The sequence below is a fragment of the Nocardia sp. NPDC004068 genome (assembly GCF_042874315.1).
GTDB lineage: Bacteria > Actinomycetota > Actinomycetes > Mycobacteriales > Mycobacteriaceae > Nocardia.
In genome coordinates this window covers 170,387-284,291 of sequence record NZ_JBIAMW010000006.1, presented here as the reverse complement: position 1 = coordinate 284,291, position 113,905 = coordinate 170,387, and the positions used below count along the sequence as shown (strand labels likewise).

At 70.3% G+C, this 113,905-nt stretch carries 106 protein-coding genes (2 of these 106 cut by a window edge); 38 read left to right on the top strand and 68 right to left on the bottom strand.

Annotation, left to right across the window (positions count from 1 at the left end):
• Positions 1–2, bottom strand: partial view of a DUF2235 domain-containing protein gene (locus ACFYTQ_RS17370; RefSeq protein WP_387361757.1) — a 2-nt sliver only. Its footprint begins 1,132 nt before the window's first position; just 2 of its 1,134 coding nucleotides fall inside the window; only part of the start codon is in view: it crosses the left edge, with 2 bases visible at positions 1–2; its stop codon lies off the left edge, out of view.
• A gap of 115 nt (positions 3–117) precedes the next feature.
• Here ACFYTQ_RS17370 and ACFYTQ_RS17365 point away from each other — a divergent pair, with 115 nt between their 5' ends.
• Both ACFYTQ_RS17365 and dnaE read left to right on the top strand, forming a co-directional pair.
• Positions 118–1,266 (top strand): AI-2E family transporter, encoded by a 1,149-nt coding sequence (locus tag ACFYTQ_RS17365; RefSeq protein WP_387361755.1) that lies wholly within the window; start codon positions 118–120, stop codon positions 1,264–1,266.
• Positions 1,267–1,371: 105 nt separating this feature from the next.
• Complete coding sequence (gene dnaE, locus ACFYTQ_RS17360) at positions 1,372–4,920, top strand: DNA polymerase III subunit alpha (protein WP_387361753.1); 3,549 nt, start codon at positions 1,372–1,374, stop codon at positions 4,918–4,920.
• Between the two features lie 4 nt (positions 4,921–4,924).
• Here dnaE and ACFYTQ_RS17355 read toward each other — a convergent pair whose 3' ends face one another.
• The 4 genes from ACFYTQ_RS17355 to ACFYTQ_RS17340 form a co-directional block, all read right to left on the bottom strand.
• Positions 4,925–5,536, bottom strand: a complete 612-nt coding sequence (locus ACFYTQ_RS17355) for an MspA family porin (RefSeq protein WP_387361751.1) — start codon at positions 5,534–5,536, stop codon at positions 4,925–4,927.
• A 47-nt stretch (positions 5,537–5,583) separates the two neighbouring features.
• Positions 5,584–6,594 carry a LacI family DNA-binding transcriptional regulator gene (locus ACFYTQ_RS17350; RefSeq protein ID WP_387361749.1) on the bottom strand — a complete coding sequence of 337 codons (1,011 nt, stop codon included), beginning with the start codon at positions 6,592–6,594 and terminating at the stop codon, positions 5,584–5,586.
• A 98-nt stretch (positions 6,595–6,692) separates the two neighbouring features.
• Complete coding sequence (locus ACFYTQ_RS17345) at positions 6,693–7,490, bottom strand: methyltransferase domain-containing protein (RefSeq protein ID WP_387361748.1); 798 nt, start codon at positions 7,488–7,490, stop codon at positions 6,693–6,695.
• A gap of 40 nt (positions 7,491–7,530) precedes the next feature.
• The gene (locus ACFYTQ_RS17340; RefSeq protein WP_387361746.1) at positions 7,531–7,737 is read right to left on the bottom strand and encodes a hypothetical protein; all 207 of its coding nucleotides are present in this window, start codon (positions 7,735–7,737) and stop codon (positions 7,531–7,533) included.
• 96 nt (positions 7,738–7,833) lie between these two features.
• Between ACFYTQ_RS17340 and ACFYTQ_RS17335 the strand changes: the two genes are divergently transcribed.
• Together ACFYTQ_RS17335 and ilvA are read left to right on the top strand one after the other, a co-directional pair.
• On the top strand, positions 7,834–8,268 hold the full coding sequence (locus ACFYTQ_RS17335) for a nitroreductase family deazaflavin-dependent oxidoreductase (protein ID WP_387361744.1): 435 nt from the start codon (positions 7,834–7,836) through the stop codon (positions 8,266–8,268).
• Between the two features lie 49 nt (positions 8,269–8,317).
• Positions 8,318–9,673, top strand: a complete 1,356-nt coding sequence (gene ilvA / locus ACFYTQ_RS17330) for a threonine ammonia-lyase IlvA (RefSeq protein WP_387361743.1) — start codon at positions 8,318–8,320, stop codon at positions 9,671–9,673.
• Positions 9,674–10,191: 518 nt separating this feature from the next.
• Here the strand turns inward: ilvA and ACFYTQ_RS17325 are convergent.
• Complete coding sequence (locus ACFYTQ_RS17325) at positions 10,192–11,439, bottom strand: serine hydrolase domain-containing protein (protein ID WP_387361741.1); 1,248 nt, start codon at positions 11,437–11,439, stop codon at positions 10,192–10,194.
• A 190-nt stretch (positions 11,440–11,629) separates the two neighbouring features.
• On the opposite strand from ACFYTQ_RS17325, the gene ACFYTQ_RS17320 reads away from it, so the two are divergent.
• Positions 11,630–13,024, top strand: a complete 1,395-nt coding sequence (locus ACFYTQ_RS17320; protein ID WP_387361739.1) for an alpha/beta hydrolase family protein — start codon at positions 11,630–11,632, stop codon at positions 13,022–13,024.
• On the opposite strand, the gene treZ is transcribed toward ACFYTQ_RS17320, so the two are convergent.
• Both treZ and ACFYTQ_RS17310 read right to left on the bottom strand, forming a co-directional pair.
• Positions 12,996–14,738, bottom strand: coding sequence for a malto-oligosyltrehalose trehalohydrolase (treZ, locus tag ACFYTQ_RS17315; protein ID WP_387361737.1), 1,743 nt, complete (start codon positions 14,736–14,738; stop codon positions 12,996–12,998). The two genes, ACFYTQ_RS17320 and treZ, sit on opposite strands and share 29 nt — an antisense overlap.
• Before the next feature lie 235 nt (positions 14,739–14,973).
• The gene (locus ACFYTQ_RS17310; protein ID WP_387361735.1) at positions 14,974–15,180 is read right to left on the bottom strand and encodes a hypothetical protein; all 207 of its coding nucleotides are present in this window, start codon (positions 15,178–15,180) and stop codon (positions 14,974–14,976) included.
• 372 nt (positions 15,181–15,552) lie between these two features.
• Between ACFYTQ_RS17310 and ACFYTQ_RS17305 the strand changes: the two genes are divergently transcribed.
• Both ACFYTQ_RS17305 and ACFYTQ_RS17300 read left to right on the top strand, forming a co-directional pair.
• Positions 15,553–16,767 carry a helix-turn-helix domain-containing protein gene (locus ACFYTQ_RS17305; RefSeq protein ID WP_387361733.1) on the top strand — a complete coding sequence of 405 codons (1,215 nt, stop codon included), beginning with the start codon at positions 15,553–15,555 and terminating at the stop codon, positions 16,765–16,767.
• The gene (locus ACFYTQ_RS17300) at positions 16,752–17,648 is read left to right on the top strand and encodes a phosphotransferase enzyme family protein (protein ID WP_387361731.1); all 897 of its coding nucleotides are present in this window, start codon (positions 16,752–16,754) and stop codon (positions 17,646–17,648) included. Before ACFYTQ_RS17305 ends, ACFYTQ_RS17300 begins: the two co-directional genes overlap by 16 nt.
• Before the next feature lie 77 nt (positions 17,649–17,725).
• On the opposite strand, the gene ACFYTQ_RS17295 is transcribed toward ACFYTQ_RS17300, so the two are convergent.
• Together ACFYTQ_RS17295 and ACFYTQ_RS17290 are read right to left on the bottom strand one after the other, a co-directional pair.
• A complete protein-coding gene (locus ACFYTQ_RS17295; protein WP_387361730.1) occupies positions 17,726–18,385 on the bottom strand; it encodes a response regulator in 660 nt (219 codons plus the stop codon).
• A complete protein-coding gene (locus ACFYTQ_RS17290) occupies positions 18,370–20,040 on the bottom strand; it encodes an ATP-binding protein (protein WP_387361728.1) in 1,671 nt (556 codons plus the stop codon). Before ACFYTQ_RS17290 ends, ACFYTQ_RS17295 begins: the two co-directional genes overlap by 16 nt.
• A gap of 134 nt (positions 20,041–20,174) precedes the next feature.
• Here ACFYTQ_RS17290 and ACFYTQ_RS17285 point away from each other — a divergent pair, with 134 nt between their 5' ends.
• From ACFYTQ_RS17285 to ACFYTQ_RS17275, 3 genes are read left to right on the top strand one after another with little or no spacing between them, the layout of a single operon-like run.
• The gene (locus tag ACFYTQ_RS17285; protein ID WP_387361726.1) at positions 20,175–20,993 is read left to right on the top strand and encodes an ABC transporter ATP-binding protein; all 819 of its coding nucleotides are present in this window, start codon (positions 20,175–20,177) and stop codon (positions 20,991–20,993) included.
• A complete protein-coding gene (locus ACFYTQ_RS17280) occupies positions 20,983–21,870 on the top strand; it encodes an ABC transporter permease (RefSeq protein WP_387361724.1) in 888 nt (295 codons plus the stop codon). The genes ACFYTQ_RS17285 and ACFYTQ_RS17280 overlap by 11 nt, the downstream gene beginning before the upstream one ends.
• A 3-nt stretch (positions 21,871–21,873) precedes the next feature.
• A complete protein-coding gene (locus ACFYTQ_RS17275) occupies positions 21,874–22,923 on the top strand; it encodes an ABC transporter substrate-binding protein (RefSeq protein ID WP_387361722.1) in 1,050 nt (349 codons plus the stop codon).
• A 136-nt stretch (positions 22,924–23,059) separates the two neighbouring features.
• On the opposite strand, the gene ACFYTQ_RS17270 is transcribed toward ACFYTQ_RS17275, so the two are convergent.
• Entirely contained in the window at positions 23,060–24,304 is a 1,245-nt protein-coding gene (locus tag ACFYTQ_RS17270; RefSeq protein ID WP_387361720.1) for a helix-turn-helix domain-containing protein, read from the bottom strand.
• Between the two features lie 181 nt (positions 24,305–24,485).
• Here ACFYTQ_RS17270 and ACFYTQ_RS17265 point away from each other — a divergent pair, with 181 nt between their 5' ends.
• From ACFYTQ_RS17265 to ACFYTQ_RS17240, 6 genes are all read left to right on the top strand, one after another.
• Positions 24,486–24,779, top strand: a complete 294-nt coding sequence (locus tag ACFYTQ_RS17265) for a hypothetical protein (RefSeq protein ID WP_387361718.1) — start codon at positions 24,486–24,488, stop codon at positions 24,777–24,779.
• Between the two features lie 151 nt (positions 24,780–24,930).
• Complete coding sequence (locus tag ACFYTQ_RS17260) at positions 24,931–25,323, top strand: hypothetical protein (protein ID WP_387361716.1); 393 nt, start codon at positions 24,931–24,933, stop codon at positions 25,321–25,323.
• Entirely contained in the window at positions 25,289–25,846 is a 558-nt protein-coding gene (locus ACFYTQ_RS17255) for a hypothetical protein (protein WP_387361714.1), read from the top strand. Before ACFYTQ_RS17260 ends, ACFYTQ_RS17255 begins: the two co-directional genes overlap by 35 nt.
• Before the next feature lie 27 nt (positions 25,847–25,873).
• Positions 25,874–26,287, top strand: coding sequence for a hypothetical protein (locus ACFYTQ_RS17250; RefSeq protein WP_387361712.1), 414 nt, complete (start codon positions 25,874–25,876; stop codon positions 26,285–26,287).
• Between the two features lie 7 nt (positions 26,288–26,294).
• Positions 26,295–26,546, top strand: a complete 252-nt coding sequence (locus ACFYTQ_RS17245; protein WP_387361710.1) for a hypothetical protein — start codon at positions 26,295–26,297, stop codon at positions 26,544–26,546.
• 197 nt (positions 26,547–26,743) lie between these two features.
• Positions 26,744–27,307, top strand: coding sequence for an MmpS family transport accessory protein (locus tag ACFYTQ_RS17240; protein WP_387361708.1), 564 nt, complete (start codon positions 26,744–26,746; stop codon positions 27,305–27,307).
• A 407-nt stretch (positions 27,308–27,714) separates the two neighbouring features.
• Here ACFYTQ_RS17240 and rarD read toward each other — a convergent pair whose 3' ends face one another.
• Complete coding sequence (rarD, locus tag ACFYTQ_RS17235) at positions 27,715–28,632, bottom strand: EamA family transporter RarD (RefSeq protein ID WP_387361706.1); 918 nt, start codon at positions 28,630–28,632, stop codon at positions 27,715–27,717.
• Between the two features lie 179 nt (positions 28,633–28,811).
• Between rarD and ACFYTQ_RS17230 the strand changes: the two genes are divergently transcribed.
• Positions 28,812–29,225 carry a group 1 truncated hemoglobin gene (locus ACFYTQ_RS17230; protein WP_387361704.1) on the top strand — a complete coding sequence of 138 codons (414 nt, stop codon included), beginning with the start codon at positions 28,812–28,814 and terminating at the stop codon, positions 29,223–29,225.
• On the opposite strand, the gene ACFYTQ_RS17225 is transcribed toward ACFYTQ_RS17230, so the two are convergent.
• From ACFYTQ_RS17225 to ACFYTQ_RS17215, 3 genes are all read right to left on the bottom strand, one after another.
• Positions 29,222–30,043 carry a PhzF family phenazine biosynthesis protein gene (locus tag ACFYTQ_RS17225; protein ID WP_387362296.1) on the bottom strand — a complete coding sequence of 274 codons (822 nt, stop codon included), beginning with the start codon at positions 30,041–30,043 and terminating at the stop codon, positions 29,222–29,224. The two genes, ACFYTQ_RS17230 and ACFYTQ_RS17225, sit on opposite strands and share 4 nt — an antisense overlap.
• Before the next feature lie 101 nt (positions 30,044–30,144).
• Complete coding sequence (locus ACFYTQ_RS17220) at positions 30,145–32,559, bottom strand: cation-translocating P-type ATPase (protein ID WP_387361702.1); 2,415 nt, start codon at positions 32,557–32,559, stop codon at positions 30,145–30,147.
• A 10-nt stretch (positions 32,560–32,569) separates the two neighbouring features.
• Complete coding sequence (locus ACFYTQ_RS17215) at positions 32,570–33,175, bottom strand: helix-turn-helix domain-containing protein (protein WP_387361700.1); 606 nt, start codon at positions 33,173–33,175, stop codon at positions 32,570–32,572.
• Between the two features lie 13 nt (positions 33,176–33,188).
• Here ACFYTQ_RS17215 and ACFYTQ_RS17210 point away from each other — a divergent pair, with 13 nt between their 5' ends.
• On the top strand, positions 33,189–33,698 hold the full coding sequence (locus tag ACFYTQ_RS17210) for a GNAT family N-acetyltransferase (RefSeq protein WP_387361698.1): 510 nt from the start codon (positions 33,189–33,191) through the stop codon (positions 33,696–33,698).
• 5 nt (positions 33,699–33,703) lie between these two features.
• Here ACFYTQ_RS17210 and ACFYTQ_RS17205 read toward each other — a convergent pair whose 3' ends face one another.
• Positions 33,704–35,047, bottom strand: a complete 1,344-nt coding sequence (locus ACFYTQ_RS17205; RefSeq protein ID WP_387362294.1) for an MDR family MFS transporter — start codon at positions 35,045–35,047, stop codon at positions 33,704–33,706.
• Between ACFYTQ_RS17205 and ACFYTQ_RS17200 the strand changes: the two genes are divergently transcribed.
• On the top strand, positions 34,932–35,693 hold the full coding sequence (locus tag ACFYTQ_RS17200; RefSeq protein WP_387361696.1) for a TetR/AcrR family transcriptional regulator: 762 nt from the start codon (positions 34,932–34,934) through the stop codon (positions 35,691–35,693). The genes ACFYTQ_RS17205 and ACFYTQ_RS17200 overlap by 116 nt on opposite strands.
• A 9-nt stretch (positions 35,694–35,702) precedes the next feature.
• Here the strand turns inward: ACFYTQ_RS17200 and ACFYTQ_RS17195 are convergent, their stop codons facing one another.
• The 3 genes from ACFYTQ_RS17195 to lspA are packed head-to-tail and all read right to left on the bottom strand — an operon-like array spanning position 35,703 to position 37,805.
• On the bottom strand, positions 35,703–36,356 hold the full coding sequence (locus ACFYTQ_RS17195; RefSeq protein WP_387361694.1) for a hypothetical protein: 654 nt from the start codon (positions 36,354–36,356) through the stop codon (positions 35,703–35,705).
• The gene (locus ACFYTQ_RS17190; RefSeq protein ID WP_387361692.1) at positions 36,349–37,275 is read right to left on the bottom strand and encodes an RluA family pseudouridine synthase; all 927 of its coding nucleotides are present in this window, start codon (positions 37,273–37,275) and stop codon (positions 36,349–36,351) included. The genes ACFYTQ_RS17195 and ACFYTQ_RS17190 overlap by 8 nt, the downstream gene beginning before the upstream one ends.
• A complete protein-coding gene (gene lspA, locus ACFYTQ_RS17185; RefSeq protein WP_387362292.1) occupies positions 37,272–37,805 on the bottom strand; it encodes a signal peptidase II in 534 nt (177 codons plus the stop codon). The genes ACFYTQ_RS17190 and lspA overlap by 4 nt, the downstream gene beginning before the upstream one ends.
• A 627-nt stretch (positions 37,806–38,432) precedes the next feature.
• On the opposite strand from lspA, the gene ACFYTQ_RS17180 reads away from it, so the two are divergent.
• From ACFYTQ_RS17180 to ACFYTQ_RS17170, 3 genes are all read left to right on the top strand, one after another.
• On the top strand, positions 38,433–39,410 hold the full coding sequence (locus tag ACFYTQ_RS17180) for a hypothetical protein (protein WP_387361690.1): 978 nt from the start codon (positions 38,433–38,435) through the stop codon (positions 39,408–39,410).
• Positions 39,398–40,111: a hypothetical protein gene (locus ACFYTQ_RS17175; RefSeq protein WP_387361688.1), complete on the top strand. Its 714-nt coding sequence runs from the start codon at positions 39,398–39,400 to the stop codon at positions 40,109–40,111. The genes ACFYTQ_RS17180 and ACFYTQ_RS17175 overlap by 13 nt, the downstream gene beginning before the upstream one ends.
• A 165-nt stretch (positions 40,112–40,276) precedes the next feature.
• Positions 40,277–40,438: a hypothetical protein gene (locus ACFYTQ_RS17170; protein ID WP_387361686.1), complete on the top strand. Its 162-nt coding sequence runs from the start codon at positions 40,277–40,279 to the stop codon at positions 40,436–40,438.
• A gap of 241 nt (positions 40,439–40,679) precedes the next feature.
• Here the strand turns inward: ACFYTQ_RS17170 and ACFYTQ_RS17165 are convergent, their stop codons facing one another.
• From ACFYTQ_RS17165 to ACFYTQ_RS17155, 3 genes are all read right to left on the bottom strand, one after another.
• Entirely contained in the window at positions 40,680–43,910 is a 3,231-nt protein-coding gene (locus ACFYTQ_RS17165) for an arabinosyltransferase domain-containing protein (RefSeq protein ID WP_387362290.1), read from the bottom strand.
• 202 nt (positions 43,911–44,112) lie between these two features.
• Entirely contained in the window at positions 44,113–44,616 is a 504-nt protein-coding gene (locus tag ACFYTQ_RS17160) for a hypothetical protein (protein ID WP_387361684.1), read from the bottom strand.
• Positions 44,617–44,728: 112 nt separating this feature from the next.
• Entirely contained in the window at positions 44,729–46,117 is a 1,389-nt protein-coding gene (locus ACFYTQ_RS17155) for a DNA polymerase IV (RefSeq protein ID WP_387362288.1), read from the bottom strand.
• A gap of 240 nt (positions 46,118–46,357) precedes the next feature.
• Between ACFYTQ_RS17155 and ACFYTQ_RS17150 the strand changes: the two genes are divergently transcribed.
• On the top strand, positions 46,358–47,257 hold the full coding sequence (locus ACFYTQ_RS17150) for a UTP--glucose-1-phosphate uridylyltransferase (RefSeq protein ID WP_387361682.1): 900 nt from the start codon (positions 46,358–46,360) through the stop codon (positions 47,255–47,257).
• Here the strand turns inward: ACFYTQ_RS17150 and ACFYTQ_RS17145 are convergent.
• Positions 47,254–47,685: a MarR family winged helix-turn-helix transcriptional regulator gene (locus ACFYTQ_RS17145; protein WP_387361680.1), complete on the bottom strand. Its 432-nt coding sequence runs from the start codon at positions 47,683–47,685 to the stop codon at positions 47,254–47,256. The two genes, ACFYTQ_RS17150 and ACFYTQ_RS17145, sit on opposite strands and share 4 nt — an antisense overlap.
• 77 nt (positions 47,686–47,762) lie before the next feature.
• Between ACFYTQ_RS17145 and ACFYTQ_RS17140 the strand changes: the two genes are divergently transcribed.
• Complete coding sequence (locus tag ACFYTQ_RS17140) at positions 47,763–48,794, top strand: hypothetical protein (protein ID WP_387361678.1); 1,032 nt, start codon at positions 47,763–47,765, stop codon at positions 48,792–48,794.
• A 6-nt stretch (positions 48,795–48,800) separates the two neighbouring features.
• On the opposite strand, the gene ACFYTQ_RS17135 is transcribed toward ACFYTQ_RS17140, so the two are convergent.
• From ACFYTQ_RS17135 to pruA, 3 genes are all read right to left on the bottom strand, one after another.
• The gene (locus ACFYTQ_RS17135) at positions 48,801–49,349 is read right to left on the bottom strand and encodes a C40 family peptidase (RefSeq protein ID WP_387361676.1); all 549 of its coding nucleotides are present in this window, start codon (positions 49,347–49,349) and stop codon (positions 48,801–48,803) included.
• A gap of 400 nt (positions 49,350–49,749) precedes the next feature.
• Positions 49,750–50,709: a proline dehydrogenase family protein gene (locus tag ACFYTQ_RS17130; protein WP_387361674.1), complete on the bottom strand. Its 960-nt coding sequence runs from the start codon at positions 50,707–50,709 to the stop codon at positions 49,750–49,752.
• Positions 50,702–52,351, bottom strand: a complete 1,650-nt coding sequence (gene pruA / locus ACFYTQ_RS17125; protein WP_387361672.1) for an L-glutamate gamma-semialdehyde dehydrogenase — start codon at positions 52,349–52,351, stop codon at positions 50,702–50,704. The genes ACFYTQ_RS17130 and pruA overlap by 8 nt, the downstream gene beginning before the upstream one ends.
• A gap of 87 nt (positions 52,352–52,438) precedes the next feature.
• Here pruA and ACFYTQ_RS17120 point away from each other — a divergent pair, with 87 nt between their 5' ends.
• Entirely contained in the window at positions 52,439–54,070 is a 1,632-nt protein-coding gene (locus ACFYTQ_RS17120) for a PucR family transcriptional regulator (protein WP_387361670.1), read from the top strand.
• On the opposite strand, the gene ACFYTQ_RS17115 is transcribed toward ACFYTQ_RS17120, so the two are convergent.
• From ACFYTQ_RS17115 to ACFYTQ_RS17000, 24 genes are all read right to left on the bottom strand, one after another.
• Positions 54,061–54,621: an exonuclease domain-containing protein gene (locus ACFYTQ_RS17115; protein WP_387361668.1), complete on the bottom strand. Its 561-nt coding sequence runs from the start codon at positions 54,619–54,621 to the stop codon at positions 54,061–54,063. The genes ACFYTQ_RS17120 and ACFYTQ_RS17115 overlap by 10 nt on opposite strands.
• A 369-nt stretch (positions 54,622–54,990) precedes the next feature.
• Positions 54,991–58,143 carry an isoleucine--tRNA ligase gene (ileS, locus tag ACFYTQ_RS17110; RefSeq protein WP_387361666.1) on the bottom strand — a complete coding sequence of 1,051 codons (3,153 nt, stop codon included), beginning with the start codon at positions 58,141–58,143 and terminating at the stop codon, positions 54,991–54,993.
• 262 nt (positions 58,144–58,405) lie between these two features.
• Positions 58,406–58,753, bottom strand: coding sequence for a hypothetical protein (locus ACFYTQ_RS17105; RefSeq protein ID WP_387361664.1), 348 nt, complete (start codon positions 58,751–58,753; stop codon positions 58,406–58,408).
• A 42-nt stretch (positions 58,754–58,795) separates the two neighbouring features.
• Entirely contained in the window at positions 58,796–59,635 is an 840-nt protein-coding gene (locus ACFYTQ_RS17100) for a DivIVA domain-containing protein (protein WP_387361662.1), read from the bottom strand.
• A gap of 73 nt (positions 59,636–59,708) precedes the next feature.
• Complete coding sequence (locus ACFYTQ_RS17095) at positions 59,709–60,011, bottom strand: YggT family protein (RefSeq protein ID WP_062505179.1); 303 nt, start codon at positions 60,009–60,011, stop codon at positions 59,709–59,711.
• A gap of 127 nt (positions 60,012–60,138) precedes the next feature.
• Positions 60,139–60,921 carry a cell division protein SepF gene (locus ACFYTQ_RS17090; RefSeq protein WP_387361660.1) on the bottom strand — a complete coding sequence of 261 codons (783 nt, stop codon included), beginning with the start codon at positions 60,919–60,921 and terminating at the stop codon, positions 60,139–60,141.
• Positions 60,918–61,064, bottom strand: a complete 147-nt coding sequence (locus tag ACFYTQ_RS17085) for a hypothetical protein (protein ID WP_387361659.1) — start codon at positions 61,062–61,064, stop codon at positions 60,918–60,920. Before ACFYTQ_RS17085 ends, ACFYTQ_RS17090 begins: the two co-directional genes overlap by 4 nt.
• Positions 61,065–61,172: 108 nt before the next feature.
• Positions 61,173–61,922 carry a YggS family pyridoxal phosphate-dependent enzyme gene (locus ACFYTQ_RS17080; protein WP_387361657.1) on the bottom strand — a complete coding sequence of 250 codons (750 nt, stop codon included), beginning with the start codon at positions 61,920–61,922 and terminating at the stop codon, positions 61,173–61,175.
• 109 nt (positions 61,923–62,031) lie between these two features.
• Entirely contained in the window at positions 62,032–62,772 is a 741-nt protein-coding gene (gene pgeF / locus ACFYTQ_RS17075; protein WP_387361655.1) for a peptidoglycan editing factor PgeF, read from the bottom strand.
• A 497-nt stretch (positions 62,773–63,269) separates the two neighbouring features.
• On the bottom strand, positions 63,270–64,490 hold the full coding sequence (gene ftsZ, locus ACFYTQ_RS17070; RefSeq protein ID WP_387361653.1) for a cell division protein FtsZ: 1,221 nt from the start codon (positions 64,488–64,490) through the stop codon (positions 63,270–63,272).
• A 340-nt stretch (positions 64,491–64,830) separates the two neighbouring features.
• Positions 64,831–65,493: a cell division protein FtsQ/DivIB gene (locus ACFYTQ_RS17065; RefSeq protein ID WP_387361652.1), complete on the bottom strand. Its 663-nt coding sequence runs from the start codon at positions 65,491–65,493 to the stop codon at positions 64,831–64,833.
• 301 nt (positions 65,494–65,794) lie between these two features.
• Positions 65,795–67,240: a UDP-N-acetylmuramate--L-alanine ligase gene (gene murC / locus ACFYTQ_RS17060; RefSeq protein WP_387362286.1), complete on the bottom strand. Its 1,446-nt coding sequence runs from the start codon at positions 67,238–67,240 to the stop codon at positions 65,795–65,797.
• 59 nt (positions 67,241–67,299) lie between these two features.
• Positions 67,300–68,349 (bottom strand): undecaprenyldiphospho-muramoylpentapeptide beta-N-acetylglucosaminyltransferase, encoded by a 1,050-nt coding sequence (murG, locus tag ACFYTQ_RS17055; protein WP_387362284.1) that lies wholly within the window; start codon positions 68,347–68,349, stop codon positions 67,300–67,302.
• A gap of 92 nt (positions 68,350–68,441) precedes the next feature.
• Entirely contained in the window at positions 68,442–69,908 is a 1,467-nt protein-coding gene (ftsW, locus tag ACFYTQ_RS17050) for a putative lipid II flippase FtsW (protein ID WP_387361650.1), read from the bottom strand.
• Positions 69,905–71,353 (bottom strand): UDP-N-acetylmuramoyl-L-alanine--D-glutamate ligase, encoded by a 1,449-nt coding sequence (gene murD, locus ACFYTQ_RS17045; protein ID WP_387361648.1) that lies wholly within the window; start codon positions 71,351–71,353, stop codon positions 69,905–69,907. Before murD ends, ftsW begins: the two co-directional genes overlap by 4 nt.
• 50 nt (positions 71,354–71,403) lie before the next feature.
• On the bottom strand, positions 71,404–72,480 hold the full coding sequence (gene mraY / locus ACFYTQ_RS17040) for a phospho-N-acetylmuramoyl-pentapeptide-transferase (RefSeq protein ID WP_387361646.1): 1,077 nt from the start codon (positions 72,478–72,480) through the stop codon (positions 71,404–71,406).
• Positions 72,477–74,198: a UDP-N-acetylmuramoyl-tripeptide--D-alanyl-D-alanine ligase gene (murF, locus tag ACFYTQ_RS17035; RefSeq protein ID WP_387361644.1), complete on the bottom strand. Its 1,722-nt coding sequence runs from the start codon at positions 74,196–74,198 to the stop codon at positions 72,477–72,479. The genes mraY and murF overlap by 4 nt, the downstream gene beginning before the upstream one ends.
• Positions 74,195–75,784: a UDP-N-acetylmuramoyl-L-alanyl-D-glutamate--2,6-diaminopimelate ligase gene (locus tag ACFYTQ_RS17030; RefSeq protein ID WP_387361643.1), complete on the bottom strand. Its 1,590-nt coding sequence runs from the start codon at positions 75,782–75,784 to the stop codon at positions 74,195–74,197. Before ACFYTQ_RS17030 ends, murF begins: the two co-directional genes overlap by 4 nt.
• A gap of 120 nt (positions 75,785–75,904) precedes the next feature.
• Positions 75,905–77,791, bottom strand: coding sequence for a peptidoglycan D,D-transpeptidase FtsI family protein (locus tag ACFYTQ_RS17025; protein ID WP_387361641.1), 1,887 nt, complete (start codon positions 77,789–77,791; stop codon positions 75,905–75,907).
• Positions 77,788–78,993 carry a hypothetical protein gene (locus ACFYTQ_RS17020; protein ID WP_387361639.1) on the bottom strand — a complete coding sequence of 402 codons (1,206 nt, stop codon included), beginning with the start codon at positions 78,991–78,993 and terminating at the stop codon, positions 77,788–77,790. Before ACFYTQ_RS17020 ends, ACFYTQ_RS17025 begins: the two co-directional genes overlap by 4 nt.
• 799 nt (positions 78,994–79,792) lie before the next feature.
• Positions 79,793–80,779 (bottom strand): 16S rRNA (cytosine(1402)-N(4))-methyltransferase RsmH, encoded by a 987-nt coding sequence (rsmH, locus tag ACFYTQ_RS17015; protein ID WP_387362282.1) that lies wholly within the window; start codon positions 80,777–80,779, stop codon positions 79,793–79,795.
• A gap of 132 nt (positions 80,780–80,911) precedes the next feature.
• Positions 80,912–81,343 (bottom strand): division/cell wall cluster transcriptional repressor MraZ, encoded by a 432-nt coding sequence (mraZ, locus tag ACFYTQ_RS17010; protein WP_387361637.1) that lies wholly within the window; start codon positions 81,341–81,343, stop codon positions 80,912–80,914.
• A gap of 377 nt (positions 81,344–81,720) precedes the next feature.
• Positions 81,721–82,140: a DUF3040 domain-containing protein gene (locus ACFYTQ_RS17005; RefSeq protein ID WP_387361635.1), complete on the bottom strand. Its 420-nt coding sequence runs from the start codon at positions 82,138–82,140 to the stop codon at positions 81,721–81,723.
• Positions 82,141–82,266: 126 nt separating this feature from the next.
• Positions 82,267–82,707, bottom strand: coding sequence for an SAV_6107 family HEPN domain-containing protein (locus ACFYTQ_RS17000; protein ID WP_387361633.1), 441 nt, complete (start codon positions 82,705–82,707; stop codon positions 82,267–82,269).
• Positions 82,708–82,824: 117 nt separating this feature from the next.
• On the opposite strand from ACFYTQ_RS17000, the gene ACFYTQ_RS16995 reads away from it, so the two are divergent.
• The 5 genes from ACFYTQ_RS16995 to ACFYTQ_RS16975 all read left to right on the top strand — a co-directional run bounded on the left by ACFYTQ_RS16995 (position 82,825) and on the right by ACFYTQ_RS16975 (position 88,068).
• Positions 82,825–83,448, top strand: a complete 624-nt coding sequence (locus tag ACFYTQ_RS16995; protein ID WP_387361631.1) for a GNAT family N-acetyltransferase — start codon at positions 82,825–82,827, stop codon at positions 83,446–83,448.
• Positions 83,445–85,016 carry a phytoene desaturase family protein gene (locus ACFYTQ_RS16990; RefSeq protein WP_387361629.1) on the top strand — a complete coding sequence of 524 codons (1,572 nt, stop codon included), beginning with the start codon at positions 83,445–83,447 and terminating at the stop codon, positions 85,014–85,016. Before ACFYTQ_RS16995 ends, ACFYTQ_RS16990 begins: the two co-directional genes overlap by 4 nt.
• Positions 85,013–85,801, top strand: a complete 789-nt coding sequence (locus tag ACFYTQ_RS16985; protein ID WP_387361627.1) for a carotenoid biosynthesis protein — start codon at positions 85,013–85,015, stop codon at positions 85,799–85,801. The genes ACFYTQ_RS16990 and ACFYTQ_RS16985 overlap by 4 nt, the downstream gene beginning before the upstream one ends.
• A 3-nt stretch (positions 85,802–85,804) precedes the next feature.
• Complete coding sequence (locus ACFYTQ_RS16980) at positions 85,805–86,521, top strand: LppM family (lipo)protein (RefSeq protein WP_387361626.1); 717 nt, start codon at positions 85,805–85,807, stop codon at positions 86,519–86,521.
• 368 nt (positions 86,522–86,889) lie between these two features.
• Entirely contained in the window at positions 86,890–88,068 is a 1,179-nt protein-coding gene (locus ACFYTQ_RS16975; RefSeq protein ID WP_387361624.1) for a glycosyltransferase family 2 protein, read from the top strand.
• Between the two features lie 125 nt (positions 88,069–88,193).
• Here ACFYTQ_RS16975 and ACFYTQ_RS16970 read toward each other — a convergent pair whose 3' ends face one another.
• Positions 88,194–88,880 (bottom strand): hypothetical protein, encoded by a 687-nt coding sequence (locus ACFYTQ_RS16970; RefSeq protein ID WP_387361622.1) that lies wholly within the window; start codon positions 88,878–88,880, stop codon positions 88,194–88,196.
• Between the two features lie 104 nt (positions 88,881–88,984).
• The gene (locus tag ACFYTQ_RS16965; RefSeq protein WP_387361620.1) at positions 88,985–89,983 is read right to left on the bottom strand and encodes a methylenetetrahydrofolate reductase; all 999 of its coding nucleotides are present in this window, start codon (positions 89,981–89,983) and stop codon (positions 88,985–88,987) included.
• A 118-nt stretch (positions 89,984–90,101) separates the two neighbouring features.
• Here ACFYTQ_RS16965 and ACFYTQ_RS16960 point away from each other — a divergent pair, with 118 nt between their 5' ends.
• From ACFYTQ_RS16960 to ACFYTQ_RS16945, 4 genes are all read left to right on the top strand, one after another.
• Complete coding sequence (locus ACFYTQ_RS16960; protein ID WP_387361618.1) at positions 90,102–91,208, top strand: polyprenyl synthetase family protein; 1,107 nt, start codon at positions 90,102–90,104, stop codon at positions 91,206–91,208.
• Between the two features lie 19 nt (positions 91,209–91,227).
• The gene (gene crtI, locus ACFYTQ_RS16955) at positions 91,228–92,793 is read left to right on the top strand and encodes a phytoene desaturase family protein (protein WP_387361616.1); all 1,566 of its coding nucleotides are present in this window, start codon (positions 91,228–91,230) and stop codon (positions 92,791–92,793) included.
• A 66-nt stretch (positions 92,794–92,859) separates the two neighbouring features.
• Positions 92,860–94,455, top strand: coding sequence for an alpha-(1->6)-mannopyranosyltransferase A (locus tag ACFYTQ_RS16950; protein WP_387361614.1), 1,596 nt, complete (start codon positions 92,860–92,862; stop codon positions 94,453–94,455).
• Complete coding sequence (locus tag ACFYTQ_RS16945) at positions 94,452–95,387, top strand: phytoene/squalene synthase family protein (RefSeq protein ID WP_387361612.1); 936 nt, start codon at positions 94,452–94,454, stop codon at positions 95,385–95,387. The genes ACFYTQ_RS16950 and ACFYTQ_RS16945 overlap by 4 nt, the downstream gene beginning before the upstream one ends.
• A 149-nt stretch (positions 95,388–95,536) precedes the next feature.
• On the opposite strand, the gene ACFYTQ_RS16940 is transcribed toward ACFYTQ_RS16945, so the two are convergent.
• Entirely contained in the window at positions 95,537–95,905 is a 369-nt protein-coding gene (locus tag ACFYTQ_RS16940) for an Rv2175c family DNA-binding protein (protein ID WP_387361610.1), read from the bottom strand.
• 162 nt (positions 95,906–96,067) lie between these two features.
• On the opposite strand from ACFYTQ_RS16940, the gene pknB reads away from it, so the two are divergent.
• Positions 96,068–98,017 carry a Stk1 family PASTA domain-containing Ser/Thr kinase gene (gene pknB, locus ACFYTQ_RS16935; RefSeq protein WP_387362280.1) on the top strand — a complete coding sequence of 650 codons (1,950 nt, stop codon included), beginning with the start codon at positions 96,068–96,070 and terminating at the stop codon, positions 98,015–98,017.
• Here the strand turns inward: pknB and ACFYTQ_RS16930 are convergent.
• From ACFYTQ_RS16930 to ACFYTQ_RS16920, 3 genes are all read right to left on the bottom strand, one after another.
• Positions 97,992–98,330, bottom strand: coding sequence for a hypothetical protein (locus ACFYTQ_RS16930; RefSeq protein WP_387361608.1), 339 nt, complete (start codon positions 98,328–98,330; stop codon positions 97,992–97,994). The genes pknB and ACFYTQ_RS16930 overlap by 26 nt on opposite strands.
• A gap of 117 nt (positions 98,331–98,447) precedes the next feature.
• Positions 98,448–98,762, bottom strand: coding sequence for a hypothetical protein (locus ACFYTQ_RS16925; protein ID WP_387361606.1), 315 nt, complete (start codon positions 98,760–98,762; stop codon positions 98,448–98,450).
• Entirely contained in the window at positions 98,759–100,144 is a 1,386-nt protein-coding gene (locus ACFYTQ_RS16920; protein ID WP_387361605.1) for a class II 3-deoxy-7-phosphoheptulonate synthase, read from the bottom strand. The genes ACFYTQ_RS16925 and ACFYTQ_RS16920 overlap by 4 nt, the downstream gene beginning before the upstream one ends.
• A 102-nt stretch (positions 100,145–100,246) precedes the next feature.
• Between ACFYTQ_RS16920 and ACFYTQ_RS16915 the strand changes: the two genes are divergently transcribed.
• Positions 100,247–100,789, top strand: a complete 543-nt coding sequence (locus tag ACFYTQ_RS16915; RefSeq protein WP_387361603.1) for a polyadenylate-specific 3'-exoribonuclease AS — start codon at positions 100,247–100,249, stop codon at positions 100,787–100,789.
• Between the two features lie 83 nt (positions 100,790–100,872).
• Here ACFYTQ_RS16915 and ACFYTQ_RS16910 read toward each other — a convergent pair whose 3' ends face one another.
• From ACFYTQ_RS16910 to ACFYTQ_RS16865, 10 genes are all read right to left on the bottom strand, one after another.
• On the bottom strand, positions 100,873–101,598 hold the full coding sequence (locus ACFYTQ_RS16910) for a lysophospholipid acyltransferase family protein (protein WP_387362278.1): 726 nt from the start codon (positions 101,596–101,598) through the stop codon (positions 100,873–100,875).
• Positions 101,599–101,736: 138 nt separating this feature from the next.
• Positions 101,737–102,792, bottom strand: a complete 1,056-nt coding sequence (locus tag ACFYTQ_RS16905; protein WP_387361601.1) for an ROK family protein — start codon at positions 102,790–102,792, stop codon at positions 101,737–101,739.
• Positions 102,789–103,361 carry a hypothetical protein gene (locus tag ACFYTQ_RS16900; RefSeq protein ID WP_387361599.1) on the bottom strand — a complete coding sequence of 191 codons (573 nt, stop codon included), beginning with the start codon at positions 103,359–103,361 and terminating at the stop codon, positions 102,789–102,791. The genes ACFYTQ_RS16905 and ACFYTQ_RS16900 overlap by 4 nt, the downstream gene beginning before the upstream one ends.
• On the bottom strand, positions 103,358–104,569 hold the full coding sequence (locus ACFYTQ_RS16895; RefSeq protein ID WP_387362276.1) for an ArsA family ATPase: 1,212 nt from the start codon (positions 104,567–104,569) through the stop codon (positions 103,358–103,360). Before ACFYTQ_RS16895 ends, ACFYTQ_RS16900 begins: the two co-directional genes overlap by 4 nt.
• Positions 104,570–104,586: 17 nt before the next feature.
• Positions 104,587–105,024 (bottom strand): SRPBCC family protein, encoded by a 438-nt coding sequence (locus ACFYTQ_RS16890; protein WP_387361597.1) that lies wholly within the window; start codon positions 105,022–105,024, stop codon positions 104,587–104,589.
• 61 nt (positions 105,025–105,085) lie between these two features.
• Positions 105,086–105,475 (bottom strand): polyketide cyclase / dehydrase and lipid transport, encoded by a 390-nt coding sequence (locus ACFYTQ_RS16885; RefSeq protein ID WP_387361595.1) that lies wholly within the window; start codon positions 105,473–105,475, stop codon positions 105,086–105,088.
• A 33-nt stretch (positions 105,476–105,508) separates the two neighbouring features.
• Positions 105,509–106,672 carry a glycosyltransferase family 4 protein gene (locus ACFYTQ_RS16880; protein ID WP_387361593.1) on the bottom strand — a complete coding sequence of 388 codons (1,164 nt, stop codon included), beginning with the start codon at positions 106,670–106,672 and terminating at the stop codon, positions 105,509–105,511.
• A 48-nt stretch (positions 106,673–106,720) separates the two neighbouring features.
• Positions 106,721–107,728, bottom strand: coding sequence for a hypothetical protein (locus ACFYTQ_RS16875; RefSeq protein ID WP_387361591.1), 1,008 nt, complete (start codon positions 107,726–107,728; stop codon positions 106,721–106,723).
• A gap of 16 nt (positions 107,729–107,744) precedes the next feature.
• Positions 107,745–108,779 (bottom strand): NlpC/P60 family protein, encoded by a 1,035-nt coding sequence (locus tag ACFYTQ_RS16870; RefSeq protein ID WP_387361590.1) that lies wholly within the window; start codon positions 108,777–108,779, stop codon positions 107,745–107,747.
• Between the two features lie 173 nt (positions 108,780–108,952).
• Positions 108,953–109,546, bottom strand: coding sequence for a C40 family peptidase (locus ACFYTQ_RS16865; RefSeq protein WP_387361588.1), 594 nt, complete (start codon positions 109,544–109,546; stop codon positions 108,953–108,955).
• 516 nt (positions 109,547–110,062) lie between these two features.
• Here ACFYTQ_RS16865 and ACFYTQ_RS16860 point away from each other — a divergent pair.
• Positions 110,063–111,799, top strand: coding sequence for a DEDD exonuclease domain-containing protein (locus tag ACFYTQ_RS16860; RefSeq protein WP_387361587.1), 1,737 nt, complete (start codon positions 110,063–110,065; stop codon positions 111,797–111,799).
• Positions 111,796–112,071, top strand: a complete 276-nt coding sequence (locus tag ACFYTQ_RS16855) for an Lrp/AsnC family transcriptional regulator (RefSeq protein WP_387361585.1) — start codon at positions 111,796–111,798, stop codon at positions 112,069–112,071. Before ACFYTQ_RS16860 ends, ACFYTQ_RS16855 begins: the two co-directional genes overlap by 4 nt.
• A 130-nt stretch (positions 112,072–112,201) precedes the next feature.
• On the opposite strand, the gene ACFYTQ_RS16850 is transcribed toward ACFYTQ_RS16855, so the two are convergent.
• Both ACFYTQ_RS16850 and ACFYTQ_RS16845 read right to left on the bottom strand, forming a co-directional pair.
• Positions 112,202–113,821 carry a cytochrome bc complex cytochrome b subunit gene (locus ACFYTQ_RS16850; RefSeq protein ID WP_387361583.1) on the bottom strand — a complete coding sequence of 540 codons (1,620 nt, stop codon included), beginning with the start codon at positions 113,819–113,821 and terminating at the stop codon, positions 112,202–112,204.
• Positions 113,818–113,905: the 3' portion of a ubiquinol-cytochrome c reductase iron-sulfur subunit gene (locus ACFYTQ_RS16845; protein WP_387361581.1), read on the bottom strand. Its footprint extends 1,052 nt past the window's final position; only the last 88 of its 1,140 coding nucleotides appear in the window; the start codon falls outside the window, past its right edge; it ends in the stop codon at positions 113,818–113,820. The genes ACFYTQ_RS16850 and ACFYTQ_RS16845 overlap by 4 nt, the downstream gene beginning before the upstream one ends.

Here is a 113,905-nt window from a genome sequence, read left to right as displayed (position 1 = left end):
ATGGGTGAAATCCTCCCGCCCCGTTCGTCCCCGGCCCCGCGTAGCCGACTACTCGAATCATCGCCGCCCGGCTACGCGAGTGTTAATGGTCGCACGGGAACCTGTCAGACTGGGGCCGTGACCCAGCGAACGGACGAATCGGACACCGCCGGAGCGGATCGGGGAACGGTCATCGGCAACGGGCTGCTCTGGCTGGCCAAGTGGTCGGTCTGCATCGTCGCCATCGCGGCCGCGGGGTGGGTGCTCAGCTTCCTGCTGGCGAAGGTGTGGGTCGCGGTGCTGCCGGTGCTGCTGGCATTGATCGTGGCGACCGTGTTGTGGCCGCCGACGCGCTGGCTCACCGGGCGCGGACTGCCCCCGGCCGCGGCGGCCGCGATCACCATGATCGGATTCCTCGGCGTGTTCGCGGGCATCGTGGCGCTGATCGTGCCGTCGGTGGTCGATCAGGTGCCGGAGCTGGCCGACCGCTCCACCGACGGCATCAACACCGTGCGCGACTGGCTGCGCGGGCCGCCGTTCAATGTCCGTGACGAGCAACTGAATTCGGCCACCGACGCGATCGTGTCACGGCTGCAATCGAGTTCGGAGCGGATCGCCTCGGGGGTGTTCAGCGGGGTCAGCACCGCGACCAACGCGCTGGTCACGCTGTTCCTGGTGCTGGTGCTGACGTTCTTCTTCGTCAAGGACGGGCCCCGGTTCGTGCCGTGGACGCGGACGCTGTTCGGGCGGCGCGGCGCGGCGCACGTCGAGGAGGTGCTCGACCGGATCTGGAGCACGCTGGGCGGATTCATCCGCACGCAGGCCGTGGTCAGCATGATCGACGCGGTGTTCATCGGGGCGGGCCTGGTGATCCTGCACGTGCCGCTGGCGCTGGTCCTCGCGGTGATCACGTTCCTGGGCGGATTCGTCCCGATGGTCGGCGCGTTCGTCGCGGGCGCGCTCGCGGTGCTGGTCGCGTTGGTGGGCAACGGTTTCACCACCGCGCTGATCGTGCTCGGCATCATCATCGCGGTGCAGCAGTTGGAGGGCAATGTGCTGCAACCGGTGTTGCAGAGCCGGAGCATGAAGCTGCACGCGGTCGTGGTGCTGCTGGCGGTGACCGCGGGCGGGTCGCTGTTCGGCATCGTGGGCGCGTTCCTGGCGGTGCCCGTGGCGGCCGTGGTCGCGGTGGTGGTGCGCTACCTCGGCGAGCAGATCGACGCGGCCACCGCGCCGCCGGAGCGGGCCGCGCCCGACCCCGCCGACGAGAGCGTGGCCGCCGACTGAGGACACCGGCGACGCGCCGCGCGAATTCCCGCACCCACCAGCGGTTTTCGATCGCCCTCGGCGTGCCTTCTTGCCCTGTCGGAGGCACCTAATATGATTCCACGGGTGTCAGCCTCGGGATCATTCGTCCATCTCCACAACCACACCGAGTACTCGATGCTCGACGGCGCGGCGAAGATCACGCCTCTGTTCAAGGAGGCCGAGCGGCTGGGCATGAGCGCGGTCGGCATGACCGACCACGGCAACATGTACGGCGCCTCGGAGTTCTACAACTCCGCCAAGAAGCAGGGCATCAAGCCCATCATCGGCATCGAGGCCTACATCGCGCCCGAGTCGCGGTTCAACACCAAGCGCGTGCAGTGGGGTGACCCCAGCCAGAAGTCCGACGACGTCTCCGGTTCCGGCGCGTACACGCACATGACGATGGTCGCCGAGAACGCGACCGGCCTGCGCAACCTGTTCAAACTGTCCTCGCTCGCATCCATCGAGGGCCAGCTGGGCAAGTGGGCGCGCATGGACGCCGACATCATCGCCCAGCACGCCGAGGGCATCATCGCCACCACCGGCTGCCCCTCGGGCGAGGTCCAGACCCGGCTGCGCCTGGGCCACGAGCGCGAGGCGCTGGAGGCCGCGGCCAAGTGGCAGGAGATCTTCGGCAAGGAGAACTTCTTCCTCGAGATCATGGACCACGGCCTGTCCATCGAGCGCCGGGTGCGCGAGGGCCTGCTCGAGGTCGGCCGCAAACTCGACATCCCGCCGCTGGCCACCAACGACTGCCACTACGTCTTCGAATCGGATTCGGCCAACCACGAGGCGCTGCTGTGCGTGCAGACCGGTAAGACGCTGTCCGATCCCACCCGCTTCAAATTCGACGGCTCCGGCTACTACCTCAAGTCCGCCGCCGAGATGCGCGCGCTGTGGGACGCGGAAGTGCCCGGCGCCTGCGACAATACGGAGCTCATCGGCGAGCGGGTGCAGTCCTACGAGGAGGTCTGGACCCACCGCGACCGGATGCCGATCTTCCCCGTCCCCGAGGGCGAGACCCAGGCCAGCTGGCTGCACAAGGAGGTCATGCGCGGGCTCGAGCGCCGCTTCCCGAACGGCGTGCCCGGCGAGTACATCGATCGCGCGAAGTACGAGCTCGACGTCATCATCCAGATGGGCTTCCCCGCCTACTTCCTCGTCGTCGGCGACCTGATCAGCCACGCCCGCTCGGTCGGCATCAGCGTCGGCCCGGGCCGCGGTTCGGCCGCCGGATCGCTGGTGGCCTACGCCATGGGCATCACGAACATCGACCCGATCCCGCACGGGCTGCTGTTCGAGCGCTTCCTCAACCCCGAGCGCGTGTCCATGCCCGATATCGATATCGATTTCGACGATCGCCGCCGCGGTGAGATGGTCCGCTACGCGACCGAGAAGTGGGGCACCGACAAGGTCGCCCAGGTGATCACCTTCGGCACCATTAAAACCAAAGCGGCGCTGAAGGATTCGGCCCGCGTGCAGTTCGGCCAGCCGGGCTTCGCGATCGCCGACCAGATCTCCAAGGCGCTGCCGCCGCCGATCATGGCCAAGGACATTCCGCTGTCGGGGATCATGGACCCCGAGCACGAGCGGTACAAGGAGGCCACCGAGGTCCGGGAGCTGATCAACACCAACCCGGACGTCGCCAAGATCTACGAGACCGCCCGCGGCCTCGAGGGCCTGATCCGCAACGCGGGCGTGCACGCGTGCGCGGTCATCATGTCCTCCGAACCGCTCATGGACGCGATCCCGCTGTGGAAGCGCGCCCAGGACGGGGCGATCATCACCGGCTGGGACTATCCGTCGTGTGAGGCCATCGGCCTGTTGAAGATGGACTTCCTGGGCCTGCGCAACCTCACCGTCATCGGGGACGCGCTGGAGAACATCAAGGCCAATCGCGGCATCGACCTCGATCTGGACACGCTGCCGCTGGCCGATCCGCCGACCTACGAATTGCTCGCGCGCGGAGACACTCTCGGCGTGTTCCAGCTCGACGGCGGCGCCATGCGCGATCTGCTGCGCCGCATGCAGCCCACCGGCTTCGAGGACATCGTCGCGGTGCTCGCGCTGTACCGCCCGGGCCCGATGGGCATGAACGCCCACAACGACTACGCCGACCGCAAGAACGGGCGGCAAGAGGTCAAGCCCATCCACCCCGAGCTCGAGGAGCCGCTGCGCGACATCCTGGCCGACACCTACGGGTTGATCGTGTACCAGGAGCAGATCATGCAGATCGCGCAGAAGGTGGCCGGGTACTCGCTCGGTCGAGCCGACATCCTGCGCCGCGCGATGGGCAAGAAGAAGGCCGAGGTGCTCGAGGCCGAGTTCGAGGGCTTCGAGAAGGGCATGCTGGAGAACGGCTTCTCCAAGCCGGCCATCAAGGCGTTGTGGGACACCATCCTTCCGTTCGCCGGATACGCGTTCAACAAATCGCACGCCGCGGGCTACGGCCTGGTGTCGTTCTGGACCGCCTACCTCAAGGCCAACTACAAGGCCGAGTACATGGCCGCGCTGCTCACCTCGGTCGGGGACGACAAGGACAAGGCCGCGGTGTACCTGGCCGACTGCCGCCGCCTCAACATCCAGGTGCTGCCGCCCGACGTCAACGAGTCCGAGCACAACTTCGCCTCGGTCGGCAACGACATCCGCTTCGGTCTGGGCGCGGTGCGCAACGTGGGCGCGAACGTGGTGGCCTCGATCATCACCGCGCGCAAGGAGAAGTCGAAGTTCACCGACTTCTCCGACTACCTCAACAAGATCGACACCGTGGCCTGCACCAAGAAGGTCACCGAATCGCTGATCAAGGCGGGCGCGTTCGACTCGCTGGGCCATCCGCGCAAGGGTCTGCTGCTGGTGCACTCCGACGCGATCGACGCGGTGATGGCCACCAAGAAGGCCGAGGCCATGGGCCAGTTCGACCTGTTCGGCGGGCTCGACGACAGCGACGAGTCGATGGCGTCGGTGTTCAATGTGAAGGTGCCCGACGAGGAATGGGACACCAAGCACAAGCTGGCGCTGGAACGGGAGATGCTGGGCCTGTACGTGTCCGGGCATCCGCTCGACGGCGTGGCGCACGTGCTGGCCGCGCAGTCCGACACCGCGATCCCGAACATCCTGGAGGGCAACCTCTCCGACGGCGCGCAGGTGACCGTCGGCGGCATCCTCGCCTCGGTCACCCGGCGCATCAACAAGAACGGAATGCCCTGGGCCTCGGCACAATTGGAGGATCTGTCCGGTGGCATCGAGGTGCTGTTCTTCCCGCAGGCGTACTCGGTCTACGGCATGGACGTCGTGGAGGACGCGGTCGTGCTGGTCAAGGCCCGCGTCTCCGCCCGCGACGACCGGATCTCGCTGATCGCCAACGATCTCGTGGTGCCGGACCTGTCGGCCATCGGGATGGAGAAGCCGCTCGCGGTCACCATGCCGACCCGCCTGTGCACCCCCGACAAGGTCGACGCCCTCAAGCGGGTCCTGCGCAGCCACCCCGGCAGCGCCGACGTCCACATCCGCCACATCGGCGCCCGCGACAAGACCACCCTGCTGAAACTCGATGCGAGCCTACGGGTTTCGCCGTCCTCGGCACTCATGGGCGACCTCAAGGCCCTGCTCGGACCGGGCTGCCTGGCGAGCTGAGCCGCTACAGCACCCACATCTCGTCGCCGAAGACCGCTCCGCTGTCGTCCACATCGGCGGAGCGGGCGTAGACGTAGGTGTACTGGCGCACCGAGACCGGGCCGGTGCAATCGTTCACGGACAGGCGGAAGTCCCGCACGACGATCTGCACGGTATGGCCCGGGGCCATCTCCTTCTCGCCGAGCGGGATCTCCTTGACCTCCCCCGGATTCACCTTCAGATCCAGGGTGGGACGCATCTGGGCCTGAATCTGCGGCAACCCGTCGGGTCCGGGCGGCCCGCTCAAGGTGATGTCCGGGGTGACGTTCGCGATGCCGCCATCGATATCGATCGCGCAGGCAACGTGGTACCCGGTCTTCAACACCCCGGTGGCGGGCCCGTTGATCCGCCCGTAGGCGACGCCACTGAGCAGCGCCTCCCGGGTCGGGTGCACAAGATTCGCCGAGATGTGCCGGTCGATGGTCGCGAACCGAGAGCCGACGGTGAAACTGCCGAACGCCGAGGCAAAGGTCATCTCGTGCGGTGCCGTCTCCTCACTCTCGGCCCGCGCGAAGGGCGCGCAACACACGACGACCCCGGTCACGACCGCCCACACCCGCCACAGACCAGACCTCATGGTCGGAAAGATTAGTAGCCGATCGCTATTCGGCCATAGCGGACACGCTAGCGAGGCGGTGCGGAGCTTGCTCGTACCACCAGGGTCGGCACCACGGGTGGCGGGGCAGGCGCGGGGTCGTCGGCCTCGAGCAGTTGCAGCAGCAGGCGCATGCTGCGGCGGCCTACCTCGTCGAAGTCCTGGCGCACGGTTGTCAGCGGCGGCGACAGGTAGGCGGCCTCGGGGATGTCGTCGAAGCCGACCACCGACACCCGGTCGGGGACCGCGATCCCGCGCTCGGCGTAGGCGCGCAGCAGGCCGAGGGCCATCTGGTCGTTGGCCGCGAAAACGGCTGTGACATCCGGGTTTTCGGCCAGCACGCGGCCCGCCTCGTAGCCGGAACGGGCGCTCCAGTCGCCGAACACGGGTTCGGGGACGGGCGCGCCCGCCGCGGTGAGCGTGCGTCGCCAGCCCTCGCGGCGGTCGCGCGCCTCCCACCAGCCCTCGGGTCCGGCCAGGTGCCAGACGGTCTCGTGACCGAGGTCGAGCAGATGCCGCACGGCCAAGCGGGTGCCCTCGAACTGGTCCACCGAGGCCGAGGGCAGGCCGACCTCCTGACCCGCCTCGACCACCACCGCGGCCACGGGTGTGGGCAGACTGTGCAGGGCGGTGGCGGCGGCCTGCTGGGGCGCGATCACGATGACGCCGTCCACGCCCTGATCGGTGAGCGTGTTCACCGCGGCCAGCACGCCCTCGCGGTCGACCCGCTCCAGCGTGACGATGCCGACCCCGTAACCCGCTGCGCGCGCGGCCCTTTCGATGCCCAGCAGCATGCACGCGGGGCCGTAGAGGATGGTGTCGAAGGTGACCACGCCGAGCACCTTCGAGCGGCGGCTGACCAGGCCGCGGGCCATGGCGTTGGGGCGGTAGCCGAGTTCGGCCACCGCGGCGAGCACGCGCTCGCGCGTCTCGGGTCGTACCTGCGGGCTGTCGTTGAGCACCCGCGACACGGTCTGATGCGAAACCCCCGCGAGTTTCGCCACGTCCGTCATCACCGCCGGTCGTCGTCTGTCCGTCACATCCCGCCTTCCGTTCCCGCTCCCAGATTAGCCTTGCCCGGCGGTCGCCCGGCGGCGGCGAAGGGGCCGCGGAGCGGAACGACCTGTCGCGCAACGGGTTACGGCCGGTGTGCCAGGACCGCGACCAGGGTGACCGCGACGTGGTGATCGCCCGCGGCGATCCCGGCGTCCAGTCCGGCGAGGAAACGCTCGCGCTGGGCCGCGTCGATCACGCCCGCGGCCACCGCGCGGCGGCTCAATTCTGCGTAGGGCGGGCGGAATTGGTCGGGTTCCCAGACCCCGGCCGCCGCGGTGACCCCGTCCACCACGCAGCCCGCCGCGGCGAGCAGCCCGCGCAATCGGCGGCCGGCGGCCGGGTTGGGGATCCCGGCGAGCAGGAAGTCGTGCAGGGCGGTCAGGATCATCGGATCGGCGGGATGGACGATCGCGGTGTGCCAGTCGGTGTCGATCAGCACGACCCGCCCGCCGGGGCGCAGCACGCGGATGATCTCGGCGGTCGCCCGGCGCGGATCCTCGAGGTGCTGGTAGACGCGTTCACAGCGCACGGCGTCGAAGGAGTGGTCCGGGAACGGCAGGCGATAGGCCGAGCCGGGGACGAATGACACCGCGGCCCCGGCCGCGCGGGCGCGGGCGAGTTCGATCATGCCCGGGTTGGGGTCCACGCCGACGGCCGTGCCGGTCGGGCCGACGCGGGCGGCCGCGGCCAGCACCTCGGTGCCGGTGCCGCTGCCGACGTCGAGGACGCGCTCACCGGGCCGCGGGTCCAGCGCCGCGTGCGACCAGTCGCGCAGCTGCCGGATGCCGGGGACGTGGTCCTGCACGTCGAGCAGCCACACCTGTTCGTCGAGGCGGCCGGTGTCGGCGCTCGCGTGGAAGCTCAGGGCGTGCTCGGACATGGTTTCGAGTGCTCGCCGAAGGGATTGCGCGGGAGTGTCGTTACCTCGCGCGCCCGGCCGCGACGATCCAGCGCAGGGCCGCGACCAGGGTCGCCGACAGGACGGCCACCTGGGCGGATCCGGTGACCAACAGCAGGACCAGGCAGGTCAGCAGCGCGAGGGCGAGGGCCTCGAGCTTGTAGACGGGCCACGCCGATCCGGCGATATCGACGCTCGCCGTCCGGGAAGTGGGGTTGACCGCTGCCATATGGTCAGGGTACTCGGATCCCGGAGTTCGGCAAGACGAACTTTTCCGCCGGAGCAGCCGGGAATAGTCGGCCCGTTGCCGGGAATTGTCTGGAACATGCCACTCACCGGAGAGTATGAGCCCAGCCCCGCGAGCTGGGCGCGCGAACACGCCGAGAAGTACGAGTCCAGCAACGGCGCCGAGGGCGACACCATGCAGGGCAAGCCGATCATCCTGCTCACCACCAAGGGCGCGAAGACCGGCAAGCTGCGCAAGACCCCGCTCATGCGCGTCGAGCACGACGGGGAGTACGCCGTGGTCGCCTCGCTCGGCGGCGCGCCGAAGCATCCCGTCTGGTACCACAACATCAAGGCCCACCCGCACGTCGAGCTGCGCGACAAGGACGTGGTCAAGGACTACACCGCGCGCGAGGTGACCGGTGACGAGAAGGCCGTGTGGTGGGAGCGGGCGGTCGAGGCGTGGCCCGATTACGCCGAGTACCAGAAGAAGACCGACCGGGAGATTCCGGTCTTCGTGCTCACCCCGCGGTAGGACGCCATGCGGGCGGGGAGGCGATCGGCCTCCCCGATAGCATGATCCGGTGTCCGAACCGCTTGAAGTCGCAGAGAAGGTGTCCGGTCCGTTGCCCGAGTTGAGCGCGGACGCGATCGATGCTGCCGCCGAGCGAATTTCGGAGATCATCGAGCCGACGCCGCTGCAACGGATCGAGCGGTTGTCGGCTCTCACGGGCGCCGAGGTCTATGTCAAGCGCGAGGATCTCACCGCGGTGCGGTCCTACAAGCTGCGCGGCGCCTACAACCTCATCGTGCAGTTGACCGCCGCCGAGCGGGCCGCCGGGGTGGTGACCGCGAGCGCGGGCAATCACGCGCAGGGCGTGGCGTTCGCGTGCCGGGCGATGGGGATCAAGGGCCGCATCTACGTTCCGACGACCACGCCCAAGCAGAAGCGCGACCGCATCCGCGCGCACGGCGGTGAGTTCGTGCAGCTCATCGCGACCGGCGACACCTACGACGCGGCGGCCGCCGCGGCCTACGAGGACGTCGCCCGCACGGGCGCGACGATGGTTCCGCCCTTCGACGATCCGCGCACCGCGGCCGGGCAGGGGACGATCGCGGCGGAGTTCCTCGAGCAGCTCGGCCACTCCCCCGATCTGGTCATCGTGCCGGTCGGCGGCGGGGGCTGCCTGGCCGGGATCGCGACGTACCTGCGCGAGAGGTCGCCCGGCACGGCCATTCTCGGCGTGGAGCCCGCCGGGGCCGCGTCGATGACGGCCGCGCTGGTGGCCGGCGGCCCGGTGACGCTGCCGGAGATCGATCCGTTCGTGGACGGCGCGGCGGTCCGTCGCATCGGCGACCTGCCCTACTCGATGGTCGCCAAATTCGGCGGCCGCGCCATCTCGCACGCCTCCCTCCCCCTCCTGACCGCCACCGAAATGCCCAGGGGCACAGCCTCTTTCCGCATCTCCCAGGTCGACGAGGGCGCCATCTGCACCACGATGCTCGAGCTCTACCAGAACGAGGGCATCATCGCCGAACCCGCCGGGGCCCTCGCGGTCGCCGCCCTCCCCCACGCCACCATCACCCCCGGCTCGACGGTCGTCTGCCTCATCTCCGGCGGCAACAACGACGTCTCCCGCTACGGCGAGATCATCGAACGCTCCCTCGTCCACCAGGGCCTCAAGCATTACTTCCTGGTCGACTTCCCCCAGGAACCCGGCGCCCTCCGCCGCTTCCTGGACGAGGTCCTCGGCCCCGAGGACGACGTCACCCTGTTCGAGTACGTCAAACGCAACAACCGCGAAACCGGCGCCGCCCTGGTCGGCATCGAACTGGGCTCCCCGGACGGTCTGGATCCGCTGCTGAAGCGGATGCACGATTCGCCGATTCAGTGCGAGCGGTTGGACCCGGATTCGCCTGCTTATCGGTATCTCACGTAGGGGACCCTGCCCCGGCGCCCTAGGGGGCGCCGGGGCAGGGACATGGGGAGAGGCGCGCCCTCGAAAGACATTGACGCTGGGCCTTTTTCGCGAAGGGGCTCCGACGCCCCGCCCGAGTGGGCATTCCCTTTGCCCTGCCCAGTGGGGGCCTCCTCTGAACCCCGAGGCGGCCTCCTCTGTACCCCCGTGGGGGCCTCCTCTGAACCCCGAGGCGGCCTCCTCTGTACCCCCGTGGGGGCCTCTTCTGAATCCCGAGGCGGCCTCCTCTGTAGCCCAAGACGGCCACCTCTGTAGCCCAAGGCGGCCACCTCTGTAGCCCAAGGCGGCCACCTCTGAACCCCGTGGCGGCCACCTCTGAACCCCGTGGCGGCCACCTCTGAACCCCGTGGCGGCCACCTCTGAACCCCGTGGCGGCCACCTCTGTAGCCCGAGACGGCCACCTCTGTAGCCCGAGACGGCCTCCTCTATAGCCCGGGGGGCCTCTCCATGTACCCCGCCCGAGCGGAGCGAGGGCGGGGTCAGGCGGCTTTGGGGAGGGGGCGGGAGGTGGGGCTGGGGGTGTGGGCGCAGTGGACTGCGAGGGGTAGTACCCAAGTGGCGGCTAGTTGGTCCCAGGCGAATTTGTTGAGGGTGAGGCGGTTGTGGACGTAGGCGACGGAGAGGCCCTGGGTGGGGTCGGTCCAGCCGAAGGAGCCGCCCAGGCCGATGTGGCCGAAGCCGGTGGGGGCGCCGGGGACGGGGAGGGAGTGGTAGCCCAGGTGCCAGAGCATGGGGAGGTAGAACAGGGCGTGGTCCAGGTGGTAGGTCTGGATCTTGGTGAGGGCGCGGACCGTTCGGGGGGAGAGGTAGGGGCGGCCGTCGGGGGTGGTGCCGCAGGCGATGGCGTTGTACATGCGGGCCAGGGCCTCGGCGGTGCAGACGCCGTTGGCGGCGGCCATCTCCGCGGCGAGGATGGGCGGCTCGTCGCCCTCGAGCATGGCCTCGAGGCCGGGGATGAACAGGGCCCGGGTGACCGCGCCCGCCGCGCCGGGGACGCTGGAGAGGCGACCCAGGAGCAGCGAGCCCAAGGCCGAACCCGCCAGGGCCAGACGCGAACCCGACAGCGACGCGACCGCGGTGGACGCCCCGGCGGGCGGCAGGCCCAGGTACAGGCCGTCGATGCCGAGGGGCTCGGTGACCTCCGTGCGGAACAGCTCGCTCATATCGCGCCCGGTGACCGATCGCGCGAGCCCGGACATCAACCACCCGAACGTCAACGCGTGATAGGTCGGAACCCCCAGCAGCCGATCGGGTTTCGCCGCGGCCAGCCGCTGTTCCATCAGACGATGGTCGAGCACCTCGTCCATCGCGGTCGCGACGAGCCCGAGCCCGGACAGCCCGGCACGATGGGTCAGCAACTGCCGCACCGTGATTCGGTCCTTGCCCTCGACCCCGAATTCGGGCCAGTACTCCGCGACCGGCGCGTCGTAATCGATGAGACCGCGATCGGCGAGCCGATGGATGACCGTCGCGGCCACGCCCTTCGTCGCCGAGAACACGAGGGCCCCGGTATCGCGCGTCCACGGCATCCCCGCCGACGCCTCCCCTGTCCAGACCTCGACCAGCGGCTCCCCGTACCGGTGCACCGACAGCGCCCCGCCCGCACCCCGCCGATTGCCGACCAATCGGGAGAACGCCCGAACCAGCGGTTCGAATTCGGCGGCGGCGTGTCCGCCCACATCGGCGGGCAGACGCCCGCGACCGGTAACTGAAGCCTCGTTGCTCACCTTCTCACGGTACTGGCGAACAATAGCGGTCGGCAATGACCTTGGCCCACTGGTGATTTCCCCACCACCGGCCCCGCTCGCGCCGCCGAACCCACCGCAATGGACCTGACCTGCGAAGATTCGGACAAATCCCCCCGCCGCGCCACCCCGAAACCCCACCCCGCACCCCCTCCCGTGTATACGCTGGGTTATGCGATCGTTGCGATCAGTGGCCGTCGTGGTGTTCCTGCTGACCCTGGTAGCGGGCTGCTCGTCGTCGAAGACGCCCCAGGCGACCCCGACCACCGCCACCGACCAGGCAGTGCTCGGCGACTGGCACGGCACCCTCCCGCTGCCGAACCACGAACTGCCGTTCGGCGTGACCTTCGTCGCCGGCGGCGCCACCGTCTCCATCCCCGAACAGGGCATCCTCGACAAACCCGCCGCCCAGGTCACCACCGCCCAGGACAACGTCGGCTTCACCGTCCCGGACCTGCCCGGCCTGCCGACCTACCACGGCCGCCTCGACAACGACACGATCACCGGCACCTTCAGCCAGTCCGGCCACGATCTCCCGCTCACCCTGACCCGCGGCAAGGTCCCCGCCCCCCCGCGCCCCCAGGAACCGAAGCCCCCGTTCCCGTACAAATCCGAGGACGTGACCTTCCCCAGCGGCACGATCACCGTCGCGGGCACCCTCACCCTGCCCGACTCCCCCGGCCCGCATCCCGCGGTCATCCTGATCAGCGGCAGCGGCGCCCAGGACCGCGACGAACAGATCCTCGGTCACAAGCCGTTCCTGCTGCTGGCCAACACCCTCACCAAGGCCGGATACGCCGTGCTGCGCACCGACGATCGCGGCGTCGGCGGCACCGGCGGCGACCTCGCCCACGCCGACTACCGCGATCTGTCCGGCGATGTGGCCGCCGGAATCGACTTCCTGCGCGGCCGCCCCGAGATCGACCGCAACCGCATCGGCCTGCTCGGCCACAGCGAGGGCGGCTATCTCGCTCCGCTGGTCGCCGAACGTCCGGACAGCGGCGTGGCCTTCGTGATCATGCTCGCGGGCCCGGCGGTCCCCGGCGACGAGGTCCTGATGGAACAGAACCGCGCTATGCTCACCGCCTCCGGCGCGACCCCCGAGGAACTGCGCAAGCAGGTCGAATTCATCGGCACCCTCACCACATTGGTGCGCGCGGGCGATCCGGAGCAGACCCGCCAATACCTCGAGGGCCACAACGCCACGCTGCCTCCCGAGCAACAGGCCAGCCCCGGCGCCATCACCGACTACACCTCGCCGAACTTCGGCGCGCTGGTCACCTACGACCCGGCTCCCGCGCTGCGGGCGCTGCGGGTGCCGGTGCTCGCGCTCTACGGCACCAAGGATCTCCAGGTGCTCGCCGCCCAGAACGCCCCCGCGGCGCAGGCGAATCTGGCCGGGGACCCCGACGTCGACGTGCACGTCGTCGACGGCGTGAACCACCTCATGCAGCCCGCGAACACCGGCCTGCCCAGCGAGTACGCGGGCATCGAGACCACCGTGGACCCGCGGGTGCTGGACTATGTGACCGGCTGGCTCACAGCGCGAGTTCCGCCCGCCCACTGACGGATTCGAGCACGGCGAACGAGTGCGCGGGCAACGCCGTGCCCGTGGGCGTCACCGTCACCTCACCCCAGGCCGCCAGGATCTCGCCGATCTGCGGCAGCGTGACGGGTTCGTCGGCCAGGTTGCACAGCAGGTGGATTCGGTTGCGGTGCACGATGATCCAGCGCCGCTCCTCGTCGTAGTCCACCGCCACCCGGGGCAGCCAGGGATCGGTGACGTCGGGATGGGCGCGCCGCAGCCGCAGCAGCGTCCGATAGCAGTCGAGCAGCGAGGACCGTTCGATCGGTTCGCGCCAATCCAGTTTGGAGCGTTGGAATGTCGCGGGATCCTGCGGGTCGGGGATGTCGGCGGCGGGCCACCCGTGTTCGGCGAATTCGGCCTTGCGGCCCTCGCCCACGGCAGCGGCCAGCTCGGGTTCGGGGTGGGAGGTGAAGAACAGGAACGGGGTTCGCGCGCCCCACTCCTCGCCCATGAACAGCATCGGCGTGTAGGGCGACAGCAGCACCAGCGCCGCCTTGATCGCCAGCTGTCCCTCGGTGAGGTACGCGGCGGGCCGGTCGCCGAGCGCCCGGTTGCCGATCTGGTCGTGGTCGCAGGTGTAGGCGAGCAGCGAACTGCCCGGTACCACAGCGGTGTTCAGCGGCCGGCCGTGGACGCGGCCGCGGAAACTCGAGTACGTCCCGGCGTGGAAGTATCCGCGCCGCAGCGTGTCGGCCAGGCAGCGCAGCGAGCCGAAATCGGCGTAGTAGCCCTGTCTTTCGCCCGAGACGGCGGCGTGCACGGCGTGGTGGACGTCGTCGTTCCACTGGGCGTCGAGCCCGTAGCCGCCGCCCGCGCGGGGGGTGATCAGGCGGGGGTCGTTGAGGTCGCTCTCCGCGATGAGCGTGAGCGGGCGGCCCAGATGCGCTGCGAGCGTTCGGGTTTCGATCGCGAGTTGTTCGAGCAGGTGAACCGCCCGGTGGTCGACCAGGGCGTGCACCGCGTCCAGGCGCAGGGCGTCGATGTGGAACTCCTCGAACCAGCGCAGCGCGTTGTCGATGACGAATCGGCGCACCGTATCCGATTGCGGGCCATCAAGATTCAGGCTCTGGCCCCAGGTGTTGCGGCCCTCGCTGAGGTACGGCCCGAAGCGGGGCAGATAGTTGCCGGACGGGCCGAGGTGGTTGTAGACCACGTCGAGCGCGACCGCCAGACCCTTGGCGTGGCAGGCGTTCACGAAGCGCTGCAACGCGTCCGGGCCGCCGTACGCCTCGTGCACGGCGTACCAGAGCACCCCGTCGTAACCCCAGTTGTGCACGCCGTTGAACGCGTTGACCGGCATCAGCTCGACCGTGGTGACGCCCAGATCGACCAGGTGGTCCAGCCGTTCGACGGCCGCGTCCAGCGTGCCCTCGGGGGTGAACGTCCCGATGTGCAGTTCGTAGAGCACCGATCCGGCCAGCTGCCGTCCGGTCCACCCGCCGTCGGTCCACTTCCCCGGATCGAGGGTGTGCAGCGCCGAGCGCCCGTGCACCCCGTCGGGCTGCCGCGCCGACCGCGGATCGGGCAGCACGGCCGGATCGTCGTCGAGCAGATACCCGTAGCGCGCCCCGTCGCCCGCCGCGAGTTCGGCTCGCCACCAACCCCGCTCGTCCCCCGCCATGGCGTGAACGTCGCCGTCCACCTCGATCCGCACCCGCCGCGCCCGCGGCGCCCATACCTCGAACAAGGTCACCGCACCAGCATGGCATCCGGGGGGACGGTGCGCGCTACTCGCGCCCCGGTGCAGGTACCGCCCCCTCGGGCTTCGTCTCTCGCGCCCCGGGTCCGGAATGGGCCATGGGCTTCACCCACTAGCGCCCCCGAGTCCAGGTCGGCCCCATGGGCTTCGCCCACTCGCGGCCCGGTCCGGAATCGGCCCATGGATTCGCCACTCTCCCCCCGGTCCGGAATCGGCCCACGGGATTCGCCTACTCGCGCCCGCGGTCCAGCAGATGGCGCAACTGCTCGAAGTAGGGCAGGCGGGAGCTGTCGAGCCGGACCTTGCCCGCTTCGACCAGGACGGCGAGGGCCTCGGCCTTGCGGGGGCAGTCGTCGGCGTTGCAGCGCCGGTGTTCCTGCCAGATCAGGTGGGCGGTATCGAGGGTGAGCACGCCCGCGCTCGCGTGGCGGTTCATGACGCCTCCGCCATCCGCGCGCTCCGGCGCGCCGCGCGCCGACCCTGATTCGCGCCCGCGCAGAACGCGCAGATCTTGGTGAAACGCCGTACTCTCGAATCCCGTCGAGACCGCCCGAAACGTTGCGCCCCGGACTCTTCCGATGGACTCATCGTCAACCGCCTCTTGCCGCCGCTAATCTTGGGCATTCGGTACATCCGGAACATCCGACCGTTCGGTCAGCCCGAATCGAGACCTGCTCTTCACACCGAATGCACGTGCAATTGTGCTTGCAGGTGTGCTTGTTCCTGTAGCGTTGCGGTGTTGCCAATAGTTGCCATGGCGACGCAACGGGCGGTGGAAGTTGTTGTACTGAAACGGATTGTTGGCGGTATGAACGACTGGCAGGCATTCGGTGGAGAGTTGCGGCGGCTGCGCCTGCAACAGGACAGGTCGCTACGCAGCCTGGCCAAGAGCATTCGCTACGACGCGGGCGCGTTGTCGCGCATCGAGAACGGGTTGCGCAGACCCCCGGTGCAGATCGCGCAGGACCTCGACGCGGAGCTGAATGCCGGGGGCTCGCTGGTGGCCCTCGCCAACGAGTGCGGCGCGCTCGCGCCCGACGGCATCAGCGCGGCGGCCGCCCGCTCGCTCGCCTTCGCGGACTGGGCGACCGGCGACGACGCGGACCAATTGAGCGTCGACAGCATCTATTACGAGCTCTCCCGGATCGCCACCAGCTATGTGCACGCCGCGCCGCAACCGTTGTTCACCGAACTCCAGTTGCTGCGCGATCAGGTGTGGCAGCTGCTGCGCCGCGGCCCGGCCCCCGAGCGCGCCCGCGAACTGATGTTCCTCGGCGGGGTGGCCATCGTGCTGCTGGCGCAGGTGACCGACAATCTGGGCAATTCGATCGCCGCCATGCAGCACGCCCTCGCCGCCGAACGCCTGGCCCAGCGCGCCCGGCACAACGCGCTGCTGGGCTGGGCCGTCGGGGCGAAGGGGCTCATCGCCGAGTGGAGCGGGAACCCCTCGCGCGCAATCGAATTCGCCCGCCAGGGCGCGGCGGTCGCACCGCCCGGCGAACAGCGGATCCGGCTCGCCGCCCTGGAGGCCCGGTGCGCGGCCCGGCTCGGTCGCGCCGAGGAGGCCCGCGCCGCGGTGGGCCGGGCCCTCGCCGCGGCGGAACAGGCGGGAACCACCGACGACGTCACCGAATTCGGTGGGGTGCTGCGGTTCTCGACGACGAAGGCGGCCTACTACGCGGGCAGCGCCTTCCGGCTCATCGGCGACCACGACGAGGCCGAGCGCTGGGCCGACGAGGCCATCACCGCCTACCGCTGTGGCCCGAGCCACGAACGCAGTTATGGTGACGAGGCATTGGCCCGCATGGACGTGGCCATTGCCCGGATCTCCCGCGGCGCCGTCGACGGCGCGAGCGAGATCCTGGGCCCGGTCCTGGCGCTGCCGCCGGGGCAGCGTATCCGACCGGTGCTCGAGGGTATGCGCCAAGTGGACGCGCATCTGCGCGGCCTGCCCGGCTCCGGGCGCCGACTTCGTGACGAAATCTCCGACTTCAGAACTCCCGAGACATGGACACAGCACTGACCGGTCGCTTCGCCGACCCGATTCTCGACCTCGCCTGCCGCAGTGTGGGTTTGACCGCGCGCTCGGCCCGGCTGCTGCACGCGCACTCCAATACCGTCTACGTCCTGGACCGCGAACGGGTGGTGGTCCGGATCAGCTGTTCGAGCGATCACGGGCTGCGCGCGCGGTCCTCGCTCGCCATCACCCGCTGGCTGGCCGATCGCGGCCTCGCGGTCACCGAACCCGTGGTGGACGAGGCGATCGAGATCGACGGCGCCACCGTCACGTTCTGGCGCTACTACCCGCAGCCCGACGGAAACCGCCCGCCCGCACGGGAACTCGGCGCGATCCTGCGCGATCTGCACGGGCTGGGCGATCCGCCGTTCGAGTTGCCGCGCTACCAGCCGCTGGCCGGGCTGGGGCAGGTGCTCGAGGCGGCGCCCGACGTGTTGCCCGATTCGGATCGGCGATGGCTCGCCGAACGGCGGCGCACGCTCGTCGACCGCTACGAGCGGCTGCCCTCGCGCCTGGGCGTGGGCATGGTGCACGGCGACGCGTACCCGGGCAACACGCTGTGGGACGAGGGGCGGGCGCTGCTCGGCGACTGGGACGAGGTCGCGATCGCGCCCCGGGAACTGGACCTGGTCAACATCTATCAGGGCGGGGTGCGGTTCGGCCGTTCGGCCACCGAACTGCACGAGTTCGGCCTGGCCTACGGCTGGGACGTCCGCGAGTGGCCCGGCTTCGAGGTCCTGCGCGAGATCCGCGACCTGCACACCCTCACCTCCTACATCCGCCGCGCCGAGGCCGGCGACCCAGCGGCCGGAGCCGAACTACGCCACCGCACCCGCAGCCTCCGCGACCCCCGCAGCGGAGACGGCCGCTGGCACGCGGTGGCGTAAGCCGATAGGACCGCGCGCGGCCCCACACGGGACGAGCGCTGGCACCCGATCGTGTAAGCCGATGGGACCGGGCGGCCTCACTCGGACGCCGCGGAGTACTCCTGCTCCGGGCGGCCGGTGCTGCCGTAGCGCAGCCGCATGCGCAGGGCCCCCGTCGCCACGAGGGTCGCCAGGTAGCGCTGGGCGGTCGCGCGGGAGACGCCGGTGGCGGCGGAGACCTCGGCGGCCGACATCGGTGTGGATGCGCTCCGGACCGCTTGCAGGACAAGGTCTTTCGTCGGGGACGCCGTCGCCGGCCCGGGGGTGGGCGCCGGGCGCAGCGCGTCCACGGCGGCGTCGATGTCGCGGGCGGTGACCACCGCGGCGGACAGCAGTCGCCGGTAGCGCGCGTATCCCGCCAGCCGGGCCGTCAGCGCCGCCCGATCGAAGGGCTTGACCAGATACGCCAGGGCGCCCGCGGCGAGCGCCGCCCGCACGGTCTCGGCCTCGGTCGCCGCGGTGAGCATCATGGCGTCGAAGCGGATCTCCCGGACCAGCTCCACGCCCGACCCGTCCGGCAGATACACATCGACCAGCGCCAGATCGAACCGTTGCGCGGCGATGGCCGACCGCGCCGCGGCCACCGTGTTCACCACCGCGCCCACCACGAAACCCGGTGCGGCCGAGGCGATTCCGGCATGCAGATTCGCCACCCGGAAATCGTCGTCGACCACCAGCACCGTCAGCTCGGCGCCCATGCCGCCTCTCCCTCCACCAGCACGCCCGGCAAGCGAGCGAGGAACTCCGCGCCGCCGAGCCCTTCTCCCCCACCGGATTCCGCCAGCACCACATCCCCGCCCACGGCCCGCGCCGTCTGCCGCGCCAGGGCCAGCCCCACCCCGCGCCCGCCCGGCACCCCGTCACCCGGCTTGGTGGACACCCCCTCGGCGAAGATCGCCGCGCGCGACTCCGGCGGCACCCCGCCCCCGCTGTCGGCCACCGCGAGGTGCAGCGTGGTCCCCTCCTGCACCAGCTCGATCTCCACGATCCGCTCCCCCGCGCCGCGGGCGGCCTCGATGGCGTTGTCGAGCAGATTGCCCATGACGGTCGTGACCTCCACGGGCGCAACGAGATTCGCGTCCACCCAGGTGTTCGGGCCCAGGCGCAGGGTGACGTCGCTCTCGCGGGCGTGCGCGGCCTTGGCGGCGAGGAAGGCTTGCAGGTACGGATCGCGCAGGGTGTCCATGCCGGGAAGGGCGGCCCCGAGCGGGCCGGAGCCGAGCAGCTCGTCGACATAGCGGGTGGCCTCGGCCGGGCGATCGGTGTGCAGCAGGCCGCTGAGCAGGTGCAGGCGGTTGGCGAACTCGTGACGCTGAGCGCGCAGGACGGTGCTCAGCGACCGGACGGCGTCGAGTTGGCGGGTGAGGGTTTCGACGTCGGTGCGGTCGCGCACGCTCAGCACCGCGCCGAGCGGGCGGCCATCACGGGTGACCCGGCGGGCGGTGAGCACGACGAGCCGGTCGCCGACCGCGGCGGGCACCGGTCTCTCCTCGGCGGCGCGGAAGACCTCGAGGGTCCGCTCGGTGAGGCCGATCTCGTCGACCGCGCGGCCGCTCACCGCGTCCACGCCCAGCAGGCGGCGCGCCTCGTCGTTGACAACCGTTGTGCGCCACCGGTTGTCAACGGCCACCACGCCCTCCCCGATGCCGTGCAGCACCGCGTCCTGCTCGCGGACCAGCTCGGCCAGTTCGGCGGGTTGCAGCCCGAGGGTCAGGCCGTGCCAGCGCCGCGCCAGCAGCAGGGATCCGGCGACCCCGGCGAGCAGGGCGACGGCGGCGAACACCGCGCCCCGGCGCAGATCCCGCATCAGCTGCTCGCGCACGGCGGCGGTGGAGATGCCCACGCTCACCTCGCCCACCACGCGCTCGCCGTCCGGTCCCAGCACCGGCACCTTCGCGCGCACCGACTCGCCGAGGGTGCCGCGCTCGGAGATCACCACCTCCGCCCCGCCCAGCGCCGCCGACGGATCGGTGCTCACCCGCTCCCCGAGTCGCCCGATGTCCGGATGCGCCAGGCGAATTCCCGCGTCGTCGGTCACCACCACGTACAGCGCGCCGGTCCGCGTCCGGGTCTGCTCGGCGAACCGCTGGAGCGGCCCGCCCGCGAGTTCGGCCGCCGACTCGGGACCCACCGCGATAGCCGACGAGTAACCGGCGGTCTCGGCCCGGACCGCGGGATCGGCCGCCACCGTGCGCGCGATCGCCAGCGCGCGCTGCCCGTACTCGCCGGACAGGCGCTGCTCACCCACGTACGCGAACACGCCGAACGCGATACCCAGCGTCAGCGCGACGAGCACGACCTGCAGCAACACGATCTGGGTCCGCAGCCGCACGGCACGGCCGAACACCTTCATCGGGACACTTTGTAGCACCGCGCACAGAATGATCACAACGGCTGAGCAGAACGAGCACAACGCGGAGATCGCGAGTTGCGGAGGTTGTGCGCACAACCGTACCGCGGTGACCGCGCTCACTTACGGTCGGTCACATGACGCTCGACACGACCCACCCCCTCATCGAGTTGCGGGGCGCGACCAAGCGCTTCCCCGGCTCGGGCGGCGGCATCCACACCGCCGTGCGCGATCTCCGATTCACCGTCGCCCCCGGCGAATTCGTCGCCGTCGTCGGCCCCACCGGCTGCGGCAAGTCCACCACCCTGTCGCTGGTGTCCGGGCTGGCGAGGACCTCCGCCGGGCGAACCCTGGTGCGCGGCAAGGACGTCGAGGGCATCCCGCCCGGCATCGGCTACATGTTCCAGCAGGACGCCGTGCTGCCGTGGCGGACCGTGCTCGACAACGTCGCGCTGGGCCCGCGCTTCCAGGGCGCGTCCAGGAGCGAGGCGCGGCGGCGGGCCGCCGAGTGGGTGCGCAAGGTCGGCCTCGCCGGATTCGAGCGGTACTACCCGCATCAGCTCTCCGGCGGTATGCGCAAGCGGGTGGCGCTGGCCCAGACCCTGGTCAACGAGCCCGAGATCCTGCTCATGGACGAACCGTTCAGCGCGCTGGACGTGCAGACCCGTCAGCTCATGCAGGACGAGTTGCTGCGGGTGTGGACGGGCACCGGCGCGGGGGTCGTCTTCGTGACCCACGACCTCGAGGAGGCGATCGTGCTCGCCGATCGCGTGGTCGTGATGACCGCGAGCCCGGCCACGGTGTGCGGCGACTTCCGGGTGACCCTGGACCGGCCCCGCGATGTCGAACGGGTGCGGCTCACCGACGAGTTCCGCGGCCTGTACGGCGAGATCTGGGGCACGCTGCGCGACCAGGTCGAGGCCGCCCGCGCGAAGGGAGCCCGTCGTGTCGCATGACGTCGTCGACCGGATCGACACGGCCGCACCGGAACCGGAGGCGGAGTCCGAGGCGGACATCCTCGGGCGGGCGCGCAGGCAGGCCCGCCGCGCGGCGCTGCGCACCTGGGGACTGCGGCTGGCGCTGGTAGCGCTGTGGCTGGGCGCGTGGGAGCTGACCGCGACGGTGTGGATCGACCCGTTCGTCTACTCCAAGCCGTCCAGGATCTGGGACCGGCTCGTCGAATGGTTCACGCGCGGAACGCAATTCGGTTCGATCTGGGAACAGCTCCTCACCACCGTGGAGGAGGCGGTGCTGGGTTTCGTGATCGGCAGCGTCGCCGGGGTGGTGCTGGGTGTGCTGCTCGGGCGCAGCCGGTACTTCGCGGAGGTGCTGGCGCCGTTCGTCAAGGCGCTCAACGCGGTTCCGCGCATCGTGCTGGCGTCGCTGTTCATCATCTGGTTCGGGCTGGGGCTGGAGTCGAAGGTGGCCACGGTCGTGGTGCTGACCTTCTTCGCCGTGTTCTTCAACGCCTTCACCGGCGCCCGCGAGGTGGACGGCAATGTCATCGACAACGCCCGCATCCTGGGCGCGAGCCGCGGGCAGGTGCTGACCCGGATCGTGCTGCCCAGCGCCACCACCTGGATTCTGTCCAGCCTGCACACCGCCTTCGGCTTCGCGCTCATCGGCGCGGTGGTCGGCGAGTACGCGGGCGCGGCCAAGGGCCTGGGCCTGCTGATCTCCAACGCGCAGAACACCTTCGACGCGGCCGGGATCTACGCGGGCATGATCATCATCACGGTGGTGGCGCTGCTGGCGGAGTGGGGTATCGGCGCGGCCGAGGCCCGGCTGCTGAAATGGCGTCCCGCGCAGGCCCGTTCGGCCGGGGAGGTGTGAGACATGCACTTCCGCAAGCCTTTCGCACTTATCCTGCTCGCCGTCTGCGCGCTGCTGTTGACCACCGGTTGCCGCGACTCGAGGCGCATCCCGATGGTCGACGGGCATCCCCGGATCACCATCATCGTCGGTGGTCTGGAGAAGGTGATCTATCTGCCCGCCATGCTCACCGAGCGACTGGGCGGCTTCGCCCGCAACGGCGTCGACGTGAAGCTCATCGGGCAGCAGTCCGGGTCCAGCGCCGAGCTGGCGCTGCTGACCGGGGAGGCGCAGGGCGTGGTCGGGTTCTACGACCACACCATCGATCTCCAGGCCAAGGACCAATGTCTGCGCACCGTGGTGCAATTCGCCGACGTCCCCGGCGAGGTGGAGATGGTGTCGAAGGCGGCTGCCGAATCGGTCACCTCCCCCGCCGACTTCCGGGGCCGCAAACTGGGCGTGACGTCGCTGGGCTCGTCCACCGACTTCCTCACCCAAGCGCTCGCCGGGCAGGCGGGCCTGGGCACCGCGGACTACTCGACGGTGAACGCCGGTGCGGGACAGACCTTCATCGCCGCCCTGAACCACGGCGGCATCGACGCGGGCATGACCACCGACCCGACGGTGGCGCAGCTGGTGCGCTCCGGCGAGGGAAAGGTGCTGCTGGACATGCGGACCGAGGCCGGGACCCGGGCGGCGCTGGGCGGGCTGTATCCGGCGTCGTCGCTGTACATGCGCTGCGACATGGTCGACGCCCACCCCGATATCGTGCAGCGGCTGGCCACGGCATTCGTGCAGACCTTGCAGTGGATCAGGACCCACAGCGCCGAGGAGATCGCCGCCGTGATGCCTGCGCAGTACGCCTCGGGCGGCAAGGATCTCTACGTCCAGTCCCTGCGCGACTCCATCGGCATGTTCAACGCCGACGGCCTCATGAAACCCGAAGGGGCCCAGAACGTTCTGACCATCCTGGGCAAATACTCCCGCTCGGTGCGCCCGGCCCGTGACCGCATCGACCTGTCCCGCACCTACACCAACGAGTTCGCCCGACGGGCGCTGACGAATCCTCAGTAGGTCCGGGTCCGTTTGCGCGAGGCGTACCGGGCGCTGTGGCCGTCCGACCACCAGGTAATCGTCTCCCCCGGTTTCACCTCATCGAACATGGGTTCGAGTATGATATGCACCTTCGCGCTTGCTGCGCGGTTCCGAACTAGCCTCGCGCCGAACCCGGTGCCTCGAGCGCGCCGACCCGCTCGGCCAGCTTGCCGAGCGGTCCGGTCGTCAGGTCACGCCGGGCGGTGCGCATCATGTGACCGACCAGCTCCCGGACCGGCGACAGGCCCCGGACGTGTTGCGGGGCAATGCTTTCCGCACGCAGGATCGAATACATCGCTTCCTCGTGCCGCTTCCGCATCCCGTGGGCGCGACCGATCTCGACGAAGTATTGCGCCTTCCGCCCCTCGTTCGGAAGGTCGTCGGCACGCACCTGCGGCGCGAGCTCGAGGACGCGGTCCGGCTCGCGGCGCTCGATCGCCGAGGACATGCGCCACAGCGTCACGTTCGCCGACCCGAACGACTCGTTGCGCGCAGTCGATGTGTCGGCGTCGGCGCGCTCCAGTCGGGCCGCCTGCTCGGCCGCCTCGGCGAAATACGGCTCGGGGTCGCCGCCGAGGGTTGCCGTGGTGATCGACGCCTGCAAGTGCAGCATGCCGAGCGTCTCGATCTCGCCGCGCGTGTGCGCCTCCGGCGCGATCTTCTCGGCCGCACCCATGGTCGTGGTCAGCGAGGCGCGCAGCGCGCCCGGCCGCGAAAGCATGATCTGCCCCTGCCCGAACGCGGCGGCGGCCACCTGCGCTGCCTCGCCACTGCGCTCGGCTGCGCGCTCTACCTCCTGGGCCACATTCCATGCGAGGGCGTGATAGCCGCGGGCCCGCAGTGCGGAGGCGACCCCGTAGGCGATGGTCCCGAAGACGTCCCAGGCGCGCTCGCCCGCGACCCCGGCAGGAGCGTCGTGGACGTGTCGGTAGCTGTCGGTCAGCATCGGCACGAGCATCGGTCCGAGGGTCTCGTAATCGCAGTCGTGCCGCAGCTTGGTCGCGTGGCGTGCCATCCGCGCCAGTTCGTCCAGAGACTTCGACGGCGCGGAATCGGTGATGTTGCCGCGCGTCCACAGCACCGTCTCGAGCTCGGGCACCGCCGAGTGGAAATTCGCGGTGGCAGGATTCAGCTTCTCTTGATCATGGCCGGTCAAGTCGCCGATCGTAACCCCGAGCGCCGCAGCCAGATCGAGCAGCACCCTGCGCGAATCGACCGGCCGCTCCCCAGTCTCGTACTTCGCGATCGCTCCCCGACTCAACCCGGCACGGTCGGCGAGCATCTGCTGCGTCATGCCGCGCCTGCGGCGAACCATTCGTACTCGCTGGCCGATATACCGGCCCTCGTCGACATCGGCCATCGTGTGCCCTCCACGTCCACGTCCACGGCACCAAAGCGCATTGCTATGGGCAGTGTCCCACTGCGGGACAAAATCCGCACAAGGGCGGTCCAAAGTGAGGCATGGCCCCGCCGCCGGATGAGCTCCACGTCCATCTCTCCGGCGGTCGGTGCCCCACCACCTACCCACACCGGGAGTACCCATGCCCGCTGCTGTTGGACTGATCCGGATTGACCTGAGCGACAACGTCAATCGCGACAAGGCCCTGATCCGCGACCGCGCCACGCGAGAGGGATTGGACCTCGTCGAGGGCCTCGTATTCACCGCGACCACCGATATGCCGACCACGCGAGTGATGGAGGCCGTCACCAAGCACAAGGCGACCACGGTGATCGTGCCGACCGTCGCGCACCTCGGCCGCGGGCATCACCCCGTCGTGGCGGCGGGCGTGCGGCTGCTGTGTACGCGGCCCGTCGGGGATCGGACGCGCGCGTGACCGGGCGGCATCTCAGCGTGCACGAGATCCAGGAGCGTCTCGCCCGCGAGGAGTCCGGCGTCGGATGGACACACGACGCCCCGACGGGCGTGCTGACCACTTGCCACGCGCAGCGGATCATGCGCCAGCACCGCGACTGCCGGATCGACGAGTGCGCGCGGAAGCGCGCAGCGTGGAAGGTGCTCATCCCCGCGGCTACGAAGCAATCGCGGAAGCGACGACCGCGGTGACCGGGCAGGGGCAGATTACCGAGGCCGACGGCTGGCGTGCCCGATGGCACGCCGAGGGCCGCACGATCTTCGTCGACGAGCTGGTCGACGCCGCCGGGGACCGAGTCCAGATCCCGACCCACCTCGACCTCGGCACGGCAGCGGACCTGATGCCGCTGAAGCTGTGGGAGGCGGTGAGCGCGGCGTGGAGGCGCAGCACCGAGCCGCCGTGCGACAGCAAGGCCGCAGAGATCGCGGAGACGGTGCATCGCGCCGTGGAGAGACAATCAAAGGGGCCCAATGAAATTCGAGATCAAGCACCTGCGCGACGATGACGACTCGCCGCTCGTGGTGACCGGCACGGAGATCGACAAGTACGAACCTTGCGTGCGGTACGACACCCGCGCCGAGGCCGAGGTCAACGCCGTGACCGTGTACAGCGTCGACCTCGGGCTCCCCTGGTGGCTCGAGCCCCAGGTCCGCGCCTGCAAAGCCAAGCACGCCGAGTTGGTCATCTTCCCGGCCCCGGCCCTTCTCACCCTCACCGGGCCGCCGCGCGAGAGCGACGCCGGATCTGAGCAGGACATCCTCATCACCGGCCCCGAGGGGACATCGCGGGTGCGGTGCGTGATGACCGACGGCGGGTATGACTGCGGGACGTGCCTGCGGTCCCGCAGTGTCACCTACTACCAACTCGCCGACGGCCCGACACCGCCGACACCGCCCTGGCTGGCGGACCTCGAGCTGACGATGTGCGTCTGCGGGGCAGGGGCGATCATGCCGGACTGGACTCCGCGCCCCGCGCGGCCGCTCACGAAATCCGATGGAACCGACTGCGGCGCAACCGCGTCCAAGTAATCACAACCAATAACCAAGGGGGACAACATGATCATTCGTGCCATCACCGCCATCGCCGCCGCCGGAGGTTTGTCACTGGCCCCGGCCGTGGTCGCGCCCAACGCGTCGGCGGCCAACGCCGCGCCGTGCGTGTTCGAGTTCCACACCGGTCGGCCGTACATGCACGAGCCCGTCTCCGTGATCGCGGGCGGGGCCGTCTACTGCCCCGACCCGCCCGAGCGTTTCATCGCGACGCTGAGCTTGCAGTACCGGCTCAATGGCAGGTGGGTGCTGCGCAACTCGGACTCGAGCAACCGGATCCCGGAGCCGATGCAGAACCTGGCCACGTGGGCACATTGCGAGGACGGATACTGGAGGGCGATCGTCGATATGTGGGAGACTCGCGACGGCGAGGAGAAGGTCCACACCGAGGAGTCCAACCTCGCCCTGATCGAATGCTGAGGACGCGATGACCCTGTGGCACCGGATCCGCATTGCCCAGTTCCGCCTTTGGATGCGGCTGCTGAAGCCCCTCCCGAAGGGCGCGCGGCGCGGCGGAACTCTCGTGCGTGAGTGGGGCGGCTGGGTCGTGCGCCCCGGCCACGGCTGGCGGCGCATCCGGTGGGTTACGCCCCCGCTGCACTCCACACGCAGCATCCCCGCGCACGACCAGGACGCGGCCGTCGACTGGGCGGCCGAGCGGATAGGCCTGCCCTCGTAGCGTCCACGACACGCCGAAAGCGCCCCGGGCCGTAACGGTTCCGGGGCGCTTCCGTATGCACGAGGCGCGGGGGCGGCGCGGTCACGCAGAACAGACCGCGTGCATCTTCAATCCCCCCAGATCACGTAAACCCATGCGACGCATCGAAGTTCAGGCGACACTCGATGCCTCCGCAGCAAGCGACCATGGAGATCTCTATGACCAACCCCCCGCCGCCGTACCCGCCGCAGCAGCCCAGCCAGCATCCCGGCCAGTATCCGCCCCCGCCCCCGCCGAAGAAGCGCAAGGTCTGGCCGTGGATCCTGCTCGCGGTGATCGTGCTGATGTTCGGCGGCTGCTTCGCCCTGATCGGCACCGCCGGGCATGAGGCGAGCAAGGCACTCGACGCGGCGGCGTCCTCGATCCAGTCGGCGGCCCCGGCGACTGGCGACCAGAGCTCCCCGGCGTCGGTGCCGCACTTGACCGCGAAACCGCAAGGGGGGCCGGGCAAGACGATCGTCTACGAGATCATCTCCGACAGCAGGAACCTGAACTCGGTGACCTACTACGACGAGCAATCCGACCTCCAGCAGGAAACCGGATCGTCCGCGCCTTGGACGAAGACCGTGGTGAACAAGTCGACCGTCGCGATCGCCGGGCTCGGCGCGCAGACCAGCGGGACGAGCGTCACGTGCCGGATCACGATTGACGGCAAGGTGAAGGACGAGAAGACCTCGACCGGGAAGTACGCGGTGGTGAACTGCACCGCACCGTTGATCTGACCGAGGGCATGCCGAAACGCCCCCACCCTCGAACGGGTTGAGGGCGTTCGCATTCGAGCGCGAGACGCTACGGCATCGGTGGCGTGAGTCCGCGTTCCGCGGGTACATCACCGCCGGAGTCACGCCCTCGACCGCGTAGTTCGGGACGCTCCCGAGGCGCGCGACGCACAGGAACAGTTCCGCGTTGATGTACGGGTAGGCGCTCTCCAAGCCCGCGTGGCGATATCGGCCTGTACCTGGGCGAGGCTCCGCCCCCGGTGTACAGGTCGTCGCTCCCCGAGGTGATGGCGGCGCCGCCGAACTGGACATCCGCGAGGTCGGTGCGGCTGGTGGTTCCGGTTCCGGAGGTCACGTGTGCGGCCCGGCCGTACCTGATCCCCTTGCCGATCAAGGCGGGGCCGTGCGATTCAGGCCCGGGCCCGCCTCCGCGAGGCGTACAGGGCGTGCGCGGTGAACACCGCCAGCGCCAGCCAGATGAGGCCGAAGCCCGCCCAGCGCGAGGCGGGCATCGGCTCGTGGCCGACCAGGACGCCCCACGCCATTTGCAGTGCGGGCGTGAGGTATTGGAGGATGCCGATGGTCGACAGCGGGACGCGGGCGGCGGCGAGGGCGAACAGCAGCAGCGGGACCAGCGTCACCGGGCCGGTCGAGACGAGCAGGGCGGTGTGGCCGAGGCCGTGCCCGAAGGTGGCGTGCCCGGTGACGGCGAAGGCGATGACGACGGCCAGCGCGAAGGGGGCCGACACCAGGCCCTCGGCCGCGACACTCCGCATGGCGTCGAGCCGGATCACCTTCTTCACCAGGCCGTAGGTGGCGAACGAACAGGCCAGCACCAGCGCGATCCACGGCGGTTTGCCGTAGTCCACGGTCAGCACGATCACCGCGACCGCGCCGAGGGCCAGCGCCAGCCACTGCGGCCAGGCCAGCCGTTCCCGGAAGATCGCCACCCCGAACAGCACGGTCACCAGCGGATTGATGAAATAGCCCAGCGCGCACTCGACCACATGCCCGGAGGTGACGCCGTAGACGTACACGCCCCAGTTCGTCGCGATCGCGGCGGCGGCCACCGCGGCGAGCCGCCAAGTGGCCGCGTCGATCGTCCGCAGTTCGCGCAGCCGCCCGGTGACCAGCAGCAGCGCCAGCACCACGACCAGGGTCCACCAGATCCGCTGGGCGAGAATCTCGACGGGCCCGGCGAATTCGAGCAGGCCGAAGAACGCGGGGAACAGCCCCCAGATCAGATAGGCGCCCGCCCCGAAGACCACCCCGCCCGGCGCGGCGCGCACCGCCGGACCGGCCTCCGTTGGAGACTCACGTAACCGCACCGCAATGACGCTAGTTCCGCCCGGTAATGGTTGTCGAGCGGAATTGCCCGGCCGCCCGGCGCGTCTCACACCCCGGTCGCGCACCGTGTGAGGTCCGGGCAATAGCACTGCTACGCGCGGAAATGGCTTGGCCACCACGGAGTGATAGCCGCGCAACAGCGCGGTGTTGTCCTGGACACATGAAACTCCCCTCCCTGTTCAAGCCGAAGGCGGTCGCCACCGACGACCGGCCCATCTACGACAAGATCGGCGGCCACGAGGCGCTCGAGACCGTGGTCGAGGATTTCTACACGCGGGTGCTCGCCGACGCCGAACTCGCCCCGTTCTTCACCGGCACCAACATGTCCCGGCTGAAGGGCAAACAGGTCGAGTTCTTCGCCGCCGCGCTCGGCGGCCCCGAGCCCTACACCGGCGCGCCGATGAAGCAGGTGCATCAGGGCCGCGGCATCACCCTGCACCATTTCGGTCTCGTCGCCGGTCACCTCACCGAGTCCCTGAAGGCCGCCGGGGTTCCGGATGACATTGTCGCCCAGATCATTTCGGCGGTCGCGCCGTTGGCCGACGACATCGCGAGCCCGGCCGCGACCGGCTAGACCGGATCGGCGAGGGTGACCACGCCGTCGAGGTAGCGGTGGCAGCGGCCGACCAGCAGCACCCGGTCCCCGGCCAGGGTGCAGCGCAGGCGGCCGCCGCGCGCGGAGAGCTGGCGCGCGGTCAGATCCGCGCGGCCGAGATCGCGGGCCCAGAGCGGAACCAGCTGGGCGTGGGCGGAACCGGTGACCGGATCCTCGGGCACCGCACCGGGTTTGAAGAAGCGGGAGACGAAATCGGCGGTGTCCCCGGGCGCGGTGAGGACGACGCCGCGCGGAAGTGCCGGGAACGCCGCCACATTCGGCCGGGCCGCGCGCACCTCGGCCTCGGAGGCCAGCACCAGCACCTCGTCCTGTCCGGTGAGCGCGCGCAGCGGCCGCACGCCCGTCGCGGCCACCAGCGCCGGATCGGGCACCACGTCGACCGACGGCAGGGCGGGCAGGTCGAGCACGTACTCGTCGTCGTCGGTGCGTTCGACGGTCAACCAGCCACTGCGCGTGAAGAAGTGCGCGCGGTCCGCGCCCGGATGGATGTCCTCGAGGATCTGCGCGGCCGTCGCCATGGTGGCGTGCCCGCACAGATCGATCTCGTGCTCGGGGGTGAACCAGCGCAGGTGCACGGCCGGGTCGTCGGTGGGCGCGCGCCCGGCGTGCGGCGGCAGAAGCGCGGTGTAGAAAGCGGTTTCGGCGAGGTTGTTCTCGGCGGCCACCTGCTGCAACACGTCGTCGGGCAGCCATTGCGGCAGCGGCATGACGGCGGCCGGATTGCCCGTGAACGGCGCATCGGCGAAGGCATCGATCTGATGCAGCAGGACCTCCATATTGCCGAAGGTACCCGCGACGCCAATCGACACGCGTCACAACGCGATTCACGGCGTGCCATAGCACCTGTCCAGTTCCCTGGACCGAATCCGCGCGGCCGTCAGCCCTTTTCGGCGGCGCGGGGCGACTCCCCGTCGCCGGACAGTCGCGCGCTCAGCCACCACCCGATCTCCACCAGCACGATGCCGATCACGCCGAGCACGGCCGCGGTGCCGGTGAGGGTGGCGTTGGAGGGGTCGAGCTTGAAGAAGTGCCTGGTGAACGGGACGGTGAACAGGATCAGATAGCCGGCCACCGAGCCGAAGATCAGCAGCAGCTTCCACCAGTTCCACGGCCGCGCCACGATCGCCAGCACCCAGACCGCCACGATCAGCAGGGTGATCAACGCGGTCGTGCCCGCCTGCACCTTCTCGGTCTCGGTCTGGTCGGCGCCCTGATAGGCGATGAGGTAGGCCACGAAGGTCATCGCGCCGATCACCACCCCGGACGGCACCGCCAGCCGCAGCACCCGCGGCACGAAACCCCTTCGCGCCCTTTCGTTGTTGGGCGCCAGCGACAGGATGAACGCGGGGATGCCGATGGTGAACCAGGCGGCGATGGTGACGTGCCGGGGCAGGAACGGATACGGCACCGGGTCGTAGTGGAACCACTGCGAGCCGATGCCCACCGCGCCGACCAGGAACGCCAGCAGCACCGAGTACACGGTCTTGGTGAGGAACAGATTCGAGACGCGCTCGATATTGCCGATCACCCGGCGGCCCTCGCCGACGACGTAGGGCAGGGTGGCGAACCTGTTGTCCAGCAACACGATCTGGGCGACCGCGCGGGTGGCGGGGCTGCCCGAACCCATGGCGACGCCGATATCGGCGTCCTTGAGCGCGAGCACGTCGTTGACGCCGTCGCCGGTCATGGCGACGGTGTGCCCGCGCGACTGGAGAGCCCCGACCATCGCGCGCTTCTGATCGGGACGGACCCGGCCGAAGGTGGTCTCGTGATCGAGCACATCGGCCAGCTCGTCGCGTTCGGCGGGCAGTTCGCGCGCGTCCACGGCGTGATCGCCGCCGGTGAGGCCGAGCGAGGCGGCCACCGCGCCGACCGAGACCGCGTTGTCGCCGGAGATCACCTTGATGGCCACGTTCTGTTCGGCGAAGTACGCCAACGTGTCTCGCGCGTCCGGGCGCACCTTCTGTTCGAGCACCACCAGCGCCTGCGGGGTCACCGCACCGGGCGCGTCGGGCGCGTCGACAGGCCGGTCGCCGCGGGCCAGCAGCAGCACCCGCAGGCCCTGGGCGCCGATTTCCTGTGCGGTGGAGGCGATTTCGGAGCCCGAGTCGAGCAGTACGTCCGGCGCGCCGAGCAGCCAGTCGCCGTGCTCGCCGTAGGAGAAGCCGCTCCATTTCTTGGCGGAGGTGAACGGGGCGACGGCGGTGGGCCGCCAGCCGGGGCCGTCGCCGGTGGCCTCCCGGATGGCGAGCACGCTGGCGTTGGGGCGCGGGTCGTCGGCGGACATGGCGGACAGAACTTCTCGCAGCGCGGCCTCGTCGGCGTCGCCGACCGTACGGATCTCGGCCAGCCGCATACCGTTCTCGGTCAGCGTGCCGGTCTTGTCGGCGCACACGACGTCGACGCGGGCCAGGCCCTCGATGGCGGGCAGCTCCTGTACCAGGCATTTGCGCTGACCCAGCCGGACCACGCCGACGGCGAAGGCGATCGAGGTCATCAGCACCAGGCCCTCGGGCACCATCGGGACCAGCGCGGCGACCATACCGTTGAGCGCCGCACGCCACGACTCGTGGCTGGAGAACAGCTGGTTGTAGATGGTCACCAGTCCGGCGGGAATCAGCAGGTAGGTGATGACCTTCAGGATCGTGTTGATGCCGTTGCGCAGTTCGGAGTCGACGAGGGTGAACTTGCTGGCCTCGGCGGCGAGTTTGGCGGCGTAGGCGTCCCGGCCGACCTTGGTGGCCCGGTAGCAGCCCGAGCCGGAGACCACGTAGCTGCCCGACATCACTTGCGCGCCAACGGCTTTGTCGATGGGATCGGCCTCGCCGGTGAGCAGCGACTCGTCGACCTCGAGCAGTTCGGACTCCACGACCTCGCCGTCGACCACGATCTGATCGCCGGGCCCGAGTTCGATGAGGTCGTCGCGCACCACCTCGCGCGGGGCGATCTCCCGGGCGTTACCGTCGCGGCGGACCATCGGCTTGGCCTGGCCGACGATGGCCAGTTTGTCCAGGGTCTGTTTGGCGCGCAGCTCCTGCACGATGCCCACGACGCTGTTGGCGACGATGAGCAGGCCGAACATGCCGTCGATGAGCGATCCGGTGGCGAGCACGAGCACGAACAGCACGCCGAGGATCGCGTTGATCCGGGTGAAGACATTGGCCCGGACGATGTCGGCGGCCGAGCGACTGGCCCGGTCGGGAACGTCGTTGGTGTGCCCCTCGCGAACGCGTTGCTCGACCTCGGCCGTGGTCAGACCCGGAGACCGCGCCGCCTGCTCGGTGATCGACATGTTCGACAGCCTAGAGCGTTCCGGACACATCGGGCGGTATGCCATCGGTTTGCCGGGCGCCGCGCGAGCGCATGATGAGCGCGGCCACGTAGTAGGTGCACGGCGCGTCGGAGCGGTTGGCGTAGTGCAGGGCGCGGTCGGCGGCCAGGTACATCGAGTCGCCCGCGCTCAGCTCGACGACGTGTTCGCCGTCCACGGTGAGCGTCACCGTGCCGGATTCGACGTAGAGGAACTCGTGCGAGCCGGGAGCGTAGGGCGGATATTCGCCGGGGACGCAGCCGGGCGGCAGCGTCGAGCGGATCCACTCGAAGTTCACCCCCGGCACGACCGGCGTGAGAACGGTGCGCTGCCAGCCCCGTTCGCGCACGACGTCCTGATCGGCGGCGCGGCGCACGATGAGGCGCTCGCCCTCGGGCTCGGCCACCAGCGCCGACAGCCGGGTGCCCAGCCCGCGGGCGACCCGGTCGAGGACCACGACTGTCGGGGCCTTGTCGCCGCGTTCGATCGAGGAGAGCATGCTCACGCTCACCGAGGACAGCTCGGCGAGCTGGTTCAGGGTCAGGCCGCGGTCGCGGCGGTGTCGCTGAATGCGCTGGCCCAGGGCGACGAGATCCACCTACACTATAGTAGTGACAGATTCCTCTATAGCGAAATATCGGGCGGGTTCGGAGGCGGATCTGCCCGAGATCGCCGCGATCTACGCCCACTACGTGCGCGAGACGGTGACGACCTTCGAGCTCGACGCGCCCGATGTGGCCGAGTGGCGGCGGCGCTTCGCGGCGATCACCGCGGCCGGATTGCCGTTCCTGGTCGCCGAATCCGAGGGCCACCTCGCCGGTTACGCCTACTGCGCGCCCTGGAAGCAGCGCCCGGCCTACCGGCACACCGCGGAGAACTCGATCTACCTCGCGCCCTGGGCCATCGGCCGCGGGCTCGGCGGCGGCCTGCTCGACGGCCTGCTGTCCGCCTGCCGGGACCGCGGGCTGCGCGAAATCGTCGCCGTCATAGCCGATTCCGGCGATCTGGCCTCCCCCGCCCTGCACCGCAGCCGCGGCTTCGTCGACGCCGGGCGGCTGCGGCGGGTGGGATACAAGCACGACCGCTGGATCGACACGGTGCTCATGCAACTGAGTTTGTAAGCGGCTCAGGGGTTTCGGCCCCGGCGCCCCGGCAGCCACAGCGACAACACCGTGGCGAGAACACCGAAACCGACCGCCCACCAGAACGCGATCCCGAACGCTGCCCCGACGTCCCCGTGGCGCCCGGCGACCGCGCGTTCGAGGACGACGGCGAGGACCGCGGTGCCGAACGAGCCGCCGAGTTGCTGCACGACCCGGGTCAGCACGCTCGCGTGCGCGATCCGCGCCGGATCGAGGCCCTCGTAGGCGACCGCCATCACCGGGATCATCACCGCGCTCAGCCCGAATCCACGCGCCACGAGCCAGAGCGCGAGCAGCCCGCCGCTGGTGTGGGCGTCGGCGTAGGCGAAGGGAATGGTCGAGAGGGTGACGATGACGAAACCGCCGACGGCGATGGGACGCGCGCCGATTCGATCGGTGAGCGATCCGGTCAGGCCGCGGCTGAGCAGGGTGCCGACACCCTGCGGAATGAGCAGCACCCCCGCGCCGAGCGCGTCCACGCCGCGCACCTGCTGATAGAACAGCGGCAGCAGGAGCACCGCGCCGTAGAGGGCGAACCCGGAACAGAACATGACCGCGCACGCCGAGGCCACCGAGCGCCGCGCGAACAGGCGGATGTCGACCAGCGGATCGGCGCGCCGCACGGCGTAGCCGGCGAAGGCCAGCACGAGAGCGGCGCCGACGAGGATCGGCGCGAGCGCGTCGGCGTGGCCGAAGCCGTTCTCCCGGCCCGCGGCCGACAGGCCCAGGATCAGCGCCACGATGCCGGGACCGAGCAGGACGAAGCCGATCATATCGAATGTCCCTGGGGCGGAGTCTGTTTCGTCTCGGGGCAGGAACAGCGCGGCGAGGATCAGCCCGGCCACGCAGAACGGCACATTGACCCAGAACATGAACCGCCACGACAGCTGGGTCAGGATCACCCCGCCCACGAGCGGGCCGAGGATCGGTCCGAGCAGGACGGGGAGCGTGATGACCGTGACGGTCCGGCCGAGCGCCTTGCCCCCGGCCGCTCGTATGACGAGCGTCGACATTACCGGCAGCATGAGCCCGCCCCCGGCGCCCTGCACGACGCGCCAGGCGATGAGCGATTCGGCGTTCCACGCCAGGCTCGCGCCGATCGAGCCGACCAGGAACAGGCCGAGCGAGAACAGCCACAACCGCTTGCCCCCGAAGCGGCGCAGCCCCCAGATGCTCAGTGGCACAACCAAAGCCAGCGCGAGCAGATAGCCCGTGGTGACCCATTGGATCGTGCCGACCGCGGTGCGCAGTTCGACGGTCAGTGTGCGCAGCGCGACGCCGACGATCGTGGTGTCGAAGACGACGGCGATGACACCGACGATCAGGATCAGGCCGGTCCGCAGGACCTTCGGATCGATCGTGGCGTCGTCGTGGGCGGTGATGGCCGATCAGGCGATCCGGCGTCGGCGACGCGGGCCGGAACTCGAGCGGGCGCTGCTGGACGCGGCGTGGGACGAACTCGTGGCGGCCGGTTATGCGGCCCTGACGATGGAAGCCGTTGCGGCGCGGGCGAAGACGGGCGTGGCGGTGCTGTATCGGCGCTGGGCGAACAAGGACGAACTGGTCCGGGCCGCGATCGAACATCAGGGCCGCACCCGCCCGGTCGGCGCGCCCGACACCGGCAACCTGCGCGGCGACCTGCTGGCCCTGATCGAGAGCGCCAACGCCGGGCGGGCCGGTTTCGCGGCGGTGGTGGGCGCGGCGCTGAACGGGCTGATGGCCGATACCGGGCTCACCCCGGCACAGTTGCGGGTGCAGTTGCTCGGCGATCGGCCGCTGTGGTCGGACGAGGTCTACCGGCGCGCCCACCAGCGCGGCGAACTGGACCTGGACCGCGTGCCGCCCGACGTGCTCGCCCTGCCGTTCGATCTGGTGCGGCACGATCTGCTCATGACGATGGAACCCCTTCCGCCCGAACGGATCACGGCCATCGTGGACGATATCTTCCTGCCCTTGGTGCGGGGCACGGGGTGAGGGGGGCGCTCAGTGGTCGGGGATGGGCCCGTCGTCGGGGCCGGAGGCGGCGGTGTCGGTGTATTCGGGCAGAAGCGGGGCCAACCCGAAGACGCCCGCGTCGGCGGGGAGGACCTCGACGGCTCGAATGTCGTTGTGCGTGGCCAACTCTCGGAGGCGGTCGAGGGGGCCGCGGACGACCAGGCCGACCGTGCAGGGGCAGCCGGAGCGGAGACGGTCCGCTACGACGGCGGTGATCCGGGCCGAGCGTTCGTCGGCGGGTGGGGTGGCGCTCAGCAGGCCGGCGGCGGCGCGGGCCGAGGCCACGGCGACCTCGTCTCCGGCGGGGACCGGTATGGTCACGAACGGGGTGGTGACGCGGTCGATCGGGACGTGGTGGACGACCTGGGAGACGCGTAAGCCGTTGGTGTGCTCGGGGATTCGGTCGGGGGCTAGGCCGGTGGTGAACGACACCAGGGCCCAGTGGTCGGCGGTGTCGGCGCCGTCGAGGGTGCGGTGCGCGCGGGCGAGGTAGTCCGCGACCGGCTCACCCGAAACGGGACCGAGCCGGTCGGTGGACACGACCGCGGGGCGGGGCGGGTACGCCCAGCCCAGGACCACGATCAGGACCGCGAAAAGCGCTGCGGCCGTTCCCCATACGGCCCAGCGGGCGCGCTCAGGCATGGCGCAGGACGTCGAGCGCGTGCGCCAGATCGGCCGGGTAGTCGCTGGTGATCTCGATCCAGCGGCCGTCGGCGGGATGCGCGAAGCCGAGCGTGTGCGCGTGCAGCCATTGGCGTTCCAGGCCCAGGCGTTCGGCCAGGCGCGGGTCCGCGCCGTAGGTCAGATCACCGCAGCAGGGGTGACGGATCGCCGAGAAGTGCACGCGGATCTGGTGGGTGCGGCCGGTTTCCAGGTGGATGTCGAGCAGGCTCGCCGCCTGGAACGCCTCGATCGTGTCGTAGTGGGTCACGCTCGGGCGGCCGTCGGCGGTGACGGCGAACTTCCAGTCGTTGCCGCGGGCGCGGCCGATCGGGGCGTCGATGGTGCCGCTCGACGGATCCGGATGTCCTTGCACGAGTGCGTGATACCGCTTGTCGACGGTGCGTTGTTTGAAGGCCCGCTTGAGCACGGTGTAGGCGTGCTCGGACTGGGCGACGACCATGACGCCGGAGGTGCCGACGTCCAGGCGGTGCACGATGCCCTGGCGTTCGTGCGCGCCGGAGGTGGAGATGCGGTAGCCCATGGCGGCCAGGCCGCCCACGACCGTCGGGCCGGTCCAGCCGACGCCGGTGTGCGCGGCCACGCCGACCGGCTTGTCCACGGCCACGATGTCGTCGTCGGCGTAGAGGATCTTCATGCCCTCCACCGGGGTGGCCTCGATGGTGAGTTCCCGCTTGGGTTCGGGGAATTCGACCTCGAGCCAGGCGCCGCCCGCGAGCCGATCCGATTTGTGCGCGGCCACGCCGTCGATCTGCACCGAACCCTCCTCGGCGAGCGCGGCGACCGCGGTCCGGGACAGGCCGAGCAGCCGGGACAGGCCGGCGTCCACCCGCATTCCGTCGAGCCCGTCCGGGACGGGCATGGCACGCGTCTCCCTCATGCGCCGCTCCCCGCCGGGGTCTCACCACCGGAACGCGTGCCGTCCGGCTCGAAGCCGAACACCGTCAGCGCCACGAGCAGGATCGCCCCGCACACGATCGCGGAGTCGGCGACATTGAACACGGGCCACCATTTGGTCACGGCGATGAAGTCCACCACATGACCCTGCAACGGCCCCGGCGCCCGGAACAAGCGATCCACCAGATTCCCCACCGCACCCCCCAACACCAGCCCCAGCCCCACGGCCCACCCCACCGACCGCAACGACCGCCCGATCCGGATCACCCCGACCACCACCGCCGCCGCGATCAAGGTCAACAGCCAGGTCATCCCGGTCGCCATCGAGAACGCCGCCCCGGGATTACGCACCAGCGTCAACCGCACGACGTCCCCGACGATCGAAATCGGCTCCCCCGGCGTCATATTCGCCACGACCAGAGCCTTGGTCCCCAGATCCACCGCGAAGATCACCCCCGCCACCACCAACAACGCGGGCAACCGCCGCGGCCGCACTGCGGTGGCCCCGCTCAGCGCGGGCGAAACCGCCTTGGCCTCATCGTCGTTCGACACGTGCCCCTCTTCGTCTCCATCCGCCGCGCGGCCCACCGCACTCGCCTGCGTATCCGATGCCCGGCCGTCCTCGGCGCCCGACACCTCGGCGTTGTCGGTGCCTTCTCCCACACCCGACCCGTGAGCCTTCTCGATGCCCGACGCTCCACCGACCGCGGCGCTCGATGCGCGGCCGTTTCGGGTGCCCGGCGCGTGAGCCTCATCGGTACCCGGGGCGCGGACCTTCTCGGTGTCCGACGCGTCACCGACCGCAGCGCTTGATGGGCGGCCGTTCTGGGTGCCCGAGGCGTCAGCCTCATCGGTGCCGGTGCGGACCTTCTCGGTTCCCGACGGGTGGGTCGCCTCGGGGGCCGAGGTGCGGATCTGCTCGGGGCCGGGGGTGCGGCCCTCCGCTGTCCCCGGGGTGTTCTCCGCCGGGGGGTGGGGCCCTTCGCTGTGCCCGGCGTGTTCTTCGCCGGGGGGTGGGTCGGTGGTCACAGGGGACATCATCCCTCATGGGGGTGGTGGGGCCGTCGGTCGGCGGGGCGGTGGGGGTGGGGTGGGTCGCGTCAAAGGTGATTTTCAGGAACCGGTCGTACCCTGTTCGGCGTGACGGTGTTGTCTTCTCGCCCCCGCTCGACGCTCGGGACGATCGTGCGCCCCGGCGGTGCGCGGTCCGCCCGGTCGGGGGTGGTGGTGATGGTGCTCGCGGTGGCGTTGTCGGCGCTCGGTGTCGGCTGCTCCGATCGGCCCGAGTCCACCGGCGACACCGATGTGGAGCCGTCGGGGCTGGGGCAGGAGGTGACCATGCCGATCGCGGCGGCCACCACCACCGTGCTGGATCCGGGGGCCGAACCGCGCTCGACGCTGCGGTCGGTGGTCGCGCCGGGCACCGCGCAGCAGGTCACCCTGCGCACCGACCACCACATCGAACAACAGCTCAACGAGCAAGCGGTGCGGGACTTCTCGCCGCCCTCGGTAACGATCCCGCTGACCGCCCGCGTCGACCAGGAGGGCGTGGACCTGACCCTGGGCACGGTCACCTCCCCGGATCCGACACTGGCCGAACAGCTGCTGTCCGCCGACGGCTCGCACGCGGGCTTCGACTTCGCCGAACCGGGTTCGGTGACAGCGCTGCGGTTGGCCCCCAAGCCCGCGACCCCCGACACCGCGCGGGCCGCGTTGGAGCAGGCGTTCTATCAGGCCGTCTACCAGTCGATCACGCTGCCCGAGGAACCCGTGGGCGAGGGCGCGGTGTGGACCGTGCGCCATCAGATCTCCGACGACGTCCAGCTCGACCAGGTCACCACGGCCACCCTCACCCGGCGCGAGGGCGACCTGCTCACCATCGACCTCGATATCACCCAGACCCCCAAATCGAAGGTCTGGAACATGCCCAACAACGCGGGCGCCCTCGACATCATCGACTACGCCATGCACGGCACCGGCACCATTCAGGTGGATCTCGGTCTGCCGCTGCCGGTTTCGGGCACGGTCACCCTCGGCGGCCACAAGTCCTACCGCGACCCGCGCAGCGCGGTCCTGCTGCGCCAGAACCTGAGCACACAGGTCCGATGGGGCGACTGACGCGCACCGGGTGGCTGCTGCTCGCCGCCGCGGTCGCCGCCGCCGGATGCGGTACGGCACAAGACGATTCGCTGCCCGGCTTCGGCCCCCAGGTCACCGCGAAACCCGCCGCCACCGCACCGGCCACCGATTCCGCGGCCCTGCGCGCCCGCCTGCTGACCGCCGCGGATCTGCCGCCCGGCTTCTCCGAACTCGAGGACGGCGGACCGGGCAACGGCGCGCAACAGCCCGTCGACCGCTCCCGCACCGACCCCGCCGCGTGCGCCAAGGTCCTGTCCCCGATCGCCGACCAACACACCGGGGCGAGCGCCCGAGCCGAGGCCCACTATTCGTCGGCGGATTTCACCAGCGTCGACGTCGACGCCGCGAGTTACCCGGGAGACGGTGCCGCGCAAGCGTTCTCGGCGGTGCAGACGCTGATCCGCCAGTGCGGCAAGTACTCCGGAACCGACGCCGACGGCACCGAGGTCTCCTACCGCGCGGGCGGCCTCGACCAGCCCTCCGCCGGGGACGCCTCCGCGTCGTTCCAGATCCGCACGACCAGCTCCGGGATGACGTTGTACTCCGGGGCCACGATCGCCGTCGTGGGCGGGACGGTCGTCCAGATCGCCCGCACGTCCACCGCGCCGGTCGATACGGCCGCGCTGCGTGGTCTGACCATGACGCAGGTCATGCGGTTGCAGGGCGTGGCCGGGCCCTGAATTAAATCGGATGCGTCGGGACGTTTCCCGCTGCTACGGTCTCCGATCATGTGGTTCTTGTTGTTCTCCTGAGCGCTCTGAGCGCGTAACCCGGTGCCCGTCTCGGCCCGGGGTTGAGATCCTTTGCCGCCCCGCGGTATTCCCACATGTCTTCAGGAGGTCCACATGCCCGCACCCGATCGCTCACCATCCGAAGATCCCACCCCCTCCCGCCGCGAACGTCGCCGCAAGAAGGGTTCGCCCGAGCCCACGACCCAGGTGAAGTTCGCCGGTCACGCCCGAGTCGCCGTCCCCGCCCGGCGAGACGCCAAGTTCCGGCGCAAGTGACGAGGGTCCTCGTCGTCCGGCCCTGGGGGGCCGGACGACGAGGAACATGAGGGGGCAGTGCCCGACGGCCGAAAGGGCGGCCAGGCGAGCAACAAACGGCGAGGCCGAGCACCCACGGCAAAGCACCACAAGGCACACCCCCCAGGTACACGAACCCAGCCGCACCCTTTATTCGGATCCGCACCCGTTGTAGAGCCCTGCAAGGGGTGCGTTTTCGGATAAAGGGTGCGGCTGGGTTGCCTTACTGCCAGGTGGTGTTTATGGGGCCTGGGGTCCAGAGGCCGGGGTGGGGGTGGCGGGTGACTGTGGGGGTGGCGGGGACGGCTTGGGGGGCGATGGGGGTGAGGTGTTGGAGTTCGCCCCAGTCCTGGTCCCAGTCGTGGTCGAGGTAGGTGGCGAGGGTTTGGGAGTGGAGGAGTTGTTGGCTCCAGCCGAGGGGGCCGCCGCCGTCGTGGCTTTCCCAGAGGTTGGTGTCGTGGGCGCCGACTCGGTCGGGGAGGAGGCGCCATTCGGGAGTTTGGGCTATGCCGTCGTGGTGGTCGAAGGGGCGTTGGCAGGGGAATTGGAGTCCGACGGCCCAGTCGAGGAGGACGGGGGTTTGCGAGCCGACGAGGTCCTGGAGGGTTCGGGTGCGGGGGACGCGGGGTGGGGTGAGGGCCAGCCATTGGGTGGGGTCCAGGCTGCGGGCGCTGGCGACGATCCGGATGACGTCGGCGTCGGCGGGGATCCGGTCCATCGGGACGCGCAGATTCCGCCACGAGGGAGCGGGGCCGATATCGAGCGGCGTGACACGGCCCAGCGGCCGCGCCGTCGTCGCGGAATCGCTTGTGCCGTACTCGATCTCGACCGACTGACCGGGCGTCACGACCCCGTCCTTGTCCACCGAGCGAATCCGCCCGGCCGCCGCCACGGCCACCAGACCACCACGATCGGCGCCCGTGGGCAGGCGGTACCACCCCGTGGTCAGATCGGCCGTACCGGGATGACCGGCCGTCCCCAACTCCGGCGTGGTCGCCGAGTCCAGCCCGAAAGGCAAAGGGGCCCCGCCGGTTTCGGTGCCGCTGTCACCGCCGGGCTTGTTGTCGAACGCGCCCGCGATACTGCTGCCGTTGCTCGGCTCCCCGTCGGGCGTGAGATCCCCGACGCCGCCGCGCACGAAACCGTCGGCGTTCGCCCCGAACGCCGCGAACGCGTCCCCGCTCAACGGCGTCAGCAGCGACGCGTTCGGATCCGTCTCCACCAGCACCTCGTTCGCCAGCCCGCACGACTCCCCCAGCACCGCAGCCACATTCGACTTCGCCAACGAGAACGCCGGATACTGCGACACCGCGCCCTTGGCGAACGAGGCGACCTCGAACACCACCAGCAGCGCCGCCGCCACCGTCAACGGCGGAATCGACGCCAGCCGCCACGCGCGCGGCGAGATCCGGTGCGGTGTACCGGGTTCCGGCGCGCGCACATGCCACCAGCCCGCGAGCAGCAGGAACACCAGCGCCGCCGCCAGGAACACCAGATAGAACCCGAACCCGTGGAACGAGGGCGCCTTGTCGTGCCAGGGCACCCCGAAACTGGAGATCCACCACCACTCGTTGACGCTGGTGAAGATCTGCGCCAGCGCCAGCGACACCACCGCCGCGAACAACGCCCGGTTGCGCGGCGACCGCATCACCCGCGGCCCCACGGCGACCGCGGTCAACACCGCCACCGCGCCCGCCAGCCCGGCGTAGATGCCGTTGTGATGGGTGAACTTCGTCGGCGTGATCGCCATGAAAAGCATTGCCCCGAACGTGATTCCGAGCAGCCGCTTGGCCGGGCCGGACGCCGTGAACGGAATCCGCCCGCCCTTGCGCAGCAGCACGAACACGCACACCAGCAGCCCGATCCACATGGCCACCATCGCGAACCGGCGCGCGATCGACCCGTCCGCGGTGGGCATGAACAGCCACTGATAGGCCAGATAGTCGTTGTACCAGGGGTCGGCCGGACCGACGGCCTGATGCACCCGGTACATCTCGAACGTCGCCGACAGCGGTTCGACCCCGAACATCGCCACCAGCATCACCGCCCCGGCGGCGAGCAGCGGCGTCACCATCGCGCCGTAGCCCACGATCCGCGAACCCCGCTGTCCCGCAAGGGTTTCCGCCCGCGCGACCCCGGTCCGCACCGCCGTGCGCATCCCCGCGATCAGCGGCGCGAGACAGATGTAGGCCGAGGGCGCCGCCGTGAAGCTGAACGCCGCCACCACGATCGCCAGCCCGTAGGGCAGCAGCCGCCGCGTCGCGATCGACCGTTCCACCAGCACCCAGGCGAGCAGCACGCAGACGGCGACCACCGGTTCGGGCCGCAACCCGTTGTTGTACGGCAGCCACACCGCCAGGAACCCCAGCGCCCCCGTCCACACCGCGACCCGATCGTGGCGCACCGCCACCCCGAGCCGCGGGATCACCTCGCGGCTGAGGATCAGCCAGGTCAGCACCCCCGCCAGCAGGGTCGGCAACCGCACCCATGGACTCGCGGGGCTGATCTCGGCCATCCGCGCGATCACGTCGTACGGCGGTGTGCCGACCGGGGTTTCGGGCACGCCGAAGAACCGGAAGTAGTTCGCCATGTACCCCGACACCAGCGAGGTCCGCGCCATCCCGAACTGATAGCCGTCGTCGGAGGTGGTGGACCCGATGAAATGCCACACCACCAGCGTCGCGAACACGACCGCGTCGACCACCCCGAAGGTGCGCCAGCGCAAGGGAATCCAGCGCCTCAGCCGCCGCCCGTCGAGCGCGTCCAGCCGGTGCAGCGCGACCAACGCGAGCAGCGTGCACACCACCGCCAGCACGCTCGCCACCCGCTTGAGCGGCGTCGGCGTCACCGAGAACCGGCTGTCCACCTGCGCGGTCACCCGCGTCCCGGCCGCGGTCGGCAGATCGCTGAAGAAGCCCACCAGCTGCGGCCGGTGATCGCCTTGCAGCGCAACGGCATTCACACCGGGACCGGTGACCGAGGTCGCGGAGATATCGGAGTGCACGGTGACGGCCCCGGCGGCGAGGACGTCCAGCGGCACCTCGGCGAGCGCCTGATTGCGCAGGACCAGCTCGAGCCGGGCGGGCTTGTCGTCCCCCGCGGGCCGCACCCGCGCGACGAAACCGTAGTGCTCCAGATCCGGCGCGCCCTCGGGCAGCGTCGAGGTGACGATCCCGCCGCGCTCGGCCAGCTGCGCGGCGGCCGCGCCGGGAATCGTGGCGTCGAAGGTCAACGGGGCGTAGGACACCAGCGGCGCGGTGATCGATCGCGGCGAATCCTGTTGCGGCCAGGACACGGTCGTGTGGTCGACGGCGACCGGCAGCAGCGGCACCGCGACGGCGCACAACACGGCGAGCAATCCGGCCACGAACGCCACCGGCGCGGCCCAGCCCCGACGTCGTCCGGTGGTCGCGGGTAGGTCGCCGGGTGCGGAATCCTCATCCGCTCGCACCATCGTGTCCGTCACGGAGGCAGATGCTAGCGCGACCGATTCGGCGGAAGCGAAGTCGTCCGACGATTCTCAGCCTCCGCTTAAAGTCGCCGCGCCGGGCCATGACACGCCGACGGCCGGTATCCGCGTGGGGATACCGGCCGTGGGCGCGAGCGGGATACCGCCGTGAGCGGGAGCGGAATACCGGCCGTGGGGGAACCGAATACTACGTGCAGGCGGGCGAGGTCTGGCCCAGGTTCTGCAACCCGGCGCAGGCCCAGCTCTTCTGGAGCTTCCACTTGCCGTCCTGCGCGACGAACGGGACGTCGGCCTCGGTGGGGGCGCCGCCGTTGACCGAGAAGTTGACCTTGGCGGTCAGCTGGTCGAGCAGCTGCTTGACGTCGGTCACCTCGATCTTGGCGTTGTTCTGCTGGTAGGCGGTGACCAGCTTCTGGATCATCTGCGGATCCTTGGTCAGCGCCTGCTGGCCGTCCTCGAGGTACTCGACCTTCTGGGAGTCGGGCACGTTCGGGTCCAGCGTCTGCTGCAGCAGGGTGTTCAGCTCCGAGACCGACGGCACCGGCGGGACATTGGCCGAGGCCGTGCCCGACGCCTGGCTCGTGGTCGTCTTGGTGGACTTGCCGTCGGAGTTCTTGTCACCGCTGCCACAGGCCGACATGCCGAGCGCAGCCACGACGGCCACGGTGGCGACCGCGATGCGTCCAGTCATCTGAAGCTTCAATGCTCGTCCTTTGCATTCGATTTGGTCTGGTTCCGTTCACGCGAGCGCCACCACCACACCGGCAGCGCTGCACGAGTGGCCTCACGCTACCCGCCGAAATTCAACGAAGACTAAGGAGCGGGTCGGCCGGGGACAGATCGACGTCGTCGGCGGCAAAGGTATACGCCGGACCCGGTCCTGTCGAGCGCGTCTCGAATCGGATTGTGACGCGGCCGTGTCCGCTGCCCTGCACCCAGCCGTGACCGTGCTCGCGATGGGAGACATCACGACCCGGGTACCAGAATTCGGTGGTGTAGGAGCGGGTCGCGGGCGGCACCGGCTGCGGGCCCGGGGCCGCGGCCGGGGTGGCGACGGCCAAAGTCGGTTCGGGAGCGACGAATTCGTCGAGCGCGGCGAGCGGACCCGCGCTGTGCTCGGCGCGGCCGGGCGCGCGGCGGGCGGCGATGTCCTGGTCGAGTTCGGGGAACAGCGACTCCTGGCGCACGGTGGACAATCCGCCGAAACCGACCCCCACCAAGCGAATCGGGCCCAGCTCCTGGGGATCGATGGCCGAGCGCAGCGCCGCGGCGGTGAGCGTGGCGAGATTCTCGGTGGCGTAGGGCAGCGTGAACGAGCGCGTCACGATGCTCATATCGGCCTTCTTCAGTTTCAGCACGACCGTGCGGGCGGCCCGGCCGTCGTGGGTCAGGCGCCGGTGCGCGGCCGCGGCCATCGCCTCGATCGCGGGCCGCAGCTGAGCCAGGGTGAGAATGTCGCTCTCGTAGGTGGTTTCGGCGCTTATCTGCTTGGCCTCGGCGCGTTCGGCCACCGGCCGGTCGTCGATGCCGCGGGCCAGCCGGTGCAGCGCCGCGCCGACGCTGCCGCCCAGCAGCGACACCGCCTCGGCCTCGGGCAGCGCCGCGAACGCGCCGACGGTCTCGATGCCCACCGACCGCAGCCGACCCTCGGCCACCGGGCCGATCCCCCACAGCTTGCGCACCGGCAGCGCGGCCAGCAACTCCCGCTGCTCGGCGGGCGAAACCACCCGCACGCCATCGGGTTTCGCCAGGCCGGAGGCGATCTTGGCGAGCTGTTTGCCGGTGCCCGCGCCGACCGACGCGACCAGGCCGGTGCGCTCGCGCACCAGCGCCCGCAGCTCCTCACAGAAGCGCAGCACGGATTCGGCGGTGGCCCCGGCCAATTCGGCGGGCTCGCCGAACGCCTCGTCGAACGACAGCGTCTCCAGCACCGGGATGCGCGAGCGCAACGTCTCGAACACCTGCCCGCTGACCTCGCCGTAGACCACCCCGCGCGGCGGCACCACCACGGCCGTCACCCCCACCAGCCGCCGGGCCATGTGCATGGGCATAGCCGACCGGGCCCCGAACACGCGGGCCTCGTAACTGGCCCCGGCCACCACCGCCCGCGCGCCGGTGCCGCCGACCAGCACCGGTCGCCCGCGCAGCGTCGGCCGGGTCAGCTGCTCGACCGAGGCGAAGAAGGCGTCCATATCGATGTGCAGCACCCACCGGCGCGCCGAGGCCCGGCGACCCGCTGGGAAATTGCTGCTGAATTCCTGACCGTCGGCGCGCGCGCGAGGCCGCGCCGCGCTACCCTCCCCCACCCCGCCGAATGCCTCACGACCAGGCCAGAACCGTGGCGTAGCCGAGACGTGGTCGGGGTTCATGACCCGAAATCTACGCTCGCCTACCGACAGATCCGTGCGGGTGAGTATGTGATGATCGGTCACATGACTATCCGCAAGGCCGTGATCCCCGCCGCTGGTATCGGTTCTCGCCTGCTGCCGCTGACCAAGGCCATCCCCAAGGAGATGCTGCCGGTCGGCGACAAGCCCGTCATCGAGCACACCGTGCGCGAGCTGGTGGCCTCGGGTATCACCGACATCACGATCGTGGTCAGTGCCGGAAAGTCGCTCATCCAGGACCATTTCCGGCCGAATCCGGCCCTGGCCGCGCAGCTGCGCGCCGACGGCAAGACCGCCTACGCCGACGCCGTGGAGGAGGTCGGCGAACTCGGCCGCCTCGGCCACATCACCTACCTCGACCAGCACGGCCCGTACGGCAACGGCACCCCGGTGCTCAACGCCGCGCGCAACCTGGGCGACGAGCCGATGCTGGTGCTGTGGCCCGACGACGTGTTCGTCGCCGATGTGCCGCGCGCGCAGCAGCTCATCGACGCCTACAACAAGACCAAGGCCCCGGTGCTGGCGCTGATGCCGATGGATCCGGCCGACTCCAAGCGCTACGGCGTGCCGGTGGTCCGCGAGACCCTCGAGGACGGCCTGCTGCGCATCGGCGGCCTGCGGGAGAAGCCCAAGCCGGAGGACGCGCCCTCGGCCTACGCCGCGATCGGCGGTTACGTGGTCACCCCCGGCATCATCGACGAACTGCGCAAGCAGGTCGCCGACTGGTACACCCACCGCACCGGCGAGGTGTACCTGACCGACGCGATCAACGCCTTCGCCGATTCGAACGCCGTCTACGGCCAGGTGATCAGCGGCCGCTGGTACGACACCGGCAACCCGGCCGACTACCTGACGGCCCAATTCGCCTCGGCCCTGGCCCATCCCGAGTACGGGCCCTTGTTGCGCGACATGGTGGCGAATCAGGAGAAGTCGGGGGCGCTCTAAGCGTCCGGCGCGTTGTAGCGGACCAGATACTCCGCGAGTCGGGCGATATCGCGGTCGTCCCAGTCGCGGAAGCGTTCGGTGAAGGCTCGGGCGCGGGCGCGTTCGGCCTCGCGGGAGACGCATCGGCCCTCGGGCGTCGCGCGCAGGATGTGGTTGCGGCGGTTGGCGGGATCGACCTCGCGGGTCAGGTAGCCCTGCTGTTCGAGGGCGGCGACCTGGCGGCTCACCGTGGACTTGTCCAGCAGGAAGTGCTCGGCCAACTCCGCCGCCAGACAGCCGTCGCGATCGATGACCAGATCGAGAATGCTGGCCGCGACCAGCGTCAATTCCGGATGCAACTCGGCCGCCCGGCCCCGGGCGCGGCGCGCGAAGGCGGTCAGCTCGCGCTGGATGGTCTGGATCGCCGCGTTCCGCGCGCTGGGGGTCATAGTTGCATAGTACAACGATGGAGCGGTACAGTACGGAGGTCGTCATAGTTGTATTTACCAACCATTGGAGTGGTCGCATGGTCTCCCGTCAGCTCCGGCACGTCGCCGTTCACCTGCTGACTCCGCTGCTGATGTGCCTGGGCATGGGGCTGGCGTATCTGGGGGCGTTCCACCAGCCCGAGCCGAATCACCTGAAGGTGGCCGTGGTCGGCGAGACGCCGCAGGTGAAGGTGCTGGCGCAGACCCTGAAGGACGACGCGGGCGACGCCCTCGAGGTCGTCACCGTGCCCGACCGGAACGCCGCGGTGTCCCAGCTGCGCGACCGCGCGCTCGCCGGAGCCTACGTCCCCGACGCCGCGCGACCGGAAGTGCTTGTCGCCGAGGCGAATTCGGACACCACGGCCATGGCGGTGCGCAGCGTCTTCGGCCGCGTCGCCGACACCCAGCACCTACCGATGACGACCACCGACGTCGCCGCCACCTCCCCCGGCGATCCGACCGGACAGGGGCTGTTCTTCCTGCTGGTGGCGCTGAGCATCGGCTCCTACGGCAGCGTCGCGGCGATCGGCGCGGCGGGGGCCGGGCTGAGCGCGGCGCTGCGGGCGCTGATCGGGATCGCGACCGCGCTGGCGGTGAGCGTCATCGGAATCGTGTTGGCGGGACCGGTGTTCGGGATCGTCGACCACGACTACGCGCAGATCTGGGCGATGGGCTGGCTGTATTCGGCGGGCATCCTGCTGATCGGGATCGGCGCGCACACCTTCCTGACGCGCTGGACCACCCTGGCCATGATGGTGCTGTTCGTGATGCTCAACTTCACCACCTCCGGTGGGGTGTACCGGCCGGAGTTGCAGAACGGCTTCTTCGGTGCGCTGCACGGCTTCTGGAACGGCGCGGGATTCGTCGAGGGCGCGCGCAGCCTGCTGTATTTCGACGGCGGGGCCGGATTCGGCGGCCGGATGGCGAGCCTGGCGCTGTGGCTCGCGGCCGGGGTGGCGCTGGTGGTGATCGCCGGTTCGGCCGAACGTCGCCGGGCCGCACGGGTTTCCGCGACGGTACACGCGCGACGCTCGGCCGAGGAGGAGATGGAGGAGGCCGTCGGCGTCTGACCCGGTTCAGAAGAACCGGCGGATGGCGTAGATGTGGAACTCGCTCAACGGCGTGAGCACCACGCCGACGCCCACGTCGTAGGCGTTGAGCAGCAGACCCCCGCCCGCGTAGATGCCCTCGTGCGACCCGTCGTCGTTCACGATGACCACGTCGCCGGGCATGAGCGCGAAGAACGGCACCGCGCTGCCCGCCCGCGCCTGCTCCCAGGTGGTGCGCGGCAGCAGGATGCCGACGGAGCGAAACGCCCACTGCACCAGGCCGGAACAGTCGTACGCGTACGGTCCCACCCCACCCCATTCGTACGGTTTGCCGGTCTGCGAGGTCGCCACGCTGAGCGCGGCCATCGCGCGCGGACTCGCCATCGGGATGTTCGCCAGCCCGTCCGCGCTCAGCGAGGACGATCCCGATCCGGAACCGGACGCGCTCCCGCTGGCACTACCGCTGATCAGATCCACATCGGCCGCCGCGGGGGCGGCCCAGATCGCGACGGCCAAGGCCGCCAGGAGACCGGCCCGTAGTGGCCGGACGCCGCTGCCGTGCAGTGTTGTCGCCATTCACTCGCCCTCCGGTCGGCGTACACCACCGCGACGGACCGGGCCCGGACACTGCTCTCACACTCGACCGGGCGAAGCCTGCCTGGTGGTGCGGATGGAACCTCAACTTGACAGTGATAGTTGCCGAGCATAACTGCCGAGCGGAACGAAGTGCGCGAAATGACGAAAAGGCTCACCGTGCCCGGCGAACGCGGGTGGCGTCACTGTTGGGTGTCCGCGCCCGCCGGGCATCGGTTCGCGTTCCCGTGGTAGAGCGACCACGGGAAGTCCGAGACAGTGGTGGCCCGGCTATCCCCTCATTCGAAAGCCGGACTCGGGGTGGGCCCCGTCACTGTCACGAGAGTTACCGTACCACAAATCTGCCGCTGAACAACGGTACGTTGAACAACGGGCCGATTTTCTATCGACCGGGGACGGCCGACCGCAGGAAGAACATCAGATTCGCCGGGCGCTCGGCCAGCCGCCGGACGAAGTAGCCGTACCACTGGTCGCCGAACGGCACATACACCCGCAGGTGCTGGCCGAGCCGCACCAGCCGGTCCTGTTCGGCGGGCCGGATGCCGTAGAGCATCTGGAATTCGAAGTCCTCGCGTCCGCGCGGCGTCGCGGTGGCCAGCAGGGCGGCGGCCTCGATCATGGCCGGATCGTGCGTGGCGACCATCGGATACCCGTTGCCGCGCATAAGGATTCGCAGGCAGCGCAGATAGGAGTCGTCCACCTCGCGCTTGCGGCGGAAGGCCACCGATTCGGGTTCGTCGTAGGCGCCCTTGCACAACCGGATCCGCGCGCCCGCGGCGGCGAAGTCGCGGCAGTCGTCCTCGGTGCGGCGCAGGTACGCCTGGAGTACGGTGCCGACGGTGTCGGGGTGGTCGCGGCGCAGCTCGCGCACGATGGCGTGGGTGGAGTCGGTGGTGGTGTGGTCCTCGGCGTCGATGGTGACCCACACCCGGGCGGTGGCGGCGGCCTCGACGATCTTGCGGGCGTTGTGCAGGGCGATGGTGTGCCCGTCGCCGGGCAGCGCCTGGCCCAGCGCCGACAGTTTCACCGAGACCTCCAGCGGGCGGGCCAGATCCGAGTCGTCACCGGACAAGGCGCCCAGCGCCGCGACGAGATCGAGGTATTCGTCCACCACACGCTGGGCGCGGTCCGGGTCGAGGGTGTCCTCGCCGAGGTAGTCGATGGTCACGAAGCGGTTGCGCGCCAACAGCTCTCGCGTGGTGTCCAGCACCGCCGCGCGGGTCTCGCCCGCCACGAAGCGGTCGACGATGCGGCGGGTGACGGGCAGTCCGGTCAGGCCGCGTTCGATGCGCGGGGATCGGGCGGCGGCCAGCAGGGCGGGGCGCAGCGGGTTGTTACTCATCGGGACCGCCCTCCTGATGCGGGTACTCGTGGCGGGTGGCCGGGACGAAGGTCTCCTTGATCGAGCGCGGGGAGGTCCAGCGCAGCAGGTTCAGCGCGGAACCGGCCTTGTCGTTGGTGCCCGAGGCGCGCGACCCGCCGAACGGCTGCTGGCCCACCACCGCGCCGGTCGGCTTGTCGTTGACGTAGAAGTTGCCCGCCGCGAAACGCAGTGCGGCACCGGCCTTCTCGACGGCGGTCCGGTCGGTTGCGAACACCGCGCCGGTGAGGCCGTACGCGGCGCCGGAGTCCACCAGGCGCAGCACCTCCTCGAAGGCGTGCGGGCGGGTGTCGTCGTAGACGTGCAGCGACAGGATCGGGCCGAAGTACTCGGTGCGGAACGCCTCGTCGGTGGGGTCGTCGCCGACCAGCAGGGTGGGGCTGACGAACCAGCCGACCGCGTCGTCGTAGCCGCCGCCGGTGGCCACGGTCAGGCTGTCGGTGGCCTTGGCCCGTTCGATGGCGGCGACATTGCGGTCGAAGGCGCGCCGATCGATCACGGCCCCACCGAAATTCGTGAAATCGGTGACGTCGCCGTAGCGCAGCGAGCCGATCCGGTCGATCAGCTCGTCCCCGATCCGCGACCACAGCGACCGCGGCACGAACGCGCGGGACGCGGCCGAGCACTTCTGGCCCTGGTACTCGTAGGCGCCGCGGATGAGCGCGGTGACCAGCGCCTCGGGGTCGGCCGAGGGGTGCGCGAGCACGAAGTCCTTGCCGCCGGTCTCCCCGACCAGCCGCGGATAGGTGCGGTAGCGATCGATGTGCTGGCCGACCTCGCGCCACAGGTGCTGGAAGGTGCGGGTGGAGCCGGTGAAGTGGATGCCCGCCAGGCGCGGATCGGTCAGCAGCACGTCGGAGACCTCGGGGCCGTGGCCGTGCACGAGGTTGATCACGCCCGGGGGCAGTCCGGCGGCCTCGAGCAGCCGCATGGTGTGGTACGCGGCGACGGCCTGGGTGGGCGAGGGCTTCCACACGACGGTGTCGCCCATGAGAGCCGGTGCGGTGGGCAGGTTTCCGGCGATGGCGCTGAAGTTGAACGGGGTGATCGCGTAGACGAAACCCTCGAGCGGTCGGTAGTCGGTGCGGTTCCACACCCCGGGGCTCGAATTCGGTTGCTGGGCCAGCAGTTGCCGGGCGAAGTGCACATTGAAGCGCCAGAAGTCGACCAGTTCGCAGGGCGCGTCGATCTCGGCCTGATACGGCGATTTGGATTGGCCGAGCATGGTCGCGGCGGCGATGGTCTCGCGCCACGGTCCGGCGAGCAGGTCGGCGGCGCGCAGGAAGACCGCGGCGCGTTCGTCGAAAGGCAATGCGCGCCAGACGGTTCCGGCTCTCACCGCGGCATCCACGGCGTCCTGCGCGTCACTCGGTTCGGCCACGCGGAAGGCGCCCAGCACGGCGGCGTGGCGGTGCGGCTGCACCACCTCCACCCGGGCGCCGGTGCCGGGTCGGTGCTCGCCGTCGATGACGTGGCGGATCTCGGTGGGGTGGTCCGCCAGCTCGCGCAGCGCGGCCCGCAGGCGGGCGCGTTCGGGGGTGCCGGGGGCGTAGGAGTGGACCGGCTCGTTCGCCGGGGCGGGAACGGAGGTTATCGCGTCCATGGCTCGAATACACTCCATCCGGGCGCGCAGACCCTTGTCCCAGCGGCCGAATTGCCAGCCGGATTTTCGTCCGATTGAATGAAGAGTGTGAAGCAGTTCATACCGCTGTCCGAGCTGGTGTCGGCGCTGACCAGCGCGGTCGTCACGCTGCTGGACGCCCCGGCGGGCGAGGACGTGACCGTGGACTCGGTGGCGTTCATGGACGTGGACGATCTGCACATGGACATGCCGCCGGGGCGGGCGCTGCCGGAGGTGTACCTCCAGGTCGGTGTGGCCGACGAGGACGCCACGCGGTGGCTGTGCGATCTCGCGCGGCGGTGTCCGGCCGCGCATCGGCCGCGGGTGGTGTTCTCCAAGGGCGCGTCGGCGCCGCTGCGGGCGGCGGCGCAGGAGGCGGGGATCGCGGTGGTCGCGGTGCATCCGCACGCGCGGTGGGAGATGGTGCACTCGCTCATCGGCCGGATCATCGGGGAGGGGGCCGGGCCGCGGGCGCTGGAGTCGATGCCGCGGCCGGACACCGACCTGTTCGGGCTGGCGCAGTCGGTGGCCGAGTCCACGCGGGGGCTGGTGAGCATCGAGGACGATCAGTCGCGGCTGCTGGCGTATTCGGCCGACAGCACAGCGTCGGCGGATGTGGTGCGGCGGGCCTCGGTGCTGGGGCGGCAGGGTCCGGCGGGCTATCTGCACTGGTTGCAGCGCGAGGGGGTGTTCGATCGGCTGCGCAATACCGGTGAGGCCGTGGAGGTTTCGGCGCAACCGGAGTTCGAGACGCGGCGGCGGGTGGCCATCGGGATCCGCGAGCCCGGCCGGCGCGGCGGGGCGGGGCGCACCTGGCTCGGCACGATCTGGGTGCAGGAGGGCACCGAACCGCTCGACGCCGACAGCGCGCGGGTGCTGCGCGGCGCGGCGGCCATCGCGGCGCGGGTGATCTGGCGGACCCGGCACGCGCCGACCTCGGACGCGCTGCTGATCCAGCGACTGTTCGGCGAGCACGGCGGCGAGGTGGACATCCCGATCTTCGCCGAGACCTTCGCGGTGCCCGCCGACGGCCGCGCGGCGGTGATCGGCTTCGCCCGGCACGCCGCCGACGCACCGGACGAGGACGTCCTGCATCGCGGCACGGTCGCACTTCGATTGCACGCCAGCGCGTTTCGGCAGGACTGCCTGACGACGCGGCTGGGCGACCGGATGTATGTGCTGTTCCCCGACCATCATTCGGCGGATCGGGTGGCGTCGTGGACCCGGCAGGTCATCGGTCAACTGGCCGAACGGTCCGGGTTGGACCTGCGCGCCGCCATCGCCGCCCCCGTCGACGGCCTGGCAGACGTCGCCCGCGCCCGCGCCGAGGTGGACCGCGTCCTCGACCGCACCGCCACCCTCCCCGACGCCGAACGGGTCACCACCCTGGCGAGCTCCCGCACGACGGTCCTGCTCGCCGAGATCCTCACCCTGGTGAGCGAACACCCCGAACTCCGCGACCCCCGCCTGACCACCCTGCTCGACTACGACACCCGCTACTCCGCCGACCTGTGCCGCAGCCTCGAGGTCTACCTCACCCGCCGCGGTGACGTCCGCACGGCGGCAACGGATTTGCGCATTCATCCGAATACACTGCGCTACCGCATCCGGCGGGCGACGCAGTTGATGGGGATCGATCTGGACAACGCGGCGGATCGGTTGTTGCTGGAGATCGAGTTGGCGGTGTTGCGTCAGGGGTGATCGAAACGGACGCCGCGGCGGATCATGTCGATGATCAGGGCGGCGATGTTCCAGGCGTCGTCGCCGCCGCGGTGGTGGGTGCCCTCGAGCGGGATCTGTCGCAGGCGAAGGGCTCCGGCCATGCCGAAACGTTGTGTGGTGCCCAGGGAATCGGAGAACTCCGCCTTGGCGTTGATGTGGTGCGGACCGAACGGATACTCGACTCCCGTTGCCGCGCATTGGCTTTCGAACTGTTTGCGATCGTAGGCACCCCAGCTCGCCCACACCCGGCCCGTCGAATCCTGTTCCCTCCGTAGCCATTCGCAGGCCGCGGCGAAACCGACGCCGCCGTCGACCTGGTCCTGGGTCAGGGTGGTGAGTCGGGTACAGAACTCGCTCACCGTCGAGTGTTCCGGCCGCACCAGGACACTGTGCTTGTCCACCCGCTCCAGCGTCGTCAGATCGATGACGCACAGGCCGATTTCGATGATCTCGCTGGTTTGGTCCTTCGGCTGCTTGCCCTGCCAGCAGGTGGCCTCGACGTCTATGACGTTGAGGTAGTGGGTGGTCATGGGGGTGACATTAGAGGTGGATGGGGTGGGGGGCTATCGAATTATGTTGCGGGTCCTCGTATCCGGCGCTGGGGCGCCGGATACGAGGAACATGGGAGGGGGCCGGGCCGTTGAGGACGGGGGTGCTTCCGGAGGCACTACCCCCTGGCCCTCCGCCGCCCGCTCCCCGTCTTCCTCGTCCGCCCCTCCCCCTGTTCCTCGTCCCCGCTCCCCCTGTTCCTCGCCCCCGCTCCCCCTGAGCCTCGTCCGCCGCTCCCCCTGAGCCTCGTCCGCCGCTCCCCCTGAGCCTCGTCCGCCGCTCCCCCTGAGCCTCGTCCGCCGCTCCCCCTGTTCCTAGGGCCCGGCCGCCAGGCCGGGCCCTAGGACCGCTCACGCCTTGGTGATCGAGGCGCGTACGCCGCCCACCAGCTCGGCCGCGTCGGGGCCCGCGTTGCCGAAGGTGAGGGTGGTGGCCAAGACCTCGCCTGCGATGAGGTCGCGGTGGGTTTCGGCCCAGGGGAGGTGGGACGGGGGGATCTCGAGGGTGAGGGTGATGCGGTCGGAGACGTCCAGGCCCAGGGACTTTCGGGTTTCCTGGAGGTCGCGGATGAGGTCTCGGGCCCAGCCTTCGGCCTCGAGGTCCTCGGTGACCTCCGAATTCAGCACCACCAGGCCGGCGTTGCCGGGGAGGGCGGCGGTGGACTCCGGTTCGGCGGCGACCAGGCGCTGGGTGTACTCCTCCGGGAGCAGGTCGATGCCGGCGGCGCTGACCACGCCCTCCGGACTCTCGGTCCACTCCCCCGCCTTGACCGCCTTGATCACCGTCTGCACCTGCTTGCCGAGGCGCGGACCGGCCGCGCGGGCGTTGACGGCCAGTTCGAAGCGGCCGTGGGCGGCCACATCCGTGGTCAGGTCCACCTTCTTGACATTGACCTCGTCGGCGATCAGGTCGGTGAAGGGGGCCAGACGCTCGGCGTCGGGGGCGGCGATGGTCGCCTCCGACAGCGGCAGGCGCACCCGCAGGTTGCGGGCCTTGCGCAGGCCGAGCAGGGTCGAGCAGACCGTGCGGACCTCGTCCATGGCCGCCACCAGCTCCGGATCCTTCGGCAGATCGGTCGCGGCGGGCCAGTCGGTGAGATGCACCGAACGGCCGCCGGTCAGCCCGCGCCAGATCACCTCGGTGATCAACGGCAGCAGCGGGGCCGCCAGGCGGGTGGTCACCTCGAGCACCGTGTGCAGGGTGTCGATGGCGTCGCGCTCCTCGTCCCAGAAGCGCGAACGCGACCGGCGCACATACCAATTGGTGAGCGCGTCGGCGAAGGTGCGCAACGCGTCGCAGGCGGTCGCGATGTCGTAGACCTCGAGCGCCTCGGTCATGACGTCGCGCGTCGCCGCCAGCTTGGCCAGGATGTAGCGATCCAGCACATGCGGCGAATCGGTCCGCCACACACCGGGTTTCGAGGCGTACAGCTGCAGGAACGTCCACGCGTTCCACAGCGGCCGCAGCGCGTGGCTCACGCCCTCGCGGATACCGCGCTCGGTGACGATGAGATTCCCGCCGCGCAGCACCGGCGACGCCATGAGGAACCACCGCATGGCGTCCGAGCCGTCCCGGTCGAACACCTCGTTGACATCGGGATAGTTGCCCTTGGACTTGGACATCTTCAACCCGTCGTCGCCCAGCACGATCCCGTGCGCCACAACAGATTTGAACGCGGGCCGATCGAACAACGCGGTCGACAGGACGTGCAGGTTGTAGAACCACCCGCGCGTCTGCCCGTTGTACTCGACGATGAAATCGCCGGGGCTGTGCGCCTTCTCGTCGTGCGTGCCCTCGAACCACTCCTTGTTCTCGAACGGGTAGTGCACCTGCGCGTAGGGCATCGACCCGGACTCGAACCAGCAGTCCAGCACCTCCGGCACCCGCCGCATCATCGACTTGCCGGTCGGGTCGTCGGGATTGGGCCGCACCAGCTCGTCGATCGCGGGCCGGTGGAGATCGGCCGGCCGGGTGCCGAAGTCGCGCTCGAGCTGATCCAGCGAGCCGTACACGTCGACGCGCGGATACTCCGGATCGTCGGACACCCACACCGGGATCGGCGCGCCCCAATAGCGATTGCGGCTGATGTTCCAGTCCCGCGCGTTCTCCAGCCACTTGCCGAACTGGCCGTCGCGGATGTGCTCGGGCACCCAGGTGATCTGCTTGTTCAGCTCCACCATCCGGTCGCGGAACGTGGTGACCGCGACGAACCAGGACGGCACCGCCATGTAGATCAGCGGCTGCCCCGACCGCCAGCTGTGCGGATAGGAGTGCTCGATCGTCTCGTGCCGCAACAGCTTTCCCGCGGCCTTGAGATCCTTGATGATCACCGGATTGGCGTCGAAGATCATCAGGCCCTCGTACGGCGGCACCATCGAGGTGAACCGGCCGCCCGGATCCAGCGGCTGCACGATCTCGATGTCGTTGGCCGCGCAGACCGCCATGTCCTCCTCACCGAACGCGGGCGCGAGATGCACCACGCCGGTACCGGAGTCGGTGGTCACGTAGTCGGCCTCGAGCACGCGATGCGCGTTCGGGTGACCGGCGAAGAAGTCGAACGGCGGACGGTAGCGCAGGCCCACCAGCGCCGCCCCGGAATGCTCCGACAGCACGCGCGGCCGCTCGCCCAACTCCCGGGCGTAGTGCGAAACCCGTTCGGCCGCCAGCAGATACCGCTTGCCGTCCGCGCCCTCGACGTGCACGTAGGTGATATCGGGATGCACCGCGATCGCCAGGTTCGACGGCAGCGTCCACGGCGTGGTGGTCCAGATCAGCGCGTTCGCCCCGTCCAGTTCACGCAGCGGATGATCGGCCGGGACCGCGAGCGGCATGTCCACGGTGACCGCCGGATCCTGGCGCATCCGGTAGGCGTCGTCGAGGCGCGCCTCCTGATTCGACAGCGGGGTCTGCTCGTACCAGCTGTAGGGCAGCACCCGGAAACCCTGGTAGATCAGGCCCTTGTCGTAGAGCGACTTGAACGCCCACATCACCGACTCCATGAAGTCGGGATCGAGGGTCTTGTAGTCGTTGTCGAAGTCGACCCAACGGGCCTGACGGGTCACATACGCGCGCCACTCGTTGGTGTAACGCAACACAGACCTTTTGCACGCGGCATTGAATTCCGCGAGACCCATCGCATCGATCTGTGATTTGTCCGTGATACCGAGCTGTTTCTCCGCTTCGATTTCCGCGGGCAGGCCGTGGGTGTCCCAGCCGAAACGACGCTCGACCTTCTTACCGCGCATGGTCTGGAAACGCGGGATCAAATCCTTCACGTATCCGGTGAGCAGATGCCCGTAGTGCGGCAACCCGTTGGCGAAGGGCGGGCCGTCGTAGAAGACGAACTCCGGTGCGCCCGAACGGTTGTCGATGCTGGCGCGGAAGGTGTCGTCGGCGGCCCAATAGTCCAGCACGCGCCGCTCCAGCTCCGGGAACGACACCTGGCCGCCCTCGCCGAGATCGACTCGGGGATAAGCGTTTTCGGTGGTTGTCTGGTCCGCCATGTCGGGCGTCGGTCTCCTCCGTGCCGGTGCGCTGGGCGCGCGTCGTGGGCACGGGGACGATGCCGGCGCCGGTGCGCCGAGACCGCGGTACCACCCCGCTTGCCCGGCCGTCGTGCGGGCCGGACCGCTTCGTTGTGAGCTGTGACGGGCTCACCCGTTCGGTTCTACTGAGCGCTCGCGCGCCGTTCTTCCGAAGGCTCCCCGGTGATGGCCGGATCGATGCCGATGTCGCTGGTTTGATTGTAGCCGCAGTGGGGCAAACCTATTGTCGGCCCGGGCGTTCGCCGGGGCGACGAGAGGAACCGCCGGGGTAGCGCGTGGATTCACCGGGACGTCGACCGAAATCGCCGGAATCGCCCTGGGCGCGCCCGGAATCGGGTCGCCGGGTGGGACGCGTGGGAGCCCCCCGTTTGGCGTGCCGGGCCGGACCGGCCTGCGTCTCGTCCTCGACCTCGCGCATCGACAGCGCGCTCATCAGGAGCACGACGGCGCCGACGACGCACACGACGATGCAACCCCACGCCCACACCACCGATCCGGTGGTCAGCGCGATCACCAGGAGGCCGAAGCCGATCGCGGCCAGGACGAGCGTCAGAACGAGCATGGTCACCCCCGAGACGGGCCGAGCCGCACGCTCCGGCGGACGACGGGACTACTTGCCGCCCTTGGCGAACGAGGCCGGTGCGTGGTTGTGGTTGGCTCCCGCGCCGTCGAAGGTGTCGCCGCCGTCGACCGGGACCGCGGACCCACGATTCTCCAGCTCCTCGAGCTGCGACTCCAGGTAGGACTTCAGCCGCACCCGGTACTCGCGTTCGAACGTCTTCAGCTGCTCGATCCGGCTCTCCAGCACGCTGCGCTGCTGGGTGATGGTGGCCATGATCTCGGTGTGCTTGCGCTCGGCGTCGGCCTGCAGGGCGTCGGCCTTCTCCTTGGCCTGACGCAGCTGATTGTCCGAGCGGGACTGCGCGTCCGACAGCAGCGACTCGGCCTTCTGCCGGGCCTCGGCGACCATGCCCTCCGAGCGGGTGCGCGCGTCGCTGACGAGGCGCTCGGAGTTGGCGCGGGCGTTGGCGAGCAGCTGCTCGGCCTCGGTCTTGGCGTCGCTGGTGAGCCGGTCGGCCATCTCCTGGGCCAGGCTGAGCACCTTGGCGGCCTGGAGGTTGGCGTCGGCACCGGCCGGATCCTTCAGCGCCACGGGGGCGGGCATCGGGGCGGGCGGCGGCGCGACGGCCGCGGGCTTGGGGGGCTCGGGCGCGGGCGGCGGCGGAGCCTTCACCGCCTGCGGGGCCGGGCGGGCCTTCTTGGCGTCGGCGAGCTCGGCGTCGAGCTCGGCAACCCGCTGGCGAAGATCGGCGTTCTCCTCGATCAGGCGTGAGAGTTCCTGCTCGACCAGGTCCAGGAAGGCATCGACTTCGTCCTCGTTGTAGCCGCGCTTCCCGATCGGCGGTTTGCTGAACGCGACGTTGTGCACATCGGCTGGGGTCAGCGGCATGGAAGGATCCCTTCACGCTTCGTACGGAGATCTAGCACTAGATCCGGCAAGCTATTCTTCACGGCCCATTCTGTCACACCGGGCCTACCGGCTGCCCGAGCCTGCTCGTGATCGTCATCAGGATGAAGACGATGAAAAGCAGCACCATAATCGACAGATCGAGGCGAATTCCACCCAAGTTCACGGGAGGTATCAAACGCCTCAACAGTTTCACCGGCGGATCGGTGATCGTGAAGATCACCTCGAGGATCACCACGACGACGCCCCTGGGATGCCAGTCCCGGGCGAAGCTGCGGATGAACTCGACGATGACTCGGCTGATCAACAGCAGCCAGAAGAGGAACAGGAGTACATACAGCACCTTGAACAAGGCCACGGGTCCACTCTGCCTCAGAATCGGTGTCCTGCAAACTCCCCGCGCCGACGCGCACGGCCTGACTCCCCCCACTCACGGCGTGTCGGCCCTGGTAACCAACCCCGCCCGACGTTCTCGGTGATATGTCCTATTTCTGGTTGTAGAAGCCGTTTTCCGCGATGCGGCGGCGTTCCTCGGCCGATACGTCGACGTCGGCGGGTGAGAGCAGGAACACCTTCGTGGCGACCTTGTCGAACGAGCCACGCAGCGCGAAGGCCAGGCCCGCGGCGAAGTCGACGAGCCGCCGGGCGTCGGCGTTGCTCATCTCGACCAGGTCCATGATCACCGGGGTGCCGTCGCGGAAGCGCTCGCCGATGATGGCGGCCTCGGCGTAGGTGCGCGGGCGCAGTGTCGTGATCTTGGACAAGGGGCCTCCGTCCTCGAAGACCGGCGCGCGGCGCGGCGCGGGCTCGAAACGGGCCCGCTGCTCCTCGACCCGCCGCTCCTCCAGCCTCCGCTCGACCTCCGGATCGACCGCGAGCGCGCCGTGCGTGGTGCCGCGGACCATCGGGGGCGTGCCGAGCCCGCGCGACCGGCCCGAACCGGCCGAGTCGATGCGGGTGGGCCGGCGCGGGGGCTCGTAGCGGTCGTCGGCGTAGGACTCGTCGCCGTAGTCCTCGCGCCGGGCGACCGTGTAGCCGGGCTGATAGGGCGCCTTGTAGGTCGGTTCGGGGTAGCCGGGCTCGTCGTCGTAACGATCCTCGGAGAACCGGGAGCGGCCGCTGGGCTCGTAGCGGGGCTCGGGGTAGTCGCGGCCGCGCCGGGCGCGGTCGTCCACACCTCGGGGGCCGCGATCGTCGACGTAGTCGTCCTCGTACTCCTCGAGCGGGACCATGCCGAAATAGGCCTTGAACCTGTGCAGGGTGCTCATGCCTCCACCTCGCTGGCGCTCGCCTCCAGCACGAGCACCCTCGTGGCTGGGTTCATTTCCCGGGCCTCCACCTCGCCGACGCTCCACTCCAGCACGAGCCCGCTCGTGGCTGCGCTTTTCACTCGCTCGCTGCGCTCGCTCATCCTGGTCGACCTTCCTACGGCACCCGGCTGGCCTGGGGTGTTGAAGTCCTGCTCAGTCTCGTCTGTCACAAGCATAATGTTTCGAATGTGACTGATGAGGTTTGTTTGCTATCCCGAGGTTATCGGTCGAGCGCCCATCAAGGCTGTACCGACACGCACGCAGGTGGACCCGTGTCGAATAGCCGCTTCCAAATCTCCCGACATACCGGCGGAGAGTTCGCGCGCCCCGGGATGTCGGGCGCGGAGCTCGGCGTGCAGCCGGGCGAGCCGTTCGAATTCCGGCTCGGGATCGGTGTCCAGCGGCGGGATGGCCATCAGGCCCGCCAACCGCAGGTTCGGGGTGTCGGCGACGCGGTCCGCGAGGGCGGGCAGGTCGGCCGGGGCGACGCCGCCTCGGGTGGGGTCGCGATCGAGGCTGACCTGCAGCAACACCTCCAGGGGCGTCGCGCGTTCACCCGCGTCGCGGGCGGCTCCCACGGCGGCGTCAAGGGCGGTAGCCAGGCGATCGCTGTCGACCGAGTGGACGACATCCGCCCAGCGTGCGACCGATTTCGCCTTGTTGCGCTGGAGGCGTCCGATCATGTGCCAGCGTATCTGGGACAGGTGTCCCAAACTGGCCACCTTGACGGCGGCCTCCTGGTCCCGGGACTCGCCGAATTCGCGGCGGCCCAACCCGTACAGGATCTCGATATCGCGCGCGGGGAAGAATTTCGTGACCGGAAGTAACTTCACCTCGTCCGGGGAGCGGCCCGCGGCGCGGCACGCGGCATCGATCCGGTCCGTCAGAGTGGTCAGCGCATCGGACAGTTCGGCGGTGCGCGTGGATTCCGCGGCGGCGGCGCCGGATTCGACTGTCATAGGCGAACTCCCTGAAATGCGAAACTCGTCACGAAAGACTCCGAATGGGCCGAAACGGTGAATTGCCAGGACTTAGCCAGGTTTTCCGGAGTGGGCAAGCCGTCAAAATTCATGGCGCCCCGGCCGTTTCGTCACCCGACATCCAGATGACTCCCGCGAGGCGGCCGGTGGGCGCGCCGCGGCGGTGACTGAACAGCGTCTCGTCCTCGATCGTGCAGCGCGGGTCGACGGCGACCGCACCCACTCCGGCCTGTTCGAGCTGGCGTTGGATGCCCGCGCGCAGATCGAGACCGGGGGTGCCCTTCACCGTTGTGGTGGCGCTGCCGGGCAGATGCGCCTCGACGTCGGCGCGCATGGCGGCGGGGACCTCGTACTGTCGTCCGCTCGCGGCCGGGCCGAGCAGCGCGCCGATGCGCTCGACCCGCGCGCCGACGGAGATCATCGCGTCGAGGACGCGCGGCACGATCCCGATCCGCGCGCCGACCCGGCCCGCGTGGACGGCCGCGATGACGCCCGCCTCGTCGTCGGAGAGCAGGATGGGCACGCAGTCGGCGGTCAGCACGACCAGGGCGAGTTCGGGGACTGTTGTCACCAATGCGTCGGTGACCGGAACGGGCTCGGCGCGCGGTCCGTCGACGATCTCGACATTGCGCCCGTGCACCTGTTCCATCCACACCAGCCGCTCGGGCCCCAACCCGATCCCCTCGGCCAGCCGCAACCTGTTGCGCCGCACGGCCTCCGGATCGTCCCCCACGTGGTCGCCCAGATTGAAGGACTCGTACGGCCCCCGCGAAACCCCGCCCGCCCGCGTGGTGAGCACCCGCCGAACCCGAACCGAAGTCGTCGTCATACCCCCGACCCTAGTCGCCACCCACACTCCCCCGCCCGACCCGACAACTACGCACCCGTTCCACCTCTCCGCCGCATCCGGCCCAGTCATACCCACCCCGGCCCCCGAAAAACCTCCCCCGGCAAGCCTTTCCGGCCCCGAGTTCCGAACCTCTCAGACCTGGATCGCAACCGGCCATTACAACGCAACACCACCCCTCCCCGCAACCCATCTCCCTCCCCGAAGCACCCCACCCCCCTCACGACGGCGCGACCCGCCGGTCCTCGAGAAGGGCACGCCCCTGAACATCCCCTCAGAAGAGTGCAGCGCCAGATCGGTCCGGCCACCACAGGCCCCCAGAAAGCTTGGCCCCCAAAGCTGTACGAAACACAGCCGCACCCTTTATTCGGATCCGCACCCCTTGCAGGGCTCTACAACGGGTGCGGATTCGAATAAAGGGTGCGGCTGTGTTCGTGCGCCTGGGGTTGGTCAGCGCACCGGGGTGGGTGCGCCGGGGGTCAGCGGCGCATGAAGGAGGGGACGTCCACGTCGTCGTCGGAGTCCTCGTCGGGGGGTTGGATGTGGGAGCGGGGGTTGGTGGCGACGGTGGGGTCGGTGGTGGGGCGGTGGCCGTAGTTGGGGGCGGGGCCGCGTTCCACGGGGGTGGGGGTGGCCGGTTCGGCGGGGGGTGGGGGGGTTGGGGTGGGGGTCGGGGGGGTGGAGCGGGTGAGGTCGCCGGCGCGGGCGGTGCTGATGGAGGTGCGGCCGCTGCTCTCGATGCGGCGGGCGGGGGTGCCGCCGTCGAAGCCCGCGGCGATGACCGTGACGCGGACCTCGTCGCCGAGGGAGTCGTCGATGACCGTGCCGAAGATGATGTTGGCCTCGATGTGGGCGGCCTCCTGGACGAGCGAGGCGGCCTCGTTGATCTCGAACAGGCCGAGGTCCGAACCGCCCGCGATCGACAGCAGCACGCCGTGGGCGCCGTCCATGGACGCCTCGAGCAGGGGCGAATTGATCGCCGACTCGGCCGCTTTCACCGAACGGCCCTCGCCGCGCGCGGAGCCGATGCCCATCAGGGCCGAACCCGCGCCGGACATCACGCTCTTGACGTCGGCGAAGTCGACATTGATCAGACCGGGGGTGGTGATCAGATCGGTGATGCCCTGAACACCGTTGAGCAGCACCTCGTCGGCTGAACGGAAGGCGTCCATCAGCGAGACCGCCGCGTCGCCGAGCTGTAGCAGCCGGTCGTTCGGGATGACGATCAGGGTGTCGCAGGACTCGCGCAGGGACTGGATGCCCGCCTCGGCCTGATTGCTGCGCCGCTTGCCCTCGAACGAGAAGGGCCGGGTGACGACGCCTATCGTCAACGCCCCCAGCTTGCGGGCGATGCTCGCGACGACGGGCGCGCCACCGGTGCCGGTGCCGCCGCCCTCCCCCGCGGTCACGAAGACCATGTCGGCGCCCTTGAGCACCTCCTCGATCTCGTCCTTGTGATCCTCGGCGGCCTTGCGGCCGACCTCCGGATCGGCGCCGGCGCCGAGACCTCGGGTGAGTTCGCGGCCGACGTCGAGTTTGACGTCGGCGTCGCTCATCAGCAACGCCTGGGCGTCGGTGTTGACCGCGATGAACTCGACTCCCTTGAGTCCCTGTTCGATCATCCGGTTGACGGCGTTCACGCCGCCGCCGCCGATTCCGACGACCTTGATCACTGCAAGGTAGTTGTGCGGGGGCGTCATGGGCTCTCGCCTTCCTTCGATCCAAGCCTGTCGTTTTCGGATTCTCGGCAGAGCGCCTGGTGGAGCGGGCAAGCTCGAGCATGAACTCGGGCAAACCCTGGACCTCAACCATAGGGTTAGCGTTATGTCAAGTATCCGACTGTTGCGGAACGCTATTCGCCCCGGCCGCGATACGCGCGCAGGCGCGCCGAAACGAGCGTCAGAATCTTGTGTGATCCGTCTCGTCCGAGCCCGCCCTGCATCGTATCGCGTCCGGCCGTTCCTGGTGCGGCGAATCGTTCCGCGTGCGCCCGGGGCGTCGCGGCGAGCACCGAAAACGTCGAGGGCACAACGAATATCACTACTTTACCGTTACCAGATCGGGACTCGAAACGTCGAATACCGTTCCGGGACGGGTCAGCACGGGCAGCACGACCGCCGCCTTGCGCTGGGAGTCGCCCGCGCCGCCCCACACCACCACCCGCCCGTCGGTGAGGTTCAGGGCGATGTCCGAAACCGACCGCGCCACAACCTCTCCCACCTGGGCGCGCAGCGCCGGGGGCGTGGCGGTGAGGACCGCTACGGCGGCGCGAGTGACCGGGTCGCTACCGCCGGGGTGATCGGTGACGAGTTTCGGCACCCCCGGTGGCGGGGGTTCCACCGCGAATTCCACGCTATCGCCGTCGAGTAGGTGCGAACCCCGGGGATCGTCGTAGTAGACGACCGGGAAACGTTCGTCGACCGTCACCCGCACGGTCGCGGGGAACACGCGCTGCACCCGTACCGACCGCACCTTCGGCAGCGCCGCGACCCGCCGCGCCACCGCGTCGGTGTCGATCCGCAACATCGAGGTGCTCTCCGGAATGTCGAGCACCTCCCGTACCTGGGTCTCGGGCACCGCGCCGAGCCCGACGATCTCCACCTTGTGCACCGAGAACACCGGAGTGAACCACGCGATCCCGGCGAGCACGATCACGGCCGCGACAACACCCAACGCCGCCAAGGCGATTCGCCGCCGCTGCACAGGCGTCAGCGACCGCCGCCGATTGCGCCGCAGGCGCTTGGAGTAACGGCGTTCCTCGCCTTCGGCGGGATCATGGGGAGAACGACCGGAGCCCCGCGAAGAACGACCGGGGCCATGGGAAGAACGATCGGAGCCGTGGGAAGATCGCCCGAGCGCATCATCCTCCCCCCGGAACGAATCCGCCGCGTCGAACGAATACCCCGACCCGTCCTCCTCCCCCGACCCATCCGAGTACTCCTCGATCTCGACATCGATCGGCTCGTCCTCCGGATGCCCGTCTCCCCCACGGGTTCTCACCGGCTCACCGCCCGACCGAGGGGCGGACCCGCAGCCCGTCGAGGATCTGGCCGCCGAGCATGGTGACGTCGCCCGCGCCCATGATGATCACGACGTCGCCGGGGTGGGCCAGGCCCGCGACCTGGCGGCCGACGCGGGACATATCGGGTTGGTAGTGGACGGGTTTGGTGACCGACTGGGCGACCAGCGCGCCGTTGACTCCGGGCAGCGGTTTCTCGCGGGCGCCGTAGACGTCGAGGACGACGACCTCGTCGGCGAGCGAGAGCGCGGTGCCGAATTCGGCGGCGAAAGCGGCTGTGCGGCTGTACAAATGGGGCTGGAAGACCACGATGACCCGGCCCTGCCGCGAGCGGGCGCCGTCGGCGGCCTCCTGGCGGACCAGTTCGGCGGCGGCGCCGAGCACGGCGGTCACCTCGGTCGGGTGGTGGGCGTAGTCGTCGAAGACCCGCACGCCGTTCTCCCGGCCGACGAACTGGAACCGGCGGTGCACGCCGCCGAAACCCTCCAGCCCTTGCAGGATCTCGTCCAGATCGGCTCCGGCGTCGCGGGCGGCGAGCAGCGCGGCGAGCGCGTTCGACGCCATGTGCCGCCCGGGCACCGACAGCCGCAACGTGCGCGGGGCGAGTTCGTCGGTGAGATGCAGCGTGGCCACGCCGCCGACATCGCGCGGCTCCCAGGCCAGCAGCCGCACCCCGACCGGAACCGGCGCGTCGGCGAGGTCGCCCGACCCGTAGCCGAGGACGCGAATGTCGAGCTCCCCGGCCGAGATTCGCTTGCCGACCCGTTCGGCGAGCGCCCGCGAGCCGGGATCGTCCAGGCACACCACGAGCAGTCCGCCGGGCGTGATCCGCGCGGCGAAGTCGTCGAAGACCCGGACGTAAGCCTCCACCGACCCGTAGTAGTCCAGGTGGTCGGATTCGATATTGGTGATGACCGCGATGTCCGGGTCGTATTGCAGCAGCGACCCGTCGGATTCGTCGGCCTCGGCCACGAAGTAGCCGCCGGTGCCGTGATGGGCGTTGGTGCCCGCCTCGTTCAGCTCGCCGCCGACCGCGAACGACGGGTCGAACCCGCAGTGCTGCAACGACACCACCAGCATGGAGGTGGTCGAGGTCTTGCCGTGCGTGCCCGACACCAGCAGCGTGCGATGCCCGCGCATGAGTTCGGCCAGCACGGCCGGGCGCAGCAGCACCGGCACCCCGCGCCGATTCGCCTCCACCAGTTCGGGATTCGTCTTGGGGATCGCGGCGTAGGTCGTCACCACCGCGGTCGGTCCGCCCGGCAGCAGGTCCAGGGCATTGGCGTCGTGCCCGATCCGCACTTCCGCACCGCGGGCGCGCAATGCCAGTACCCCGCGGCTCTCCTTGGCGTCCGAACCCGACACCGCCCCGCCGCGCGACAGCAGGATTCGCGCGATGCCCGACATTCCGGCCCCGCCGATGCCGATCATGTGCACCCGTCGCAGCAGCGGCGGTAGCTCCGCCGGATCCCGCGTCTCGTTCTCGTCCGTCACCGGCCCGCCACCTCCACCACGATCCGCGCCACCTCGTCCGCGGCGTCCCGATGCCCCGCGCCCGCGGCGGCGGCCGCCGTACCCGACAGCCGCTCGGGATCGGTGAGCAGCGGAATCACCTCGTCGATCACATATTTCGGAGTCAGCTCCGCATCCGGCACGATTCTGCCACCGCCCTGCGCCACGATCGGGCGGGCGTTGAGTTCCTGCTCGCCGTTGCCGTGCGGCAGCGGCACGTAGAACGCGGGCAGCCCGACCGCCGACACCTCGGCGACGGTCATCGCGCCCGATCGGCACACCGCCGCGTCGGCGGCCGCGTAGGCCAGCTCCATGCGGGACAGGTACGGGACCGCAACGTATTTCGCGGGACCGTCCGGATCCACGCCGGAGATCTCCAGGGTGTTCTTGGGCCCGTGCGCGTGCAGCACCGACACGCCCGCCGCAGTCAGCTGGGCCGCCGCCCCCGACACCGCCTCGTTCAACCGCCGCGCGCCCTGCGATCCGCCGAACACCAACAGCACCGGCCCCGCGGCGGGCAGCCCGAAATGCTCCCGCGCCGAGGCCCGCAGCCCCGCCCGATCCAATGTCGAAATGGCTTGGCGCACCGGGATTCCCACGATCTCGGCCTCGGTGCGCCCGCGCGCGCGCACGCCCGAACCCGGCACGGCCGCCAGCACCCGCGCCGCGCGGCGCGCGCCCACCTTGTTCGCGATCCCGGCCTTGGCGTTGGCCTCGTGCACCACCACGGGCACGCCCCGCCGCCACGCCGCCAGATACGCGGGCAGGGCCACGTACCCGCCGAAGCCGACTATCACATCGGCCTGTACCGCATCGATCACCTCGCGGACGCGGGCCACCGACGCCCGCACCCGGCCGGGCAACCGCAGCAGATCACCGGACAGCTTGCGCGGCAACGGGACCGGCGGGATCAGCTCGAGCGGATAGCCGCGCTCGGGGATCAGGGTGGTCTCCAGGCCGCGCCGGGTGCCCAGCGCCGTGATCGTGATCGACGGGTCGAGTCGTCGCAGCGCGTCGGCCACGGCCATGGCGGGTTCGATGTGCCCGGCGGTGCCACCACCCGCGACGATCACCGAAAGCGCGCGTTCCCCGCCCGCGGATCTGCCGCTTCCGCCGTTCGTCACCTCGGCTTACCCCGTTCTCTCGCATGTGTGATCGGATACGTCGGCTCCCACGCCCGGGTGGTGCGCCACGACATCGTGCTGCGGCTCTCGCCCCGGGCCGGATCGCCCCGCCCGGCCGCTCCGGCGCGGCGTCGGGCCGAATCCGAATCTATCGACCGGCGCGAGGACGCGTCGCCCCCACCCCGTCGTCGCGCGGGTGCCGGTTCGCGGCCGCCGCGGGCGCGCGCGGCCTGGGCCCGGCTCGCCGAGTACACCTCGGGTTTCGGCAAGCGCAGCAGGCGGCTGAACCGGCCGTCCTGCCCGGCGTGCAGCGCGGCGACCGCCTCGGGTTCGTGCCGGGCCGCGCTCGCGATGAGCCCGAACATGAACAGCGTGATCGCCAGCGACGATCCGCCCGCCGACACCAGCGGCAGCTGCAATCCGGTCACCGGCAGCAGCCCGACGACGTATCCCATATTGATCAGCGCCTGCCCGGTCACCCACGTCGTCGCGGTCGCGGTCATCAAGCGCAGGAACGGATCCGACGAGCGGCTCGCGATGCGCAGCCCGGTGTAGACGAACAACGCGAAAAGCCCCAGCACCAAGGCACATCCGAGGAAGCCCAACTCCTCGCCGATGATGGCGAAGATGAAGTCGTTGTGCGCGTTGGGCAGATAACTCCACTTCGCCCGGCTCTGCCCGAGTCCACGCCCCCAGATACCGCCGTCGGCCAGCGAGAACAACGCCTGCCGCGCCTGATACCCGATGCCCTGCGGATCCGAACTCGAGTTCAGGAATCCGCGCACCCGATCGGAGCGGTACCCGGCCGTCAACGCCAGCACCAGCGCCGCCACCAGACCGGACACGCCGATGGTCACGAACAGCCGCACCGGCAACCCGCCGAACCACAGCAACGCCGCCAGCACCAACCCGACCGCGATCGTGGTGGACAGATTCGGCTCCAGCACGATCAGCAGACACACCAGCAGCCCCGCCGGGACCAGCGGCAGGAGAATGTCCTTGTACGTGGACTTCTCGGTCCGCCGCGCCGCGAGCAGATGCGCGCCCCACACGATGAACGTGACCTTGACGATCTCCGACGGCTGGAGCGAGACGAACCCCAGATCGAACCACCGCCGCGACCCCTGCACCCGCGAGCCGATGCCCGGAATCAACACCAGCACCAACGCCAGCACCGAGATCGCGAACACCGGGAACGAGATCCCGCGCAGCACCCGCAACGGAATCCGCAGCGCCAGATAGAACAGCACCACACCCAGCACCGCGAACGCGGCCTGCTGGATGAACAGCGAATACGCCGAGCCGTCGGCCGAATACGCCTCCACGCTCGACGCCGACAGCACCATCACCAGCCCGAGCATGGTGAGCAGGGTCGCGATGGTGACGATGAGATGGAAATCCGCGAACGGGCGCGCCAGCCAGGCACCGAACCAGGTGCCCGAGGGCTTGCGCGCCGGGCTCACCGCGGGCTCCCGATATCTCCCTCGTCGAGCGCCTCCACCGCCGCGACGAAACTGCGTCCCCGGTGGGTGTAGTCGGCGAACATGTCCAGCGAGGCCGCCGCGGGCGCCAACAGCACCGTGTCACCGCGCCGGGCGTATCCGGCGGCGATGCGGACCGCGCGCGCCATCACCGCGTCCGCGCCATCGATCTCGGACGAGAACTCGGCACCCACCCCAGCATCGTCACCCGAACCGAGCTCGACAACGGGGACATCGGGGGCGTGTCGCCGCAATGCGGTCGCGAAGATCGGGGCGTCCTGGCCGAGCAGCACCACCCCGACGAGCCGTTCGGCGACCTCTTCGACCAGGTCATCGATGTGCGCGCCCTTGAGCTGACCACCGGCGATCCACACCACCTGCGGGTGGGCCAGGATCGAGGTACGGGCGGCGTGCGGGTTGGTGGCCTTGGAGTCGTCGACGAACTCCACCTCGCCCAGCTCGCGCACGAGCGCGGCGCGGTGCGGGCCCACCCGGTGCTCCTGTAGGCCCTCCTTGACGAATTGCGGTGCGACATCGATGGATCGGGTCAGCGCGGCCGCGGCCAGGGCATCGGCGACACCGGCCGGCCCCGGCGGGCTGATATCGCCCACCTCGGCCAGGATCGCGGCCTTGGTGAAGGCCCGGTCGAGCAGTTTGCCGTCCACCACGCCGAGTTCGCCGTCCGCGGGCACCCCGACCCGGAACCCGACCGTGCGGCGCGCCTTGGACTTTCGCGCCAGCGCCGCGGCCACCGCGTCGTCGAGACCGACCACGCCGACCCGCCCGGTGAGCGCGCGGGCCTTGGCGGCGGCGTAGGCGTCCAGGCCGCCGTGCCAATCCAGGTGATCCTCGGCCACATTGAGCACCACGCCCGCCTCCGGGCGCACCGACGGCGCCCAGTGCAGCTGGAACGACGACAGTTCCACGGCCAGCACCTGCGGACCGGGATTGCGGCGCAACGCGTCCAGGATCGGCAGCCCGATATTGCCGCACGCGACGCTGGCGATACCCGCCGCGCGCAGGATGGCGTGCGTCATCTGGGTGGTGGTGGTCTTGCCGTTGGTGCCGGTGATCACCAGCCACTTGCGCACCGGGCCGTAGAGCCGGGCCTGATCGACCCACCACGCGAATTCGACGTCGCCCCAGACCGGTACGCCCTCGGTGACCGCCGAGACCAGCACCGGCGAGTCCGGCCGCCAGCCCGGACTGGTGATCACCAGCGCGAAGCGGTCCAGCGCGCCCGGCTCGAGCAGTTCGTCGCCGGTCGCGGTGGTCAGGCCCAGTTCGGCGGCCTCGGCCATCGCCTTCTCCCCGGCGTCGGTGACGACGGGACGGGCGCCGATGTCGCGCAGCGGCTCGACCAGCGAGCGACCCGACACCCCCCATCCCGCGACGAGAACGTCACGGCCACGCAGGAATTCGAGCATGGGCCCCGGAGATCGCAGAGCCCGCGGATTGTGTTCGACCATCGCTGCTGTTACCCGACCTGAGAGAGGTATTCGCTGTAGAACAAGCCAAGTCCGACCGCCGACGCCATGCCGGCCAGCAACCAGAACCGAATGATCACCGTAGTCTCGGCCCATTTGCTGAGTTCGAAGTGATGGTGGAAGGGCGCCATCTTGAACAACCGGTTGCGGGTGGTCCGGAAGACCGCCACCTGCAACACCACCGACACGGTCTCGGCGACGAACAGCGCGCCGATCACGATCATCAGCAGTTCGGTGCGGGTGGTGATGGACAGTCCGGCGATCAGCCCGCCCAGGGCCAGCGAGCCGGTGTCGCCCATGAAGATCTTCGCGGGAGCCGCGTTCCACCACAGGAATCCGACGCACGCCGCCGCGCCCGCCGCGCACACCAGCGCGAGGTCCAGCGGATCGCGCACGTTGTAGCAGCCCTCCTCGGCCTTGACCTCGCACGCGTGGTAGTACTGCCAGAACGTGATGATCACGTACGCGCCGAGCACCAGACTCATCGATCCGGCGGCCAGGCCGTCGAGCCCGTCGGTGAGGTTCACCGCGTTCGACCAGGCGACCACGACCAGGCAGACGAACGCCAGGAAGATCACGACGCTCATCGACACGGTGTTGATGTCGCGCACGTAGGACAGGTGCCGACTCGCCGGGGTGCGCCCGCCCGCGCCCGGGAATTGCAGGGCCAGCACGCCGAACACGATCGCGGAGGTGAGCTGGCCGAGGTATTTGCCCGCGGCGGTGAGGCCGAGGTTGCGCTGCTTGCGGATCTTGATGAAGTCGTCGATGAAGCCGACCACGCCCAGCGCGGTGGCCAGGCCGAGCACCAGCAGCGCCGACACGCTCGGACCCTCGGCGTGGTAGCCGATGCCGATCAGGTGCGAGCCCCAGTACCCGGCCCACATGCCGATCAGGATGGCGACGCCGCCCATGGTCGGGGTGCCGCGCTTGGCCTTGTGGCTCTCCGGGCCGTCGATGCGGATCTCCTGGCCGAAGCCGCGGCGGGCGAAGATGCGAATCACCAACGGCGTCAACAGGATCGATACGGCCAGGGCGATGCCGGCCGCGAACAGGATCTGTCTCATCGGGCCGCCTCGGTGTTCGTCAGATGCTGGGCGACCCGCCACAGGCCCACGGAGTTCGACGCCTTGACCAGCACCACGTCGTCGGGGGCCAGTTCGTCGTCGAGCAGGGCGATGGCGGCGTCGAGGTCGGGGACGAGGATCGACTCCTCACCCCACGAACCCTCCATGACCGCGCCCTGATGCAGGCCGTGCGAGGGGCGGCCGGTGCCGACGACGACGAGGCGGTCCACGTCGAGGCGGACCGCGAGACGGCCGATGCGATCGTGTTCGACCACCGAGTCGTCGCCGAGTTCGGCCATCTCGCCGAGCACCGCCCAGCTGCGGCGCGGGCGCTCACCCGATTTGGCCATGGTCACCAGGGCTTTCAGGGCAGCGCGCATGGAGTCGGGGTTGGCGTTGTAGGAGTCGTTGATGACGGTGACGCCGTCGGGGCGGGTACGCACGTCCATGCGGTGCGCGGAGGCGACGGTCGCGCCGGACAGGGCGCGGGCCACGGTGTCGAGATCGGCGCCGCATTCGAGGGCGACCGCGGCGGCGGAGAGCGCGTTGCCGACCTGGTGTTCGCCGTGCACGGCCAGCCGCACCTCGGCGGTTTGGCCGTTGGCGGACAACGTGAATCGCGCGCGTGCGGCCTCGTCGAGGGTGACATCGGTGGCCCGCACCTCGGCGCCCGCCGACTGTCCGACGGTCACCACGCGGGCCGCGGTCCGCGACGCCATCGCCGCGACCTTCGCGTCGTCGGCGTTGAGCACCGCGACCCCGTCGGCCGGAAGCGCCTCCACCAGTTCGCCTTTCGCCTGCGCGATGGCCTCCCGGCTGCCGAACTCCCCCAGATGCGCGGTGCCCACATTGAGCACCACCCCGATGCGCGGCGGCGCGATCTCGGTCAGCGCCTTGATGTGCCCGTGCCCCCGCGCCGACAACTCCAGCACCAGATACCGCGTGCTCCGCGTGGCCCGCAACGCCGTCCACGGATGCCCGATCTCATTGTTGAACGACCCCGGCGGCGCCACCACCTCCCCCAACGGCGCCACCACACTCGCCAGCAGATCCTTCGTCGACGTCTTCCCCGAAGACCCCGTAACCCCCACCACGGTCAGCCCACTCTCCCCCACCAACCGATCCACCACGGCCCGAGCGAGTTTCGCCAACGCCCCCAACACCGCCGCCCCGGACCCGTCCACATCGTGCGCCAAGGCATAAGCCCCGCCCGAGCCCTTTTGTTCTCCAGCACCCACGGCCCCCTGTTCCCCGGCTCGCGCACCCTCTTGTTCCCCGGCCGCCACGCGCTCTTGCTCCCCGACCTGCGCGCGCCCTTGCTCATCAGCCCGCGCGCCCCCTTGCTCCCCGGCTCGCGCGCCCCCTTGCTCCCCGGCTCGCGCGCCCCCTTGCTCCCCGGCTCGCGCGCCTTCTCGCTCCCCAGCACCAGCGCCCTCTTGTTCCCCGGCACGCTTTTCGCCGGGGAACGGCCGGACCACGATGGCAGGAACGCCCACCGGGCGGGCGGCGAGGACGGCTACGGCGCCGGATTCGATTGCGGCGGAGGCGTAGTCGTGGCCGTCGGCCTTTTCGCCGGGGAGGGCGAGGAACAGGCCGCCGGGTTGGATTCGGCGGGAGTCGAATTCGACCGCGCCGGTCACCGGCACCTCGGGGTCGGGTACGTCGTGCAGCGTGCCGCCGACGACGTCCGCGATCTCCCGCAGGGTCATCTCGATCATGAAACCGTCAGGTCCTTCGTTTTCCGAGAGAGGGCCTCCGCCAGCACCTCGCGGTCGTCGAACGGGTACTTCACTCCGGCAATCTCCTGCCCCGTCTCGTGTCCCTTACCCGCCACCAGCACGATGTCACCGGGCCGGGCCCAGTGCACGGCCGCGGCGATGGCGTCGGCGCGGTCGCCGATCTCGACGACCTCCCCGCGTTCGAGTTCGGCGATGCCCAGCGCGCCCGCGCGGATCGCGGCGCGGATCTCGGCCGGGTCCTCGCCGCGCGGATTGTCGTCGGTGATGATCAGCAGATCGGCCCCGCGCGCGGCGGTCGCGCCCATGAGCGGCCGCTTGCCGGTGTCGCGGTCGCCGCCCGCGCCCACCACCACGGCCAGCCGTCCGCCGGTGTCCTTCAGCTCGCGGCGCAACGTGGCGATGACCGATTCGACGGCCGCGGGCTTGTGCGCGTAGTCCACCACGGCCAGGAAGTCCTGCCCGCGATCCACCCGCTGCATCCGGCCCGGCACGTCGACCTCGGCGAGCGCGGCGGCCGCGGTCTCGGCGGAGACGCCCGCCGCCGCGCACACCGCCACCGCCAACAGCCCGTTGGCGATGTTGTAGCGGCCCGGAAGCCGAAGGCGCACAGCGACTTTCGTATCCGGCCCGGTCGCCGTGAACTCCTGACCGCCGCCCGGCAGCGCGGCCACCTCCGTGGCCGACCAGTCCGGCGGGGCGTCCTCGACGGTGCTCGGCGTGGTCGCGACCGTGATCACCGTGGTGCGCCCGCCGATCTCGCGGACCAGCCGCCGCCCCCACGCGTCGTCGACGCACACCACGCTGGTCCGCGCGGCCACCGGCGAATCCGGTTCGAACAGCCGCCGTTTCGCCGCGAAGTAGTCCTCGAAGTCGGCGTGGAAATCCAGATGGTCCTGCGACAGATTCGTGAACGCGCCCACCGCGAATCGCACCCCGTCGACCCGGCCGAGCGCGAGCGCGTGACTGGACACCTCCATCACCACCGCCTGCACCCCCTGCTCGACCATCAGCGCGAACATCGCGTGCAGCTGCGGCGCCTCGGGGGTGGTGAGCGCGCTGGGCACCCGCTGCCCGCCGATGCGGGTCTCGATGGTCCCGATCAGCGCCGTCGACAGTCCGGCCGCCGCCAACCCCGCCTCGACCAGATAGGAGGTGGTCGTCTTGCCCGAGGTGCCGGTGATCCCCACGACCCGTAGCCGATCCGAGGGATTCCCGTACACGAGCGCCGAGATCTCCCCCAGCACCGCGCGCGGCTCGTCGTGCACGAGCACCGGAACGTCCACCTCGCCGATCAACCCGACCCCCGCGGGATCGGTGAGCACGGCGACCGCGCCGCGCGCCACGGCATCGCGGGCGAACCGCGCGCCGTGCGCCCGCCCCCCGGCCAGTCCGGCGAACAGATCCCCGGCCTGGACGGCGTTGGACCGCTGCTCGATTCCGGTGACGACGACATCGCCGATTTCGCCCGCGCCCGGGCGGACACCCGTGCGCTCGACGAGGGTCCGCAGGGCTGTGGTCGGCGGCGCGGCCGGACGCAGCACCTGCGGGCTGGGCTGCACGGGCACGAAGCTCCTTTCGAAGGCGGATTCGGATCGACGTGTCAGGTTACCGACGACCGATCACGGTCGGGCAACGCGGCCGGGGGAATTCGCGTCGGGAACGATCGCGCCGATGGTCGCACCAGGTCAATCGGCCTGCAACACCTGGCGTTGGGCGGGCGGCGACGGCGGAATCCGGTCCCGCTGCAAGGCCCACGAGGCGATGCTGTGGAACAGCGGGGCGGCGGACTGTCCGCCGCTGCCGTCCGAGCTGCGGATCGGCGCGTTCATCATGATGCCGATGACGTAGCGCGGATTGTCCGCCGGGGCGATGCCCGCGAAGGTGATCCAGTAGCGGTCGTTGGAGTAGCAGCGGCACGCCTTGTCGATCTGCTGGGCGGTTCCGGTCTTTCCGGCGATCTGGTAGCCCTCGACCGCGGCCGAGGGGCCGGTGCCGGTCTGGGCGGAACTCATCGGATCCCGTTGCACCACCGACTGGAACATGGTGCGCAGCGTGCGCGCGGTCTGCGGGCTCACCACCCGCACGCCCTCGGGCTGCGGTTCCTGGGTGCGCCGGCCCTTGGGATCGATGGTGTCCTTGACGATGCGCGGCGGGACGCGCACGCCGTCGTTGGCGATGGCCTGGTACATGCCGGTCATCTGGAGCAATGTCATCGAAAGGCCCTGTCCGATGGGCAGATTCGCGAATGTCGACCCCGACCATTGATCGCGCGGCGGCACGATGCCCGCGCTCTCGCCGGGCAGGCCGACGCCGGTGCGCTGACCGAGGCCGAAGCGGCGCAGCATATCGGCGTAACGGTCCTCGCCGACGCGCTGGGCGAGCATGAGGGTGCCCACGTTCGACGAGTGCCCGAACACGCCGGTGGTGGTGAAGGGTTCGACGCCGTGCTGCCAGGCGTCGCTGACGTCCACGCCGCCCATGTGGATGCTGCCGGGGACCTGGAGGACCTCGTCGGGTTTGGTGAGGCCGTATTCGATGGCGGCGGAGGCGGTCACGATCTTGTTGACCGAACCGGGTTCGTAGACGTCGGTGACCGAGCGGTTGCCCATCTGGTCGGGATTCCAGAACTTCGGTTCCACATCGGGATTGAAGGTGTTGTCGTTGGCCATGGCCAGCACCTGAGCTGTGCGCGCGTCGAGCACGACGGCCGAGACGTCCTCCGCGCCCGACATCTGCTTGGCCTGCTGGACCTGCTGTTGCACCTCGTACTGGAGGTCGGTGTCGAGGGTGAGTTCGACGGTGGAGCCGTCCACGGCGGGCTGTCGGTCGCGTTCGCTGCCGGGGATGACCGCGCCGTCGGAACCGCGGTCGTAGGTGTGCGAGCCGTCGGTGCCCGCGAGGACCGAGTCCAGCGCGGATTCCAGGCCGAGTTGGCCGTGGCCGTCCCAGCCGGTGGCGCCGATGATGTTGGCCGCGAGCGAGCCGCCGGGGTGGGCGCGCGAGGGTTCGTCGTCGGCGCCGATCTCCGGGTACTGGTCGAGGATGTCGCTCGCCACGCGGGCGTCGACATTGCGTGCGAGATAGACGAATCCGTCGTCGCCGCGCAGTTTGGTCAGCAGGTCGGCCTCCGGGGGCGCGTCCTTGCCGAGCTTCTGGTGCAGCGTCTTGGCGATCGCCTTCAGGCGCTCGTCCGGGTCCGGGGCCTTGTCGCTCTTGGCGCGCGCGGCCGCGAGTTGCTTGCGCACCACGACGGGCTGGATGTGCAGCGCCTTGGTGGCGATGCTGAACGCGAACGGCTTCCCGTTCCGGTCGGTGATCGCCCCGCGCAGCGCGTGATCGGCCTGCCGCACGGTCCGCTGATCGGCCGCCTCCGCCGACAGATTCGGCGCGGAAATCGTTTGGATCCACAGCAATTGCGCGGCCACGACGATCAGCGCCACCAACATCACGATCCGCCCGACCCCGAACCGCAACCGCACCCCACTGCCCGGCCGCCCCGGTCGCGGCCGCGGCCGAGGCCGCACCGGCCCCTGCCGCCCCCGCGCGGGCGTGCCGTTCCGGGTCGGACTCATCGATCGGCCTCATCGGGTGCCAGCGGGTCTGTCCGCAACTCGCCGCGAATGTCGGGAGACGCCGCCGGATGTTCCAGCGCCGCGGGTCCGCCGATGTCACCCTGGGGCTCCCCTGCCGGGGCGTCCTCGGGAACGGCTGCGGGAGCCGGGGATTCGTCCCGCGCGATAGCTCCGCCCGTGGGGGCGTTCGAGGTTCCCGCGGCCTGCGGTTGACCGGACTGCCCCAACGGCACGTTCGCCCCCGCGGCCTGTTCCTGCCCGGGCACCGGCACCTGATTCGTGACCGCGCCCGTACCGTTCGATTCGGCGGCCGGGCCGCCATTTCCGCCTGCGGGAACCTGGACCGGCGCACCACCATTCGCAGCCGGAGCCTGGTTGTTGGCATCGGCCTGACCCACGGGCGCACCAGCACCAGAAGTCTGGCCCACACCGTTCACGCCAGCCGCCTGCCCCGCACCGTTCACGCCAGCGGGCTGGCCTGTGGCGTTCGTACCGCCTTGGCCCGCAGGCGCGCCAGCGGCCTGGCCCGTGCCGTTGGCCTGGCCCGGAGCGGGAGGCTGTCCCTGGCCGGGAGGTGTTGCGCCCGGCGGGGTTTGGCCCGGGGCGGGCTGGACCGGGACCACGCGCTCGCCTTGGGCCTGCACCAGTTTGGGGGCGGGGGTTGGGGTGGTCGGGGAGGTGTTCAGTGGGGGCGCGGGGGTGCCTTCGGCGGGGGTTTCCTTGCCGATGACGGTGACCGTGCCGTCGGGGGCCACCAGGAGGCGGACCGGGTCCTTGGCGGGGATCATGCCCAGTTCGCGGGCGCGGTTGGCCAGTTCGGGGGCCGAGTCGGCGGCCTCGACCTCGCGTTGCAGGGCGGCGCGTTCGTCGCCGAGCTGGCGGTTGAGGCGGCGGGCGTCGCCGAGTTGGTAGCTGTCCTCGGCGGCGCGCGTGGTGAGCAGCAGGGTCAGGGCCAGGCCGCAGCCGAGCAGGGCGATGATGCCCGCCACGAACGGCAAGCGACCGGCCATGGCCGAGGCGGCACGCCCGGGCAGGGGGGTCGAACCACCCCGCGTCCGGGCGCGTCGCCGGGCGTAGGCCCGCTGCGCCGCACCGGTTTTCACGCGCTCGGCGGATTCGGCCCGCCGCGGCGTCACCTTCTTCGGCTGCGCTGTCCGCCGCGACGCCCGATCCGGCGCGTCCACCCGTGTGCGCACGCTCATCTTCTCGCCTCCCCTACGTCGACAAACCCCGCCGACCCGCCCGTGCCTCCTCCTCGCCGGGCGCCCGGCTCCATCCTGACCACGCTCACGCTCCCCGAACCACCCTCGGCCCGAGACCCCGCGAACCCGTCCACCCGCCGCAAGCCGCCCGCACACCCCGGTGCCGCACCGCCTCCGACCCGACCACGCCCCGAAACCCGCGGCCCCACACCAGAACTCCCACCACCAGGCCCGAGCCCAGCGCCATCGGCCCCGGCCACCGACCCCGAACCGCCTGCCCGAGCGGGTACGAGACCCGCACCACCCGAGCCGACAGCCTCGTGCCCCACCGCGAGCCCGTAGCCGCACGCGCCAACGCGCACGAACACAGAACCGCCCGCGCGGACAGCCGCGAGCCCGTGGCCGCACGAGTCAGCGCGCACGAACACGGGACCGCCCGCGCGGACAGCCACGCGAGTCGGCAGGAGGTCTGTGCCAGCCGAGCCGACAGCCGCGAGCCCGTAACCGCGCGCATCGATCACGACGCGCCCGATCACAGAGCCCGGACCGCCCGCCCGAGTCGGCACGAGTTCCGCACCGCCCGAACCGACGACCACGCGACCAGCCGGGAACCCGTGGCCGGGTCCGGCGATCGCGGGCTTCGAGCCGGTCGTGCGGATCGGCAGGTGGTTTGGGTCGCCGACCACTCGGCCCGGCGCGTGGCTCGCGTCGGGGTGGGTCGGAACAGCATGGCGCACGAGTCGGGTACGCGCCCAGGCGTTTTCGGTGGGGCGGGGTGGGCGACGCGGGCGCTGGGTGGTCATGCCGCTGCCTCTATTCGTTCCAGGGCGCGTAGGCGGACTGGGGCGGCTCGGGGGTTTTCCGCGATTTCGTCGTCGGTGGCCTTTTCGGCGCCCCGGGTGAGGAGGCGGAAGTCGGGGGCCGTGCCGGGGAGGTCGATCGGGAGGCCCGCGGGGGTGCGGGACGTGGTGCGGTCGGCGAAGAGGTGTTTGACCAGCTTGTCCTCCAGGGATTGGTAGGACATGACCACGATGCGGCCGCCGGGGGCCAGGGCCGCCAGGGCCGCGGGGAGGGCGGCCTCGAGCGACTCCAGCTCGCGGTTGACCTCGATGCGCAGGGCCTGGAAGGTGCGCTTGGCGGGGTGGCCGCCGGTGCGGCGGGTGGCGGCGGGAATGGTGTCGTAGAGCAACTCCACCAGCTCGCCGCTGGTCGTGAAGGGTTGGCGTGCACGGCGTTTCACGATCGCGCTCGCGATCTTGCCCGCGAAGCGCTCCTCGCCGTAGGTCTTGAGGATCCGCGCCAAGTCGCCGTGGGTATAGGTGTTGAGCACGTCGGCCGCGGTCGGGCCGCCACTGGGATCCATCCGCATGTCCAGCGGAGCGTCCACCGAGTAGGCGAAGCCGCGCTCGGTCTCGTCGAGCTGCATCGACGACACGCCGAGGTCCATCAGGATTGCCCGCACCGATCCGGTCGGCTCGAGCCCGGCCTCGCGCAGCGCGTCGGCGATGCCGTCATAGCGGGTGTGCACCAACGTGATTCGATCCGCGAACGGCGCGAGCCGCTCCCCCGCCAACTTCAGCGCCTCGGTGTCGCGATCGAGCCCGATCAGCCGGATCGCGGGATACGTGCGCAGGAAGTGCTCGGCGTGCCCGCCGAGCCCGAGGGTCGCGTCCACCAGGACACCGCCGGAAACCAGTGCGGGACCGAGGATTTCGTCGGCTCGCCGTAACAGGACCGGAACATGACGCGGGCCGGGGTCTTCATGATGCACCTCGACCTCCCGGATCCTGGGGCGATTGGACTCTACGTCGGTGGTGAATGCCCCGGGGTCTCTGACCGAGCGACGGCACCTGGCGTTGGGGAAGTACGTCAGGGTCCGCCGTCGGGCAGAGGCCGCAGGGCACTCGCCGCGTCGGGGCTAGAAGATTCCGCCCAGCGACTCGTCTCTGGCCAGCGAGTAATCCTCCTCGTGTTCGGCGAGGTAGGACTCCCACGCCTGCTTGTCCCAAATCTCGAGGAAGTCGACCGAGCCGATCACCACGCAGTCCTTGGTGAGGTTGGCGTAGCGCCGATGTTCGGCCGACAGCATGATCCGGCCCTGCGCGTCCGGACGTTGCTCGTCCGTGGAGGCGGCCAGGGCCCGGACGAATGCCCGTGCCTGCGGGTTGCTGCGCGACGCCGCGGCGGCCCGCCGCGCGAGCGCGGCGAACTCCTCCTTGGGATACACGGAAAGGCTGTGGTCCTGCCCTTTGGTGACCATCAACCCTCCCGCCAACTCGTCGCGAAACTTCGCAGGCAACGTCAGTCGCCCCTTGTCGTCCAGGCGAGGCGTGTAGGTACCGAGAAACACGCCTCGACACCTCCCGTGAGAACACCCCGTCTGGTCGGCCTCCTCAGTGCGCGCTCCACATTACCCCACTTTCCCCCACTTTCAATCGAAAGCCGCGGTGATCTCGGTCCCCGGCGACCGGTTTCCGCAGGTGACACCAGCTATCACCGGGGTGGGGAGATTTTCGCGAGTTCGCCCGACACGCGCGGTCGACACTCCCGCCGACCCGACAACCGCCAGCAAACGCGCAGATAGCAACCGGTTATCGCGCCGGGTGGGGCGGTGTGGGGGACGCCGTGGGGCGTTGTGGGGTGCGCTGGGGAGAGCGCTCGGAAGGTGCCGGAAACAAAACGACACGCCGTGCATCGCACGGCGTGTCGCTCAGGAAGAGTTCTGTGTCAGTCCTGTTCGAACCGGCGCCTGAACCGGTCCTCCATGCGGGCCGAGAAGCCGCCCGACTTGCGCTGCTTACCCCGTCCGCCGCTCGGACCGCCGCCGGGCCCCGAACTCGCGGGACCACCGCGTCGCGAGCCCGGCAGTCCGTGCCCGCCCATCAGCAGCAGGACGCCGGCGCCGAACATGACGATGAAACCGAGCAGGCTGATGATCGGGAAGCCGCCCGGCTTGACGGGCAGCGCGATGCCCGCGACGAGAAGGACCAGACCGAGGACGAACAGCGCCGCCGATTGCAGTCTGCGTCTACCGGTCGCCGAACGTAGCCGTCCGCCACGCACGGTCGAGGCGAACTTGGGGTCCTCAGCATAGAGAGCGCTCTCGATCTGTTCGAGCATGCGCTGCTCGTGCTCGGAGAGTGGCACGGTACCTCCCCCGGCACTAGGTCGTGGTGGTCGCCTCCGGGTAGGCGACTAGTAGCCGACCTTGGCGGCTACCTGCCACCAATGATACGAGTTCGATCAGTGTGCTACCACCTACTCCGAAGATGTTCAGCCCGTGCCGTCGCCGAGCCACCCCGGCAGCGGCCGCAAGCGGGTGGCCGCGGCGACCATATCCTCCACGTCGTGCAGGAATGCCCCTACCCGGGAAGCGAACTCGTCGGCCCGCGCGGTGTCGACCGGACGTTCGAGCCCCGCCTCGAGCGCCGCGCGTGTCTCCGAGTGCGAGCTGAAGTAGTCCGACCACATGACGAACTCGGGCGCGGCCTGCTGCATGAGCACCCAGGCGTTGCGCGAACGCGCCCGCGGCGCCCGGTCGGCGCCCGTGAGCGCGAGCACCGCGCCCGCGCCGCGCAGCGCGGCCAGGTAGGCGGTCCGGAAGCGTTCGCGCGGATCGGGTTCGGCCGCGGCCTGCAACAGCAGTCCGTCGGCGCGAGCGAGTAAATTCCCGGCCCGCCCCGAATGCCCCGGATGCTTCATCCGATCAGCCATGGCGGTTACCTCCACACCCCTCGTAGACCGAACAGGTATTCGAATCTCGTTCTGGTGTGAATATAGAGAGGACCACCGACAACTTTCCGCGTCGAACGAGAGCCGCGCCGCCCAGACATGACAGCCCTCAGACCTCACACCCCCGCCCCCGTCGTCGTCGACCTCTCCGCCGCCACCGTCCGGGCCCGGCTACACGACGCGCTATCGATCTACGTCGCGGCGATGGGCTATCCCCGGGGGACCGAACATCATCGGGCCCCGATGTGGACCGAGCACACCACCCGCCCGGGGTGGCAGGCCGTCGGGGCCGTATTGCCCGACGACAGCGGCGAATACGACGTCCGCACCGCGCCGCTGCTCGCCATCGCCTACGGCTACCACGGCGCGCCGCATCAGTGGTGGCATCAGCAGGTGCACACCGGGATGCGCCGCTCGGGCTGGTCCGAGGCCGACACCCGCGATCTGCTGACCGACTACTTCGAGCTGACCGAACTGCACGTACACCCCGCCGCGCAGGGGCGCGGCATCGGCGAGACGCTGTTGACGCGGCTGCTGGCCAACCGTCCGGAACGGGCCGCGCTGCTGTCGACGCCCGAGGTGGACCGGGAGGACAACCGGGCCTGGCGGCTGTATCGCAGGCAGGGATTCACCGATGTGGTAAGGCATTTCGTGTTCTCCGGCGACACCCGCCGCTTCGCCGTGCTGGGCCGGCGGCTGCCGCTGGCGGATCCGCGCCCGTGACGGTCCTGGTCGTCGGATCGGGCCACAACGCGCTCGTGGCCGCCTGCTATCTCGCGCGGGCGGGCGAGCGGGTCGAGGTGCTCGAGCGCGACGAGGTGCTCGGCGGGGCGGTGTCGACGGTGGCCCGGTTCCCAGGGCATCTGGTCGATCGAGGATCGTCCGCGCACATCATGATTCGGCACACCGGCATCGTGGAGGAACTCGAACTGGACCGGTTCGGGCTGCGCTATCTCGACTGCGATCCGTGGGCCTTCGCGCCCGCGCCCGCGAATTCCGATGCGGTGCCGATCGTTTTCCATCGCGATCTGGATCGCACCTGCGCCTCGATCGCCGCCGCGTGCGGGCACCGCGACGCCGACGCGTACCGGCGGTTCGTGGCGGTGTGGGAGCCGCGGGCGCGCCGGGTGATGCGGGCGTTCGCCGGGCCCGCGCGGCCGGATCGGCTGGTGCGCTCGTTCTGGGGGCTGGACGCGCGGGCGGGCGGCAGCGCCCTGTCCCGGGAGTTCCTCCAGACCGGAGACGCCTTGCTGGACAGCTGGTTCGACGACGAGCGGCTCAAGGCGGCGCTGGCCTGGTTCGGCGCGCAGTCGGGGCCGCCGATGTCGGAACCGGGCACCGCGCCGATGGTCGGCTTCGCGGCGCTCATGCACACCCTGCCGCCGGGCCGCGCGGTCGGCGGCAGCGGCGCGCTCACCGCCGCGCTGGTGGCCCGGCTGCGGGCCGACGGGGGCGAGGTGTCGGCGGGCGATGCGGTCACCGAACTGCGCCGCGCGGGCGGCGGCTGGCGGGTGCGCACCGCGTCGGGCCGGGAGTTGGCCGCGCCCACCGTGATCGCGGGCACGCACATCCTGACCACGCTGGAGTTGTTGCGGCGCGGCGGTTTCGACGCCGGGGTCCTCGACGACTGGGCGCGGCGGATTCGGGTCGGGCCGGGCATCGGGATGGTGGTGCGGGCGGCCACGTCCGCCCTGCCGGAGTATCCGGGCGCGACCGCCGCCGAGTCCGCGCGCGGGCTGCAACTGCTCGTCTCGGATCGGCGGCGGTTGTGGGCGGCGCACGGGGCGGCGCTGGCCGGGGAGCTGCCGCCGCGGCCGGTGGTGCTGGCCATGAGTTTCAGCGCGCTCGATCCGTCGATCGCCCCGGCCGGGGAGCATCAGTTGTCGTTGTGGGCGCAGTGGCATCCGCGGCGGCTCGCCGACGGGAGCGGGTGGGACGCCCACGCCGAGCGAGAGGGCGACCGCATCGTCGGCGAATTGGACTCGCTCGCACCGGGTTTCGCGGATTCGGTGCGTCGGCGTTTCGTGCAGACGCCCGCGGATCTGGAGCGGGAGCTGGGTCTGCTGGGCGGCAATGTCATGCATGTGGAGATGTCGCTGGATCAGATGTTCTTCTGGCGGCCGCTGCCCGAACTGTCGGGGCAGCGGGTGCCGGGCGCGCCCGGGTTGTTCCTGACCGGCGCGTCGACGCATCCCGGCGGCGGCGTGTCGGGGGCGAGCGGGCGCACGGCGGCGCGGCTGGCGTTGCGGGATCGGCGTCGAGCCCGGTGGTCGTCGATCGGGCGGCGATGAGGGCGGTGCCCGCGCTCGCGGCGATCGCGTGGATCGCCGTGCAGATCGGTTATCCGCTGACCGCGGGCGGGGCGCGGGACGCGGTCACGATCGTCGTGGTGCTGTTGGCGGTGGCGACCGCGCTGACGCACGCGCTGGTGGATCGGGGTGCGCGGTTCGCCGCCGGATTCCTGCTGATCGTGTCCGGGCTGGGTCTGGTGGCCGAGATGGTCGGCACCGCAACGGGTTTCCCGTTCGGGTGTTACCACTACGCGGTGGATCGGCTGGGTCCGGCGGTGGCGGGGGTGCCGGTGTTGATTCCGCTGGCCTGGACGGGCGGGCTGTATCCGGTGTGGGTGGTGGCGGGGTGGCTGGCGCGGCGGGCGCCCGCGCGGGTCGTGCTGACGGCCGTGGGGGCGGTCGGGTGGGATCTGTATCTGGATCCGCAGATGGTGGCCGACGGGCAGTGGAGCTGGTGTTCGAATCGGCCGGGGCTGCCGGGGCTTTCGCACATTCCGTGGACCAACTACGTCGGCTGGTTCGTGGTGGCGCTGGTGATGGCGGCGCTGATGGGTCTGCTCGCCCGGGCCCATCCGGCGCGCGGCGTGTCGGGGGCGGTTCCGCTCGTGGTGTTCGGGTGGACGTGGCTCGGGTCGGCGCTCGCGCACGCCGTTTTCCTGGGTCTGCCCGCGTCGGCGGCCTATGGTTTCGCCGGTCTGGGGGTGCTCGGTATCCCTTTGGCGGCACAGTTGGGGCGACGGGCCCGTCGTGTACCGCTCGACCCGGCGTGTCATGGCACGATGTGAGCCGTGCAACCGAGTCCGACACCCTCGACCGCCGGTGCGAGACGCGCCCGCCGGTCCCGCCATCGCGGCTGGTCCATCGTCTTTCTGGCGGCGTTGCTGCTGCCGTTGCTGGCCGGGTGCCTGCGTGTGCAGGTCTCGATGGGGGTCTCGTCCAACGATCGGGTGTCGGGGCGGATCGTGGCCGCGGCCGTTCCGGTCAACGACAAGGACAAGGGGCCGGTGCTGAAGGCGCCGGAGACCCTGGCGAGCAAGGTGCGGGTGGAGCCGTATTCGCAGGACGGGTACGTGGGCAGTCAGGTGTACTTCGACGACCTCACCTTCGGCGAGGTGCAGCAGCTGAGCGGCCTGTCGGATCAGACGCAGGGGATGTTCAACCTCCAGTTCGTCCGCACCGGAGACCGCGTCACGCTCACCGGGCGGGTGGACCTGAAAACCCTTCCGCCGCAAGGGTCGGACGTCCAGTTCACCGTCGCCTTCCCCTCCCGCGTCGCCACCACCAACGGCAACCGCGAGGGCGATTCCATCGTCTCCTGGAAACTCCCCCCGGGCGATGTGAGCACCGTCCGCGCCGAGGTCAGCTACGCCGACCCCAACACCCGCTCCTTCGCGGGCTGGGCCGGAATCGTCGGCGGCATCACCCTCGCCGTCGCCGCCCTGGTAGCCGTCCTGGCCTACATGAACCGCAACCCCGCCCCACCCTGGATGCGCGAGAACGCCTGAGCCAGCGCAACGAGTGGCGGGTCCCGCGCCTATCGTGCGACGGGACCCGAACACGGCCCTGGCTGCGCGAGAACGTCTGAGCCAGCGCCGCGAGTGGCGGGTTCCGCGCCTATCGTGCGACGGGACCCGAACACGGCCCTGGCTGCGCGAGACCGCCCGAGCCCCAACGCTGCGAGTCGCTGGTTCCGCGCCTATCGTGCGACGGGACCAGACGCCGCGAGTGAGGGTTATGCCCTGGATGCGCGAGAACGCCTGAGCCTCAGGGCCGGGAGTTGGGGTTCCGCGTCTATCGTCCGCGCGCTCGGGGGGCCGGTCCGGGTAGCGTCGGAGGCGACAGCGGGAAGCGGGTGTGGGAGGCTGGACTTCACATGGATACGGTCACGGCTCGGGGTGTGGTAGCCGCCGCCGCGGGGTTGTCCGGGGCGGGGGGTGTGCTGGCCGCGTTCAATCGGGCGACCGTGCGGCAGTTGGGGGCGGTGGCCACCTCGGTCATCGAGCCCGTGACCGTGTGCGTGCCCGCCCGGGACGAGGCCGATCGGCTGCCCGCCCTGATCGCGGATCTGCGCGCCCAGCGCGGGCTTTCGCGGATGCGGGTGCTGATCCTCGACGACGATTCCACCGACGGGACGTATCAGGCCGCGGTGGCGGCGGTCGACGGGGACGAGCGGTTCACGATCGTCACCATCGAGACCGCGCCGCGCGCCGGCTGGACAGGCAAGACCGCGGCGTGCGCCCGGCTGGCCGAGATCGCCGGGGTGACAACCGGTTCCGAGCCGCCCGCCGGGGTGCTGATCTTCCTGGACGCCGATGTGCGCCTGGGTCCGGGCGCGATCGCGGCCGCCGTCGGCGAGTTGCGGCGGTCGGGCGCGGCGCTGGTCGTCCCGTGGCCGTATCAGCGGGCCGAATCGCTGGCCGAGGCGCTGGTGCAGCCGCTGCTGTGCTGGTCGTGGGCGACGACCCTGCCGGTGCGGCTGACCAATCACAGCCTGCGCCCCACGACGGCCGTGTCCTGCGGGCAGTTCCTGGTCTTCGACGCCAAGGCGTATCGCGCGGTGGGCGGGCACGCGGCCGTCGCCGCGGACGTCACCGAGGATCTGGCCCTGGCCCGCGCCCTGCGCCGCGCCGGGAAACGCACCGCCCTGGTCGGCGCGGGACGCGTCGCGAGCACCCGGATGTACCGCAGCGCAACCGATCTCGACGCGGGCTACAGCCGCTGGCTGTGGTCGGCCTACGGATCTCCCGGCGGCAGCGCGGCCGTCGGCGCGGCCGCCGCGCTGGGCTACTGGCTCCCGCCCCTGGCCGCCGTCCTCGGTCACGGCACGGTCCGCCGCCTCGGCGTCCTCGGCTACGCGACCGCCGTCGGCGGCCGAATCCTGGCGCGCTCCCTCGAATCCGGCGGCACCCCCACCCCCGCGGATCTCCTTGCCGCCCTGGCCCATCCCCTCTCCATCGCCGCCTACCTCCGCCTGTCGATCCGCTCCCACCGCCTCCACCACGCGGGCGAACTGACCTGGAAGGGCCGCCCCATCGCCGCCCGCGCGGGATGAACCCGAGCACATCCAGCACCGGCGTCTCGTGGTCGAATCGCCCGGGATGAGCCGCGGCGCAAGGGATCCGCGAGCCGACCAGCGAGAGCGACCCCGTTTACGCTTGCGGCGCAACGGGTTTCGGGTCAGGGCACGGTGGTGATGCCGACCGTCGGCAGGAAGAAGCAGGTCTGGGCGCCGTCGCGGACCGTGCCGAACATCAGGGACAGGACGGTGCCGGAACCGGTGTCGACCGGCACCACGCGGACGCCGCCCGCGGGCAGCATGCGGGCCAGGAAGTCGTGGACGACGGATTCGGCCATGCCGCGGGCGGGTTCGGGGATCTGCGGGGGGACGAGGATGTCGACCAGGCCGGACAGCGGGCCCATGGGGGCCATGCCGCCGCGACCGGTCGCGGTGTTGAACCAGGCCACCTGCATACCGGAGGTGTCGGGTCCGTCGGGGGCCAGACCCATCGGGACGAACGCGAACAGGGTCTGCCCCGCCTTCACCCCGGCCAGATCCAGCCCGGGGACGGCGAGGACGTTCTGCGGCCACGGGCCGGGCACGGCACCGGCCACCGCGGGCGTCGCACCGCAGTTCGGCGAGACCGACGGCCACAGGAACGGCTGCACGCCCAGCCGACGCAGCGCCTCGACGGCCTGGTCGTAGCTGGTGAGCGCGTCCACGGAGGTCGCGGCCCGCTCGGCGCGCGCGATGGCGGCGGCGGGATCGGGGGTGTCGGCGGCGGCGGACCCGGCCCAGACACCGGCGGAGAGCACTGCCGCGGCCACGGTCGCGGCGAGACGGGCGAACGAATGCGGCACGGACACCGGCGTACTCCTTCGCGAGCGGATTCCTCGACGTCACGGACCAGGCGACGGTACCGCCACGAGCCCGCGCCACGCCCGCGAAACGCCGGGGTGAGCGCGCGAAATCAGGCGCTCACCGGCGCGGCCGACACCGTGTACCCGAGATTGGTGAGCACCTCGCTCGTCGCCTTGGCGAAGTTCAGCGTGATGAAGTGCAGGCACGGCGCCCCCTCCGCGATCAACCGCGCCCCGATCTCGGTGGCGATCTCGATCCCCACCGACCGCACCGCGTCGCGATTGCGCTCGGGATCGTTGCCCGCCGCCTTCTCCAGCCGCGCCATCAGGGGCGCGGGCAACGGCCGCCCGGACAGCTCCTCGGCCCGCTGCACCGTGCGCAGCGAGGTGATCGGCATGAGCTCGGGGATGATCGGCTTCTCGCCCTCGACCGGGTCGCATTCGATCACCCGGTCGCGCAGCCGCAGATAGTGATCCACGTCGAAGAACATCTGCGTGATCGAATACTCCGCGCCCGCACGCAGTTTCGCGCACAGATAGCGGGTGTCGTGGTCGAGATCCGGCGAGCGATGATGCCCCTGCGGGAACGAGGCCACCCCGACGTGGAAGTCGCCGAGTTCGCACACCATCCGCACCAGTTCCTCGGCGTACTCGAGGCCCTCGGGATGCCGCTGCCACTCCCCCAGCGGATCGCCGGGCGGATCGCCGCGCAGCACCAGCAGATTGCGAATGCCGGAGTCGGCGTAGGCGCCCACGATCGAGCGCAGTTCGGCCACGCTGTGCCCGACCGCGGTCAGATGCGCGACCGTCAGCAGCGTGGTGTCGCGGGCCAGCTGACCGGTCACCCGCGCGGTGCGGTCGCGGGTCGAACCGCCCGCCCCGTAGGTCATCGACACGAACGCCGGATGCATGCGCTCGAATTCGCGTGCCGCCCGCCACAATCGGGCCTCGGCGGCGGCGTCGCGCGGCGGATTGAACTCGACCGAGAAGGGGATCACGCCGTCCGGACGGCTCCGCAACGCGCCGACGACGGATGGAGTTCCGGAGACCCGAGGTGTCCGGGAAGGTCGGCCAGGGGTCGATCGTCCCCGTACAATGTCAGAACTCACCGGCCCAGTGTAGTCGGCGGGTCCGACGCCCCCGAGATGTCGGGGTACGCCCGGGCAGTATCGTTCCACCCAGCGCTGTGTTCACGATCGACGCGTCGAGTCACCATGGGAGGTTCCGATGTCCGCTGGTACTTCGACACGTCCGGCATCGACCGACAAGTCGGCGCTCATCGCCGCCGTCCAGCAGACCCTGGTCGAATTCTTCGACTCCCGGCACGAGTTCGTCGACGAACTCGGCCCGGTGTTCGTGACCGCCGCCGATTCGCTGCGCGACTTCGTGCTGCGCGGCGGAAAACGCACCCGGCCCGCCTTCGCGTGGACGGGCTGGCTCGGCGCGGGCGGCGACCCGAGCGGACCCGCCGCCCCGGCCGTGCTGCGCGCGTGCGCCGCGCTCGAGCTGGTGCAGGCGTGCGCGCTCATCCACGACGACATCATCGACTCCTCCCGCACCCGGCGCGGATTCCCCACCGTGCACGTCGATTTCGAGCGTCGCCACCGCGACCGCGAATGGGGCGGCGACCCGGCGCATTTCGGCATCAGCGTCGGCATCCTCGTCGGTGATCTCGCGCTGGCCTGGGCCGACGACATGATCGCCGCGGCCGGGCTCGATCCGGCGGCCTTCGCCCGCCTCGCCCCGGTGTGGGCGGCCATGCGCACCGAGGTGCTGGGCGGGCAGCTGCTCGACATCCACGGTGAGGCGGGCGCGGACGATTCGGTGGCGGCCGCGCTGCGGATCAACCGCTACAAGACCGCCGCCTACACCATCGAACGGCCGCTGCACCTGGGCGCGGCGCTGGCCGACGCCGATGCCGGGCTGATCGCCGCCTATCGCGAGTTCGGCACCGACATCGGCATCGCCTTCCAGCTGCGCGACGACCTGCTGGGCGTGTTCGGCGATCCCGAGGTCACCGGCAAACCCTCCGGCGACGACCTGCGCGAGGGCAAGCGCACGGTCCTGATCGCCGAGGCGCTGCGCCGCGCCGACGCCACCGACCCGACCGCGGCCAAACTGCTGCGCGACTGCCTCGGAACCGAGCTGACCGCCGAGGAGGTGACGGGCCTGCGCGCGATGATCACCGATCTCGGCGCGGTCGACGAGGTGGAACGCCGGATCGAGGATCTCACCGATCGCGGCCTGGACGCGCTCGAGCGCAGTTCGGCCACCCCCGAGGCCAAGCGCCGCCTGCACGCCATGGCGGTGTCGGCGACCAAGCGCGTCTCCTGATCCGGGAGTCCGCGAACAGATGAAATCCGTTGCGGGACCGACGGATCAGGTGATCGTCGTCGGGGCCGGACTCGCCGGGCTGTCGGCCGCGCTGTATCTGACCGGTGCGGGCCGGGCCGTCACCGTGCTGGAGCGGGCCGATCATCCGGGCGGGCGGGTCGGGTTCTATCGCGGCCCGGACTACGAGATCGATTGCGGCGCGACGATTCTCACGCTGCCGAACCTGGTGGACGAGGCGCTGGCCGCGGTCGGGTCCGGCACGCATGCCGCGGGGCTGCGCATCCACCGGCTCGCGCCGGCCTACCACGCCCGCTTCGCCGACGGGTCGCATATCGAGGTGTTCGCCGAGGCCGACCGGATGGCCGCGGAAGTGGCCCGCGCGTGCGGGGCAGCGGAGGTGAATCGTCATGCGGCGCTGCGGGATTGGCTCGCGCGCCTCTATTCGGCCGCCTACCCGCACTTCATGGACACCAACTTCGACTCACCCCTGGATCTGGTCCGCCTGCCGGACAAACGCGCGGCCCTCGCGGAACTGGTGCGGCTGGGCGCGTTCGGCCGCCTCGGCCCGCGCGTGCACCGCGTCCTCGCCGATCCGCGGCTGGCCCGGCTCTACTCGTTCCAGGCGCTGTTCGCCGGGCTCGCCCCGGCCGAGGCGCTGTCGGTGTACGGGTCGATCGCGCACATGGACACCACGCTGGGGGTGTACTTCCCCGAGGGCGGGATGCGGTCCGTCACGGCCGCGCTGGCCCGCGCCCTCGTCGCCGCGGGCGGGCGACTGGAACTGGGCGCCGAGGCGGCGGGCATCGACTACGCCGACGGCCGGGCGCGGCGGGTGCGCTGCGCGGACGGGCGGAGCTTCGACTGCGACGCGGTGGTCCTCACCGCCGACCTCGGCTCGCTCGCGCGCTTCGGCCTCGCGCCGCGCCGCCTACGCGCCTCGCCGTCGGCGGTCGTGGCGCACGGCACGATTCCCGCCGACGTGGCCGCCGCCTGGCCGGGGTCCGCGCACCACACCATCGACTTCGGCGCGGCGTGGGATCGCACGTTCACCGAGATGATCCGGCACGGGCGGCTCATGAGCGATCCGTCGCTGCTGCTCACCCGCCCCGCGCTCACCGATCCCGGCCTGCTGATCGAGCGGGCCACCGGCGCGTACGAACCGCTGTCGGTGCTGGCGCCGTGCCCGAATCTCGATGCGGCGCCGCTGGATTGGGATCGGCTCGGCCCGGCCTATCTGCGCGAGCTGCTGGCGACGCTCGAGGCGCGCGGATATCGGGGCATCGCCGACCATTTCGCCGTCGACCACCTCGACACGCCGCACACCTGGCGGGACCGGGGCATGATGGCGGGGACACCGTTCTCGGCGGCGCACCTGTTCCGCCAGACCGGCCCCTTCCGCACCCGCAATCTGCCGCGCACCGCCACCAATGTCGTCCTGGCGGGTTGTGGCACCACGCCGGGAGTCGGTGTACCGACTACGCTGCTGTCGGGAAAGCTGGCCGCCCAGCGCATCACGGGCGACCCGCGGCCCACCGGAACGCTCCCCGGGCGAACCGGCGCGCTGATGTCCTCGGCGGACTACTAAACTGTCCGGCGACCTACCAACCGCGGTTTCGACCGCACCGACTGTCCGGGGGGAAAACGACGACCTATGCCGACCCCCGAGACGGATACCGCCACCGCGGCCCCGATGGTGACCCCCGAGTCGCTCGGCGCCACGCCGATGGCCCACACCCCCACCTGGTGGACGCGCACCGGGGACTTCCTGCGCAGTCCCGAGGGACACGCCGCGCTGCTCGGTTTCTGGGGCGCGCTGGGCATCACCTTCGGCGGGCTCGGCGCGGGCGCGGTCCGGCGTAACGACCCGCTGCTGGAACAGGTGCACCTGTCGTGGTTGCGGTTCGGGCACGGGTACGCGCTGGCGACCATCGTGGTGTGGCTGGGCGTGCTGGCGATGATCGTGGCATGGGTCCGCTTGGGGCGCATCACGATCGGCACCGGCGGGCACGCGGGCACCGTGACGCTCAACGAGTTGCGGGCGATCGTGGGCATCTGGATCTTCCCGCTGTTGTTCGCGGTGCCGATGTTCAGCCAGGACGTCTACTCGTATCTGGCGCAGGGCTCGCTGCTGCGCGACGGCTACGACCCCTATCGGGTCAGTCCGGTGCAGGGGTTGCATTCGGGCGTGCTGCTGGACAACGTGAGCCGGGTCTGGCTCGACACCACCGCGCCCTACGGGCCGATCTTCCTGCTGCTGGGCCGCGCGATCACGATGGTCACCCGCGACAACGTGGTGGCCGGGACGATCGCCATGCGGCTGGTCATGCTGCCGGGCCTGGCGCTGATGATGTGGGCGATCCCGCACCTGACCAAACACCTCGGCGGTAAGCCGACGGTCGCGCTGTGGCTGGCGGTGCTCAACCCGCTGGTGCTGATCCATCTCATCGGCGGCGTGCACAACGAGATGCTGATGGTCGGGCTGATGGCGGCGGGGATCGCGCTGGTGCTCGAGCATCGGCACGTGGCCGGGATCGTGGTGATCGCGATCGGCGTGGCCATCAAGGCGACCGCGGGCGTGGCGCTGCCGTTCCTGGTGTGGATCTGGATGATTCACGAACGCGAGCGGCGGGCCGCCGAGAACGAGGGTCCGCTACCGCATCCGATCCGGACGTTCGTGAAGATCGGCGGGCTCGGGGTGGCGGTGTTCGCCGTCGTGTTCGCGGTGGCCTCGGCGACCGCGGGGGTGGGCATCGGCTGGCTGACCGCGCTGTCGGGCTCGAAGAAGATCATCAACTGGCTGTCGCTGCCGACCGTGCTGGGGTACGTGGTGACGTGGCTGTCGCCGTTGCGGTTCGAGACGGTGCTGCCGATCACCCGGATGCTGTGCGCGGTGGCGCTGGTGGCGATCCTGGCGTGGACGTGGTGGCGGTTCAAGCACACCGAGCGGCAGGCGGTGCTGGGCATCCTCATCGCGTTCGTGGCGATCGTGATCCTCTCGCCCGCGGCGCTGCCCTGGTACTACTCGTGGCCGCTGGCGCTGGCGGCGGGTTTCGCGCTGTCCACGCCGACGCTCATGGTGCTGGTCGGGTTGTGTACGTGGCTGATGCTGGTGTTCCAGCCGGACGGGTCGATCGGGCTCTACAACTTCTGGCACGTCGCGGCGGCCACGTTCGTCGCGGTGGTGGCGGCGCTGTCGCTGCGCACCGTGGACCCGCTGCGGCTGCGGGCCGAGAAATCCGGGCGGTGACCGAAACCGGTGCGCTCGCGGCCTATCGGCACTGCGAGCGGATCGCGGCCGCGCATGGGCGCACCTACTTCCTGGCGGCCCGGCTGCTGTCCCCCGATCGGCGGCGGGCCGTGCACGCGCTGTACGCCTTCGCCCGCGAGGTGGACGACATCGTCGACGGCGGCGCGAAAGACGCTGCGGCGCAACTGGATCGGATCGAGCGGCGGTTGCTGGACCGGCTCGACGCGGGCGATCCCGGCGATCCGGGTGAGCCCGTGCTGTTCGCGGTGACGGACACGATCCTGCGGTACGGCATCGCGCGCGGTCACTTTCGCGTGTTCCTCGATTCGATGCGCATGGACGTCCCCGGTTCCCCGCTGTTCCGCGACCGCTACCCCACCATGGCCGACCTCCGCGTGTACATGCGCGGCTCGGCCGCCGCCATCGGCCTGCAACTCCTCCCCGTCCTGGGCACGACCGTCCCCCTCGCCGAGGCCGAACCCCCCGCCGCCGCCCTCGGGGAGGCCTTCCAGCTCACCAACTTCCTCCGCGACATCGCCGAAGACCTCGACCGCGACCGCGTCTACCTCCCCGCCGACGACTGGACCGCCTTCGGCGTCGACCCCGCCCTCCTCACCCACTGCCGCCGCACCGGCCGCACCGACCCCCGAGTCCGCCGCGCCCTGTCCCACTTCATCGCCCTCACCCGCGACCTCTACCGCGCCGCCCTCCCCGGCATCGACCTCCTCCACCCCCGAGTCCGCCCCGCCATCCGCACCGCGGCCGCCCTCTACGCCGAAATCCTCGACGAGATCGAACGCTCCGACTACACCGTCTTCACCCACCGAGCCGTCGTCCCCAACCACCGCCGACTATGGGTCGCCGCAAGGGAATTCGCTGGGGGCGATCCCCGTCGTCCCGGCCTGGGGGCCGTGACGACGGGGAACAAGTAGGGCTTCGTCCCGCGGCGGTCGATCCCCGTTGTCCCGGCCTGGGGGCCGTGACAACGGGGAACAGGTAGGGGCTTCGCCGGGCTTCCTCCCGGGGCCTAAGCTTCTCCCCTGTCCCGAGCTCCTCCCATGTCCCCGAGCGAAGCGAGGGGTCAGAACGGGTCCGCGGCCGCGCGGCGGAGGACCTCGCGGGCCAAGGGGCCGTGGATGGCGTCGATGGGGCGGCCGGGGAGGGTGTCGTCAGGGGTGTAGATCCACTCGAGGATTTCCTCGTCGGTGTATTTGGCGTCGCGCATGACGGTGATCAGGCCGGTGAGGTGTTTGGCGACGGCGCCGGTGGGGTCGAAGAACTCCGTGGGGATGCCGGGGATGCCCTGGCGGCGGACCGCGAGGATCTGGTGGTCGCGCAGCATCTGATGGACCTTGGTCACCGGGATGCCGAGTTGGTCGGCCACGTCCGGTAGCGGCAGCAGGGTCACCGATTCCGGAAGAACATCGTCGCTGCATGGAAATGCGCTCACCCCGACAACGGTAGTAGGTGGCGCCGGGCCCGTCGTGAGACACCCTGGCCGTATCCGCCTATACCATCGGGTGAGCCGTCACCGGGACGGCGTTCGCTTGTCGCGGCCGAAGCGAGAGGTGAGAGCTTTGTGAAAGTCGGAGGACATCAGTTGATCGGCCAGATGCTCGACGGGCGCTACCGCATCGACGCACCGATCGCGCGTGGCGGCATGTCGATGGTGTTTCGGGGGGTGGACACCCGGCTGGACCGGCCGGTCGCCATCAAGGTGATGGATCCGAAATTCGCGGGAGATCCGCAATTTCTGACCCGATTCGAATTCGAGGCCCGCTCGGTCGCCAAACTCAAACACCCGTCGCTGGTCGCGGTCTACGACCAGGGCATCGACGGCGAATACCCGTTCCTGATCATGGAACTGGTCGAGGGCGGCACCCTGCGCGAGCTGCTGCGCGAACGCGGCCCGATGCCCCCGCACGCGGTGCGCGCGGTCGCCGAACCGGTGCTGAAGGCGATCGGCGTGGCGCACCGGGCCGGGCTGATCCATCGCGACATCAAACCCGAGAACGTGCTCATCTCCGATTCCGGCGAGGTCAAGATCGCCGACTTCGGCCTGGTCCGCGCCGTCGCGGGCTCGAATATGACCTCGGCGAGCGTGATTCTCGGCACCGCCCACTACCTGTCCCCCGAACAGGTCACCGACGGCACCGCCGACGAGCGCAGCGACGTCTACTCCTTCGGCGTCCTGATCTTCGAAATGCTCACCGGCAGAACACCTTTCACCGGCGACAACTCGCTGTCCATCGCCTATCAGCGGGTCGAGAAGGATGTCCCCGCCCCGAGCCGCTTCATCGCCGGGGTGCCGCCGGAGTTCGACGAGCTGGTCGCCCGCGCCACCGCGCGCGAACCCGCGCACCGCTTCGCCGACGCCGACGAGATGGCCGCCGAACTGCGCCGCATCGCCACCGCCCTGCGGCTGCCCGACTATCGCGTGCCCGCGCCGAAGGAGTCGGCCGAACACCAGTCGGCCCGCCATCGCGTCGTCGCCGCCCCGGCCCCCGCCCCGCGCCCGGTGCCCGACGACGCGACCGTGAAGATCCCCGAACAGCGCCCGCCCGCACCGCAGCCCACCCGGATGATGACCGCCCACCAGCACCTGCCGGTCACCGGCGGGCACACCGCCCTCGCCGAACCCCCGCCCCCGCCGCCGCGCACCGGCTACGGCGACAGGCGCGGCAATTCCCGTGTGCGCGTGCTCATCTGGACCGGCATCGTGGTCGCGCTGGCCCTGCTCCTCGGCATCGGCGGCTGGTGGCTCGGCTTCGCGCGCTATTCGGCGGTGCCGCCCATCGCGGGCCTGGACACCGCCAAGGCCACCACGGCGTTGCAGGACGCCGGATTCGCCACCACGGTCCGCAACCGCGCCTCCGACATCATTCCCGTCGGGGGCGTGGTCGGCACCGATCCGGCGGCGGGCACCCGCGCGCTGAAGGGTTCGACGGTCGCGATCCTGATCTCCAGCGGCAAACCGCAGGTGCCGCAGTTCCAGCCGGGACAGGACGTCAAAACCGTCGAACAGGCCATCCGCGACGCCGGACTGCGGCCCGTCGACGGCGGCGAGATCGCCGACACCGCCCCCAAAGGCTCTGTGGCGCAACTGGATCCGGCCCCCGGCACGGTCCTGCCCACCAACGCCTCGGTGAAGGTGGTGCGCAGCAAGGGTTCCCAGCCGATCAAGGTGCCCGACGTGCGCGGCAAGACCGTGGACGAGGCCCGCGCGGCCCTGCAGAAGGTCGGCCTGGTGGTGGGCGACACCCGCGGCGAATTCGATCCGAAGATCAAGTCCGGCCAGGTGATCGGCACCGATCCGGCGGCCAACCAGAGCGCGCTGTCGGGTCAGACCGTCGCGCTGATCGTCTCCGACGCGATCGAGATCCCCGACGTGACCGGGATGACCGCCGCGTCCGCCCGCGCCCAGCTCGAGGGCATGGGTTTGAAGGTGGTGTTGAACAACGTCTTCAGTACCGACCGCGGCACCGTGCGCGTGCAGACCCCGTTCGCCGGGTCGCAGGTCGAACCCGGCGCGACCGTCACGCTGACGGTGCTGCCGTTCTGACTCCCCCGAGGCCCACGTTCGCGCCGGCCAGCAACTCGGCCTCGCTGATCCCCAACCGGGACGTGACGAGGTCGAGCGCCTGCTGCAGCACCGACTGCGAGCTGCCGCCGACGACCTGGGACTGCTCGGTGCGGGCGAGCCCGCGCAACACCCGTATCCGGCAGCGCCAGGCGATTCCGGCGACGTCGACCTGCGGCCGTTCGATGACGACCGAGACGGGCACGCCGTCGCGTTCGAACTCGTAGGACGCCAGCGGCGTCACCTCGCGCTCGGGGGCCACCCGCGCTGCCCCGAGCCTGGTCGTCTTCTTCATCCCGCCTCCTGAACCCGTTCCCGCGTAATCCGTTCGTCCCCGACAAAACGGAACACAGCCGAAACTAGTTCAGCAGGCCATGCTTAGCAACTTTTCAGCAAACAATTAACCGAAGCGTCACGCGACCGCGAGCAGCGGGGCGCCCGTCTCCGGATCGTTGATCGCGACCACCGCGTCCGTGCTGAACACCTCGACGGTCGCACCGCCCACGGCCGGGCTGATATTCGTCGTCACCTGCGCGCAGAACGCGGTGGGGTGATACCCCCAGGAGATATTGAAGATCAGCAACCGGCTGCCGTCGCGCAACACCACCTCCGACGGCATACCGTCACGGTCGCGATCTCGCAGCAAACGCAGAATCGTGCGGTCGGCCGGTTCGACGCGCAACGGTCCGGGGCCACGGAAGACGACGTGCACCTCCGCGTCCGTCACCGCAGCATCTCGGCGACGAGGAAGGCCAGTTCCAGCGACTGCTGGGTGTTCAGGCGCGGATCGCACGCGGTCTCGTAGCGGTTCTCCAGGTCGAGATCGGAGATGTCCTGCGCGCCGCCGAGGCATTCGGTGACGTTCTCGCCGGTGAGCTCGATGTGCAGGCCGCCCGGGTGGGTGCCCAGCGCGTGATGCACCTCGAAGAAGCCTTGCACCTCGTCGACGATGCGATCGAAGTGGCGGGTCTTGTAGCCGGTGGAGGATTCGTGGGTGTTGCCGTGCATGGGGTCGCACTGCCAGATGACCTGATGGCCGGTGGCCTGCACCTTCTCCACGATCGGGGGCAGCACGTCGCGAACCTTGTTGTTGCCCATGCGCGCGACGAGGGTCAACCGGCCCGGTTCGTTGTTGGGGTCGAGCCGCTCGACGTACTCGACCGCGAGTTCCGGAGTGGTGGACGGGCCGATCTTGAGGCCGATCGGATTGGCCAGCAGTTCGGCGAGGGCGATGTGCGCGCCGTCGAGCTGGCGGGTGCGCTCGCCGATCCACAGGAAGTGCGCCGACAGGTCGTAGAGCACCGGATCGCCCGCGGCGTTCTCCGACAGCCGCAGCATGGCCCGCTCGTAGTCGAGGACCAGCGCCTCGTGACTGGCGTAGATCTTGGCGGCCTGCAGGCTCGGATCCTGCACCCGGCAGGCGGTCATGAACCGCAGGCCGCGGTCGATCTCCTCGGCCATCTGCTCGTAGCGGGCCCCGGCCGGGGACTGGGCGACGAAGTCGCGGTTCCAGTCGTGCACCTTGTGCAGATCGGCCATGCCCGCACCGGTCAGCGCGCGCACCAGATTCATCGCCGCGCTGGCGTTGGCGTAGGCGCGGACCAGCCGCGACGGATCGTGTTCGCGCACAGCGGCATCCGCGACGATCGAGTTGATCATGTCGCCGCGGTAGGACTTCAGCCCCAGCGCGTCGGTGTCGGCCGAGCGCGGCTTGGCGTACTGGCCCGCGATCCGGGCCACCTTCACCACCGGCAGGCTCGCGCCGTAGGTCAGCACGACCGCCATCTGCAACAGCGTGCGGATGTTGCCGCGGATGTGGGGTTCGGTGTTGTCGGCGAAGGTCTCCGCGCAGTCCCCGCCCTGGATCAGGAACGCCTCCCCCCGCGCCACCTCGGCCAGCCGCTCCCGCAGCTCCTCCACCTCGGCGGGCACACAGATCGGCGGCACGCTCTCCAGCACCGTCCGCATCTTCCCCGCCAGCTCGGCGTCCCACGAGGGCTGCTGCAACGCCGGACGGGACAGGGCGTCGTCCAGACGCCGACGCAGCTCGGCGGGCAACGGAGGCAGTTCCGGCAAGCGATCGATCGGTACGTCGACGGTCCAGTTCACCAGTTCAGAATAATGACCTCGCCGCATGACGCGACACTCGGAGGCGAGGGCGGTGTCTCGGGGGGCTGTCGCGGGTCCGTAGGCTCGCCCTCGACCGCCGCGGTGCCCCGCGCACCGATCCGACCGCGCACGAGGAGTGGACCGATCGCGCTTCGATACTTTTACGACTGCGAATTCGTCGAGGACGGCAAGACGATCGATCTGATCTCGATCGGCGTGGTCTGTGAGGACGGGCGTGAATATTACGCGGTCTCAACGGAATTCGATGCCGGGCGGGCGGGGCCGTGGGTGCGGCGCAACGTGTTGCCGAAGTTGCCCTCGCCCGCGTCGCCACTGTGGCGCAGCCGCGGCCGGATTCGGGACGAGCTGTATCGGTTCCTCGTGCCGCGGGTGAGTGTGGAACCGGAGTTGTGGGCGTGGGTGGGTGCCTACGACCACGTGGCCCTGTGCCAGCTGTGGGGATCGATGGTGGACCTGCCCGCGGCGATGCCGCGCTATACCAACGAACTGCGGCAGCACTGGGAGATGTCCGGACGCCCGCCGTTGCCACCCGTACCGGCCGACGCCCACGACGCGCTCGCCGACGCCCGCCACAACCTCGCCAAGTTCGAGGCGATCGAGGCGTTCCGGCGGCAGGCGTCCTGAGCCGGGGCAGGCCCCGCATATGAGGGCCGCGAGACATCCCTGGGCGGTGGCCAACTGGGGCCTGGGCGGCGGCCCAACCGGCCCTAGGCGGTGGCCGACTCCGGGATCCGGTCGGCGTCGGGACGGGTACCGGCGGGAACGGCCTTCTTCAGGCTGGCGGCGTAGACATCGACGTACTCCTGGCCCGACATCCGCATGAGCTCGTACATGATCTCGTCGGTGACCGCGCGCTCGACAAAACGGTTGCCGCCCATGCCCTCGTAGCGCGAGAAGTCGATGGGCTTACCGAATTTCACGGTGACGCGGGCCGGACGCCAGCGGAACGGGCCGGGCGGGCAGACGTCGTAGGTGCCGATGAGCGCGACGGGGATGACCGGGACGCCGGTCTCGAGCGCCAGCCGGGCGACGCCCGTCTTGCCCTTGTAGAGGCGGCCGTCGGGCGAGCGCGTGCCCTCGGGGTAGAGCCCGACGAGACGGCCCTCCGTCAGCAGCTTGCGCGCGGTCTCGAGCGCGTCCTCGGCCGCCGAGGCGCCGCTGCGGTCGATCGGGTACTGGCCGGTGCCGGAGAAGAAGAACTTCTGCAGCCGACCCTTCAGCCCGGGGGAGGTGAAGTACTCGGCCTTGGCCAGATAGGTGATACGGCGCGGACTCAGCAACGGAGTGAACAGCCAGTCGGTGAACGACAAATGATTGCCGGCGAGTATGGCTGGCCCGTCGCTCGGAATGTTCTCCACCCCTTCGACCTTCGGTCGATTGATCAGATGGATGAATGGTCCGACAAACACGAACTTCAACAGCCAGTAGAACATCGCGTCCTTTCCCCTGTGCGCAAAACCCCGGGACCGGCCTCGTTGCGCGGGCACCACCGTATGTTTCGACTCTACCGCCGGTCTCGGATCGTGACCAATCGCGCATCGGCTTCGCATACGAGGTCTCGGCCACATTGTTCACCGTCGCGCGCTCGCCCGCGCCGACCCGCTCCCGGTGCGGCGACTCGCCGTCCCCTTGCCGCGGCGGCCGTCGGATCGCTCCGGCGCCAACGCCGCTCGGGCCAGTTCCGCCGCGCCGACCATCCCGGCCGCCTCACCCAGCTGGGTGGTCCGGATGCGGGCCAGCGGCCGATGCCGGGCGCCGGTGATCGAGGCCGCGTAGTGCTCGCGCGCCTCGTCGAGGAACAACGCCGCCGAGGAACTCACGCCCCCGGCGATCACGATCAGATCCGGATCGAAGATATCGCTCACGAAGGCCAGGCCCAGCCCGAGCCAGCGGGCGAAGTCGGCCAGCACCCGCAGGGCGACCGGATCGCCGTCCTGTGCCGCGCCCGCCACCCGGCGACCGGTCAGCGAACCCGGATCGCGGAACGCCTCGCGGGCGAGGATGGTCGAGCGCATCGGATCGATGGCCAGCGCCTCGACCGCCGAATCGGCCAGCGCCGTTCCGCTGCAATACCTTTCCCAGCAGCCGCGTTTCCCGCACGGGCAGGCGCGGCCGTTCGGGACGACCTGGAGATGGCCCAATTCCGGTGCCACCCCGTAACTTCCGCGGTACAGCTCGCCGCCCACCAACAGCGCCGCGCCGATCCCGGTGCCGATCGCGACCAGGACGCCGTTGTGCGCCCCGGCGGCCGCGCCGAATCGGTACTCGGCCCACATCGCGGCGTTGGCGTCGTGTTCGAGGATCACCGGCAGTCCCAGCCGCTCGCCCAGGCGATGCGCGACGGGCGCGTCCTCCCAGGGCAGATGCGGGGCGAAGCGCACCTTGGTACGGGTCTCGTCGACGAATCCGGCCACGGCCAGTCCGACCGCGTCGATGCGGTGCCGGGTGCGCAGTTCGCGCACCGCCCGCTCGAGTCCGTCCTCGAGCGCCTGCTCGGACTGCGGCGTGGGCGCCTGCACGGTGTCGAGCACCTCGCCCGACCCGTCCACGACCGAGGCGCGAATATTGGTGCCGCCCACGTCGATTCCGACCGTCAGCGGCGCCTCCCGGCCGACCCGCGTCGTCATCGCTTGATCTGCACGGGAATCGGGACGTACCCCGACCGGCCCTCGGTTCGCGGCTCGGATTCGCCTGTCGGCGAGTCGTTTCCGCGCGCGGCGGCCTGCGCCCGTCCGGCGAAGGCCGCCAACAGGGTCGCGCCGAACGACGGCCTGCGACCCGCCGCGCCCTCGCCCGGCGTCCCGGCGTCGACCGCGGACGCCTCGTCGGCGAATGCCTCGCCGGACGTCGCGCGGCCCGGCGAATCCGAATCGTCACGCGAATCACTCTGCGGCGCAGGCGGATCCGGCATCATCGGCTCGACCGGCACCCCGGCCAGCGCCTCGCGCAACACGGTGACGACGGCGGTGCCGTGTTCGGCGAGCGCGGCGACCACATCGTGATGCTCCCCGCGCACCAGCGCCGCGACCGCGCACACCGGACACCAACTGCAACTGTCCCATTCGGTGCGGCCCTCGGCGGACGCGGCGCGCAACACCGGTTCGACCCGTTCCAGCACGGCCTCGGCGAGCAGCCGCATCTCCTCGGCGAACTCCGCGAACTGATCCTCGTGCCGGTGCTGATCGGTGGTGGTCATCGGGGCCAGACCTCGGGATCGGGGCGGAAGCGCACGACGAGCTGCTCACCGTCGAGTTCGGCGCCGTCGACCGTGCATCGCCGCAATACCGGCGCCAGCGGCAGCCGCCGCCGAATCCCGTCCGCTCCCACGATCAAATCGTCCTCCACTCGTCCCAGTCGCAGCGTCGCCGGGTCGACCACGGGCAGCCGCATCCGCAGGGCGTACACCGAATGCAGACCCGAACCCGATTCCAGCCGTACGCTCGGCGCATCGCCAAGCATAGGGTCTGCGTCCGGTACTACCCGGTTCCCGCGCGAATCCACCAGCCCGGCGAGGGCGGCCAGCGCGGCGGAGCCGACGGGTTCGGGTCCGGAGTGCGGCACGACCACGATCGGCACGTCGGGCAGGCGGCGGCGCAGATCGGCGAGCACGTCCAGTTGTTCGGCGCGGCGGTCGAGATACCAGCGCACGGCCGGATGTCCGCTGTCCCCGTCGGGCACCGCGGGCAGCACCTTGTTCACCATGACATCGCGCAGCCGCAGCCCGAGCAGCGCCGCGGCCGAGCGCACCCGCGCGGATTCGGCGACCGCGACGCGTTCGGCGGCGGTGACCAGATGCGCAGCGGTGCGTTCGGGGTCGGCCAGCAGATCGCGCACCGCGCGGACCGCGCCGACGATCCGCTCGACGGTGGTTGCCAGCACCGCGCGGCGCAGATCCGGTCCGGCGACGCTGAGCGCGCGGGCGTGCGGCGGCCAGACGCGATCGAGGTAGCCCAGCAGGGTCTCGGGCGCGGTGACGATGCGCAGCATATCGGCCGAGGGCGGGCAGTCCACGACGAGGACGTCCCAGCCGCGCCCGTCGGCGAATCCGGCGATCTCGGTGAGCATCAACAGTTCCTGCACGCCGGGCAGTCCGGTCAGCTCGGCCGGGTCGAGCGCGGCCAGATCGATGCCGTGCTCGTGTCCCGCGCCGCCGAGGACGCGCACGACCTCGCGGAACCGATCCTCCAGCAGCGCCAGCGAATCGATCTCGATGACGTCGAGATTCGTTGCGACCGTGGCGATTCCGGGGACGGTGCCGGGCTCGTGCGGGAAGTGGACACCGAGCGCGTCGCCGAGCGAGTGGGCCTGGTCCACCGACGCGAGCAGCACGCGGCGCCCCGCCCGGGAGTAGGACATCGCCGTCGCACAGGCCAGGGTCGTCTTGCCCACCCCGCCCTTGCCTATGAACAGCTCCAGACGCGTCAGCCTTCGACCCGTTTCTTGAGTTCCTTGAGCGCGGTGTCGGTGATGACCTTCTCCGCCTTGCGCTTGAACATGCCGATCATGGGGATCGTCAGGTCCACGGTGAGTTCGTAGATCACCTGGGTGGTCTCGTCGGGCTGGTCGACCAGTTCGTAGCTGCCGTCCTGCGCCTTCTGCAGATCGCCGCTGACCAGCTGCCAGCTCACCGCCTTACCGTCGGGCCGCCAGGTGTAGGACAGCACATAGGTGTCCTTGACGACGCCCGCGTCGAGCACGAACCGCGCGGTCTTGGCCCGGCCGTCGGGGAATTTGTCGAGCACCTCGACCGACCGCGCGGCCGCGACCCATTCCGGGTACGACTCCAGATCGGCGATGACGGCCATCACCCGATCCGACGGGGCGTCGACGATGATCGACCTCTGGGTCCGATCGGCCATGACTGGGGGCGGTTCCTTTCCGGCTGCGGGACAACGGTTTCCGGCGCGACCTCCGCCGGGGTCAGGGCACGGGCACGGGGGTGACGCCCGCCGGTCGCCCGGCTTCGAGGCGCGCCTTGACCTCGAACGACATCTTCCTCCCGGCCACGCGGCGGGCACGGTTGGCGGCCACGAGGGCGCGCGGTGAGAGGTTCGCGGCGGCAAGCGGTTCGGCGTGCAGGAAGTAGTGCATGATCACTCCGTCCAGGCACGGTTCCAGCCACACCTCCATCGTGCCGGTCAGCGCTCCGTCGACGGTCCAGCGAATTCCCTTGTCGGCGCGGTCCTCCCGGACCGAGAGCGTGAGGTCGGGCCACCAGCGCCGCCAGGCGTCGCGATCGCCCAGCACCGGCGCGACCTCGGCGCCCGGCGCGGCGACGAAGGTCTGATCGGCGACCTGGATCGAAGTCATGATGTGGCCTTCCGCACGCTCATGCCGCAGAGCCTAGCTCGAGCGGTGGCCGCGGCTCGATGGCACAGTCCCGTCCAGGAGTTCGCGCATCCGCGCGGCGAGCACGTCCCAGCGCCAGTGCTCGCTCACCCATTCCCGGCCCGTCGCACCCATGCCCGCGGCGGTGTCGGGATCCGAGAGCAGGGTGACGAGGGCGTCGGTGATCTGCGGGACCGAGCGGCCGTCCACGACGGTGCCGGTGCGGCCCTCCACCACGGTCTCGGGCGCGCCGCCGGAGTTGCCCGCCACCACCGGAACTCCCGTCGCGGACGCCTCGAGGAACACGATGCCCAGCCCCTCGACGTCCAGGCCCGCGCCGCGGGTGCGGCACGGCATGGCGAACACGTCGGCGAGGGTGTGGTGGGCGGCCAGTTCGGCGGCCGGGACGCGACCGGTGAAGACCACGTCCTTGTCGAGGTCGAGGGCGGTGGCCAGGCCGCGCAGCTTCTCCTCGTAGGGACCGCCGCCCGCGATGACCAGGACCGCGCCGTCGACCCGCTTGCGGATCTCGAGCATGGCCATGAGCAACATGTCCTGTCCCTTGCGCGGCACCAGCCGCGACAGGCACAGCACGGTCGGGCGCTCGCCGAGCCCGTAGCGGGCCCGCAGTTCCGCGCGCGCCGCCGGATCGGGCCGGAACACGTCGGTATCGACCCCCGGGGGCAGATACTCGAGTCCCGCGCGCGGCCCGAACGCCGCCGAGAACCGCCGCCGGGTGTACTTGCTGACATAGGTCACCACATCGGTGTGATTGCCGATGGCGCGCAACGCCTGTCGCGCCCCCGGCAGCATCGACCACCCCACCTCGTGCCCGTGCGTGCTCGCGACGATCCGCGCGGCCCCCGCCCGCCGCAGCAGCGGCGACATCAACGCCAGCGGCGCCGCCGCCCCGAACCACACGGTGTCGCACCGCTCGTCGCGCACCAGCTTCGCCGCGCGCCGCGCCACCAGCGGGGTCGGCAGCATCAATGTCGTCGGGTGCCGCACCACCTGGAACTTCTGCTCCGCGTCGAACCGCAGATGGCTGTCCCCCCGCCACCGCGGCGCGTACACCACCAAATCGTCCCCCGGCATCCGCTCCGCCAACGCGTGCAGATACGACTGGATGCCCCCGGGCCGCGGCGGAAAATCATTGGTAACCAGCAGGGTGCGCGCCATGCGCCGAAGTCTATTGCCGCCCTGCCCGTTCCCTCGCCCGCCCTCCCCTCATGGAACGTGGGCCCGCAACCAGTCTCGCCAACGGGCGAGGAATGTGGCGTGGTCGAGGTCGAGGGTTCGGCGGAGGGCGGTGTCGACGGTGGCCGGGGTCTGGGGGCCGGTGGCCAGGTCGTGGTAGAGGGCGACGAGGGTGGGCTCGCCGTACTGGGTGGCGATGAAAGCGTTGGCGGACCAAGCCTGTTCGTAGGCGAGGGCGGCGTTGTTGGTGGCGGTGGGGGTGAAGGCGGGGTCGGCCGGGAGGTCGGCGGGCAGGTCGCCGGAGTGGGCACGGGCGGTGAGGGTGGGGGCGAGCTGGTTCAGGGACAGTTGCTCGTCGCGGTGGGCGCAGTATTCGGCGAAGCCCTCGAGCACCCACTGCGGCGAACCGTCCGCGGTCTCGGCGCGGGCGGCGATATGAGTCAGCTCGTGGCGCAACGTGTCTCGCAACCCCTCGGCGCCCAGGCGGCGCCCGGCATCGGCGGCGAACACCACCCGCTGCCCGGTCGGGCGGCTGCCGGGCAGGAACGAGTCCGAGACCGACGCCGCCGCGACCTCGGTGGACACCGGCCCGGTCGCATGGGTCAACGCGGCGAACTCGGCGGTCGAGGAGGCGACCGCGACGACCGCGGCCCGCGGCCAGTCCGCGCCCCACAACCCCGTCACCGTGTCGACGGCCGGACCGATCTCGCGCGCGAGGGTGTCCACGTCCCCGCGCTGATACGGATGCCCGAACACCACCGACAGCTGCCCCTCCTCCCCCGAAACATGTTGGGTGACAACGGGACCGAACGACTCCATGATCCGCCGCACCTCCCCCACCTGCGGATCCAGCGAACTGGCCGGGGCCGAGTACTGCGCGACCGCCGCCTCGGGCCGCGCCTTCGGCAACGCCGACTTCGGAATCAACACCAGTGCTCCGGTGATGGCCGTCAAGGCGATCACCGTGGCGACGGTGGCGACGAATTCGAACCGCCGCCGTGCCGTCAACCAAGTACGGACCCGCTCCAGCGCGTTCATCCTCACCTCGGTCGAGTTACGACATACCCATCCAATAGCGACGCGCCGAGTGGTACGGAGTCGAGCCCATGGGGGCCACCTGGACCGGGACACCGAAGGTCGAGGCGTGCAGGATCATGCCATTGCCCGCATAGATTCCCACATGCGATGCGTCGGAGTAGAAGAAGACCACATCTCCGGGCTGGAGGTTGTTCTTGTCGACGGGCGTGCCGACCCCCGACTGCGCCTGACTCGTGCGCGGCACGTCGATGCCGACCTGGTGAAACGCCCACTGCACCAGGCCCGAACAGTCGAACTGATCCGGCCCGGTCGCCCCCCACACATACGGATCGCCCACGCGGGTCAGCCCCGCCGCGAGGGCGCTGGTCCCGCTGCCGGGCACCAGCCCGCGCAACAGGGACTCGCGATCGAATCCGGGCGGGAACAATGTCCCCGCCAGCGACGCCTTGTCCCCCGCCGACAGCGTGCCCCACGCCTGGATGACCTGGGCGATGGCCCCTTGCAGATCGGCCCGCTTGCGTTCCAGCTCCGCGCGGATCTGCTCGGCCTTGGCCGAGGCGTCGCGGGCCGCGTCCGCCGCGGTCTTGGCGGTGGTCTGCGCCGCGGTGGCCGCGTCGGTGGCCTTCTTGTACTGCGCGAGCTGGTCCTGGGTCTGGGTGGACAGCACGTCGAGGGTGGAGATCTGATCGAGCAGCTGCTGCGGCGAATCGCTCACCAGCACCGAGAACAGCCGATTGGTCCGCGCCCCTTGATACGCCGCGATCGCGGTGCGGTCGACGGCGGGCTGATACTTGTGCACCTCGGCCTGCGCCGCGTCGACGACCTGGGTGGCGCCCGCGAGTTTCGCGTCCGCGTCGCGGGAGACGGCCTGTTTGGCGTCGAGATCCTGCTGGGCGGTCAGCGCCTGCTCGTTGAGTTGCTCGGACTGCCGGGACAGGTCGACCAGCTTCTGCACCGCGTCGCTCGCACTGCTCGGGGTGGCCGGATCAGCGGTCGCGCCCCCGTCGGGGATGCCGAACATCAACACGCCCACCGCCAGGGAACCACCCATCAGGCGTCGAGTTCTGTCGTTGCGACGTTGCGCTGCCACTGCCTGCCGTGCCCCGTTCCGAGCCGAAATTCCGAGCCGATGCCTCAAGGTCTCGATCAGGTTACGGAACGGCGAGTGTCCATGTCCAGCAGGGCACGGAATGATCACGACCCGCCGTCCCGTATGCCCGAATCTCAGTAGCGCCGCGCGCCCGCGACCGGCATGGTCGACATGGACGCGATGGCCACCGGCTTACCGGCGGTCGAGGCGTGGATGACATTGCCGTCGCCCACGTAGAGCCCGGAGTGGCTGCCGCCGTAGAACGACACCACGTCACCCGGCTGGAGGTCGTCCAGCGAGACCGGCGTTCCGGCGGCCAACTGGTCGTAGCTGGTGCGCGGCAGTTCCAGGCCGGCCTGCTCGTAGGACCACTTCACCAGGCCCGAGCAGTCGAAGGCGTTGGGGCCGCTGGCGCCGTAGACGTAGGGCGCGCCGAGCTTGGTCATCGCGGCGTCGACCGCGCGCTGACCGACGGACTGCTCCGGCGCGATCGCGGGCGGGTTGAAGCCCGGGATCTCGAAGCCCGGGGGCAGCGCGATCCCCGGCGGGATCTGGCCCAGAATCTGATCCGGCACGTCGACGGTCCCGACACCCGGAACGGTGACGGGCGCCGCCGAAGCGGGCGCGGCGGGCAGCAGCAAAGCGCTGAGGGTGGCAGCTCCGACGGCCACCGCGGACGCCAGGTGGGCGTTGCGATGCAGCCCCAGCGTCTGTCGCTTGATCGCCATGATGCGGTACTCCTCGTCTGCCCCACGACGCCGCACCCGGTGGTGCGTCGGACTCCGTGAGGTCTCGAAAAGGTTACGAAGACATAACGGGGGGCTGTAAAGCGCCGAGGCCGCGCACAGGCTTTGTTCAGGGATTGTTATGCCCAGGGTTTGCGATAAATGTCACACCAATCACGAACCGATAACAAACCCGCCCTGAGCAGACGCGTCCGCCCACCCCGAGCCCTGTCCAGCGGGCTTGCGCCATAAGGGTTTAGCGGTGTGACAAATGGGAAACCAGCACGTAGCCGAGAGTGTTCAACTGGGGAAGCGACCGATCAGTCTTGATCTGCTCGTGATCTCACCACCCTCTCGGTAGGGCTGTCCCCACCGCACCGCCGCCGCCCGCGACCGGTCCGGTATTGATTCGTAATCCACATCAATGTGACCCTCGCCACACGAGTCCGTTTCGCACCCCTCCGAGCCCGCTGCCGCCACGCCCGCTACTTGTCGGACCCCCGCCCTACGCTGCTCGCCGTGCCCCACACCGCGGCGGCCCAGCTGGCCTTCGACGAGCTCGACACCCCGCTCCACGACATCACCTTCGTCGTCGTCGACCTCGAAACCACCGGTGGCAGCCCCGACGCGGACGCGATCACCGAGATCGGCGCGGTGAAGGTGCGCGGCGGCGAGGTGCTCGGCGAATTCGCCACCCTCGTGGACCCGGGCTGCCCCATCCCGCCGCAGGTCGTGCAGATCACCGGCATCACCACCGCGATGGTCCGCGACGCGCCGCGTATCGAGGCCGTGCTGCCCGGCTTCGTCGAATTCGCCTCCGGCGCGGTGCTCGTCGCGCACAACGCCCGCTTCGACACCGGATTCCTCAAGGCCGCCGCGGCCCGCTGCGAGATCGCCTGGCCCACATTCCAAGTCGTGTGCACCGTCCAGCTGGCCCGGCGCATCCTCCCCCGCGACGAGACCCCGACCGTGCGGCTCTCGGCGCTGGCCCGGCTGCTCGGCGCCCGGACTGTCCCCACCCACCGCGCCCTCGACGACGCCCGCGCGACCGTCGACGTGCTGCACGCGCTCATCGAACGGGTCGGCAATCAGGGCGTGCACAGCCTCACCGAGCTCCTCGACTACCTGCCCGAGGTGACCCGCCGCCAGCGCGCCAAACGCTTCCTCGCCGCCGACCTGCCCACCGGCCCCGGCGTCTACCTGTTCCGCGGCCCCGCCGACGAGGTCCTCTACATCGGAACGGCCGTGAATCTGCGCCGCCGCGTACGCAATTACTTCACCGGCTCCGAAACCCGCCCGCGCATGCGGGAAATGGTGGCCCTGGCGACCCGCGTCGAGCACGTGCCCTGCGCGCACGGCCTGGAGGCGGGCGTGCGGGAGCTGCGGCTGCTGGTCGCGCACACCCCGCCCTACAACCGCCGCTCGAAATTCCCCAAGCGCGCGTGGTGGCTGACCCTCACCGACGAGGCGTTCCCCCGCTTTGCCGTCAGCCGCACCCCCACCCCGGACGCGCTGGGCCCCTTCAATTCCCGCGCCGACGCCGCCGAGGTGGGCGCGATCGTGGCCGAATACTGCGGCCTGCGCACCTGCGGCGGCCGCATCCCGCGCACCGGGCGGCACGGCGCGGACTGCCCGCCCGCGGCGGTCGGCGGTTGTCCGGCGGGCGCGTCGGGCACGCTGCTGGACGCCGACGGCTACGCTCCCGCCCCGCACGCCGTGCGCGAGCTGTTCGCGGGCCGCGACGACGCGCCCCTGCGCGCCATGCGCGAGCGCGTCGAAACCCTGGCGGCGGCACAGAATTTCGAGGCCGCGGCCCGCCAGCGCGACCGCATGGTGACCGTCGTGCGGGCGCTGCGCCGCACCCAGCGCCTCGCGGCCCTGGCGCGCATCGCCGAATTCGTCGCGGCCCGCTCCGACGGCGCGGGCGGATGGGAGTTCGCGGTCGTCCGCTACGGGCGGCTCGCGGGGGCGGGGACCGCCGTGCGCGGCGTCGCCCCGATGGCCGTGGTGGACAAGCTCGTCGCCGCCGCCGAGACCGTCGTCCCGCCGCAACCACCGCCGCCGCTGCGCGGGGCCTCCCCCGAGGAGACCGCCGTCGTCATCCGCTGGCTCGACCAGCCCGGCACCCGCATCGTCCGCACCACCGACGGCTATCACGAACCTCGGTTGGGCGCGGGCCCGTGGCTGGCCTGGGTACGCCGCGCCGAAGCCGCGGCCCGTGCGGACACGCCCGCCGCCATAGACTCTCACCCATGATTACCGCGATCGTGTTGATCCACGCCGAGGCCGCCCGCATCCCCGAGACCGCGCAGGCGCTGGCCGATCTCGAGGGCGTGGCCGAGGTGTATTCGTGCGCGGGGGACGTGGATCTGATCGCGGTGGTGCGCGTGCGCGACCACGAGCAGATCGCGGAGGTGGTGACCGGGCGGATCAACAAGACGCCGGGGGTGCTGCGCACCGACACCCACATCGCGTTCAAGTCGTATTCGTCCGCGGAGCTCGAGGCGGGGTTCTCCATCGGGGAGTGACACCGAAAGGCGAAGGCCCCCAGCGAGATTCGCTGGGGGCCTTCGCTTCGCTCAGGCACCGAGAAGGACGCTCAGGCATCGAGAGGGACGCTCGGCACGAGAGGGACGCTCGGCCGAAAGGGAGCGAACCCTAGTGCCCGTCGCCGTTCTCGTTGCGGCGCTGCACCTCCGCGAGGACCGCGAGCTGCTTGCGCTCCTGCTCGTGCTCGTACTCGACGAGCGCCTCGGCCTGCTGGGCCGGATCGGACCGCAGCAGCGAACCCAGGCCCGGCTTGCCCGCCGCGCCGAGCTTGTTCATCTTCTTCGGCACCGGGGCGCCCTGGTACTCCAGCGGGATCGGGTGGCCGTGCGAGTCGACCGGGCCCAGCGGCTGGTGCACCTCGATGTACTCGCCGTGCGGCAGACGCTTGATCACGCCGGTCTCGATGCCGTGCTCGAGCACCGTGCGGTCGCTGCGCTGCAGGCCCAGGCACATCCGGTAGGCCAGGAAGTAGGCCAGCGGCGGGGCGACCAGCAGCGCGATCCGGAAGAACCAGGTCGTGGCGTTCAGCGAGATGTCGAACTTGTAGGCGACGATGTCGTTGACGCACGCCAGCGTGAGCACCAGATAGAACGCGATGGCCATCGCGCCGATCGCGGTGCGCACCGGCACATCCCGCGGCCGCTGCAACAGGTTGTGGTGCGCGTCGTCACCGGTCAGCCGCTTCTCGATCCACGGGTAGGCGATCAGCACCGTGAACACCAGGCCCATGATCAACGCGACCCAGAACGGCGCGGGCACCGTGTACCGGCCCAGATACAGCTCCCACGGCGGCATCAGGCGCGCCATGCCGTCGGTCCACATCATGTAGAAGTCCGGCTGCGAACCCGCCGACACCTGAGAGGGGTTGTAGGGACCCAGGTTCCAGATCGGGTTGATCTGGAGGATGCCGCCCATGAGCGCGATGATGCCGAGGGTGAACATGAAGAACGCGCCCTGATCCGCGGCGAACACCGGCACGATGCGCGCGCCGATGACGTTCTTCTCGGTCCGCCCCGGCCCGGGGAACTGGGTGTGCTTCTGGTACCACACCAGCGCCACGTGCGCGGCGACCAGCGCGAGCATGATGCCCGGGAACAGCAGCACGTGCGCGATGAACAACCGCGGGATGATGATCGTGCCCGGGAAGTCACCGCCGAAGATCAGCCAGTGCATCCAGGTGCCGATCAGCGGGATGCCCATCGTGATACCGCCGAACGCGGCCCGCAGACCGGTGCCCGACAGCAGGTCGTCGGGCAGCGAGTAGCCGAAGAAGCCCTCGAACATCGCCAGGATCAGCAGCAGCGAGCCGATCACCCAGTTCGCCTCGCGCGGGCGCCGGAACGCGCCGGTGAAGAAGATGCGGAACAGGTGGATGATGATCGACGCCGCGAACAGCAGTGCGGCCCAATGATGTACCTGCCGCACGAACAGACCGCCGCGCACCTCGAAGGAGATGTTCAGCGCGGTCTCGTACGCCCGCGACATGGTGACCCCGCGCAGCGGCTGATACGACCCGTTGTAGACGACCTCGGTCATCGACGGATCGAAGTACAGCGTCAGGTACACACCCGACAGGATCAGGATGACGAAGCAGTACAGCGCGATCTCGCCGAGCAGGAACGACCAGTGGGTCGGGAAGACCTTGTTGATCGACCGCTTGACGAACGCCGCCGCCTGATAGCGCTCATCCATTTCGTTGGCCTGTGCGGCCACCTTCGAAGGGCTCATGATCGACGCTCCCAGTAGGCCGGGCCGAGGGGCTCGATGAAGTCGTGCTGGGCGACCAGGTAACCCTCGGTGTTGACGGTGATC

Bases quoted from the DNA above. Each gene is read 5' to 3' on its own strand.
- crtI (WP_387361616.1), top strand. From the start codon at position 91,228: ATGAAATCCGTTGCGGGACCGACGGATCAGGTGATCGTCGTCGGGGCC.
- ACFYTQ_RS17140 (WP_387361678.1), top strand. From the start codon at position 47,763: ATGGTCTCCCGTCAGCTCCGGCACGTCGCCGTTCACCTGCTGACTCCG.
- ACFYTQ_RS16985 (WP_387361627.1), top strand. From the start codon at position 85,013: ATGAGGGCGGTGCCCGCGCTCGCGGCGATCGCGTGGATCGCCGTGCAG.
- pknB (WP_387362280.1), top strand. From the start codon at position 96,068: ATGCTCGACGGGCGCTACCGCATCGACGCACCGATCGCGCGTGGCGGC.
- ACFYTQ_RS17145 (WP_387361680.1), bottom strand. From the start codon at position 47,685: ATGACCCCCAGCGCGCGGAACGCGGCGATCCAGACCATCCAGCGCGAG.
- ACFYTQ_RS17130 (WP_387361674.1), bottom strand. From the start codon at position 50,709: ATGAGTAACAACCCGCTGCGCCCCGCCCTGCTGGCCGCCGCCCGATCC.
- ACFYTQ_RS17270 (WP_387361720.1), bottom strand. From the start codon at position 24,304: ATGGCCGATGTCGACGAGGGCCGGTATATCGGCCAGCGAGTACGAATG.
- ACFYTQ_RS16905 (WP_387361601.1), bottom strand. From the start codon at position 102,792: ATGACGACGCGGGTCGGCCGGGAGGCGCCGCTGACGGTCGGAATCGAC.
- ACFYTQ_RS17150 (WP_387361682.1), top strand. From the start codon at position 46,358: ATGACTATCCGCAAGGCCGTGATCCCCGCCGCTGGTATCGGTTCTCGC.
- ACFYTQ_RS16900 (WP_387361599.1), bottom strand. From the start codon at position 103,361: ATGACCACCACCGATCAGCACCGGCACGAGGATCAGTTCGCGGAGTTC.
- ACFYTQ_RS17340 (WP_387361746.1), bottom strand. From the start codon at position 7,737: ATGGCAGCGGTCAACCCCACTTCCCGGACGGCGAGCGTCGATATCGCC.
- ACFYTQ_RS16855 (WP_387361585.1), top strand. From the start codon at position 111,796: ATGATTACCGCGATCGTGTTGATCCACGCCGAGGCCGCCCGCATCCCC.
- mraY (WP_387361646.1), bottom strand. From the start codon at position 72,480: ATGAGACAGATCCTGTTCGCGGCCGGCATCGCCCTGGCCGTATCGATC.
- ACFYTQ_RS17230 (WP_387361704.1), top strand. From the start codon at position 28,812: ATGAAACTCCCCTCCCTGTTCAAGCCGAAGGCGGTCGCCACCGACGAC.
- ACFYTQ_RS16910 (WP_387362278.1), bottom strand. From the start codon at position 101,598: ATGTTCTACTGGCTGTTGAAGTTCGTGTTTGTCGGACCATTCATCCAT.
- ACFYTQ_RS17285 (WP_387361726.1), top strand. From the start codon at position 20,175: ATGACGCTCGACACGACCCACCCCCTCATCGAGTTGCGGGGCGCGACC.
- ACFYTQ_RS17115 (WP_387361668.1), bottom strand. From the start codon at position 54,621: ATGACCACCCACTACCTCAACGTCATAGACGTCGAGGCCACCTGCTGG.
- ACFYTQ_RS16890 (WP_387361597.1), bottom strand. From the start codon at position 105,024: ATGGCCGATCGGACCCAGAGGTCGATCATCGTCGACGCCCCGTCGGAT.
- ACFYTQ_RS17195 (WP_387361694.1), bottom strand. From the start codon at position 36,356: ATGCCTGAGCGCGCCCGCTGGGCCGTATGGGGAACGGCCGCAGCGCTT.
- ACFYTQ_RS17165 (WP_387362290.1), bottom strand. From the start codon at position 43,910: ATGGTGCGAGCGGATGAGGATTCCGCACCCGGCGACCTACCCGCGACC.
- ACFYTQ_RS17335 (WP_387361744.1), top strand. From the start codon at position 7,834: ATGCCACTCACCGGAGAGTATGAGCCCAGCCCCGCGAGCTGGGCGCGC.
- ACFYTQ_RS16880 (WP_387361593.1), bottom strand. From the start codon at position 106,672: ATGGCGCGCACCCTGCTGGTTACCAATGATTTTCCGCCGCGGCCCGGG.
- ACFYTQ_RS17160 (WP_387361684.1), bottom strand. From the start codon at position 44,616: ATGACTGGACGCATCGCGGTCGCCACCGTGGCCGTCGTGGCTGCGCTC.
- ACFYTQ_RS16950 (WP_387361614.1), top strand. From the start codon at position 92,860: ATGCCGACCCCCGAGACGGATACCGCCACCGCGGCCCCGATGGTGACC.
- pruA (WP_387361672.1), bottom strand. From the start codon at position 52,351: ATGGACGCGATAACCTCCGTTCCCGCCCCGGCGAACGAGCCGGTCCAC.
- ACFYTQ_RS17085 (WP_387361659.1), bottom strand. From the start codon at position 61,064: ATGAGCGAGCGCAGCGAGCGAGTGAAAAGCGCAGCCACGAGCGGGCTC.
- ACFYTQ_RS16930 (WP_387361608.1), bottom strand. From the start codon at position 98,330: ATGAAGAAGACGACCAGGCTCGGGGCAGCGCGGGTGGCCCCCGAGCGC.
- ACFYTQ_RS16995 (WP_387361631.1), top strand. From the start codon at position 82,825: ATGACAGCCCTCAGACCTCACACCCCCGCCCCCGTCGTCGTCGACCTC.
- ACFYTQ_RS16960 (WP_387361618.1), top strand. From the start codon at position 90,102: ATGTCCGCTGGTACTTCGACACGTCCGGCATCGACCGACAAGTCGGCG.
- ACFYTQ_RS17190 (WP_387361692.1), bottom strand. From the start codon at position 37,275: ATGAGGGAGACGCGTGCCATGCCCGTCCCGGACGGGCTCGACGGAATG.
- ACFYTQ_RS16865 (WP_387361588.1), bottom strand. From the start codon at position 109,546: ATGGCGATCAAGCGACAGACGCTGGGGCTGCATCGCAACGCCCACCTG.
- ACFYTQ_RS17345 (WP_387361748.1), bottom strand. From the start codon at position 7,490: ATGTCCGAGCACGCCCTGAGCTTCCACGCGAGCGCCGACACCGGCCGC.
- ACFYTQ_RS17225 (WP_387362296.1), bottom strand. From the start codon at position 30,043: ATGGAGGTCCTGCTGCATCAGATCGATGCCTTCGCCGATGCGCCGTTC.
- ACFYTQ_RS17135 (WP_387361676.1), bottom strand. From the start codon at position 49,349: ATGGCGACAACACTGCACGGCAGCGGCGTCCGGCCACTACGGGCCGGT.
- ACFYTQ_RS17100 (WP_387361662.1), bottom strand. From the start codon at position 59,635: ATGCCGCTGACCCCAGCCGATGTGCACAACGTCGCGTTCAGCAAACCG.
- ACFYTQ_RS17090 (WP_387361660.1), bottom strand. From the start codon at position 60,921: ATGAGCACCCTGCACAGGTTCAAGGCCTATTTCGGCATGGTCCCGCTC.
- ftsZ (WP_387361653.1), bottom strand. From the start codon at position 64,490: ATGACGCCCCCGCACAACTACCTTGCAGTGATCAAGGTCGTCGGAATC.
- ACFYTQ_RS17355 (WP_387361751.1), bottom strand. From the start codon at position 5,536: ATGAGGTCTGGTCTGTGGCGGGTGTGGGCGGTCGTGACCGGGGTCGTC.
- ACFYTQ_RS17240 (WP_387361708.1), top strand. From the start codon at position 26,744: ATGACCAACCCCCCGCCGCCGTACCCGCCGCAGCAGCCCAGCCAGCAT.
- ACFYTQ_RS17245 (WP_387361710.1), top strand. From the start codon at position 26,295: ATGACCCTGTGGCACCGGATCCGCATTGCCCAGTTCCGCCTTTGGATG.
- ACFYTQ_RS16885 (WP_387361595.1), bottom strand. From the start codon at position 105,475: ATGACTTCGATCCAGGTCGCCGATCAGACCTTCGTCGCCGCGCCGGGC.
- ACFYTQ_RS17080 (WP_387361657.1), bottom strand. From the start codon at position 61,922: ATGACAGTCGAATCCGGCGCCGCCGCCGCGGAATCCACGCGCACCGCC.
- pgeF (WP_387361655.1), bottom strand. From the start codon at position 62,772: ATGACGACGACTTCGGTTCGGGTTCGGCGGGTGCTCACCACGCGGGCG.
- ACFYTQ_RS17320 (WP_387361739.1), top strand. From the start codon at position 11,630: ATGCGATCGTTGCGATCAGTGGCCGTCGTGGTGTTCCTGCTGACCCTG.
- ACFYTQ_RS17255 (WP_387361714.1), top strand. From the start codon at position 25,289: ATGAAATTCGAGATCAAGCACCTGCGCGACGATGACGACTCGCCGCTC.
- murD (WP_387361648.1), bottom strand. From the start codon at position 71,353: ATGCTCGAATTCCTGCGTGGCCGTGACGTTCTCGTCGCGGGATGGGGG.
- ACFYTQ_RS17000 (WP_387361633.1), bottom strand. From the start codon at position 82,707: ATGGCTGATCGGATGAAGCATCCGGGGCATTCGGGGCGGGCCGGGAAT.
- ACFYTQ_RS17220 (WP_387361702.1), bottom strand. From the start codon at position 32,559: ATGTCGATCACCGAGCAGGCGGCGCGGTCTCCGGGTCTGACCACGGCC.
- ACFYTQ_RS17295 (WP_387361730.1), bottom strand. From the start codon at position 18,385: ATGGGCGCCGAGCTGACGGTGCTGGTGGTCGACGACGATTTCCGGGTG.
- ACFYTQ_RS17155 (WP_387362288.1), bottom strand. From the start codon at position 46,117: ATGGACGCCTTCTTCGCCTCGGTCGAGCAGCTGACCCGGCCGACGCTG.
- ACFYTQ_RS17290 (WP_387361728.1), bottom strand. From the start codon at position 20,040: ATGAAGGTGTTCGGCCGTGCCGTGCGGCTGCGGACCCAGATCGTGTTG.
- ACFYTQ_RS17265 (WP_387361718.1), top strand. From the start codon at position 24,486: ATGCCCGCTGCTGTTGGACTGATCCGGATTGACCTGAGCGACAACGTC.
- ACFYTQ_RS16975 (WP_387361624.1), top strand. From the start codon at position 86,890: ATGGATACGGTCACGGCTCGGGGTGTGGTAGCCGCCGCCGCGGGGTTG.
- murF (WP_387361644.1), bottom strand. From the start codon at position 74,198: ATGATCGAGATGACCCTGCGGGAGATCGCGGACGTCGTCGGCGGCACG.
- ACFYTQ_RS16850 (WP_387361583.1), bottom strand. From the start codon at position 113,821: ATGAGCCCTTCGAAGGTGGCCGCACAGGCCAACGAAATGGATGAGCGC.
- ACFYTQ_RS16875 (WP_387361591.1), bottom strand. From the start codon at position 107,728: ATGAACGCGCTGGAGCGGGTCCGTACTTGGTTGACGGCACGGCGGCGG.
- ACFYTQ_RS17020 (WP_387361639.1), bottom strand. From the start codon at position 78,993: ATGAGCGTGCGCACACGGGTGGACGCGCCGGATCGGGCGTCGCGGCGG.
- ACFYTQ_RS17305 (WP_387361733.1), top strand. From the start codon at position 15,553: ATGAACGACTGGCAGGCATTCGGTGGAGAGTTGCGGCGGCTGCGCCTG.
- ileS (WP_387361666.1), bottom strand. From the start codon at position 58,143: ATGGCGGACCAGACAACCACCGAAAACGCTTATCCCCGAGTCGATCTC.
- ACFYTQ_RS17170 (WP_387361686.1), top strand. From the start codon at position 40,277: ATGCCCGCACCCGATCGCTCACCATCCGAAGATCCCACCCCCTCCCGC.
- ACFYTQ_RS16870 (WP_387361590.1), bottom strand. From the start codon at position 108,779: ATGGGTGGTTCCCTGGCGGTGGGCGTGTTGATGTTCGGCATCCCCGAC.
- ACFYTQ_RS17310 (WP_387361735.1), bottom strand. From the start codon at position 15,180: ATGAACCGCCACGCGAGCGCGGGCGTGCTCACCCTCGATACCGCCCAC.
- ACFYTQ_RS17025 (WP_387361641.1), bottom strand. From the start codon at position 77,791: ATGAGTCCGACCCGGAACGGCACGCCCGCGCGGGGGCGGCAGGGGCCG.
- ACFYTQ_RS17250 (WP_387361712.1), top strand. From the start codon at position 25,874: ATGATCATTCGTGCCATCACCGCCATCGCCGCCGCCGGAGGTTTGTCA.
- ACFYTQ_RS17175 (WP_387361688.1), top strand. From the start codon at position 39,398: ATGGGGCGACTGACGCGCACCGGGTGGCTGCTGCTCGCCGCCGCGGTC.
- ACFYTQ_RS17300 (WP_387361731.1), top strand. From the start codon at position 16,752: ATGGACACAGCACTGACCGGTCGCTTCGCCGACCCGATTCTCGACCTC.
- murG (WP_387362284.1), bottom strand. From the start codon at position 68,349: ATGGCCGTGGCCGACGCGCTGCGACGACTCGACCCGTCGATCACGATC.
- murC (WP_387362286.1), bottom strand. From the start codon at position 67,240: ATGATCGGCATCGGCGGGGCCGGAATGTCGGGCATCGCGCGAATCCTG.
- ACFYTQ_RS17275 (WP_387361722.1), top strand. From the start codon at position 21,874: ATGCACTTCCGCAAGCCTTTCGCACTTATCCTGCTCGCCGTCTGCGCG.